We start from the raw sequence: 111,579 nt of genomic DNA on the forward strand, positions 1-111,579 counted from the left end.
GCATGAGCACGATGGTCAGCAGCGAAAAGCGCACCAGCCACACCGTCTTGAAGAACGTGCGCACGATGGCGACGGGGTTGTACTTCATGAAGACGGCGCTCACCACCGCCGACAGCAAGATGGCGGTGCCGGTGGCCGAGAGCAGGTTCAGCGTGTACACGGCGGCCTCCTTGGTGGGCGCGGGCACCACGGGCGGCACTTTTTCGATCAGGTTGTGCAGGCCGGCCATGGGAAACGCGGGTGCGAACAGCCCGTTGAGCCAGGCCTTGACCGGCGGCAGGCCCCAGATGAAGACGAACACCGATAGGATGACCCAGGGCATCCACGCAGCCACCAGCGCTGCGCGGCTGTGCTGCGTGACGGGCTGGGGCGGCTTGGCTTCCGCCGCGCTCACGTCGCGCCCGCGCAGCGAGGCCGACGTCCACACCGTCTTGGGCTTCCACACGCGCAGGAACGCCACCAGCGATGCCATGGACACGATGGCCGCGATGATGTCCACCAGCTCCGGCCCGATGAAGTTGGACACCAGGTACTGCGGCACGGCGAACGCCACCGCCGTCACCAGAATGGCCGGCCAGATCTCCCACATGCCCTTGCGCCCGGCGAAGGCCCAGATGAGCCAGAACGGCACCAGCAGCGAGAAGAACGGCAGTTGCCGCCCCACCATCGCCGTCACCTCCATCAAGTCGTAGCCGTGCACCTTGGCCAGCGTGATGACTGGCGTGCCCAGCGCTCCGAACGCCACCGGCGCCGTGTTGGCGATGAGGGACAGCCCCGAGGCTGCGAGCGGCGAAAACCCCAGCCCGATCAGGATCGCCGCCGTCACCGCCACCGGCGTGCCGAAGCCGGCGGCGCCTTCGAAGAACGCCCCGAAGCTGAAGGCGATCAGCAGCAGCTGGATGCGCCGGTCGCTGGTGATGCCCGACAGCGAATCCTGCAGCACCTTGAAGCTGCCGTTCTGCTCGGTCAACTGGTGCAGAAAGATGATGTTCAGCACGATCCAGCCGATGGGCAACAGGCCGGTGAAGCCGCCGTACAGTGCCGCGCGGCCCGCCATGTCGGCCGGCATGCCGTAGGCGAAGACGGCCACCAGCAGCGCCGCGATCAGGCCCAGCCCGGCGGCGACGTGCGCCTTGATGTGAAAGAACCCCAGCGCGGCGAGCATCACGACCACCGGAATCGCGGCCAGCGCGGTGGAAAAGATCATGTTGCCGAACGGATCGTAGATTTGCTGCCAGGTCATTGGTTTGTCTCCAGTGCTTTGGAAGGAGTGCAGCGATCCGTTCTTTTGTCGTCCTGTGCGTTCCCTGACGGTTCGGCTGACACGAATCCGCACGACTGTAGAAACAAAGTTCCCCGGCGTGCGTGAAATTCAGTCTACGGAGGATTGAGCGGATTTCAAACCCTTGGGCGCCATGCGCGAGCGCCTGCGGGACAGTGCCGCAGCGCAGGCAAGCGGCGTGAGAGCGGTTGCTGCGCCACGGCTCGGGGCTGGCAGCGCGCCGCCGGAGGTCTGCGGAGGCCCTCCAGCGGCACCTTCGGCGGCGGTCGGGAGATCGTTACTGCAGCGCCAGGGACGCGCCGCCCACCAGATTGACGGTATTGATTCGCGCCTTGCTCAGCCGCAAGCCGCGATCACGCCGCCGCCCAGGCAGACTTCGCCGTCGTACAGCACCGCGCTCTGGCCCGGGGTGACGGCCCACTGCGCACCCGGAAACTCCAGCGCGAAATCGGCACCCTCGGCCTGGGTCACCGCGCAGGCGGCGTCCTGCTGGCGGTAGCGGGTCTTGGCCGCCAGCGTGCCCGGCGCGGGCGGGTGACCCGCCACCCAGCTGGCGTCGGCTGCCTGCAGGGTGTAGGACAGCAGCCACGGGTGATCGTGCCCCTGCACCACGCGCAGGGTGTTGGTGTCCAGCTCCTTGCGGGCCACGAACCACGGTGCGTGGTCGCCCGCGCCGCGCTGCGCGCCCTTTTCCTTGACCCCGCCGATGCCCAGTCCCTGCCGCTGGCCGAGCGTGTAGAACGACAGGCCCTGGTGCCGGCCGAGCGTGCGCCCCTTGTCGTCGCGGATCGCGCCGGGCTCCTTCTGGATGTAGCGGTTCAGAAAGTCGCGAAACGGCCGCTCGCCAATGAAGCAGATGCCGGTGGAATCCTTCTTCCTGGCGTTGGGCAGGCCGATCTCCTCGGCGATGCGGCGCACTTCGGTCTTGTGCAGCTCGCCCACGGGAAACAGCGTTTTCGACAGCTGCGCCTGGTTCAGGCGGTGCAGAAAATAGCTCTGGTCCTTGGACGGATCGAGCCCCTTGAGCAGTTCGAACAGGCCGGACGATGCGTTCTGCCGCACCCGGGCGTAGTGCCCCGTGGCGATCTTCTCGGCGCCCAGGCGCATGGCGTGGTCCAGGAAGGCCTTGAACTTGATCTCGGCGTTGCACAGCACGTCGGGGTTGGGCGTGCGGCCGGCCTGGTACTCGCGCAGGAACTCGGCGAACACGCGGTCCTTGTACTCGGCGGCGAAGTTGACGTGCTCGATCTCGATGCCGAGCACGTCGGCCACGGCCGCCGCGTCCACGAAGTCGATGTTGGAGGAGCAGTACTCGCTGTCGTCGTCGTCTTCCCAGTTCTTCATGAAGATGCCGACGACCTCATGGCCCATGGCTTTCAGCAGATGGGCGGTGACCGCGGAATCCACGCCGCCGGACAGGCCGACGACGACGCGGTGCTTGGGGGTTGCTGTCATGCCCGGGATTGTATTTTTTATGCCGCTACAGCCGAGCGCCCGGACCGGGAACGCCGGGCCGCCCAAAGGGCATGAAACACGGCTTTTTCAATTTGCTATGTAATCAATAGCAATGAGGCCAATGAACACGGCGGCAGGTGCGATATTTGCCCTCATGTCCCGGCGGGCGGGCGAGTGGCGGCCTTCTCAGCGCGGCTGCAGCACGCTCGGGTCGGTGTGGATCAACTCCAGCGGGTAGCGCTTGCCGGCCAGGTAATCCTCGATGCACTGCAGCACCAGCGGGCTGCGGTGCCGGTCGGCGCAGCAGCGGATTTCGTCGAGCGTCATCCACACCGTGCGCACGATGCCGTCGTCCAGCGTGCGCCAGGCATGCACCGGCCCGACCGAGCCGGCGAAGGCAAAGCGCAGGTAGGTGATGTCGTCGCCCGTGCGGGTGCGGGTGAAGCGGTTGAGGTACACGCCCACCAGCGCCGCGGGCGTGAAGTCGCAGGCGGTTTCCTCCAGCACCTCGCGCACGCAGCCGTCGATCGGCGATTCGCCCGGGTCCAGGTGCCCCGCCGGATTGTTGAGCCGCAGCCCGTCGGCCGTGTCTTCTTCCACAAGCAGGAAGCGGCCGTCCTGTTCGATGACGGCGGCCACGGTGACGTTGGGTTTCCAGCGGTTCGGCATGGCGGCCATTATGACGACGGGGCATGGCGCGCCATAGGGCGCGATGCCGGCAACGCGCCGGTGTGGCGCGAAAAGCCACAGCCGGCTGCAGCCGCCCCCTCAGCCCTGCTGCGCCGCCGGCAGCAGCCGGGCCGCCCGAAAGCGTTCTGACCGTAGCCCGTTCCCCGTGTGGATGACAGGCAAACGCGGCCTTGTCTTCCATCCGGCTCAGCCTTTCCTGGGCAGCATGGATCGAGTGAGGGGTGCACAGACACGCCCACGCAAGCCCACCCGACCCTGCGGCGCGAATCCACCGCAGGGTCAAGCTGTTCCTGAGGAGGACCCCACGATGGAAAAATTCAAAGACCCAGCCCTCACCCGGCGAGACCTGTTCATCGTGGGAGCGGCGTCCGCTTCGGCGGCGGCGGCTCCAGCGGGCGCGGCGGCCCCGGGGCCATCGCCGCAGCGTGGCCTGCCGGCCCCCAATGCCGAAGCCTTGATGCCGGTTCGCATGACCGTCAACGGCGAGCAGAAAACGCTGTCGCTCGACACCCGCACAACGCTGCTGGATGCGCTGCGCGAGCACCTGCACCTCACGGGTACCAAGAAGGGCTGCGATCACGGCCAGTGCGGGGCGTGCACCGTCATCGTCGATGGCCGGCGCATCAATGCGTGCCTGACGCTGGCGGTGATGCACGAAGGCGCGCAGGTCACCACCATCGAGGGCCTGGGCAATCCCCAGAAGCTGCACCCCTTGCAGGCCGCGTTCGTGAAGCACGACGGCTACCAATGCGGCTACTGCACGCCCGGGCAGATCTGCTCGGCGGTCGGCGTGCTCGACGAGATCAAGGCGGGCATTCCGAGCCATGTCAGCGGCGACCTCACCGCGAAGCCCCTGCTGTCGGCCGACGAGATCCGCGAGCGCATGAGCGGCAACCTGTGCCGCTGCGGGGCTTATTCCAACATCCTCGATGCCATCACCGAGGTGTCCGGTGCGAAAGGGGATGCCGCATGAAATCTTTCACCTACGAACGCGCCACGTCGGTGCAGGCCGCAGCAGCAGCCGCGGCCGGCAATCCGCAGGCCCGGTTCATCGCCGGCGGCACGAACCTGCTGGACCTGATGAAGCTGCAGATCGAGGCGCCCACGCACCTCATCGACATCAACGGCCTGGGGCTGGACAAGATCGAGCCCACCACCGACGGCGGGCTGCGCATCGGTGCGCTGGTGCGCAACACCGACCTGGCCGCCCACGCCGGCGTGCGGCGCGACTACGGGCTGTTGTCGCGGGCCTTGCTGGCCGGCGCGTCGGGACAGTTGCGCAACAAGGCGACCACCTCCGGCAACCTGCTGCAGCGCACGCGGTGCCCCTATTTCTACGACACCAACATGCCGTGCAACAAGCGCCAGCCGGGCGCCGGTTGCGCGGCCCTCGGCGGTGTCACCCGCCAGCATGCGGTGGTGGGCACGAGCGAGGCCTGCATCGCCACGCACCCGAGCGACATGGCGGTGGCCCTGCGCGCGCTGGACGCCACGGTCGAGACCGTGCGCCCGGACGGCCAGCCCCGCCGCATTCCCATCGCCGATTTCCATCGCTTGCCGGGCAACACGCCGCACATCGAAACCGCGCTGGACCACGGCGAATTCATCACGGCCGTCACATTGCCGGCCCCGGCGGGCGGCACGCACATCTACCGCAAGGTGCGGGATCGGTCTTCGTACGCTTTCGCGCTGATCTCGGTGGCCGCGGTGGTGCAAAAGGACGGCACGGGGCGCGTGGCGCTCGGAGGCGTCGCGCACAAGCCGTGGCGCCTGGAATCGGCGGATGCGGCCTTGCCGCAGGGCGCCAAGGCGACGACCGCGCTGCTGCTGGCCGGTGCGCGCCCCACGCACGAGAACGCTTTCAAGGTCGCCCTGGTGGAGCGCACGCTCGCTGGCGTGCTGGCACAAGCGAAAGGCCAATCATGAAATTCGACACCCCTGCTTCGCAAAACGCCATCGACCAGCTCAAGGTGGTCGGCCAGCCCGTGGACCGCATCGACGGGCCGCTCAAGACCAGCGGGCTCGCGCGCTACGCCTATGAGCAGCACGACGTGGTGGCTGCGCAGGCCTATGGCTACATCGTCGGGTCTTCCATCGCCAAGGGGCGCATCGCCTCGATGGACCTGGCTGCCGCCAGCGCCGCGCCGGGCGTGCTGGCCGTCGTCAATGCGCAGAACGCCGGCAAGCTCGGCAAGGGCAAGATGAACGTGGCCCGGCTGCTGGGCGGCAGCGGCATCGAGCACTATCACCAGGCCGTGGCGCTGGTCGTGGCCGAAACCTTCGAGCAGGCCCGGGCCGCCGCACAGCTGCTGAAGATCGAGTACGTGAGCGCGCCCGGCGCGTTCGACCTCTCGGCCGCACGTGATGGCGCCACCGTGCCCAAATCGTCCAAGCCCGAGAGCGCGTTCGGCAACTTCGCGGGCCAGTATCCCGAGGCCGCGGTGCGGCTGGATGCCACCTACACCACGCCCGACCACACCCACGCGATGATGGAGCCCTTCGCCACGCTGGCGGCCTGGGAAGGCGACCGCCTCACGGTGTGGCTGTCCAACCAGATGATCGCCTGGACCGCCGGCGACCTGGCCCGGACGCTGGGCCTGGCGCCCGACAAGGTGCGGCTGGTGTCGCCCTTCATCGGCGGCGGCTTCGGCGGCAAGCTCTTCTTGCGGGCCGACACCGTGCTGGCCGCACTGGGCGCGCGCGCGGCCGGCCGGCCGGTCAAGGTGGCCATGCAGCGCCCGCTGATGGCCAACAACAGCACGCACCGGCCCGCGACCATTCAGCGCATCCGCATCGGTGCCGGCAAGGACGGGCGCATCACCGCCATCGGCCACGAAAGCTGGTCCGGCAACCTGCCGGGCGGCGACCCCGAGGACGCCATCGCGCAGACCCGGCTGCTGTATGCCGGTGCCCACCGCTACACGGCGCTGCGCATCTCGCAACTGGACCTGCCCGAAGGCAACGCCATGCGCGCACCGGGCGAGGCGCCCGGGCTGATGGCGCTGGAGATCGCCATGGACGAAATGGCAGAGCGGCTCGGCATCGACCCCATCGAATTTCGCGTCCTCAACGACACGCAGACCGACCCGGAAAAGCCGGGCCGCAAGTTCTCGCAGCGCCAACTGGTCGAATGCCTGCGCCTGGGCGCGGAGCGCTTCGGCTGGGCGCAGCGCAGCGCGGTGCCGGGCCAGCGCCGCGAGGGCCGATGGCTGGTCGGCATGGGCGTGGCGGCGGGCTTTCGCAACAACCTGCTCATGAAATCGGCAGCCCGCGTGCGCCTGGACGCGCAGGGCCGCATCACGGTCGAAAGCGACATGACCGACATCGGCACCGGCAGCTACACCATCATGGCGCAGACCGCCGCCGAGGTGATGGGCGTCGCGCTGCAACAGGTGGACGTGCGCCTGGGCGATTCCGCCTTCCCCGCAGCGGCCGGTTCAGGCGGGCAATGGGGCGCCAACAACGCCACGTCCGGCGTCTATGCCGCGTGCATGAAGCTGCGCGAGACGATCGCGCGCAAGCTCGGCGTGGAGCCGGCCGAAGCCGTGTTCGCCGATGGCACGGTGCGCGCGGGCGGGCGCTCGACGCCGCTGGCCGAGGTGGCCGGCGCGGCCGGGCTGGTGGCGGAGGACGCGATCGAATACGGCGACCTCGACAAGCAGTACCAGCAGTCCACCTTCGCCGGCCATTTCGTCGAAGTGGGCGTGGCGGTGGACACGGGCGAGGTGCGCGTGCGCCGCATGCTGGCCGTGTGCGCCGCGGGCCGCATCCTGAACCCCAAGACCGCCCGCAGCCAGGTCATCGGCGCGATGACCATGGGCGTGGGCTCGGCGCTCATGGAAGAGCTGGCCGTGGACACGCGCCGCGGCTTCTTCGTGAACCATGACCTGGCGGGCTACGAGGTGCCGGTGCATGCCGACATTCCGCACCAGGAAGTGATCTTCCTGCCCGAGACCGACCCGATCTCTTCACCCATGAAGGCCAAGGGCGTGGGCGAACTGGGCCTGTGCGGGGTAGGCGCGGCCGTGGCCAACGCGGTCTACAACGCGACGGGTGCGCGGGTGCGCGACTATCCCATCACGCTGGACAAACTGCTGCCGCACCTGCCGGCGTACGCCTGACGGCGCGGGAGGCGCAAAAGGCCATGGACAACCTCGACTTTCGCGTGCTGCACACGCTGCGCGACTGGCGCCGTGCTGGCGCGCACGCGTGGCTCGTCACCGTGGTGAGAACCTGGGGCTCGTCGCCGCGGCCGGTGGGTTCCATCCTCGCGCTGTCGGACAGCGGCGCCCTGGTGGGCTCGGTCAGCGGGGGCTGCATCGAAGACGACCTGATCGCCCGCTGCTGCGTGCCAGGCCGTGACGACGCCCTGCCCCGGTCCGCGGCTACACCGCTGCGGCTGAAATACGGCGTGTCCGCCGACGAGGCGCACCGGTTCGGCCTGCCCTGCGGCGGCACGCTGGAGTTGATGGTGGAGCGGGACCCGCCGCTCGATTCGCTGGAGACCCTCGTGGACGCCCTGGCCCAGGGCCGCCTGATGCGCCGCAGTGTTCGATGGGCCGATGGCGCGGTCGCCCTGGAGAACGCCGCAGACACCGCGGGCGCACCGGCCTTCCCGGCCGACGAACAGGTGGTCGCCAACACATTCGGCCCGGAGTTCCGCATGCTGCTGATCGGCGCGGGGCAACTGGCCGAGTACCTCGCCACCATGGCCGGTTTCAACGGGTTCGCCGTGACGGTGTGCGATCCCAGGGCCGAGTACCGTGGCTCGTGGTCGGTCGCGGGCGCGAAGCTGGCGGACGGCATGCCCGACGACGTGGTGCTGGACTTCCAGCCCGACCGCCGCAGCGCCGTGATCGCGCTCACGCACGACCCCAAGCTGGACGATCTGGCCTTGCTGGAGGCCTTGAAGACCAATGCCTTTTACGTCGGTGCCATCGGCAGCCGCCGCAACAACGAAGCCCGGCGCCAGCGGCTTGCCGACCATTTCGACCTGACCGAGTACGAACTGGCGCGGCTCAGGGGCCCGATCGGCCTGTTCATCGGCAGCAAGACCCCCGCCGAAATCGCCGTGAGCGTGATGGCGGAGGTGCTGAGTGTGAGAAACGGCGTGGCGATCCCGCGGCAGATGCAGGTCGCGCCAGCGAAGGAAATGCTGGCGGGTTAGCGCTGCGCTGCAGTGCTGCTGCGTGTGCAGCCACTGCGAATTACCGCTTGTCCGCCGCCTTCTGGACTTCGGCCTGGAACGCATCGCTTTGGCGAAGGCGCACGTATTCCTCATAAGCGCGGTCATAGGATTGGGTTTCGATGCCGTACGACCGCGACAGCGTTTCATAGCGGTCGGCACCTGCGCGCCGCCACAGGGCGAGGTCTGCAATCACTTCGGCACGCGACAGCGCCGGCTGCTGCGGCCTGGCGGCGCTGTCCTGGGTCTGGGTCTGGGCGTGGACGGGCGATGCGAACAGCGCGACCGTGGCCAACGCCGCTGCGAGCGTGGTGGCCCAGAAAAGCCGCGCACCCTGGCGCGCCGTGGACGCTTGCGATGGGGCTGGCGATGAAGAGAGGTTCAAGGACGAATAAGACATTGGAATCTTCCGGTGGGATGGCTAGGTGGTGGGTAGAAATGGGCAGGGTGAAGGCGCGTCAACCGCGCGCCTTCAGATGCGGCATGGGGTGGTGTTCGTAGTGCCCGATCCCGCTCTGGATCAGCGGATCTGCCGACGTGAATGCGGTGATCTCCTGGTCGTCAGCGATCTGAAAGAGCGAGACGCCATAGCTTCCCGCCGGGTCCATGACGGGGCCGTGCGCCACGATCAGGCCCTGGGCCAGCAACTGGTCCAGGTACGCGCCGTGTTGCTGCATTCCCTGCCGCTCATTGGCGGACAAGGTGGCCAGAAAATCCGCGCGGGGGGGAATGAATCGGCAGAGGAAATATTTCATGGGCTATTCCTGTCGTTCCCGTTCACGCGGCCGTTTTCACGCTTTTCAGGATGGCGCCTTCGAACATCTTCGGAAGGTAGCTCTGCAGGAAAAGGATCATTCCGGTCATCTTTCCCACCGGGTTGCTGAAGCGGGGTTCTTTCTGCCCGATCAACTGGGTGATGGTCCGGACGACGGCATCGGGTGCCTCTGCTTCATCGATGCCCTTCTGGGTCGCTGCATCGGCCTGCTTGCGGTAGGCGTCGTAGTCCGCGATGCGGCCTGCGGAGGCCGAGACGGCGTTGTGGGCCAGATTGGTTTTGAACCACGACGGCTCCACCATGCTCACCTTGATGTTGAAGGGGTCCAGCTCGAACCGCAGGGACTTGAAGAACCCTTGAACGGCATGCTTGGACGCGGTGTAGTAGGACAGATTGGGTGGCCCGATCAGGCCGACGATCGAACTCACCGTGATGATCTGCCCCTGCTTTTGGCGGCGGAAATGGGGAAGCAAGGCATTCGTGACCTTGACCGTGCCCCAGAAGTTGGTCTCGAACTGCTCGCGGCCCACGTCCACGGAGGTCTCTTCGGCCAGGCCGGTCACCATGTAGCCCGCGTTGTTGACCAGCACGTCCAGTTGCTGGGTCTGGGCGAACAGCGTTTCGGTGAAGCGCTGAATGGACTCGTCGTCATCGATGTCCAGGCGCAGCATCTTGAAAGGCACCTTGCCCGCATGCTTTTCAGGCTCGCGGCTGGTGCCGATGACGTTGAAGCCCTGCTGCTGCAACTGCTTGCCCAGCAGCAAGCCGAAGCCCGAGGAGGCGCCGGTGATCAAAACGGTCTTTTTCATGGGGAAGTTTCTTTTAAAGGCGGGATTCGGAAACCGAGGGATGGGCCAATGGCGTGGCCCGGGAGGCCGTGGTGAAAAGCGATGGAACCGCACGTTGCGCGGCGCCCTGCGGCACTGCGCAAGCCAATGCCCTGCCTGCGCCGACGGCGGGGCCATTGCGATACAAAACGGTGCTGAACATGGGGTCCTTGGAGGCAGGTCAGGGAGTGGACTGGCTGCTGGCCGCATGTTAGTATCGATTTAATAGTGAGTCAATACTGAAACGATATGGACACCGAAAAAACTTCCGAAAGCACCTGTCCCATCGCGCGCAGCCTCGATGTGCTGGGCGATGCCTGGACGATGCTGATCCTGCGGGACGCCAACGCCGGGCTGACGCGCTTCGACCAATTCAAGAAGAGTCTCGGGATTGCGCCCACCATGCTGACCAAGCGCCTGGCCGCACTCACCGACGAAGGGCTGCTGGAAAAGCGGCAGTATTCCGAGCGCCCGCCGCGTGACGAATACGTGCTGACCGCCGCGGGACGGGACTACCTGCCGGTGCTTTTCATGATCGGCGCGTGGGGCCGCAAGCACCGTGGCACAGGCAGGCTGGTGCGCTTCGTGGACGCCGAGAACGGCACCGACATCGACCCCGTGGCGATCGATGCCGTGACGGGCGCGGCGCTCGGAACGCGCGCCATCAAGCTGGTGAACCCCGACTGAGGCACGGCCGCGCTGAGCCCTGGGCTCAGAGCCCGGCCCACCGGCACGCCACGCCCAGCAGCCCGGCAAGCGCCAGCACGGGAATCACGCCCCACCGCAGCCGGAACAGCGCCACCGCGGCCACGGCGCCGATCAGTGCCGAGCCGCCGTCGAACCGGCCCCCCAGCCCCTGCGGCCACAGCACGTGGTAGGCGAAGAACACCGCCAGGTTGGCGATGACGCCCACCACGGCCGCCGTGATGCCGGTCAACGGCGCGGTGAACTTCAGGTTGCCGTGGGTGGATTCGATGAAAGGCCCGCCCAGCAGGATGAAGAAAAACGAAGGCAGGAACGTGAAGAACGTCACCACGGTGGCGGCCACGGCGCCCGCCAGAAACAGCGCATCGGGCCCGAAAAGGGCCTGCGTCCAGCCCCCGACGAAGGCCACGAACGACACCACCATGATGAGCGGGCCGGGCGTCGTCTCGCCGAGCGCCAGCCCGTCGATCATCTGCGTGGCGCTCAGCCACTGGTGGTGGTCGACAGCGCCCTGGTAGACGTAGGGCAGCACGGCATAGGCGCCGCCGAAGGTCATCAGCGCGGCCTTGGTGAAGAACCAGCCCATCTGCGTCAGCACCGCGTTCCAACCGAAAAGGGCCCAGAGACTTCCCAGCGCGGCGAGCCACAGCCCGATGCTGATGACCAGCACTTTGCAAAGCCGAGGCCACGAAAACAACGCGTGGGCTGGCGTGGGCGTGTCGTCGTCGATGAGCGCGCGCATGCCTGGCGATGCTGACGCCTTGCCATGGCCGCCACTGCCGGAAAACGCCTCGGGTGCGACCTTGCTGCCGATGTAGCCCACGGCAGCGGCCAGCAGCACGATGGCGGGAAACGGCACCTGCAGCGCGAAGATGGCCACGAACGCCGCCACGGCAATGCCCCAAAGCCAGCGGTTCTTCAGCGTGCGGGAACCGACCCGGTAGGCAGCCTGCACCACCAGCGCAGTCACGGCCGGCTTGATGCCGTAGAACACCCCGGCGATCACCGGCACGTCGCCATGCGCCATGTAGAGCCACGACAGGCCGATGAGGATGAACAGCGAGGGCAGCACGAACAGGGCGCCGGCGATGATCCCGCCCCGGGTCCGGTGCAGGAGCCAGCCGATGTACGTGGCGAGCTGCTGCGCTTCGGGGCCCGGCAGCAGCATGCAGTAGTTGAGTGCGTGGAGAAAGCGCTTTTCCGAAATCCACCGGCGGCGCTCCACCAGTTCGGCATGCATCAGGGCGATCTGTCCGGCCGGGCCGCCGAAGCTGATGAAGCCGAGCTTGAGCCAGAAAAGCAGGGCTTCGGAAAGCGGGAGGGAGCGGGGCGGTGTCGATGCGGCGTCGTCGGGCAAGGCGGTGTCCATGGGAACTCCATGAGGGGCTTGCAGCGCTTGGACGGACACCGTCACCCCTTGCGGGACGGGAGGCTGTTTTTCCCGGAGCGCGCATCTTAATGGCTGCGCCGTCCAGACTGAGGGTGGGCAGACGGGGCCCGCCCTTTGGCGCTAGCGCTCCCTGACGGCAGTGACTGCAGCCCCTGCAGGCGCCGGCCGCAGCACCAGCCACAGCGCCGCGGCGATCAGCCCGCCGCCGGCCGCGTGCGCGCCCGTGGCGGCCTCGCCCAGGATCAGCCAGCCCCAGGCCACACCGAACAGCGGCACCAGGAACGTGACCGACAGCGCCTTGAGCGGCCCCACATCGGCGATGAGCCGGAAATACAGCACATAGGCCAGGGCCGTGCACAGCAGGCCCATGGCGAGCATGGCGGCCCACACCGCGGGCGGGGCGGCCAGCCACGTGGCGGGCAGTTCCGGCTGGCGCCACACCTCCCACGCCGCGAACGGGGCCAGCACCAGCACTGCGCCCCATTGGCTGCCCACGGCGACCAGGCGGCTGTCCAGCCCGCCGCGCGCAGTGATCCAGCGGCGCGTGAGGAACCCCGTCACGCCGTAGCAGGCCGTGGCCACCAGGCAAGCGCCCATGCCGGCCAGCACCTGCGGCGACAAGGCCACGGGGCCGGTCTGTGCCAGCACCGCCACCCCGGCCATGCCGAGCAGCACGCCCGCCGTGCGCGCCGCCGTGATGCGCTCGCCGAAAGCAGCCGCGCCGATCAGCACGCCCATGAGCGGCGTGGTCGCATTCAGGATGGCGCTGTAGCCCGCCGGCAGGCTGCGCGCGGCCAGGGCGAACATGAGAAACGGCACGCCCGAATTGACCACGCCCAGCACCAGCGCCGCGCCCAGCTTGCCGTGAAAGGCCGGCCGCAGCCGCGCGAACGCCAGCAACGCCATCAGCCCCGCAGCGGCCAGCGCCACGCGCCCGAAGGCCGTCGGCACCGCGCCCAACACCGGCACGGCGATGCGCATGAACAGGAAACTGCCGCCCCACAAAGCGGCGAGGGCGAACAGGCGAATCAGGCTGGCAAGGGTCATGGTGGGGTCTAAATGAAGGGTTTGGACGGTGCGGCGCGAGAGGCCGGGGCAGCAGCAGCGCCCCGCACCAGAGACCGCCGATTCTTGAAAATTCGAGCCCTCGGAGCAAACCATTTATCCTCGGCGACTGTTTATTTTTTCTCAACAGTCATGCGCTTGCCTCCCCTCATCGCCGTGCGTTTCTTCGAAGCCACCGCGCGCCACCTGAGCGTGCGGCGCGCCGCGATCGAACTGCACGTCACGCCCGGCGCCGTTTCGCAACAGGTGCGCAAGCTGGAAGAGTTTCTGGGCTGCACGCTGTTCGAGCGCCTGCCGCGCTGCCTGGCGCTCACGCGCGCTGGCACCGATTACCAGGCAGCGTGCAGCGATGCGCTCGCGGTGATCGGCCATGCCACTTCGCGCGTGTCCATGGGCGCACGGCGCGTCGTGCTGGTGAGCTGCACGCCGGGCTTTGCCGTGCAGTGGCTGGTGCCGCGCCTGCAGGACTTTCAGCAGCACGCTGCCAGCCTCGACGTGCATGTGAGCACGACCAACCGCACCATCGACCTGGCCGAGGAAGGCGTGCATTTCGCGGTGCGCCACGGCATGGGCCGCTACCCCGGGTTGCGCGCCGAAGCGCTGCTGGCCGACGACCTCGTGCCCGTGTGCAGCCCGCGACTGGTGGCACCGCGCCGCATCGCACGGGCACGGGACATCGATGGACCACGGCTTCTGCACGACGAGCACCGCGGCGATTGGCGGCTTTGGTGTGAAGCGCACCGTATGCCTCGGGTAAACACCGAACAGGGCGTGGTGTTCGCCGATTCCAACGGTGCGATCGAGGCCGCGGTGGCCGGGCGGGGCTTTGCGCTGGTGCGCCGCGCCCTCATCGCGCGCGAACTGGCCACGCGCGCGTTGATCGGCGTGCAGGCCGGCACGCTCGCCACGCCGCTGGCCTACCACCTGGTGTACGCGGCGCCAGCGCTCATCGATCCGCAATTGCGCCGCTTTCGCGACTGGATCGTGGCGCAGGCGGGGGAAGAGCGCGGCAGCGGCGCGGCGTAACTCGCGCTAGGGCGCTGGCAGCGCGCGCACCATGTACACCGCTCCCTCGCCGTAGGTGGCCAGGCGCTGCAGCTGTGCGGCGCTCTGCAGCGGCATCGGTGCGTAGCCGTGCCGTGCCCAGTAACCCTGCGAGCCTTGCACGGACACCAGCGCGCTGTGGCGCAGCCCTTCGGCGCGCGCCGCCGCCCAGGCGGCCGCCAGCAGCGCCTGCGCCAGGCCCTGCCCAGCCAATGGGGGCGACACGGCCATGTCGTGCAGGTACAGCGTGTCGGGCGCCGCTCTGCCAGCCACTGGCTCGAAATCGCCGTGCAGCGGCGTCACCTTGCCGAGCACCGAGCGGTACGCCGCGAGATAGGCGCACAGCTGGCCGTCCTGCTCCAGGGCCAGCGAGCACTGCGCCGGGCTGGCCAGGCGGCGCGCGAACACCGCATGGCTTTCTTCGAAACCTTCGCCGTAGCAGGCGCGCTGCACCTGCAGCAGCCCGGGCAGATCGGCCAGTGCGAGCGGGCGTGGAAGGGGCCGGGCAGCCGGTGAGGGAAGCGGGGGAGCAGGATTGCGGACTGGCATTGGAAGGCAATGGTGACAGAGCGAAATGGTGCGTCGTGGCGTGAAGTGACGTGCTGTGGCGTGCGGTGCAAGGGGCGCGAAACCCTGCCCGCCGGAGGGCGAGCGCACCGATCGACACCGCGGTTGTTCATACTACGGCTGAGCTGGCTGCGGCGGCCCGGGCGCGCTTCTTGCACGGATCGGGGGCGGCGAGCCAGGGCGTATCGTCGGCATTTGGTGGATTCGTTCGCCACCGCAAGCCGCCGGATGCGCTGCCGATGAGAGAATTTTTGCACTGTTGCCTTCGCCGTATTGATGTCAGACCACCATGTCTTTGAGCCGATTACTTCGCCTTTTCGGGGCCCTCGTGGTGCTGGCCACGATGCTGTTGGTCGGCCGCATCGCGACGACCGAGTACCAATTGGTGCGCGCGTCGGCGGCGAGCGTCGAGGCCATCGATCAATTGCGCGCAGGGCTGCTGGCCGCCGAAATGGTGTCGCGCGAGCGAGGGCCCACCAACGGAGCGCTGGGCGGGGCATCGCCCCTGCCGGCTGAACTGCAGCAGGCGCTGGCCCAGGCGCGCACCCGCACCGATCGCGCGTTCGACGCGTTGCACGGCGTGCTGTCGGCGCGTGCGGGCGATGCCATGCGGGTTGATGCCGCGCGGCGCGTGGCCGCCGCCAAGCTCGCGCTGGCCACGGCCCGGTCGGCGGTGGACGAGGTGGTGGCCCAGCCCAAGGCGGAACGCGCGCCCGAGTCGATCCGCTCGGCGGTCTACGGCATGGTGGCCATCGTGCCGCTGCTGGCGCCGGTCACCAGCAGCCTGGCCAATGCCGCGCGCCAGAACTACCCGGCCCTGGCCGACGACGTGCAGGTGGCGCGCCTGACGGCCGAACTGCGGGAGTTCGCGGGCCTGCTGGGCTCGCATTTCACGGCGGCGCTGGCGCGCCAGCAGCCGTTTTCGGCCGAAGAGCGCCGGGCCATCGAACAGACGCGCGGGCGCATCGCGCAGCTGCGCTTCCTGATCGAGTTGCGGCTGTCGGTGCCCGAGCAGCCGCGCCCCATCGCCCAGGCGTGGCAGACGGTGCAGCAGCGCTACTTTCGCGACACCGGCCCGCTGATCGACCGCATGATCGCGGCCGGCGAGAGCGATGGCCGCTACGGGCTGGACGCCGCAGGCTTTGCCGCGCTGTACGTGCCCGACATGAACACCATTTTCGAGGTGCGCGACACGCTGCTCACCCAGCTGCGCGAACGCGCCAGCGCCGAATACGCCCGCGCCGTGCGCATGCTGGGCCTGGTGGCGGCCGGCTCGGTGCTGCTGCTGGCCCTGCTGGCGGCGGCGCTGTCGATGGTGGACCGCCGCGTTCTCAGCCCGCTGGTGCAGACCGCGCGGGCGCTGAAGGCGCTGGCCAACAACGACCTGGACGCCCCCCTGCCGCAGCCCACCGCCAACGACGAAATGGCGGCGGTGATCCGCGCGGCGCGCGAGTTGCAGCTGCAGACCCGCCAGCGCGAATCGTTGGAACGCGAGCGCAACAGCCTGATCGCGCAGCTGCGCGAGCAGTCCAACACCGACTTCCTCACCGGCCTGCCCAACCGGCGCGCGTTCTTCGACGCGGCGGAAAGCGTGCTGGCGCAGGCGCGGCGCCACGGCTTCGGCGTGGTCATCGTCATCCTGGATGTGGACCGCTTCAAGCTGCTCAACGACCAGTGGGGCCATGCGGTGGGCGATCAGGCGCTGGTGGCGGTGGCGCGCACGCTGCGCTCCGAGCTGCGGCTGGGCGATCTGGTCGGGCGCTTCGGCGGCGAGGAATTCGTGGTGCTGCTCAGCCACTGCGATCCCGCGCACGGCGTGCGGCTGGCCGAGCGCCTGCGCGAAGCCGTGGCCGACCTGCAGTTGCTGCTGCCTGCATCCCCGCAGCCGCTGCGCCTCACGGCGAGCTTCGGCGTGGCGGATTCGGGCCGGCACGGCCTGGTGCTCGATCAGCTGCTGTCCGAGGCCGACGCAGCGATGTACCGCGCCAAGGAAACGGGGCGCAACCGGGTGGTGCTGGCCGAGCCCAAGGTCGATACCGGTGCGGGGGAACTGACCGCGGTGTGAGGGTTACCGGAAGAATGCTATTGTTTTAATAGCTATCCACCCTAGTGGATATTGCGCTGGAGGCCTTTTTGACCCAAAGTGCCTGCGTGCCTGCGTGCCTGCGTGCCTGCGTGCCTGCGAGGGGCAAGGCGCTGCGCCCGCCCCCGGTGGCCCGCACGGCCGCAAAGCGATCAGCGCGGCAGCACCGGCGGCTGCACGAAGTCTTCCAGCGACAGGCCCTTGTCGCGCAGCAGCGCTTCCAGCACCGGCTGCAGGCGGCCCAGGCTTTCGTGCACGGCTTCGCGCACGGTGTCCACCACCACCTGGGTGCTGCGCTCGATCTCGATGTTGAGCCGGTCGCCCGCCTGCTTGTGCTCGAACACCGTGGCGCGGCGCGTCTCGGGAATCAGCCACACCTCGAACCAGCCTTCGGCGCGGTTCACCTCGGAGACCGTGAGGCTCGCGCCGTGGATGGCGATGTAGCCCTTGGCGAAGATGTACTTGCGAAAGTCGGGCGGAATGTTCACGCGCCACACGCGGTTGTTGTCCGACTCGCGCACGCTGTGCAGCGTGGTGGCGAAGTCGATGTGGCCCGACAGCGGGTGCCCGCCGATCTCGGCGCCGTCCTTTGCCGCGCGCTCCACGTTCACCCGGTCCCCCACGGCGTAGCTGCCCAGGGTGGTCACGTTCAGGCTCTGCAGCACCACGTCGAACGCCGCGGCGTTGGGTGGCAGCAGCTCGGTGACCGTGAGGCACACGCCGTCCACCGCCACGCTCGCGCCGACGGCGAGGTCCTGGCAGAAGCCGGGTGGGAAGTCGATGAGGAAGGTCCGCAGGCCTTCGCGGTCGTGGATGGCGGCGAGGGCCGCCGTGGCTTGGACGATGCCAGTGAACATGCGAGTGGATTCCCGGTGCGTGGAAAGGAGCGCCGCGCAACCGGGGCGCTCCGGGGAGGCGGCAATTTTGCCACCCGGGCCCCGGCCCACGCACGGCGGGGTCTCCAGATCTTTCGCAGCGCGCTCAGCGGGCGCGCAGCAGCTCGCCCACTTCCAGCAGCAGCAGTTCGTTGTCGTCGGCCTGGTTCGGCGCGCGGCTGCTGCTGAACGGCAGATTGTTGTCGTTGCCGACCACGATGTGCGTGCCGTCCACCACGTCCACGTTCTCGATGGTGAAGAACGGGAAGGTGAGCACGCCGTTGTCCAGCGGCTTTTTCGCCAGGCGCTGCGGGTCCTGGATGTTCAGCAGGTCGATGTAGCCCACCTTGCGCAGTTCGCCGCCGGCGTTGGCGTCGGTCAGCTCCACCTTGTAGACGCGCTTGAATTTCGCCAGGTCATGGAAGCAGTCGGTGCGCTTTTGGCCCTCGGGGCAGGCCTTGCCGGCCGTGCCTTCGCCGTTGTCGCGCTCGATGATCAAGCCAGTGTTTCCATCGATCATGTTGAAGTCGCCGATGGCATGGTGGTTGGCCTCCAGCACGTACTTCCAGTGGCGGCCCGTCCACTTCTCGGCGCGCACGTCGAACTCCAGCACGCGCAGGTACTGCTTGCCGCCCTCCACCGCTTCGTAGGCCTTGGCGGATTCGTTCCACAGCGGGCCTTCCAGCAGCGCGTAGAGCTTGCTGCCGTCCTTGGACGAGGCCATGCCCTCGAAGCCCTTGGAGCGCTTGACCTCGAAGGCCGGCGCCTTCGCATCGGGCGCACCGGGCCCGGTGATGGCCGGGTGGTCGGGCGAGCGCACGGTCTTGCCGTCCACCTGCGTTTCGAACACCGCCAGCACGCGGCCGTCCAGGTCGGCCTTGATGAGGTAGGGGCCGAACTCTTCGCCGATCCACAGTGCGCCACCGGCGAACTGAAAGCTCTCGGGGTCGAAGTCCGAGCCCGTCAGGTAGCGTTCTTTCGTGCCTTCTTCGGCGATGCGGAACGGCACCTTCTTGTCCGGATCGTGCAGGAACACCGTCTTCTGGCGCTTGAACTGGCCGCTTTGAAAGTCCACCGCGTAGTGGTTCAGGTAGAGCATGAAGTCCGGCGAATTGGCCTTGGCGCCCGCGCCGTTGTCGGTCAGGATCCAGAACGACCCGTCGGCCATGTGCTTGATGCCCGAGTGGCCCTGCGCGGGCTGGCCCTTGAACGGCAGCGACACGCCCGTGGGCCGGCCGGCGGAGGTGCCTTCCACGCTGCCGAGCCGGTCCGCCCGCTGCGGCGTGGTGAACTTGCCGCTGGTCTGCAGATCGGCGGGTGCGTCCTTGGGCGCGGGAATGAAGGTCTGCGCCGGCAGCACGGCGTGGCCGGCGAGCGTGGCGGGAAACGCCTGCTGCGCATGGGCGGGCAGCATCGTGGCGGCGGCGCAGGCCAGCAGGGCGAAGGGCGCAAAAGGAGCGAAACGGGACAACGAGCGGAGGCGGAACGAGGGCAGCATGCGATGGCTTGTGGCGGACGAAAACCGCAACGATGCCGGCGCGCCGTGACAGGGCCATGACGGCAAGGGCCACGCCCCGCCGCGCGGCCTTTAGCGCTACTTCGGCGGCAGTTCCGCTTCCAGCCGCTGCATCTCTTCTTCCAGCGTGCCCCGGCTGCGAAAGTGCCGCTGGGCCTGGTCGTACCAGTACTCGGCGTCTTCCAGGTCGCCTTCCTGCAGATGCACGATGCCGTGCAGCCACGCGCCCAGCGGCGTCGCATCGTCCTGTATCTGCTGGTGGGCTTCGTTCCAGCGCCCTGCGCGCAGGTGCGCCAGGATGTCGCGAAGGTCGGTCATCGAAAAAGCTCCTCGTGGGATCGGCACCGCCCCTGCGGCTCGGGCGGATGCCCTGCCTGCCGGAGTATCGCCGTGCGCTGGGGCGCCGCTGTTCCGAGCCGGTGCCCAGCCTACGCGCGCTGGCGCGCGAGCGTCCACCACGCGGCCGCGACGATCAGCGCCCCGCCCATCCACTGCACGGGCCCCAGGCTTTCGCCCAGCCACAGCACGGCGAACAGCGCGCCCCAGGCCGGCTCGGTGCCCATCAGCAGCCCCACGCGGCTGGGCGCGCTGTGCTTCAGCGCCCAGTTCTGCGCGATGAAGGCGAACACCGTGCAGCCCAGCACCAGGTACACGCTCGCGGCCCAGAAGGCGCCTTCCTGCGGCAGCGCCGGCAGCCCGCCCGGCAGCGACACGGCCACCAGCAGGCACCCCAGCCCCACCACGGCGGACTGCACCGCGGTGAGCAGCAGCATGGGGGCCTGCGCATGGCGCCGCGTGAGGCGGCTGGTGGCGCACACGGTCACGGCGCGCAGCACGGCGGCTGCCAGCATCAGCGCGTCGCCCAGGCCCCAGCGCATCTGCAGGCCGCCGCCCGCCAGCAGCGCGGCGCCCAGCAGCGACACGGCGGCGAAGCCGAACACCGAGCCGGCCGGCCGCCGGCCCAGCAGCCACCATTCGGCGAACGGCGTGAACACCACGCACAGGCTGATGAGGAACGCCGCATTGCTGGCCTGCGTGTGTGCCACGCCATAGGTCTCGCACACGAAGATCGCCATCAGCAGCCCGCCCAGCGGCAGGCCGGCGCGCAAGGCGCCGTGCCACTGCGCCCGCGTGGCCCGCAGGCACGCCGGTGCCAGCAGCGCCGTGGTGAGCAGAAAGCGCACCGCCAGAAACCCCAGCACCGGGTAGAAAGCGAGCGCCCCCTTGGCCACGCCATAGCTCGTGCCCCAGACGATCGCCACCAGCAGCAAGACGAGGTCGGCACTGTGCAGCAGCACGGCGGGGCGGGAGCCGGTCAAAGTGGTCATCCGGCGATCGTAGATTCGTGCGCTGCGTTTGATAATGCTGCCTTCGCGAACAACATTGCTTCCCCATGCGCACGAATGAAGCCCTGGATGCCTTGCCCGACATGGCCGTGTTCGCCCGTGTGGCGGCGGCGGGCAGCTTTTCCGCCGCGGCGCGCGAGCTGGGCCTGACGCCTTCGGCCGTGAGCCGCCAGGTGGCGCGGCTCGAAGCCGTGCTGCGCGTGCGGCTGCTGGAGCGCACCACCCGCCGCCTGCGCCTGACCGAAGCCGGACAGGCCGCCTTCGAGCGCTGCCAGGGGCTGGAGTCTTCCGCCCGCGAAGTGCTGGCGCTCGCCGGCCACCACGCCCAAGTGCCCAGCGGCCTGGTGTGCATGAGCGCGCCCAAGGCGTACGGGCGCCAGCGCCTGCATCCGCTGGTGCCGTCGTTTCTCGCCGCGCACCCGCAGGTGGATGTGCAACTGGTGATCGCCGACCGCACGGTGGATTTGTTCACCGAGCACATCGACGTGGCCGTGCGCATCACCGACACGCCGCCGCCGGGCCTGGTGGGCCGGCCGCTGGAGGTGATCGACCACGTCGTGTGCGCCAGCCCCGCCTACCTCGCGCTGCGCGGCCTGCCCGCGCACCCGAGCGATCTGGCGCAGCACGACTGCCTGTACCTGGGCGAGGACGAGCGCGACCGGCACTGGCGCTTCGAGCGCCTCGGCGCCGGCAGCGGCGGTGGCGGCAATGCTGGCGAAGGCCGGGGCGCGCCAGAGACGGCCGTGGTGAAGGTGCGCGGCCGCTACGTGGCCAACCACAGCGAGGTGCGGTGCGAGGCGGCCCTGGCGGGCCTGGGCATCGCCACCCTGCCCGGCTTCACCGCACAGGCGGCGCTGGCCAGTGGCGCGCTGGTGCGCGTTTTGCCCGGCTGGCGCCACACCACGGCCTATTCCGGCACGGCATGGCTGCTGTATCCGCCCAACCGCTTTCTGCCGGCGCGCGTGCGCGCATGGATCGATCACGTGGCGCAGGGGCTGGCCGCGGTGCCGGTGGCCCTGGCGTAGGGCGCAAGCGCTGAGCGCAGTCCACCTGCGCCCCGCCCTTGAGGCGTCAATCCTCGTTTAGACGTCAATCCTCGTGCGTGTCGTGCGTGGCCGCCGTTCCCCGGCGCCAGTAGCCCGAGGCTTTGACCCACTTCGGATAGGCGCCGCGCTCGCCCACCAGGTGTGCGCGCAGGGCCTTGGCCACGCTCGATTCACAGGCCACCCAGGCGTGGAAGTCGCCCGCGGGCAGCGTTTGCGCGCGCAGTGCAGCCAGCAGACCGTCGGCCGTGCCCGCCTCGGCGCCCTGGCGGTGCACCCACACCACGCGCGCGTCGGCGGCGGTGGGCAGGGGCTGTTCGTCGGCCGGGCCGTCCACCTCGGCCAGCACCAGCACGGGTGCGCCGGCAGGCAGTTCGGTCAGGCGGCGGGCGATGGCCGGCAGCGCGGTGTCGTCGCCGATCAGCACGTAGCCGTCGAACGCGGGGGGAATGATCATCGAGCCGCGCGGCCCGCCCACGCCCACGGTCTGCCCCGGTGCGGCCTGCAGCGCCCACTGCGTGGCCGGGCCCGCGTCGTGCAGCGCGAAATCGATGGTGAGGGTGCGCGCGGCGATGTCGTGCTCGCGCGGTGTGTAGTCGCGCATGGTGGGCCGGGGCGAATCGGGCGCCAGGCCGCCGTTTTCGCCCGGCACGGGAAAGTCGATCTGGCCGGTGGCGGGGTCGGGCAGGATGAGCTTCACGTGGTCGTCGAAGCCGGCGCTGTCGAACCCTTCCAGGTCCGCGCCGGTGAGCGTGACGCGGATGCAATGCGGCGTCACGCGCTCGGCGCTCTGCACGGTCAGGGTGCGCCGGCGCAGTTCATGGCGCATGCGCTGGGGAGCGCGGGCCGCCAGAAGTTCGGCCGAAGGCTGCGCCGTGGCCGTGGCCGTGGGGGCGGAGGGTGATGGGGCCGATGTCGAAATTGATTGAGACAGAGAGGTCATGTCAGGCTTTCTGCCGGGGTGGCCGGCGCGGTGAGAAGTGGCAAGGCGGGCATCGTGGGGCGCGCTCTCGGGTTCGCGGCGGTGGCCTGCGCGGTCGCTCTGGGGCGCTCTGCGCGGCTGCCGGGTGGATGGGTTGATGAGTTCGTCCGGTGGCGTGGCGTGGTGTGCCCGTGGGGCTAAAGGCGCTCGATCTGCCGCGCTGCGGCGTCCAGGGCGTCGGCAATCGCGTGGATCTGCGCCTCGGCCAGCGGCTCGCGCGCCAGCCGCAGGTGCAGCGCATGGCGCAGGTTGTGCACCGCGCGCTCGATCGGCGCCGGCCGCTCGCCGTGCCCGCCGCCGCCGCCACGCATCGGCAGGCCGCTGGCCATGCGGGCCAGCAGCGCGTCCACCTCGGTCCGGTGCTCGGCCAGGTGATCGCGCCCGGCATCGGTCAGCGTGTGCAGCTTGCGGCCGCCGTCGGCGCTGACGGTCACGTGGCCCATCTCTTCCAGCAGCGTGAGCGTGGGGTAGATCACGCCCGGGCTGGGGCTGTAGGCGCCGTTCAATCGTTCTTCGATGGCCTTGATGAGCTCGTAGCCGTGGCGCGGCTTGTCGGCGATGAGTTGCAGCAGCACGAGCCGCAAACCGCCATGGCCGAAAACGCGGCCGCCGCCGCGCCGCTCAAGGGAAGAAGGCGGGCGCGCATCCAGAAATTCGTGTTTCATCATGGCAATTAGATATATCTAAAAACTGAAAGATATATCTTTTTTGAATGCCAGCGGGGCGGCTGTTTGGTATCCCTGCTGGTCTCATGGTCGGCGAAGTGGCCGGGGTTCTACCCGTTCCGGTGATCCTGTTCGGAATCTGGCCAGTTCTTTCGCACCCCGGGCCGTCGCTTTGCTGGGACATCGGTAGCTTCTTCATTTTTTCGGCAAACGCCGGCAGGAGGTGTCCCATGCCCGTCCAACGCACGGAATTTCCCGGTGTCTACATCCATACGCCCGGGCCTCGGGAGGCGGGCGTCCGCACCAGCGAGCAACTGGACGCTCTCCAGTCCAAAAACCAGGATTTCGTGCATCGCAACGAAGGAGCGCTGGCGCAACTGGCGTCCAAATCTTCCGGCCGGACTTTGCTGCGGCAGATCGAGTCCATCACCACCATGGCGCCCCGAAAACGCGTAGTGCTGACGCCTTCGCAAGGTGGCTGGCCGCATGCGCTTTCTTGCCAGCAGAGCGCTGGGAACACGCAGTTGCGGCCCATGGACAACTGGGGCGACATCGACAGCTACATGAGCCGGCGTCCATCGGATGATCCGTTCATGCCCGAGGTGGCCGCCGCCCCGATGCCTGGCAGGGAGATCCCCGGAGCCGATGAAGTGTGGATCAACACGGACCCGAACATCGGAATGAAGTTTTCATCCGAAGCCTCGGACGAATATGAATTGAGTGCAGACCATTACGTCGCAACGCTGGGACACGAAATGATCCATGCGCGGGACAGCCTGCACGGCATCCAGCCACGCCGCTCGGAAGACACCTCGACTTCTGCCCATCAGGGCTCGGACCGTCCGCTGGAAAAAGCGCTGCTGCCTGTGGAGCTGCGCACGATCGGCGTCGGTCCTTATGCCGACGAGGTTCCTTCAGAAAACTCCATCCGAAGAGAGCATGGGCTGACGCCACGCAGGAGCTATCACGGCTTCACCGATGACCATTGATCAACGGAAGCCTTCAAGCCAGCGCCGCCGCGTGCCCGCGCGTGAAGGCCTCTTCGAACACCGAGTAGCCCGACCAGTCCGCATGTGCGAACGCCAGTCGGGCGGTGCCGGGCGTGGGCGGCACGGCGATCCGCTCTCCATTCGATAGCGCATAGCGCTTGCTGGACGGGCGCTGGGGCACGATTTTGCTCAGGAACGCCTGCGTGCCCGGCACGGGGACGGACATGGCGTGGCCGTAGCGCGTGATCTCCATGCGCTTGGCGCGCTGGGCCAGGTCGGGGTGCGGCGCGGCCAGGCCGGTGAGGATGGCGTCGCGCCATTGCGCCCAGGGCTTGTCGGCCAGTTGCTGGCGGCCGTCGGCCATGTCGCCCAGCGCCTGGTAGTAGGTCAGCACGGTGGCGGCCGGGCGCGGGTCCAGCCGCTGGTGGCCGGCGTTCACGTAGCCCAGGCCGCCGGGGGTGGGGTCGGCATAGAGCACGTTGTCCCAGGCGGGGGCGGCGCCTTCGCGGTCTGCCAGCGGCGCGTCGATGTGGATGTTGGCCACCAGCCAGGGTGACCACGACAGGCGCTGCGCCGCCTGCTGCAGGAAAGCCGGCGGGTTGCGCACCACGCGCGCCGCGATGAAGACCGGCAGCGCCACGATGCAGCGGCGCGCCTGCCAGCGCTCCACGCTCTCGCTGGCATGGTGGAACACGTCCACCTCCACGCCCTGGCGGGTTTCCTCGATGCGCAGCACCGAACTGCCGGTGCGCAGCTGCCCACCGGCCTGCAGCGGCGCGGCCAGGCGCTGGGTGAGCCAGCCGTTGCCCTCGGGCCAGGTGAGCACCCCCTCGCGGTCTTCGGTGGCCGCATCGCCGGGCGCATGGAAACCGTGGCGGCTGGCGAAGTAGTGGATGCCGGCCCAGGCCGAAACGCGCGCCGTGCCGGCGCCGTAGTCGTCGCGGCAGCAGTAGTCCAGGTACCAGCGCAAGTGGGTGTCGTCGAAACCTTCCTGCTCCAGCCATGCTATGAAAATAATAGCATCCAGCCCTAGATGTATCTGCGCCAGAGGCTGATTTGGCTTCCACCCTTTCAGCGCGGGCATGGTGAAGGGCGCCGCGCGGCTCAGCTCGGCCACGCGGGCGGAAAAGCGCCGGTACTGCGCCAGCGTTTCGGCGCCCACGCCCTGCACGGGCAGCAGCCCGTCCTGCCACTGGCCCTGAAAGAACAGGCGCTCCTGGGGGCTGTGGCACAGGTGGCGCTCGTCGTAGCGCCAGCGGCCGGCCACGCGCTGGCGCAGGCCCAGTTCTTCCAGCAGGTCCTGCACCTCGCGGGCGCTGTCGCCCGGCACGGGCAGGTAGTGCGCGCCCAGCGGGCAGGCGATGCCGGCCACGCTGCCGGCGCGGCTGTTGCCGCCGGCGGTGTCTTCCAGCTCCAGCACCACGAAGTCGTCGGTGCCGGCCAGGCGCAGCGAACGCGCGGCCGCCAGGCCCGCCACGCCGCCGCCGGCGACCACCACCTGGGTGCGCCGCACGATGTCGGGCTCGATCGGCCCGCCTTTTTGGAGCCGGTCGCGCAGCGCATGGCCGCGCGCCATGTCGATGCCGGCAAAGCCGCCTTCCAGTTCGGGCGGCGCACCGCAACCTGCGAGGGCGGCAGCGGCCGAGGTGGCCGAAGCGGCAAGGAATTGGCGGCGTTGCATGGTGGGCGAGGCGGCCGGGCGGGCGGCGCGTTCAGTGGGCCGCCACCTTACCCCACTCCTGTTCGTAGGTGTGCACCAGCACCTGGTTCGACAGCCGGTTGACCTCGGCCGGCACGCGCGCCATGTCGCGCGGAAAATCGAACAGCAGCGCCAGCGTCGGCACCGACAGAAAACGCAGCCCTTCGGGCAGCGTTTCGGGCAAATGCCAGGGCCGGCGACTGGCGATCACGAAGCCCCATTCGCCGAAGCTGGGTACATGCGCGTGGTACGGCGCCGTGCGCAGCCCCAGCGATTCGATGGTCTGCACCACCGTCCAGAAGCTCTGCCGCGCCACCAGCGGCGAGGTGGTCTGCACCACCGCGTAGCCGCTGGCGGACAGGCGCCGTTCCAGCAGGGCGTAGAAGCTGTTGGTGTAGAGCTTGCCGATGGCGAAGTTGGTCGGGTCGGGGAAGTCCACCACGATCACGTCGAACATGCCGTCGCTGTCCTTGTTGCCGTTGGCGGTGGCCGTGGCCGCTGCGCCGTCCTGCAGCCACTGGAACGCATCCGTGTTCACCACGTGCACCTTGGGGTTGGACAGCGCCCCGCCGTTCAGCCGCGCGAGCGTGGGGTCGTCGGTGAACAGCCGCGTCATCGCCGGGTCCAGCTCGACCAGCGTGACCGATTCGACCGACGGGTACTTGAGCACCTCGCGCACCGCCATGCCGTCGCCGCCACCCAGCACCGCCACGCGCCGCGGCCCCGCGCCGCCCGAGGCGAACGCCGCCATTGCCGGGTGCACCAGGGCCTCGTGGTAGCGGTACTCGTCGCGCTCGGCGAACTGCAGGTTGCCGTTCAGGTACAGCCGGTGCCCCGCCTTGCCCTCGGTCACGACGATGCGCTGGTACGGCGTGGCGCGGCTCACGACGATGCGGTCCTGGTAGAACTTGTCCTCGGCGAAGCGCGTGATGTGCTCCGCCCCCACCAGCCCCGCCAGCAGCACGCCGAAGACCGCCACGCAGGCCAGCACGTGCGCCCGCAGGCGCCGCAGCTCGTGGCGAAACAGCCAGACCGCCCACATCGCCACCGCCGCGTTCATCAGGCCGAACAGCAGCCCGGTGCGGATCAGCCCCAGGTGCGGCACCAGCAGCAGCGGAAACGCCAGCGACACCGCCAGCGCGCCCAGGTAGTCGAACGTGAGCACCTGCGAGACCAAGTCTTTCAGCACCGCGTTGCGCTTCAGGATGCGCATCACCAGCGGAATCTCCAACCCCACCAGCGTGCCCACCAGCATCACCATGCCGTACAGCAGCACGCGGAACGCGCCCGGCGCATAGGCATTGGCGAGAAACAGCGTGGCCGGCAACGCGCCACCCACCAGCGCCACCAGCAGTTCGATGCGCAGGAAGTGCGCAGGCAACTGCCGCTCGAAGTACCGCGACAGCCACGATCCCACGCCCATGGCGAAAAGGTAGGTGCCGATGATGGTGGAGAACTGCAGCACCGAATCGCCCAGCACGTATGAGGCGAGCGCGCCGGCCGCGAGTTCGTAGAGCAGGCCGCACGCGGCGACGACGAAGACGCTGGCGAGCAGCGCGATGTCGATGGGGCGGGGCCGCTGGGGCGTGAGATCGCGTGGGCTCAAGGTGCCACGTGGGGGCTGGTCTTCGGTCATGGAATGGGTTTCAGCCGGCCGCGGCCGGTGCGTTCGGGGCTTCGGCCGCGCCGGCGCCAGGCATCGTATGAAAGCATCCTTCAATACGCTGGCGCTGTATTCAAGCGTTCTTTAATGGCACCTCCGGCCACTCACAGTGCAGCCAGGGGGCTCGCACGGGCCGCGATCAGCCCTCACCCCCCGTGGATCGCCGCTGCCACGATGATGCTGATCCCCAGGCACATGGCGGCCACCACCATGGCGAGGGCCTTGTTCTGTTTCTCGACGATCTCGGCCCACAGGTCGTAGGGCGTGATCTTGTCGATGATGATGAAGCTCACCCAGAACACGAAGACGCCGATGAGCGCGAACAGGATGGAGCCGAAAAACGCGGCGGGCCGCAGCCATTCAAGAGCCATGATTGACCTCCGTCAGATGAAAAGTGGATGCAACAAGAGAGCGCGGGGGCGTTGCCGTGCCGTCATTTGTGCCCGCCCCCGCTGGAATACCCGCCGAAGGAGCCGCCCGAGCTGCGGTATCCGCCGCCCGACGATCCCGAGCAGTTGCTCATCAGCAGCAGGATGATGATGAGGATGACCGCTATGACGATGATGGTCATGCAGCCCATGCTGGTGGCGCTGGCCAGCGGCGCGGCATCCGCGCGCTGGAACAGGTCTTTTTGCCCGTCCAGCTTGAAGGCCTGGGCCACGACGGCGCTGTCGATCTTGCTGCCGCTGGACCAGGTGATCTCGCGCGGGGTCTGCTCCATCGACAGCAGGCCGCGGCCGGTGCTGCTGGCGAAGTCGCGGTTGGCGCTCTTCTGGCCGCGCTCCACGGGCCAGTAGAACTCGCCGGAGACATACGTGGTTTCGGCGTCGTACTGGCTCGACAGGCGGTAGGTGGTGCCCAGGTAGGTGGCGCTCTGGCCGCCGCCGGTCATCTGCGGCGCGCCGGTGGCGGGCCGCACCAGGCTCCAGCCGTCGCTCGCATCCACCAGGAAGGCGAAGCCGCGCTTTTGGTTGTAGAGCAGGTATTCGTCCCAGCCGAAATACTCGTCGTCGCCCGGCTCCACTCCCATGCGGTGTTGAAAGCCCACGACCTGCCAGTGCACCCCTTCCAGCTGCCCGACCTTGCCCAGCGGGATGAGCGGGCGCACCGGCTCGTCCTGCTCGGCGTGGCGCAGTTCGCCACCCAGGCCGCTGGAGAGGTCGATCAGGCTGTTGCACGACGGGCAGGTCAGGCTCTTGGTGGTGCCCAGCTTCACGGGCACCGGGGCGCCGCAGTGGGGGCAGTTGAACTGGCGGCCTTTTTCGTCCTTGGCGGACGCGTCCTTCAGGCCCTGCAGCTTGAGGTCGTCCAGCTGCACCGCCCGGCCGCGGTCCACCTTCGGGGGCGCGCTGCCGTAGTCGATCGACAGCACCTCGCCGTCGGCGCTGCGCAGCTCGACCATGCTGAAGGGCTGGCCCAGCGGAGGCAGCTTGGGCAGTTCGCCCTGCGCGGAAATCAACTGGGCCTGCACGTTGGCGGCCACGCTGTAGGCCTTGCCGGCCACCGCCGTGGTCATGCCGACGCGGAACTGCTCGGCCGCCGGCAGGTCGCGCCCGGCCGTGGCCGGCCGCGTGAACACGTAGGCGCCGTTGTCCTCGCCCAGTGTGGCGGTGGTGCCGTCGTCCAGGAACGCGTTCCACTCGGTCCAGGTGCCGGTGTCGCCCTTGTATTGCAGGCGCCCGATCAGCGTGAAGGGCAGGTCTTGCCCGTCCAGCGTGATGCGGCCACTCGCCATAAGCTGCAGCGGGCTGTGGTCGTCGAAGACCTCGGCCATCTTGCCCACGCGCGTGAGCACCTCGCCGCTGCGCACCACCGTGCTCTGGCAGTAGGGGCAGACGGCGTGCGTGGATTGCGCGCTTTTGAATTCGACCGGTGCGCCGCAGCCGGGACAAGGCGCGCGGTAGGTGCGCTGGGTGCCGCTCTCGGCCATGTTTTGTTGGAGTGTTTTTGGCCCCCTGCGCAGGTATTACCTGGGCAGGATGCTATTCAATCGATAGCGAAAACTAGACCAGCTTCTTGAGCAGTTCGGCCTTCTTGGCGTCGAACTCTTCCTGCGTGAGGATGCCCTTGGCTTTGAGTTCGCCCAGCTTCTCCAGCGTGGCCATCACGTCTTCGGGCTTGACGCCCGCGGCCGGGGCGGCCGCCACGGCGGCGACCTGCTGCGCTGCGGCGCCCGCGCCCTGCCCCTGCAGGCCCTGCTGCAGGTTCTGCGCCAGCACCTGGCCCAGCGCCACGCCGGCGCCCAGGCCCATGGCGTCGCCGGCAATGCCGCCGCCGCCGTTGCCCGAGCCTTCGGCGAACTTCGGAATCGCCTGCGCCGTCTGGTACTGCATGAACTTGCCCATGTCGTTGCCGACCATCCCCATGCCGATCTTCTGGTCCAGGATCTTCTGCAGCTCTTCGGGCAGCGAGACGTTCTGCACCGTCATGCTTTCCAGCAGCAGGCCAATCTTGGCGAACGCGGGCTGCAGCTCCTTGGCCAGCGCGTCGGCGAACATCACCTGGTTGGCGGCGAGGTCCAGAAACGGCAGGCCACTGCCCGCGATGGCGTTGCTGATGTTCTGCAGCACCAGGCCGCGCAGTTGTCCGTCGACTTCGGAGACGGTGTATTCAGCGCGCGTGCCCGAGATTTCGGTGTGAAAGAGCTTGGGGTCGGCCACGCGGAACGCATAGTTGCCGAAGGCGCGCAGGCGCACGGCGCCGAAGTCCTTGTCGCGGATGGTGATGGGCTGCGGCGTGCCCCATTTCTGGTCCACCTGCTGGCGCGTGCTGAAGAAGTACACGTCGCTCTTGAACGGGGATTCGAAGAGCTTGTCCCAGTTGCGCAGGTAGGTGAGCACCGGCAGCGTCTGCGTGGTCAGCTTGTAGGTGCCGGGGCCGAAGACGTCGGCGACCTGGCCCTCGTTCACGAAGATCGCCATCTGCGATTCGCGCACCACCAGCGTGCCGCCGTTCTGGATTTCCATGTCCCGCATCGGGAAGCGCCAGGCCAGCGTGCCGTCGCTTTCCTCCGTCCACTGGATGATGTCGATGAACTGTTTCTTGATGAAGTCCATGAGGGCCATGCGGTGCTCCGGTTCGCGGTACAGAGGTTGAAAAGTGCGGCCATCATAGCGGCGCACCGGCGCTTGGCTATCGCCGTGTTGGAGACGATCAATTGGCGTTCGCCAATGCGAATCACTAGCATTCATGCAGTTGTTCGTTTCGCATTCGAGATCGCCCCACAGGAGTCCGCCATGTCCCGCATCCGCCAAGCCACGCTCCGCAACCTGCCCACCCTGATGAAGACGGGCAGCTACTACCTCATCCACATCTGCGTGGCCGCCCTGGTGGCCTACGCCGTCACCGGCAACTTGATCGCTTCGATCACGCTCAGCCTGCTGGAGCCCACGGTGCAGGCCGTGGCGTTCTTCTTCCACGAAAAGGCGTGGGAGCGTGCCGCTCGCCGCCGTGCGGCCGAGGGCGGCGCGCCTTTGGCCGCGTGAGGACCGCCATGCGAACCGATGCGTTGCAGCCGCGCCAGCCATCTGAGCCGGCCGGCGTGCCGTTTCAGAAATGGCTGATCGAGCGGCTGGCGGGCCTCGTCGGCGCGCCTGGATGATTTGAGGGATTGACGGGGCTCAGGCCCGGGTGTCGAGCAGCGAACCCATCATGCGGTCTTCGGTACGCAGCACCTGCAGGTTGGCCTTGAATGCGTAGGTGGCCGACATCTGCTCGACCGCATCGGCCTCGGGCGATGCGCCTTCCTGTGCCGCACGGCCAACGCGGGTGGTGGCGACGCCGCCCTGCCCGGCCACGGCCTCCTGGTCCACCGTCTGGCGCTTGAAACCAGGGGTGTTCATATTGGCCACGTTGTTCGCCGAAGCGTCCATGCGCACCTGGGCGGCGCGCAGACCGGAAGCGGCAATCGAGGAAACAGAGGCCATGGGAGTGCTCCGGTGGAGGACGGTGGGAAGTGGGCGGATTATCCGCCGCACCGGCAGCCATGACCAGCCCGTCAGTCGGCGTTCACGTAGTCGGGGTGGCGGGCGCAGATCTCATCCACCTGGCTGAGCGTGCCGGACAGGTGAGCGCGCAGGGCCTCCTGGGCGCCGGCCGCATCCCCGCGCGCGATGGCGTCGGCGATGCGGCGGTGGTCGGCCAGCACCGATTGCGCCTTGCCCACGCTGGGCAGGTGCAGGTGGCGCAGCCGGTCCACATGGCCCGAGTGGCTGCGCACCAGCTCCCACAGGCGCGGCACCTCGGCCGCCTCGTACATCAGGCGGTGGAACGCCTGGTCCGCCTGCGAGAACGCATCGGGCTGCAGCGGCTCGGCCACGGCCTGCATCACGCCGATCTGGGCCTCCAGGCGCTGGGCGATCGCCGCGCCGCCCTGCAACGCCAGGGTGCGCACCACTTCCAGCTCGATGGAGCGGCGCAGGTAATGCGCTTGCCGCGCGGCCGGCACGTCGATGCGGCTCACCACCGTGGCGTGCTGCGGAAAGATGTCCACCAGCCCTTCTTCGCCCAGCCGCATGAGCGCATCGCGCACGGGCGTCTGGCTGATGCCGAAGCGCTCGGCCAGTTCGGCGCGCGCCAGCACCGTGCCGGGCGTCAGGTCCAGCGAGACGATGGCGGCGCGCAGCTTTTCGAAGATCTGCGGTGCCGCGTGGCGCGACCGGTCGAGGCGGACTTTGTCTCTCACATTCATAAGCGGCGGATTGTGGCATCGCACTGTTTTGACGCACTAATATATTAGTGCTTTAATGCGCCAACCTTGTGATGGAGCCTATGACGACGACACGCCGCACCCCCGAGTCCCTGCGCAGCGCCCGCTGGTTCGCCCCCGACGATCTGCGCTCTTTCGGGCACCGCTCCCGCATCATGCAAATGGGTTACGCGCCCGAAGACTGGGTGGGCAAGCCCATCATCGCCATCGTCAACACGTGGTCCGACATCAACCCCTGCCACGGCCATTTCAAGCAGCGGGTGGAAGACGTCAAGCGCGGCGTGCTGCAGGCGGGCGGCTTTCCCATCGAACTGCCGGCCATCTCGCTGGCCGAGGCGTTCGTCAAGCCCACCACCATGCTCTACCGCAACATGCTCGCGATGGAGACCGAAGAGCTGCTGCGCAGCCACCCGGTCGATGGTGCGGTGCTGATGGGCGGCTGCGACAAGACCGGCCCCGGCCTGCTGATGGGCGCCATCAGCATGGGCCTGCCTTGCATCTTCGTGCCCGCCGGTCCCATGCTGCGCGGCAACTACAACGGCCAGGTGCTGGGCTCGGGCTCGGACGCGTGGAAGCTCTGGGACGAGCGCCGTGCCGGCCAGATCACGCAGACGCAGTGGCTGGGCGTGGAGGGCGGGATCGCCCGCAGCCATGGCACCTGCATGACCATGGGCACCGCCAGCACCATGACCGCGATCGCCGAGGCCATCGGCATGACGCTGCCGGGCGCTTCGTCCATCCCCGCGCCCGACGCCAGCCACGTGCGCATGAGCGCCGAAAGCGGCCGCCGCATCGTCGAGATGGTGTGGGCCGACCAGACGCCCGCGCAGCTGCTGAGCCGTGAATCGTTCCTGAACGGCATCAACGTGGCCATGGCCGTGGGCTGCTCCACCAATGCCATCGTGCATTTGGTGGCCATGTCGCGCCGCGCGGGTGCGCACTGCGCCGTCACGCTGGAGGATTTCGACGCCGCCAGCCGCCACGTGCCCGTGATCGCCAATGTGCGGCCCAGCGGCGAAACGTACCTGATGGAAGACTTCTATTACGCCGGTGGCCTGCCGGGGCTGATGTCTCGCATGCCGCAACACCTGCATCTGGGCGCGCGCACCGTCACCGGCCGAACGCTGGGCGAGAACATCGCGGGCGCCGGCGTGTTCAACGACGATGTGATCCGCCCTTTGGACAATCCCATCTACGCCGAAGGCGCGCTCGCCGTGCTGCGGGGCAACCTTGCGCCGGACGGCGCCGTCATCAAGCCCAGCGCCTGCGCGCCGCACCTGCAGCAGCACACCGGCCCGGCACTCGTGTTCGACGACTACCCCAGCATGAAGGCCGCGGTGGAAGACCCCGACCTCGACGTGACGGCCGACCACATCCTGGTGCTGCGCAACGCCGGCCCGCAGGGCGGCCCCGGCATGCCCGAGTGGGGCATGCTGCCCATACCGACGAAGCTGGTTCAGCAGGGCGTGCGCGACATGCTGCGCCTGTCCGACGCGCGCATGAGCGGCACCAGCTACGGCGCCTGCATCCTGCATGCCGCACCCGAGGCCTACATCGGCGGGCCGCTGGCGCTCGTGAAAACCGGTGACCTCATCACCGTGGACGTGCCCGCGCGCCGCATCCACATGGAAGTGAGCGACGAAGAACTCGCCCGCCGCCGCGCCGCCTGGACGCCGCCGCCTGCGCGCTTCCAACGCGGCTACGGCTGGATGTTCAGCCGCCACATCCTGCAGGCCGACCAGGGCTGTGACTTCGACTTTCTTGAAACCGGCTTCGGCGCGCCCGTGCCCGAGCCCGACATCTTCTGAGCCCCTTCTTCCCGCAAAAACCGACTCCTCTTTTGCACTGGACACCCATGCCCCTGAACCCCGCCACCCGCGAGTTGCTCGCCCACGTCAGCACCGCCACGCTGTGCACCGCCCTGTTCAAGAAGGGGCTGCGCAACCAGTTCCTGCAGAACGTGCACCCGCTGCGCGGCGGCCGCGCCAACATGGTGGGCGAGGCGTTCACGCTGCGCTACATCCCGGCGCGTGAAGACCTGAACACCATCGCCGTTTTTCAAAACCCCGACCATCCGCAGCGCAAGGCGGTGGAAGACTGCCCGCCCGGCGCCGTGCTCGTCATTGACAGCCGCAAGGACGCGCGCGCCGCATCCGCCGGCTCCATCCTCGCCTCGCGCCTCATGAAGCGCGGCGTGGCCGGCCTCGTCACCGACGGCGGCTTTCGCGACACGCCCGAAATCGCCGCGCTGGAAATGCCCGCCTACCACCAGCGGCCCTCTGCCCCCACCAATCTCACGCTGCACCAGGCCATCGACATCAACGTGCCCATCGGCTGCGGCGACGTGGCCGTGTTCCCGGGCGACGTCCTGGTAGGTGACGGCGAAGGCGTCATCGTTATTCCCGCGCACATGGCCGACGAGATCGCCGCCGAGGCCACCGAGATGACGGCCTTCGAAGACTTCGTGACCGAAAAGGTGCTGGAAGGCCGCTCGATCATCGGCCTGTACCCACCCACCGACCCCGCCACCCACGGCGACTTCGCCGCCTGGCGCACCGCGAAAGGCCGCTGACACCGCGCCCTCCTCTTCATCTCGGCGCCGCCTTCGCGCGGCCTTTCCTCTTTCTCGCATCGCAGCATTCACACAACGACACCGGAGACAAAACCATGCGATTCCTTTCCCACACTGCCCTGCTCAGCCTCGCGGCCCTGGCGCTGCCGCTCATGGCCCCGGCCACGGCCAGCGCGCAAGAATGGCCTGCGGCCAAGCCCATCACCTACGTCGTGCCCTTCACGCCCGGCGGCTCCACCGACATCATCGGCCGCGTGCTCGCCAACAAGCTGGGCGAGGCGCTCAAGCAATCGGTCGTGGTGGAGAACAAGCCCGGCCAGGCCGGCGGCATCGGCGCCTCGTACGTGGCCAAGGCCACGCCCGACGGCTACACGCTGTTCGGCGGCACCATCAGCACCCACGCCATCAACGCCAGCCTGTACAAGAACCTCTCGTACAACCCCGTCAAGGACTTCGAGCCCGTCGCGCTGGTGGCCACGCTGCCCAACGTGCTCATCGTCAACCCCGCACTGGGCGTGAACTCGGTGAAAGAGCTGATCGAACTGCTCAAGAAAGACCCGTCCAAGCGCATGTTCGCCTCGTCCGGCGCGGGCACTTCCACCCACTTGGCAGGCGAAATGTTCGGCGACCTGATCGGCGTGAAGCTCACCCATGTGCCCTACAAAGGCACACCGCCCGCGCTCACCGACGTGGCCGCTGGCCAGGTCTCGTTCATGTTCGACCAGATGACCGCCGCCCTGCCCCTGGCCAAGGCCGGCCGCGTCAAGCTCCTGGCCGTGACCACCGGCCAGCGCATCGCCCTCGCGCCCGAGCTGCCCACCATGATCGAGTCCGGCGTGGCCGGCTTCGAGATGTCGTCCTGGCAAGCCGTGTACACCCCCAAAGGAACGCCCAAAGCCGTGGTGCAGCGGCTGAACGCCGAGATCGTGAAGGCGCTCAAGCAGCCGGACGTGGTGGACAAGCTGCATACCCAGCTGGGCATGGACATCGTGGGTAGCACGCCAGAAGCGCTGGCGGCGCACATGGCGAAGGAGATTCCGCGGTGGGCGGAGCTGGTGAAGAAGTCGGGGGCTTCGGCGGACTGAGCGCAGGTTTTCGCTGTGAACTGAAGGAGGGCTCGCCAACGCGGGCCTTCTTCGTTTCACGGCTGTGCGTGCGCCCCCACCAGACACCGCTGAAACGCCTGCGCCGCCCTCGGCGGCTCGGGTGACCTTCGCAGCAGGCTTACGAACTGGCAGTCATAACGCAGCGCCTCGGGCCGAACGGCTTGCAGGCGGCCTGTGCGCTCGAAGGCCTCGGCGTAGTGGTCGGGCAGAAATCCCAGGTAGCGGCCTGACAGCACCAGCGTGGCGATCGATTCCTGGTCGAAGCCCGTGGCGGCGCGCGTGAGGCGGGCCTGGTGGCTCAGTTCCATGTTGGGCGAGTGGTAGCCCAGACCGGCGAAAGGGTGTGCGCGCACGGCGTCCCAGTCGAGCGCTGAGTGGTCCGCTCCGAACAGCGGGTGGCCTGCGCCGCAGTACAGCAGCATGGTTTCGCCGAACAGGTCGGTGTACAGCAGGCTTTGCGAGGCGCGGTGGGCGGGGATGATGCCAACCTGGTAGGTGCCGTCGATCACGCCGCGCTCGATGGCGTTGATGGAGCCCACGTGCATTTGCAAGTGCACGTCCGGCGCCAGGGCGGTGAAGGCGGCAATCGCTTCGCCGATGCGGGCTGCGGGGTTGCTGGCGGTCTTGTCGAAGACGGCGATGGCCAGTTGGCCGCCCATGCGCGAATGGATGTCGTCCACGCTGTCGCGAAAGCCTTGCACGGCGGCCAGCAGGCGCAGGGTTTCGTCGTACACGCGCTGGCCTTCCGGGGTGAGCGCGAAGCCCGCGCGGCCGCGCCGGCACAGGGTCATCCCCAGGCGGGTTTCCAGATCTTTCACGTGGCGGCTCACGGTGCTGGTACCGATGTTCAGCTCCAGTTCGGCAGCCGCCATGCCGCCGCAATCGACCACGCTCTTGAAGACCTGCAGCAGGCGCAGGTCCATGTCGCTCAACTGGCCGAGCACGGCCCGTTCGCGCGATGCCTGGGCGGGGGGCGAGGCTGCGGGCGTGGCTTTGCTTTTAGGGGGAGACGTGGCTGGAGCAAGGGGGGGCGGGTTGCGGGGCACGGCGGCTTCCTTTACTTGCATGAATCGTCAAGTAAACATTGATATCTGTCTATTTGAGAGATTATCGGCGGCCGGAACAATGGGGCCACCCGCTGGCTGGGGCGCGCCGCTTTTCGGCCCCGTCGGCACTTCTGCCTTCTGCTTTCCTTCTCCTTGATTGGATCGACCATGAGCTTCACCGTCCTCGATTCCGCCCCCGAAGCCACCGCGCCGCGCATGGACGCCGCCTGGCTGGACGCGCACTGGATGCCCTTCACCGCCAACCGGCAGTTCAAGGCGCAGCCGCGCATGATCGTCTCGGGCCAGGGCGCCTACTACACCGATTCCGAAGGCCGCAAGATCTTCGACGGCCTCTCGGGTCTGTGGTGTGCGGGGCTGGGGCATGGCCGCAAGGACGTGGCCGAGGCGATCGGCAAGGCGGCCGCGACGCTCGATTACGCGCCGGCCTTCCAGTTCGGCCATCCTGCCTCGTTCGCGCTGGCCAACAAGATCAAGGAACTGACGCCCGCGGGGCTGGATTACGTGTTCTTCACCGGCTCGGGTTCTGAGTCGGCCGACACGTCGCTGAAGATGGCGCGGGCCTACTGGCGCGCCAAGGGCCAGGGCAGCAAGACGCGCCTGATCGGCCGCGAGAAGGGCTACCACGGCGTGAATTTCGGCGGCATTTCGGTCGGCGGCATGGTGGGCAACCGCAAGACCTTCGGCCAGGGCGTGGAGGCGGACCACCTGCCGCACACGCAGCCGGCGATGGGCTCGTTCGTGAAGGGCATGGCCGAAGAAGGCGGCCGGGCGCTGGCCGACCGGCTGCTGGAGGTGATCGCGCTGCACGACGCATCCAACATCGCGGCGGTGATCATGGAGCCGTTCTCGGGCTCGGCCGGCGTGGTGATTCCGCCGAAGGGCTACCTGGAGCGCATCCGCGAGATCTGCACGCAGAACAACATCCTGCTGATCTTCGACGAGGTCATCACCGGCTTCGGCCGCTGCGGCGCGTGGACGGGATCGGAGGCCTTCGGCGTGACGCCCGACATCCTGAACTTCGCCAAGCAGGTGACCAACGGCGCGCAGCCGCTGGGCGGCGTGGTAGCAGCCAAGGAGATCTACGACACGTTCATGGCGCAGGGCGGCCCCGAGTACATGCTGGAGTTCCCGCACGGCTACACCTATTCGGCCCACCCCGTAGCCTGCGCCGCCGGCCTGGCGGTGCTCGACATCTTGCAAAAGGAAGACATGCCCGGCCGCGCCAAGGCGCTGGCCCCGTATTTCGAGGAGGCCGTGCACAGCCTCAAGGGCGCGCAGCACGTACTGGACATCCGCAACTACGGCCTGGCGGCCGGCTTCACCATTGCGCCGCTGCCGGGCGAGCCTGCCCGCCGGCCCTACGAGATCGCCATGAACTGCTGGAAGAAAGGCTTTTACGTGCGCTACGGCGGCGACACGATCCAGCTGGCCCCGTCGTTCATCAGCGAGCGCGCCGAGATCGACCGGCTGGTCAATGCCCTGGGCGACGCGCTGGCCGAGACGGCTTGACGGCTTGATGGCCACTTCGTCCACCTGATCGATTGCTATTTTTTTAATAGCCATGTGCCCTAGCGGAATATGCGCTGGAGGCACTTTTCATTCATATCCCTCCATTCCGGTTCCATTCCCATGCACCAAGACCAGAACGTCACCGCCACCGTCGGCCATTTGATCGACGGCCAGATCGTGGCCGATACCGCCCGCACGCAGCCGGTGTTCAACCCTGCCACGGGCCAGTCCTCCACCAGCGTGGCGCTGGCCTCGCAGGCCACGGTGGAGCAGGCCATCGCCTCGGCCGAGGCCGCTTTCCCGGCCTGGCGCAACACGCCGCCGCTCAAGCGCGCGCGGGTGATGTCCAAGCTCAAGGTGCTGCTGGAAGAGCACGCCGACGAGATCGCCGCGCTGATCACCGCCGAGCACGGCAAGGTGCTGAGCGATGCGCATGGCGAGCTGCAGCGCGGCATCGAGAACGTGGAATACGCGAGCTACGCGCCGGAACTGCTCAAGGGCGAGCACAGCCGCAACGTGGGCCCGAACATCGATTCGTGGAGCGAGTTCCAGGCGCTGGGCGTGACCGCCGGCATCACGCCGTTCAACTTTCCGGCGATGGTGCCGCTGTGGATGTGGCCGATGGCCGTGGCCTGCGGCAACACCTTCGTGCTGAAGCCCTCCGAGCGCGACCCGAGCAGCACGCTGTTCATCGCGCAGCTGGCGTTGGAAGCGGGCCTGCCGCCCGGCGTGCTCAACGTGGTCAACGGCGACAAGACGGCGGTGGACACGCTGCTGCGCGATCCGCGCGTGAAGGCGGTGAGCTTCGTCGGCTCCACGCCGATCGCCGAATACATCTATTCGGAAGGCTGCAAGCACGGCAAGCGCGTGCAGGCCCTGGGCGGCGCGAAGAACCATGCGGTGCTGATGCCCGATGCCGACGTGGGCAACGCGGTGAGCGCGCTCATGGGCGCGGCCTACGGATCGTGCGGCGAGCGCTGCATGGCCATTCCGCTGCTGGTGGCCGTGGGCGATGCAGTGGGCGACGCCGTGATCGAGGGGCTGAAGACCGAGATCGCGAAGATGAAGGTCGGCCCCGGCACGCAGACCGACAACGGCGGCAACGACATGGGCCCGCTGGTCACGCAAGCGCACTTCGAGAAGGTGAAGGCCTATGTGGACAGCGGCGTGGAAGAAGGCGCCACGCTGGTGGTCGATGGCCGCGGCATGAAGGTGGCGGGGCATGAGGCCGGCTACTTCCTCGGCGCCTGCCTGTTCGACCACGTGAAGCCCGGCATGAAGATCTACCAGGAAGAGATCTTCGGCCCCGTGCTGGGCGTGGTGCGCGTGAAGACGCTGCAGGAAGCCATGCAGCTCATCAACGACCACGAATACGGCAACGGCACCTGCATCTTCACGCGCGACGGCGAGGCCGCCCGCTATTTCACGGACCACATCCAGGTCGGCATGGTGGGGGTGAACGTGCCGCTGCCCGTGCCGGTGGCTTACCACTCGTTCGGCGGCTGGAAGCGCAGCCTGTTCGGCGACCTGCATGCCTACGGCCCCGATGCCGTGCGCTTTTACACCAAGCGCAAGACCATCACGCAGCGCTGGCCCTCGGCCGGCGTGCGCGAAGGCGCGGTGTTCGCCTTCCCGAGCAGCCGCTGACGAAAAGCGCAGCGACCCGTGGCGCGCAAGGCGCCCGGGCCGCTGTGTGGCCTGCCGGGCGATCCCGGCTCAGGCGAGTGGTGTGCGGACGGCTTTGGCGCGCGATCAGTCCGATCAGCGCGGCAGCACGGTCACCGCGTTGCGGGCCTGGTCGGTGCTGAACATCACGCGCAGGTTCTTCGCCGGCACGCCGCGCGACACCAGTTCCTTGCGCACGGCCAGGGCACGGGCCAGGGCGATTTCGCGGGCGTTCTTGGCGGCCTTGCGGTCGGCGTAGCCCTTGATCTCCCAGCGCTGAGCGCCGGCCTTGTCGGCCGTCAGGATATCGAGCAGCGCTGGCGTGTCGGCCGGCAGTTCGGTCTCCAGGCCCGAGAACTCGGCCACGGTGCCGTCTTCAGGAATGCGCAGTGGCTCCGGCTCGGGGGCGGGTGCCGGTGCGGCAGGTGCCGGGGCGGGCGTTGCCGCGGCCTGGGCCGTGGTGTCGGCTGCTGCGGCATTGGCATCGGCGTTGCTCGACGTGTTGGCGCAGCCGCCCAGAAGCGCGGCGCTGAAAAGAAGGCCCAGGAGTTGGCTGTGAGAGGTCATGAAGATCACCTGTTGCTGTGAATGAAAAGGGTTCGTCGGAAAGGCCGGTGGCCCGGCCGATGCATGGGATAGGGTGGGCGGCGGATCACTCCACCAGTTGCCAGAAGGTCACGCTCGCGAACTTGGCATCGTTCGCCCAGGGGTCCCAGATGGTCTTGGTGCCCTTGCTGCGGGCGCCCTCCCAGTTGCCCAGCGAGGTGGACATGGCGGGCGGATAGCTTCCGCGGCTGCGCAGCGTTTCGGTCTTGCCGCCCCGGGTGTACGAATAGCCGCCTGCGGCCTGATCGGGGCCCGGATAGACCACGATGACGTGGCCGTTGCCCGATTCCTTCTTGCCCCCGACGATGAGCGCGCCGCCCCGGGCCAGGGCGCCCACTTGCGAGGCGGCGGCCGCGCGCCAGTGGCGCTGGCCCTGCACATGGTCCATGAGCGCGTTGGCGTTCATCCAGGGCTGGTCGGGCAGGTACTGCTGGATCACGTGCCAGACGGCATGGCTGCAGGAGTTGGGGTACAGGTCGGCGGCCTTGTCGCAGGCTTGTTTCAGCTTGGCGACGGCAGTGGCGTCTACGGGCATGGGGTCTTGTCCTGGTCCGGCGATGGGGCCGAGGGCGTGGTGGGGGTTGCGAGGTAATGGCGGGTCTTGGCGTCCCACCGCAGCGTGGGCAGGCGGTAGTCGCCACCGGCTGCGGGCGAACGCACCTGCAGCTGGATCTCCTGCGGCAGGCCGGCGCGCCACCGGCCGGGGCGCACTTCCAGTTCTTCGGGCGGATCGACCGGAAACAGATGCGGCAACTGGCCGAGGCAGCGGCCGCCTTCATCCACCAGCTGGGGCAGCGGAAACCGCTCCCACGGCGCATCGGCGGGTAAGCCGCGGTAGTGCTCGTCCGTGAACACTGCCAGCAGGCGCACTTTCGGCGGGGCCTTGCCGGCGCCGCTTTGCGCCAGGGAGCACACGCGCACTGCGGCGCGGTAGGGCTCCCAGGTGGTGGGCAGGGGCAGGTCGGTGCCCGCCGGCTTGCACTGGGCCGGATCGACTGCCGCAGGGGCTTTCGTACCGGCCTGGGCCGCGGTGAGCAGCACGGCGGCCGCCAGCCATCCGGCCCACGGAAGAACTGCGTTCATGGTGCGTTAGAAGAATGAAAAGGAATGTATCGGCCCGCTGAGCTGGCAGCGCCCTCCCGGTCGCTGCAGCCCGCAGGCGCGAAGTGTCGCCGCGGATGCCTACAAATCCGTGGCAATGGTTCCGAAAGATACCAATTGATTCAAAAATAACACCCGCCAACACCAAGCACTGAGGCGGCGATCCCTTCAGCGCTACCGCACGTGGGCGGAGCGCGGACTGCGCAGCGTGTCGGCATCCAGGATCAGCCGGCCCTGAATGCGGCCTTTCATGCGCTTGACGCTGCTGGCGGCGTCCTGCATGTGGCGCGCCATCAGTTCGCGCACCTTGGCCGCATCCCGTGCGCGCGCCGCTTGCACGATCTCGCGGTGGAAGTTGGCGTTGGCCTCGCCGAAGCGCCGGTGCTCCGACTTCGGGGTGCGGTTGCCGTACACGATGAGCTGGCGCAGCATTTCGTTGATCAGCTCGCAGGTGAAGCGCAGAAACGGGTTGGGGTTGGCGGCCGCCAGGATGTCGTGGAAGTTCACGTCCTCGCGGCGCTGGCTCAACAGGTCTTCGCTGCTGGAGTTGGGGTCGCAGCAGGCGATGCTGTGTTCCAGCGCTTCGAAGTCGGCCTCGGTCAGGTGGGGCACGGCGCCTGCGGCCAGCTCGGGCTCCAGAAACTGGCGCACGGCGTAGATGTTGTCGATCGTCACGTCCTGGAAAAACAGGTAGTTCTGCAGGAACTGCAGCGTGCGGTCCAGCGACACCTCGGCGATGGTGCCGCCGCCCGAAGGGCCCGTGGAGATGGTCACCAGGCCCTGTACCTCCAGCGATTTGAGCGCCTCGCGAATCGTGCCCTTGCTCACCTCGAACTGCGCCTGCAGTTCGCTCTCGCGCGGCAGGCGGTCGCCGGGGCTGAGGTTCTTTTCGGTGATCAGCCGCTTGATCTCCTGCGCCACCAGGTCGGGGCGCTTCAGGGGCTTGATCGGCTTGCCGGCGGGCGGTTTCGTGGCCATGGTGCGTTGCTGGTTGGAAAGAAGTGGAAGGGCGCAGTGCGGTGCCACGCACCCGGCGGTCGCTTCCGTGGTGCAGTGTATGCACCAGGGCCGTGCACCTGTTGGTCTGGCAGGGTTTACCTGCACGCGATTTGTTCTATTTATCACTATAAATAGGAAAAACGCATGGCACGCGGTGTGCTTTGCAAAAAGCCATGCCCCGCAACCGGCCACCCGGCCCAACCCCACACAGGAGCCCTTTCATGCACCGTCGTCAACTCTTGCAACTTTCGGCACTGGGCGCGCTGCCCGCTTCGCTGGGCCTCGTGCACAGCGCCTGGGCGCAGTCCACGGGCGCGATCCAGTTCGGCTGCCCGGTGCCCATGTCGGGCGCCTTCGCAGCCAACGGCAAGTTCGCCGACCTCGGCATGAAGCTGGCCATCGAGCAATACGGTTCGGCCCTGAAGCGCCCCCTGGCCTACACGGTGCTGGACACCGAAGGCAAGCCCGCCACGGCCGTGCGCAAGGTGCAGGAGTCGTCGCAGCAGCAGGGCACGCGCTTTTTCGCGGGCGGCATCCTGTCGTCCGAATCGCTGGCCATGGGCAAGGAGGCCGAGAAGGCGGGCGGCATCTTCATCACCACCGCCGGTGCCGACGAAATCACGGGCAAGGACTGCAATGCCGCCACGTTCCGCTGGTCGGTGCCGACGTTCGGCGCCATCGAGCAGACCGTGCGCCCGCTGGTCGAGGCCAACCCCAAGGCCAAGCGCTGGTACACGATCACGCCGCAATACGTGTTCGGCGACGGCCTCCTGTCGGCTGCCAAGAACATCTTCAAGGAAAAGGGCCTGGAGCACGTGGGCAACAGCTACCACTCGCTGGCCGAGAAGGAATTCAGCGGCTACCTCACCAACGCCATGGCCGCCAAGCCCGACGTGCTGCTGCTGCTGAACTTCGGCTCGCAGTCGTCCGATGCGCTGCGCCAGGCCGTGAGCTTCGGCATGCACAAGAACATGACGATCCTGATCGCCTGGGCGTCGGGCCTGGAGCAATTCGAATCGCTGGGTGCCGACCTGTGCGAGGGCGTGTATTTCGGCGCGCAGTACTGGCACACCGCCGATGCGCCGCTGAACCTGGAACTGGTCAAGCGCAGCAACGACAAGTTCAAGGCCAACCCCAACTACAGCCTGGCGGGCTCGTACATCTGCACCAAGCTGCTGATCGACGGGATCATCAAGGCCGGCACGGTGGACCAGAAGGCCGTCATCGCCGCGCTGGAGGGCATGAAATACGCCGGCCTCACAGGCGAGGAAGAGGTTCGCAAGGGCGACCATCAGGTGCTCAAGAACTACTACCTGCTCAAGGGCAAGCCCAAGGCCAAGATGGCCAACAAGGACGACTACGTGGACGTGGTGAGCTCCGGCAAGTCGTTCCTGCCGGTCGATCAGACGGGTTGCAAGCTCGCCTGACCGGACCCCGGCTGGACCCTGGCCGGGCGCAGCCGCCGCGCGCTGCGCCCTGTGGTGCTCCTCAACCGGCCCCCCCCCCGCGCGGGCGGGCCCTTCCTTCTCTCCTATCCGCCATGAGCATCTACCTGCTACAGGTCATCAACGGGATCGGCATCGGCATGCTGTATTTCCTGCTGGCCGTCGGCCTGTCCATCGTGTTCGGCCTGCTGCGCTTCGTGAACTTCGCGCACGGGGCCTTCTACCTGCTGGGCGCCTACTTCTGCTACCAGATGACGCGCTGGGGCCTGAGCTTCTGGCTGGCGCTGGCCGTGGTGCCGATCGCCGTCGGCGCCCTGGGCTGGCTGACCGAAAAACTGGTGCTGCGCCATGTGTACGCCAAGCCGCACGAGTTCCACATTCTCGTCACCGTGGGGCTGGCGCTGGCCGTCCAGGAACTGGTGATCCTGCAGTGGGGCCCGCTGGGCGATAGCGTGGCGGTGCCCGACCTGCTGCAGGGCGTGGTGATGTGGGGCAGCTTCGTCTATCCCAAGTACCGCCTGTTCGTCATCGGCTTCACGGCCGTGCTGGCCGTGGGCCTCTGGTATGTGCTGGAAGGCACGCGCCTGGGCAGCGCGGTGCGCGCCGGCAGCGAATCGACCGAAATGGTGTCGCTGCTGGGCATCAACGTGTTCCGCATCTTCAGCCTGGTGTTCGCCCTGGGCGCGGCCACGGCGGCCATTGCGGGCGTGCTGGCGGCGCCCATTCGCGGGGCCGAGCCTTTCATGGGCATCGAAGCGCTGGGTGTGGCCTTCGTGGTCGTGGTGGTGGGCGGCATGGGCAGCTTCGGCGGTGCGCTGGTGGGCGGCCTGTTGATCGGCATCGTGCAGAGCGTGATGAGCACCGTGTGGCCCGAAGGGGCGCGTCTGATGATCTATATCGCCATGGCGGCCGTGCTGCTGTTGCGCCCGCATGGCCTGCTGGGCCGCAAAGGATGAACCCCGCCATGACGATCTTGCGCAAACATTTCCACCTGCTGCTGGCCCTGGCCTTCGTGCTGGCGATGCCGCTCACCATGCAGTCCGGCTCACTGGCCAGCGAGGTGCTGATCTACGGCCTCGCGGCCATGGGCTGCAATCTGCTGCTCGGCCACACGGGGCTGCTGTCCTTCGGGCAGGGCATTTTCTTCGGGCTGGGCAGCTACACCATCGCCCTCACGCTCACGCGGTGGCCGCTGCCCATGCCGCTTGCACTGGCCCTGGCCGTGGTGGTGGGCGCGCTGGGCGCGGCGCTGGTGGGCTGGGTGGCCATCCGCCAGCGGGGAACGTATTTCGTGATGCTGACCCTCGCGTTCGCGCAGATGTTCTATTTCCTGGCGTATTCGATGCCGAGCATCACGGGCGGGGACAACGGCCTGATGGACATTCCGCGGCCTTCTCTGGCGGTGGGCGGGTTCACGCTGTGGCCGCTGGTGTCGCCCTGGCAGTACTACGGGTTCGTGGCGGTGGTCTTCCTGGCCGCTTTCTGGCTGCTGCAGAAGGTATCGGCCTCGATCTTCGGGCGCACCTTGCTGGCCGTGCGCGACAACGAAGAGCGTGCGGGCGCCATCGGCTACAACCTGCGGCTGCTCAAGCTGCAGGCATTCGTCATCTCGGGCGCGGTCACGGGCCTGGCGGGCGCGCTGCACGCCATGATGACCGGCATCGCTCCGCTGGCCAATGCCGAATACCACACGAGCGAGATGATCCTCGTGATGACGGTGATCGGCGGCACCGGCAACCTGCTGGCCTCGCTTCTGGGGTCGGCCTTCTACCTCATCGTGGGCGATTGGCTCTCCACCCTGTGGCCGCGCTGGCTGCTGCTGCTGGGCGTGGTGTTGATGGCCGTGAGCCTGGGAATGCAGCGCGGCCTGTGGGGCCTGCTCGAATCCGCCTGGGACCGCGTGCGCGGTCTGAAAAAGGGTGGCGCGGACGCCACCACCGGCACGGGAGAAAAAGCATGAGCGCAGCAGCACCCATCCTGCTGGAAGCCATCGGCGTGGAAAAGCGCTACGACAAGTTCGCCGCGTTGGCGGGCGTGGACCTGAAAGTGCGTGCGAACACGGTGCACTCGGTGATCGGCCCCAACGGTGCGGGCAAGACCACCCTCTTTCACATGCTGACCGGCACCAAGGCCGTGAGCGGCGGGCGCATCGTGTTCGATGGCCACGACGTGACCCGCGAGCCCGATCACCGCCGCGTTCAGCGCGGCATGGCCCGCTCGTTCCAGGTGACGAGCCTGTTCCTCACCTTGCCGGTGCGCGAGAACCTGCGCCTGGCTGCGCAGGGCACCGCGCCCGCGCATGCCCTGAACTGCTGGAGCGCCCCGGTGGGCGCCCGCTCCCGCGCCGACGTGGTGGCCAGCGTGCTGGCGCGGCTGGGGCTGGAGCGCCATGCCGACACCCCGGTCGGCAATCTCTCGCACGGCCAGCAGCGCCGGCTGGAGGTGGGCATGGCGCTGGCCGCCGGGCCGAAGGCGATCTTCCTGGACGAGCCGACCTCGGGCATGGGAATCGACGATCTGGACGACATGAAGCGGCTGATCCAGGGCCTGAAGGACGAGCACACCGTGGTTCTCATCGAGCACAACATGAACATCGTGATGGACATCTCCGACACCGTGACCGTGATGCAGCAGGGCCGCGTGCTGGCCGAAGGTCACCCGCACGCGATCCGCAGCGACGAGCGGGTGCGCAGCGCCTACCTGGGCAACATGATCACCGGGGGCAAGGCATGACGATCCTGCAGATCGAAGGGCTGCATGCCCACTACGGCAAGAGCCATGTGCTCCAGGGCGTGAACCTGCACGTGAACGATGGCGAACTGGTGACGCTGCTGGGGCGCAACGGCGCGGGCAAGACCACCACGCTCAAGAGCATTTGCGGCGTGGTGCCGCCCACCCAGGGGCGCATCCGCTTCGCCGGCGAAGACGTGCAGGGCCTGGCCGCGCACCGCATCGCGCAGCGTGGCGTGTGCCTGGTGCCCGAGCACCGCGGCATCTTCCGGCTGCTCACGGTGGAAGAGAACCTGCTGCTGGGCCAGCGCAAGCAATCGCCCTGGCAACTGGCGGACATCTACCGCATCTTTCCGCGCTTGAAAGAGCGGCGCAGCAACGGCGGCGGGCAACTGTCGGGCGGTGAGCAGCAGATGCTGGCCATCGGGCGCGCGCTGATGAACGCGCCGCGCCTGCTCATGCTGGACGAGCCCGTGGAAGGGCTGGCACCCGTCATCGTCGAAGAGATCGTGGCCCAGCTGCAGGCCATCAAGGCTGCGGGCGTGGCCATCTTGCTGGTGGAGCAGAACCTGGAGGTTTGCACCCAACTGGCCGATCGCCACTACATCATCGAACAAGGCGTGATCGTGCACGAGGCCGGCAACGCCGCCTTCCTGGCCGACGACGCCACCAAGGACCGTTACCTGGGCGTGGGCCTGGCCTGACGCGCTGACCCACCGCACTTCATCGCCCCGGCAGGCCAGCGGCGTTGCGCGGGCTCGCCATTTTCTTTTTCAGGACGTTCCGACCATGGACATGACGACTTCCCCTTCGGCCCTGCTGCCCCGTGTGAACGGTGCACGCCTGTGGCAATCGCTGATGGACCTGGCCCGCATCGGCGCCACGCCCAAGGGCGGCGTGTGCCGCTTGGCCCTTACCCTGCTCGACCGCGAAGGCCGCGACCTGTTCGTGCGCTGGGCGCGTGAGGCGGGCTGCAGCGTGCGCATCGACGCCATCGGCAACATCTTTGCGCGCCGCGCGGGCCGCGACGACACCCTGCCGCCGGTGATGACCGGCAGCCATATCGACACGCAGCCGACGGGTGGCAAGTTCGACGGCAACTACGGGGTATTGGCGGGCCTGGAAGTGGTGCGCAGCCTGAACGATGCCGGCATCGCCACCGAGGCCCCCATCGAAGTGGCGGTATGGACCAACGAAGAGGGCTCGCGCTTCGTGCCGGTGATGATGGGCTCGGGCGTGTTCGCCAACGCGTTCACGCTGGAGCACGCCCTGGCCCAGCGCGATGCGCAAGGCATCAGCGTGGCCGAGGCGCTTGCCGCCATCGGCTATGCCGGTACCGCGGGCCCGTCGCCCGCCGTGGGCGCGTATTTCGAAGCGCACATCGAGCAGGGCCCGGTGTTGGAGGCCAACGACTGCGTGATCGGCGTGGTGCAAGGGGCGTTGGGCCAGCGCTGGTACGACGTGACAGTACAGGGCATGGAAGCCCATGCAGGTCCAACACCCATGGAACTGCGCCGCGATGCCTTGCTGGCCGCGAGCGCGCTGGTGGCGGAGGTCAACCGCATCGCCATGGACCACGCGCCGCATGCGCGTGGCACCGTGGGCGTGCTGGAGGTGTTCCCCAGTTCGCGCAACGTGATCCCCGGCAGCGTGCGCATGACGGTGGACCTGCGCGCGGCCGACGACGCGGTGCTGCTGAAAATGGACGCGGCGCTGCGCACTGCCTGCGAACGCATCGGTGCCGCGAGCCGGACCCCGATGACTGTGGAGCAGGTGGTGTACTTCCCGCCGCAGCCATTCGCGCCAGCCCTGGTCGAGGGCGTGCGCGCCGATGCAAGGGCGCTGGGCTACACCGCCATGGACGTGGTGAGCGGCGCGGGGCACGATGCCGTGTACCTCGCGCGCCTGGCGCCCACGGCCATGGTCTTCGTGCCCTGTGCCGACGGCATCAGCCACAACGAGATCGAAGACGCCCGGCCCGAGCATCTGGAGGCTGGCTGCAATGTGCTGCTGCAGGGCATGCTGCGCAGCGCGGGGGTGGCCGCATGAAGATCCTGATCGCACGGCTCAACCACGAGACCAACACCTTTTCGCCCGTGTCCACGCCGCTGGAGGCGTTTTCCCCGGCCTACGGCGAACAGGCGCTGCGCGAGAACCTGGGCATGCGCACCGCCATGGCGGCGTTCATCGACCTGGCCCAGGGCTTGGGGGCCACGCTGGTCACGCCGGTCTCGGCCATGTCCAACCCCAGCGGCCCGGTGCACGCTGCAGCCTACGATGAACTCACCCGCTGCATCGTGGAGGCCGCCCCGGGCTGCGATGCCATCCTGCTGGACCTGCATGGCGCCATGGTCGCCGAGAACAGCCCCGACGGCGAAGGCGACCTGCTGGAGCGCGTGCGCGCTGCCGCGCCGGGCGTGCCCATCGGCGTGGCGCTGGACCTGCACGGCAACATCACGCCCAAGATGATCGCCAACGCCGACGTGATGGTGGGCTTCAAGACCTACCCGCACATCGACATGTACGAAACCGGCGAACACGCCGGGCGCCTGTTGCTGGAGATGGTGCGCGGCACCGCGCGCTACGCCGTTCGCTGGCACCCGCTGCCGATGATGGGCCACACGCTGCGCAGCACCACGCTGCAAGGCGCCATGCTGCGTGCGGTGGATGCGGCCCGCGCTGCCGAGTCCGAGGGTGTGCCGGCCGCCTCGGTGTTCGCCGGCTTTTCGCTGGCCGATATCGAGGCGCCCTGCATGAGCGTGGTGGTTACGGCCCGGGCCGACGACCCCGCACCGGCCCAGGCGGCGGCCGACCGCATTGCCGCCGCCATCTGGAGCGAGCGGGCGGAGTTCGTGTACGACAGCGAGCCGCTGGACCAGTCATTGCGCCGCGCCATGGCTCTGGCGGAGGGCGCCAGCCGCCCCGTGCTGCTGCTGGACCACAGCGACAATTGCATGTCCGGCGGTACGTGCGATTCGATGGACGTGCTGCAGGCCGCCCTCTCGGCGGGGCTCTCGGACATCGCCGTCGGCCCGCTGTGCGACCCGGAGGCGGTCGCCGAACTGGCTGCGGCTGGCGTGGGCGCCCGGCTCTCGGTCCGGCTGGGCAACAAGGTGCCGCTCACGCAGCTCAACGTGACCAAGGTGCCCGTGGCGCTGGAAGGCACGGTCGTGGCCGTCAGCGATGGCGAATACACCGTCACCGGGCCCATTTACACCGGCCATCGTTGCGCCATGGGCCGCACCGTGCTGTTCGACACCGGCCGCGCGCAGATCGTGGTGACGGAGAAGACGCACGAGCCCTGGGACCTGGGGGTGTTCTCGTGCGTGGGGCTGGACCCCACGGCACACCGCTTCGTGCTGCTCAAGTCGCGCATGTACTGCCGCCCCGTGTTCGTGCCGCTGTCGCACGCCCTGGTCGAGTGCGACAGCCCGACGGGTGTGACGAGTTCGAACTACGCGCTGTTCCCGTTCAAGAATGTGCGGCGGCCGGTGTTTCCGCTCGATCCGGTCTGATGGGCGGTGATGGGGGCGGGCCTGGCTTGAAAGCGCGCCGGGGGCTGGCGAGCCGCAACGCCGTGGTGCGCATCGGCTGGGCGGCCCCGGCCCCACGACCTCGGGTGCGGCTTTTCATGGGCAACTGCTACAGTCGTTCGCGCATCTGCGCCGCCTTCTTTTCGATGACATCTTCTCCCTCGGACTCCCGCCCCGCCGGTGCGCACTGGCTGGTGCGGATGAACCGCCGCAATCGAACGTTTTTCTACGGACTGCTGTTCCTGGCGTTCGCAGCCCACCTGCGGGCCATCGAGGCCAGTACGGGTGCCTGGGTGCTGCTGGCACTGCAGTTTCTGGTCTATCCCCAATGCGTTTACTGGCGAGCCCGCCGGGCCAAAAACCAGCGCCAGGCAGAGATGCAGAACCTGTTGGTGGATGCCATCCTCGGCGGTTTGTGGGCCGCAGGGCTGGGCTTGCCGATCTGGGTCACCTTCACGCTTTTCAGCAGCAACTGCATTAACCTGGTCGTGTTCTATGGCTACGGGGGATTGTTGCGGCTGCTGTGCGCCATGGGCAGCGGCGTGGCCGCCGGCCTGGCGCTGGGCATGCCGCTGCATCCGGAAACCGACTTGCTCACGACCTTGCTATGCATCGTGGTGCTGACGTTCTATTTCGTCGCATTCGCGCACGACGGCTATGCCCGCGCGATGGAGCAACACCGCAACCATGGCCGCCTGCGCGAGCAGTTCGATGAGATCCGCACGCTGCAGGGCCAGCTCAAGGAGCAGGCGGTGCGCGACCCGCTGACGGGGCTTTTCAACCGCCGCCACCTCGATGCCGTGCTCGGCCCCTGCCTGCAGCGTTGCCGGGACTCCGTCCAACCCCTGTCGCTGTTGATGATCGACATCGACCACTTCAAGCACATCAACGACGCCCACGGACACGCGGCCGGCGATGCGGTCCTGCAGACGCTGGCCCAACTGCTGCTGCGCCACGTGCGCCCGCAGGACGTTGCCTGCCGGCATGGCGGCGAAGAGTTTCTGCTCGTGCTGCCCGAAGCTCCCGCCACCGTCGCTCTGGAGCGCGCGGAAGCGGTGCGCGCCGCGTTCGAAGCCCTGCAGGTGCGCTGCGGCGACCGCCTGGTCTCTGCGACCCTGTCGTGCGGTGTGGCGGTGTTTCCGGAAGATGCGGACACGGAAGCCTCGTTGCTCGAATCCGCCGACCGGGCTTTGTATGCGGCCAAAGTGCAGGGGCGCAATCGGGCCGTGGCATTCTCGTCCGCCTGACGGTGATGAATCGGGAAGGGGACGCCGGTTTGCCGTTTTTCAGCCCCTTTTCGGTCACGGGTGTTTCGCCCGCATTAAGCACAATTGCGTACCAGGGTTTATACGGCGGGCTGACTACAATCGCACACCCTAAGAACCTAGAACCGCCCCGAAGCGCCCTGGTGGCGCGGCCTGGCACTTTTTCCCCAGAGCTGGAGACCTTGATGTCCGAGACCCCACCGGTGAACCCGACGCCCGACAAACGTGCCTTGCTGCGGCGTGCCGCCCTCGAGTACCACGAGTTTCCCAAGCCGGGCAAGATCGCGATCGCGGCCACCAAGCAGATGGTCAACCAGCATGACCTCGCCCTGGCGTATTCGCCCGGTGTGGCCGCACCCTGCGAAGAGATCGTCAAGGACCCGAACGCCGCCTTCAAATACACCAGCCGCGGCAATCTGGTGGGCGTGGTCACCAACGGCACCGCCGTGCTGGGCCTGGGCGACATCGGGCCGCTGGCCGGCAAGCCGGTCATGGAAGGCAAGGCCGTTCTGTTCAAGAAGTTCTCGGGCATCGATGTATTCGACATCGAAATCAACGAGAAAGACCCCGAAAAGCTGGTCGAGATCATCGCCTCGCTGGAGCCCACCTTCGGCGGCATCAACCTGGAAGACATCAAGGCACCCGACTGCTTCTACGTGGAGCGCAAGCTGCGCGAGCGCATGAAAATTCCGGTTTTCCACGACGACCAGCACGGCACGGCCATCGTCGTGGGGGCGGCGATCCTCAACGGCATCAAGGTGGTGGGCAAGGATCTGCAGAAGATCAAGCTCGTGACCTCAGGCGCCGGCGCCGCGGCCCTGGCCTGCCTGGGCCTCTTGGTTAAGCTGGGCATTCCGCGCGAGAACATCTGGGTGACCGACCTCGCTGGCGTGGTCTATGAAGGCCGTACCGAACTGATGGACGAAGACAAGTCGCAGTTCGCACAGCCCACCGCGCACCGCACCCTCGGCGAAGTGATCCAGGACGCCGACGTGTTCCTGGGCCTGTCGGCCGGCGGCGTGCTCAAGCAGGACATGGTGCGCAAGATGGCGGCCAAGCCGCTCATCCTGGCACTGGCCAACCCGAACCCCGAAATTTCGCCGGAAGACGTGAAAGCCGTGCGCGACGACGCGATCATCGCGACCGGCCGCACGGACTATCCCAACCAGGTCAACAACGTCCTGTGCTTCCCTTATATCTTCCGCGGCGCGCTCGACAGCGGCGCGACCACCATCACGATGGAGATGGAGATCGCCGCCGTCCATGCCATCGCCGAGCTGGCCCAGGCCGAGCAGAGCGAAGTGGTGGCTGCCGCCTATGTGGGCGAGCAACTCGCTTTCGGCCCTGAATACCTCATTCCCAAGCCGTTCGATCCGCGGCTGATGATGAAGATCGCTCCTGCGGTCGCCCAGGCGGCGGCTGACAGCGGCGTGGCATTGCGCCCCATCACCGACATGGACGCGTACCGCGACCACCTGCAGACCTTCGTGTATGCCTCCGGCACGACGATGAAGCCCATCTTCACGGCAGCCAAGGCAGCCGCGAAGAAGCGCGTGGCCTATGCCGAAGGCGAAGAAGAGCGTGTGCTGCGTGCCGCGCAGATCGTGGTCGACGAGAAGATCGCGCGGCCCACGCTCATCGGCCGTCCTTCCATCATTGCGCAGCGCATCGAAAAATTCGGCCTGCGCCTGAAGGAAGGGGTGGACTACGACGTGGTGAACGTCGAGAACGATCACCGCTACCGCGACTTCTGGCAGACCTACCACCGCATGACCGAGCGCAAGGGCATCACGGTGCCGATCGCCAAGATCGAGATGCGCCGCCGGTTGGCGCTCATCGGCTCCATGCTGCTGCACAAGGGCGAGGTCGATGGCCTCATCGTCGGCACCTGGGGCCATACGGCCCTGCACCTGAACTACATCGACCAGGTGATCGGCAAGCGCGCGGGCGTCAACACCTACGCCTGCATGAACGGCCTGCTGCTGCCCGACCGCCAGGTGTTCCTGGTGGACACGCATGTCAACTACGACCCGACGGCCGAGCAGTTGGCCGAGATCACCGTCATGGCGGCCGAAGAGATGATGCGCTTCGGCATCAAGCCCAAGGCCGCCCTGTTGTCGCACTCCAACTTCGGCAGCAGCAACCAGCCGAGCGCGGTCAAGATGCGCCAGACCCTCGATCTGCTGCGCATCCAGGCGCCCTGGCTCGAAGTGGACGGCGAAATGCACGGTGACGTGGCACTGGACGCCGCCCAGCGTGCTGCGGTCATGCCCCACAGCACGCTCGCGGGCAGCGCCAACCTGCTGGTCCTGCCGAACATCGACGCCGCCAACATTTCTTACAACCTGCTCAAGACGGCTGCCGGCGGCGGCATCGCCATCGGGCCCGTCCTGTTGGGTGCGGCGGAGCCGGTGCACATCCTGACGGCCAGCGCCACCGTGCGCCGGATCGTCAATATGACTGCATTGACGGTCGCCGACGCAAACGCCTCGCGCTAGAGCTTTCATGCCATAGCGAGCGCTAACTTTTAGACGCGTTTGACCTTGCAAGCGCCTGCCCATTTATTGGGCAGGCGCTTGCTTTTTGGGGGCGATTAAGTCAAACTAACGGCTCGAAATTTCGGGTAAACCCGTAGTTTCTGAAAGGTGTAGTTGATGCTGAAGGCTATCGCCATCCAGGCGTACAAGACAGGTCTTGCGTGCGTTTTGGGTGCCGCGTTCGTTCTGGTCCCGACCACGGGACAGGCCCGAAAACCCCCGTCTTCCGACGGAGTGACCACCATCGCATTGGCCGAGTTGCCGCCGCAAGGGCGGGCGACTTACGGACTCATCCGCGAAGGTGGCCCCTTTCCTTACGACAAGGATGGTTCGGTGTTCGGTAATCGCGAGCGGATTCTGCCCCTTGAAAAACGGGGCTATTACCGTGAGTACACCGTCAGAACGCCGGGTGCGAAGAACCGTGGTGCCCGGCGCATCGTGTGCGGCGGAGTGCCCCGCGTGCCAGATGCCTGCTACTACACCGGCGACCACTACGCGAGCTTTCGAAAAATTGTTGAATGACGCCGGACGCCAAAAGCGCTCGCCGGCATTGCCGCGATCGGTTGCCCGCCTGTCGGCCCTTTGCCTTTGTGGCAGGCCGCTGGACCGAACTTCCGGATATTCCTCATTGGTGACTACATAAAGAAAGAGCAGCGGAGATGGAAATGCCACTTCGTAACGATCAGGAAAACCCATTGCGTGGCGTGCGCCCCAACATCGTGCAGTCTATTCGCGCTTTTCGCGTGCAAGACCTGCAAGAGTCGGCCAAGGCGCTCGGCCAACACTTCCTGTACGCCAACCTTGCACACGCACAAACCAAGCAGGACGTGCTGGACCTGATCGCAGGCCAGTTCATGTTCCCGGCGCACTTCGGAAAAAATTTCGATGCGCTGTACGACTGCATGACGGACCCATTGCATAAATCGGGCCCGCAACCGGGCTTCATCGTGGTGCTGGAGCAGATCCCGACCACGGTGAAGTTCGACAAGGAAGCACGCGAGCAACTGCTCGACATCTTCCGGGAAGCGGCGGACTACTGGAGCGATCGAAAGATACCGTTCCGGTGTTTCTATTCTTTTCTGTAGCCCGTTCTGCATCCACCAGCCAGGCAGAACGGGCGAACGAGGCTAATGAAACCGCCGCCGCGCAGCCCATCGAAATCGCCGTGGACCCTTCCGCGGAAAAAATGCCGACCGACAAGCTCGTTGACGTATCGCCCCTGGCGCTGCGCATGAGCAGCCCGTTCAACGCGGGTTATTGGCTCGCAGCCGCCTGATCCCAGGCGACTGCACGTTGCAGGCAGCGGGCTGGCCCGCGCTGCAACGCATGAATTCCTTCGAGGACATGGCTTTGCCCATGTCCTCTGCTGGATTGCCGCGTCAGGTGGTCCAGTGCAGCCAGCGGGCTTTCCCCCGCTGACCCGCTCCGCCTGCGCTCAGGCAGGCTGCAGCGACTGTGCCAGGGCCACGTATTCGTGCACCGGCACTTCCTCGGCGCGGCGCTGGGTGTCGAAGGTGCCTGGAAAGGCACGCTCCTCCAGCCATCGGCCCAGCGTGTGCCGCAGCAGCTTGCGGCGCTGGCTGAAGGCCACCTGCACCAGTTCCGACAGCAGTACCGGCGACAGCTCGGGCGGGGTGGCATGGGGCACCATGCGCACGACGGCGCTGTCCACGCGCGGTGGCGGATCGAAGCTCTCTGGCGGCACGAACAGCACGTCTTCCATCGCGTAGCGCCACTGCAGCATGACCGACAGCCGCCCGTAGTCGCCCGTGGAGGGACTGGCCACCATGCGGTCGATCACTTCCTTTTGCAGCATGAAGTGCTGGTCTTCGATGACGTGCACCTGCTCCAGCAGATGGAACAGGATGGGCGTGGAGATGTTGTAGGGCAGGTTGCCGACCACGCGCACCTTGGTCACGCCGAGCGTCTGGGCGACCTGCGCGAAGTCCACTCTCATCACATCGGATTCGATGACGTCCAGCTGGCCGTGCAGGCGCAGGCGGGCCGCCAGGTCGCGGTCCAGCTCGATCACGGTGAGGCGTCCCAGCCGCTCGACCAGCGGCTGAGTGAGCGCCGCCAGGCCTGGCCCGATCTCGACCATGGGCTGGCCAGGTTCGGGACCGATGGCCTGCACGATGGCATCGATGATCCCGTGGTCCGACAGGAAATGCTGGCCGAAGCGCTTGCGCGGGATGTGCTTCATGGCGCTGCGGGGCGAAGGCCGACAGGAGAGCGGTTCGTCATTGCGGGGGATCGCGGTATTCCACGTAGGCACGCGCCCGCGCTTCCTGCGCCCAGGTGGTGTACGCCTCGTCCAGCTTCTTCTCGCGCACCACGTCGCGCACCATGTCGCGTTGCTCGCGCTGGGTGAGCTTGGCTTCGCGGCGCTCCAGCAGCTGGATCAGGTGCACGCCGAAGCGCGACACCACGGGTTCGCTGATCTCGCCGGGCTTGAGCGCATTGAGCGCTTCCTCGAACTCGGGCACGTAGCGGCCGGGGCTGGCCCAGCCCAGGTCGCCGCCCTGCTTGGAGCTGCCGTCCTGCGAACTCTCTTTGGCCAGCGTGGCGAAGTCGGCCTGACCCGCCAGGATGCGGCGGCGGTAGTCGGCCAGCCGTGCCGCCGCGGCGGTTTCGGACAGCTGGGGGGTAGCGCGCAGCAGAATGTGGCGCGCATGGGTCTGCACCGCCACGGTGGGCGCTGCGGCATTGGTTTTCTCCACCACCTTCAGCACGTGGAACCCGGCGGGCGAGCGCACGGGGCCGACGATGCCGCCCACGGGCGTCTGCTGGGTCGAACGCACGAACAGTTCGGGGTAGCGGTCGGCCGGACGCAGGCCCAGCAATCCGCCGGTGGCGGCTTCGGCAGCGTCGGAGAAGTCGCGCGCCACTTGTCCGAAATCGTCGCCGGCCCGTACTTTGTCCGCGGCCTGCTGCGCGCGAAGGCGGCGCTGCTCCACGACCTCGGGGCTGGCGTTCTCAGGCACCAGCACAAGGATGTGGCCCAGGTTCAGCTCCACCTTCGCTGGATCGGATGCCGACTTCTGCTCCTGCAGGTATTGGTCGACTTCAAGGTCGCTCACGCGCACCCGGGCTTCGACGTCGCGCTCGCGCAGGCGCTGCACCAGCAACTGGTTGCGCAGTTCTTCGCGGAAGCGGTCTTTGCTGATGCCGTCGATGGCGAGTCGGCGGTGCATTTCTTCCAGGTTCACGTTGTTCTGGCGGGCCACGGTCTGTTCGGCCTGGGAGACGGCGATGTCGTCCACCTTGATGCCGCTCTCGTTGGCCATCTGCACCTGGATCTTCTCGTTGATCACGCGCTCGAGCACTTCGCGCGCCACCACGTCCCGTGACGGGCGCTCGCCGCCTTGCGCGGCCAACTGCTGCTCGACACGGGCTACGCGGGCCTGCACCTCGTTGTTGGTGATGGGCGCGGTGTTGACCACGGCCACGATGTAGTCGGCCTGGCGGATGCCGCTGCGTTCCCCGCCAGCGCGGGGTTCGGGCACGGTGACGGGCGAGATCGCGCGCGAGGACAGGCCGGTGCCGCTGGCGGCGCCCGAAGCGCGCAGTCCTTGCGCGGAGGCGCCTGCGGGCGCGAGGGAGGCCAGGGTGGCCAGGCACACCAGGCCCAGGGTGAAAGCGCGATGGTTCATGTGATGGCAGGTGTCGGGTTAGTCGTAATTGGTGAAGCGGCTGGGCGTACTGGTCTGCTCGCGCAGGTACTGGTAGCGCGGAATGTTCTGCTTCAGGCTGGTGAGGGGGTTGGAGCCGAGCGACAGGCGGGAGAAGCCCACGAACTCGATCTGGAACAGCAGGCGCGTGTTGGCCGTGGTCACGCTGCTTTGCAGGCGCTCCAGCACCACGCGGCCGATCCAGCAGCAGCTGTCGTACTCGAAGCCCACCACGGTATCGACCAGCTTGCGGTCCTGCATGCTGTAGTTAAGGCGGCCCACGGTGTACCAGCGGCCGGCGCCCTGTCCGCGGCCCGGGCCGAGGTCCTGGCCCTTGTCGCCCCACAGGTCGTTGATGGGCCATTGCCAGCCCACGTCGATCTGCTCGCTGGTCCCGCGCTGCAGGCGGTAGGCCGCGCTGATGACGCGGTAGCTGCTGGGGTTGTAGCGCGCACCCACGGTGGAGCGGATGGAGCGGCCCGTCTTCGGGTTGTATTGCACGGTGGAGTCGAAGCCCCACTGCTGCGTCCAGTTGAGGCCGGCGCCCAGCAGCACGTCCGACAGCCGCTCGCTGACGGTGGATTCGCCCGGCAGCACGACCTTCTGGTCGGAAAACCGCACCCGCTGCGCGATGCCGAAGCGGGCGGCCTCGGCGCCGTTGTCCGGGTCCAGCAGCCGCGTCGTCACGCCCAGGGTGAGCAGGTTGTTGTCGGCCAGGCGGTCGTTGCCGCCGTAGCCGTTCTCGGTGTAGATGGTGGCGAAATTGAAGTCGTTCGCTGCGGTGTCGTACACCGGCAGCAGGCTCTGGTCGCGGTAGGGCGTGTACGTGTAGAAGGCGCGCGGCTCCAGCGTCTGCAGGAAGTTGCGGCCGAAGTAGCGCGCATCGCGCTCGAACACCAGGCCGCTGTCCAGGCTGAACGTGGGCAGCGTGCGCTGCGCGCTGCGCTGGCCGTTGGCCAGCGGGCTGTCGAACTGGTATTGCGTGGCGTGCAGTTGCACGCGCGGTGTGATGAATCCGGCCGGCGCGAGGAACGGCCGGCTGATCTGCGCCATGGCGTAGCTGCGCTTGGCATTGGGCTGGCCGGTGAGGCTGCGGTCCGCGTGAAAGCTCGTGTAGTCGGCCTCGACGCTGGCGTCGAAGCCATTAGGCAGCGTCGTGGGGTTGTAGCCCCAGCGCAGTTGCGGCATGCGGTCGTAAGGCGGGACGATGGGCGCGTTAACGTCCTGCAGCGTCTGCCATTTCAAGGTGCGCAGGCTGAGCGACATGTCGTCCTTGCCCCAGGACAGCGTGGCGTCGCCGGGCAGCAGCCGCTGGGTGAGCTGGTTGATGCCGGTGACGTTGCGCGTGAAGTCGCGCCAGTAGTTGTCGTCGCTGACCCGGCTTACGTCCATGTTGAGGTTCAGGCCGCCCACGGGGGTGTCGAACGTGCCGCTGTGCTTGAGGCCGTAGCCCCAGCGGTCGCGGTCGCGCAGCTTGTCGCCGGGCATGTAGTCGCCGCGCAGTTCGCCGCGGTAGGTGGGCTCCAGGTAGCGGAATTCGCCGCCCAGGTTCACGCCGCGCTTGGACATGACGGTGGGCGTGATGGTGGCGTCGCGGTTGGGCGCGATGTTCCAGTAATAGGGCTGGGCGTATTCCACGCCGCTCACGTTGTCGATGCCCACGGTGGGCGGCAGCAGGCCCGACTTGCGGCGGTCGGACAGCGGGAACGTGATGTGCGGAATCGGCAGGATCGGCAGGCCCTTGAACTCCAGCACCGCGCCGTCGGCCGTTCCCACCTGCTCTTCGTTGTCGATGCGGATCGACTTGGCGCGCAGCACCCAGTCAGGCTGCCAAGTGCTCTCGTCGTTCTTCTGGCAGGTGGTGTAGGTGGCGTTGTGCACCACCGAGCGGTCGCGGTCGATGAAGTCCACGCGGCTGGCCTCGCCGTGGGCGCCGTTCATCAAAAAGCGGTAGTTCGCCGCATCGAAATAGCCCGAAAACGCGTCCACCCGCAGCTCCAGCTCGGAGCCTTCGTACACGTTGCCCGCGCGGTTGATGCGCACCTGGCCGCGCGCCTTGGCGAGGTCGTCGGGCACGCCGTATTCGAGGCGGTCGGCATGGATGATGGTGTCGCCGCGGCGCAGTTCGGCATTGCCTTCGACGATGGCGTTGATGTCCGGCTGGCCGCTGACGCTGTCGCCCTTCACGAAGATCGGCAGTTGCGGGCGCACGGCTTCGGGAATCTTTTCCTGCAGCAGCGGGCTTGCGCGCAGCGCGGGCGCCACCTCGGGCGTGGCGGGGGCGCCGGGCTCGGCCTCGGACTGGGCGAGCACTGCCAGCGGTGCCCCGCAGAGCATCCAGGCGATGAGCCGGGCGATCGCCCGTCGCTCGAAAGCCGGGGCCGAAAGACGGCTGGCCGCAGCGCGGCGGCGGGCGGGCAGAAGGGGGGGCGTCGGTCGGAACGGATCGGGCAAGGAAGGGATGTCCATGGAATCAGCCGGTCGGCGGCGCGGAGCAGGCACCGCAGGCCACCCGGTCCGGGCAGGCCGGGTTTGTAAAATCGGATTATCCATGAGCCACCCTCCTTCCCCCATCCCGGGCGTTCCGGCCCCGGCCGGCGCTGCCGCTTCCGCCTTTTCCGCCGTCGCCTGGCCCGACGCTTCCCGCCGCATCGCGTTCGAGGCGTGGCTGGCCCCGCTGGCGGCAACGCACGGGTTGGTCCCCGCCAGCCTGCGCCCCGCCTCGGCGGACGCGAGCTTTCGCCGCTACCTGCGCCTCGACGCCGCCGACGGCACGACCCGCATCGTGATGGACGCCCCGCCCGACAAGGAAGACTGCCGCCCCTTCGTGCATGTGCAGCGCCTGATGGCCGACGCGGGCCTGAACGTGCCGGAGGTGCTGGCCTGGGATGAACCCCACGGCTTCATGCTGTTGTCCGACCTGGGCACGCAGACCGCCATCGAGCGGCTCGATCCCGCCGCCCCCGAGGCCGCGCACGCCTGGTACACCGAGGCCACCGACGTGCTGCTGCAGTGGCAGCAGGCCTCGCGCCCCGGCGTGCTGCCGGCCTACGACGAGCCGATGCTGCGCCGCGAACTGGCGCTTTTCCCCGACTGGTACCTGGCCCGCCACCGCGGCGTGGCGCTGACCGACGCGCAGCAGAGCGTGCTTGCCAAGACGTTCGATGTGCTGGTAGCCAACAACCTGGAAGCCCCCAGCGTGTTCGTGCACCGCGACTTCATGATGCGCAACCTGATGGCCCCTCCCGCGGGCGGGCCGCTGGGCGTGCTCGATTTCCAGGACGCCGTGTACGGGCCCATCACCTACGACATCGCCAGCCTGCTGCGCGACGCGTTCATCAGCTGGGATGAGGATTTCGTCATCGACATTACCGTGCGTTACTGGGAAAAAGCGCGAAAGTCGGGATTGGTCGGCGCGGCGAGTGCCAGCGGCTGGGGCGCGGACTTCGGCGAGTTCTACCGCGCCGTCGAATGGATGGGCCTGCAGCGGCACCTGAAGGTGGCCGGCATCTTCGCGCGGATCACGCTGCGCGACGGCAAGCCCAAGTACTTGGCCGACACGCCGCGCTTCATTGGCTACGTCCGCGGAACGGCAAGCCGCTACCGCGAACTCAAGCCCTTGCTGCGCCTGGTGGACGAGATCGAGGGCACGCAGGAAGCCACCGGCTTCGCCTTCGGTAGAGTTTGAGTCAAAACCGCTTCCGCCGCAGTATTCACTAAGGCGAGTAGCTATAAAAATAGTAGCAAATGCCCCGTTTTCATTGCCCCTTGCCGCTGGCGGGCGGCGCCGTGCTGGCGCTGCCGCCTTCGGCCGCGCGCCACGTGCAGGTGTTGCGCCTGCAGCCCGGCGACGCGATCACGCTGTTCGACGGGCGCGGGGGCGAATACGCCGCCACCATCACCCGCATGGGCCGCTCCGACGTGGACGTGGAGGTCGGCGCGCACGACCCGGTGGAGCGCGAGGCCGTGCGTGCCGTGCACCTGGTGGTGGGCATGCCCGCCAACGAGCGCATGGACTGGCTGGTCGAAAAGGCCGCCGAACTGGGCGCGGCCAGCATCCAGCCGGTGGCCGCCGCGCGCAGCGTGCTGAAGCTGTCGGGCGAGCGCGCGCAAAAGCGGCAGGCCCATTGGCAGGCGATCGCCGTCGCGGCCTGCGAGCAGTGCGGGCGCAACCGGGTGCCCGAAGTGCATGCCCCGCTGGCATTGGCCGACTGGCTGCGCGCGCAGGCGGCGCTGGCCGGTGCTGCGGGCGGCGATGGCGATGTCGGCGTGCGCCTGTTGCTCTCGCTGCGCGACGGCTCCCGCCCGCTGCGCGAAGCCGCCGGCGCTGCCCGCCGCGTGCAGGTGCTGCACGGCCCCGAAGGCGGACTTACTGCGCAGGAGGAAGACCTGGCGCTGGCCCACGGCTTTGCGCCGGCCAGCCTGGGCGCGCGCGTGCTGCGGGCCGAAACCGCTTCGGTCGCCGCGCTGGCGCAACTGGCCTTCGAATGACGACGGAACACTGAACAGGACGGCATGGAGAGCACTGTGTTGGCGGCCGAAGCGCCGTGGCCCCAAGGGGCGGAGAACGAGGGCGGGCTGTTCGACTTTTTCCGGGATGCCGATGCGGCCGGCGACTCGGCCCTGCTGTGGCGCATTGCGCGCGAACAGGCGGTCACCCAGGCGCTGAGCGGGCTCTTTCACGGCCCGGCGGCGCTGGTGCAGTTGCGGCTGTGGGCCTTCTTGCAGCTGGCGCGCCAGGGCGACGCCACGCTCACGCGCGAGCGCATCGATGAAATCTTCCATGCCCTGCGCCCCGAGGCGCTGGACACCGTGCTCAAGCGCTTTCGCGACGTGGGCCTGCTCGCCTGGGACGACAGCGCCCGCACCTATGCGCTGCCGCCGCTCGCGCAGCGCGTGGCCGGCCTGCTGGCCCCGTTGGCCAGCGATGGCGGCGGGGACGAGGACGGCGGCGAACTGGCCGCGCTGCTCGGCCAGGTGGTGGGTGCCAACCAGTTGGGCGCGCTCGATGCCGGCCAGGTGCAACTGCTGCAGGCGCAGCTCACGCGGCTGCACGGCGAGTTCGCCGATGCCATCGCCAGCGGCTCGGAGTTCCGCCTGCGGGCCGCGCGCCAGCGCTACGACCGCGCGGCCGTGCTGATCGACCGCGCGTCCGAGGCCATCACCGCCATCATCGGCCACGCGCACGGCCACATCGCGCTGGAGCGCGCCGCGCGTGGCCTCGGACAGGCCCAGTCGCGGCTGCTGGCCATGGCCAGCCAGTTCAACCGCGCGCTGCAGCAGGTGGACCGCCAGCGGGTGACGCTGGGCACCACCGGCATCACCAGCACCGATGTGAAGCGCTGGCTGCAGACTGTGCGCTCGCCCCATGCGCTGCTGGATGGCGCGCTGGGCACGCCGGCCGGGCTGTCGGCCCTGGCGCCGCACGAACTGCTGGACGTGACCGAGGCCGAGTTCGAACGCGACCGCCCCGTGGCCGGCCCCGCCGAAGACCTGCCCGGTGCGCAGCCCGCGCCTGCCGGCAACCTGACCGCCGTGGCGCTGCCGCACGAGCTGGGCGACCTGTCGGCCCTGCTGCAGGCCTGGTCGCTGGAGCCCGGCGATGCCATGCCCCATGGCGTGGCTGCCGCGCTGCTGGGCGCCACGCCCGCCGATGCGCGCTATGCCCAGGTGGCCTACAAGGCGCAGCTGCTGCCCCTGTTGGGCGACCCGCAGGCCGGCGTGCTGCCCGGCGCCACGGGCGCGCTGGCGCGCCTGCCCTGGCGCGTGCAGTGGGAAGCCGCGACCGAGGCCATCGACCACCCGCAGGTGGAGCTGCTGAGCCAGGGCCGCATGGTGCCTGCCGATGCCATCGTTGCCGCCGTTCCAGACCCGTCGCCCGCCCCCGGCCCCAACCCCATCCCGGCCTCCGGCCCCGACACCCTTTGAAGATCCCGATGGACGATGCCGCCCTGCTGATTGCCGAACTCCTCACGCGCCGCTGGCTGCCGCGCAGCCACCCGCGCGTCAAGCGCGCGCTGGTCGATGCCGAACTCTTCGCCCTGGTCGAGCAGCGCCTGGCCCAGGTGGGCCTGCGCTTCATGGACAGCATCTATGCCGACCACGTGAGCGTGGCGCTGCTGCCGCCCGCGCAGACCGCCGTGCTGGGCGAGGCCGGGGTCAACGCCAACAACAACCTCGACCTGCCGCGCGACGCGCAGGCGCTGCTGGTGGTGCTGTGGGCGCTGATCGTCTTACCGAAGCGCGAGCGCCAGACCAGCCGCGTGGAGCAGGCCGACGAAGGCCAGAACGACATGTTCCCCGGCGCCAAGCCGCTGCCCTCCGCCCGGCTCGTGAGCCCCGTGCTGTCGTACAAGACCCTGCTGGAGGACTACGGCAACCAGCTCGGCAAGAAGATGCGGCTCGATGCCAACCTCAAGCTGCTGGAGCGCCACGGCTTCATCCTGCGCCGCCAGGACGAGATCGCCGAAGGCCCGCTGCTGGACGTGCTGCTGGATTACGACGTGATGGCCCCGCGCATCCTCGACGGCGCGCTGGCCGACGTGCTGGCGCGCGAGCGCAGCGAGGCCGAGGCGGCCGCCGCGATGGCCGCCACCGCCTCTGCTGCCACGACCGGCATGACGACCCCTGTGGAACCCACCCCGGCGCCCGCCGCCTGACCGACGACGAACCCCCCGCGCCCCATGTTCCATCTGCAAACCCTCGAACTCGTCCACTGGGACTACTGCCAGCGCGTGTCCCTGCCGCTTGATGCGTCCATCATCACCATCGCCGGGCCCAACGGCTCGGGCAAGACCACGCTGCTCGATGCCATGCGCACGCTGCTGGGCCTGCGCTGCTCGGCCCCGCGCGACTACCGCACCTATGCCCGCCACGCGGGCGCCCAGACCGCCTGGCTGCGCGCCGTGGTGGACAACCGGGCCCAGGGGCGCCAGACCTCCAGCCGACCGTTCGCCCGGCGCCTGCTCTACAGCGACCAGGTCACGCTGGCCTGCCGCATCGACCGCAACGGCGGCGACTGGCAGCGCCGCTACTGCCTGCTCGACGGCGACGTCGGCATCGAGCAACTGCGCGATACGCCCGAAAAAGACCTCGGGTTCATGGGCGTGGAGGCCTGGGGCCGCGTGCTGGGCGCGGCGGGCCTGTCGCCCGCCATCGCCCGCGTGCTCTCGCTGGAGCAGGGCCAGACCGACCGCCTGTGCGAATTCAGCCCGCGCGAACTGCTGCGCCTGGTGTTCGACGTGTTCGGCGACCAGCAGGTGCTCGATGCCTACGATCAGGCGCGCGAGCACCAGCAACAGCTCGTGCGCGAAATGGCCCAGGCCGAACGCGAGCTGGACCACGGCCGCGCGCAGCTGGCCGAGCTGCAGAACCGCGTGGCCAGCTACCAGAGCTGGCAGATGAAGATCGCCGAGCGCGAGCGCCTGGCCACCGAAGTGCTGCCCGTGCTGGCCTGGCACGGCGAGCGCGAAGGCCTCACCAAGCAGGCGCGCGAACTGCGCCGCCAAAAGACCCAGCACCGCAGCGCCCTGGCCGACCAGGCCGTGCAGAACAAGCGCCTGCTCACCCTGATCGAGGAAAGCGCCCGCGCCCAGTCCGACGCCACCCGCTTGCTGGCCGAGCGCGACGAAGCGCGCGGCGCGCTGGACGACGCCACCCGCCACGAATCGCCGCTGGAGCAGCTCGCCAAGCGCGAGCAGGAACTGCTGGCCCTGGTGGACAAGGGCAGCAACGCCGACGAACTGCAGGCCCACCTGGCCCGGCTGCAAGCCCAAGAAGCCGAGGCGCAGGACGAGCGCTCCGCGCTGCAGCAGCGGCGCAAGCTCGCCCAGGAAGCCCTCAAGGCCCTGGAAGGCCAGCATCTGCCGCCGCTGCCGCACGAGGTGCAGCAGTTCCGAAAGCGCCTGGTCGCCCAGGGCATCGGCCATCAGTTCGTGGCCGAGGTGGTCGAGGTGGCCGACGAGGAATGGCGTGCCGCCATCGAAGGCGTGCTGCGCGGCCACCGCTGGGTGGTGCTGCTGGACAAAGAGGCCGACCTGGCCGAGGCCTATGAGATCGGCGAGCGCGAGCGCTACCGCCATTACCTCGTCGGCCCGGGCGAAAAAGCCCTCAAGGGCGACCCCGGCACGCTGCTGTCCCACGTGCGCTTCACGGCGCCCGTGCCGCGCTGGCTGGTGCAGCAACTGCAGCAACTGCGCTGCGTGGCCGACCCGCGCGAGGGCAAGCGCCTGGGCGGCACCTGGATCACCCCGCAGGCCTACATGCACGACGGGCGCGGCGCCCGCTCCATGTGGGTGGAGCCGCGCGAGCACCAGTTCGGCGCCGCCGCCGTGCATGCGCGCCGCAACGCCGCCGAGCGCGATGCCGCGCAGATCGATGCCCTGCTGGCGCCCGTGCTGGACCGCGTGCTGGCCTTGAAGCGCCAGATCACCGACACCCGCCGCGCGCTGGAAGGCCACAGCGCCGCCGAAGAGCTGGCGCGCCGCAGCGACGAATTCGCCCAGGCCCGCGAGGTGCTGCCCGCCGCCAAGCAGGCGCGCATCGCCGCGGCCCAGCGCTGGCAGCGCCTGGACACCGAAGCCACCCGCGCCCACGACCGCCACCGCGCCTTCGCCGACGAGCACCAGCGCCTGGAGCAGCAGCTCAAGCGGGCCCGCAGCGACAGCGACCGCGCCGCCCAGGAATGGACCGCGCGCCGCCGCAGCCACGTGGTCGCCACCGCGCAGAGCCAGCGGCAGCGCCACGGCTTTCCGCCGCGCTGGATCGCCCTGGCCACGCTGGAGTCTCTGGTGGACGAATACGTCAACGACACCCAGGCCCGCCTGCGGCTGCAATCCGTGGAGCAGGAACTGGAGCACAACACCTGGGAGCAGGACGCCACCGTCGAAGAGCGCCACCGCCGCATGGAAACCACCGTGCGCGAGCAGACCCTGAGCCTGTCGGACCACCAGGCCAAGAATGCCCAGGCCGGCACCGCCGTGCACAACGCGCGCGAAAGCTACATCGAAGTGCTGCGCAGCACCGTGCGCCGCTACCGCAAGAACATCCAGGAACTGGGCGCGCTCGCGGGCGTGGAGGTCGCGGCCGATCTGCCGCTGCTGGAGAACGACGACACCGTGCTCTCGCAGGCCGGCCTCAAGGTGCACTTCGCGTTCGACGGCAAAGGCAGCATCGGCATGAACGACGGCGAGGCCTCGGGCGGCCAGCAGGTGATCAAGTCGCTCATCCTGCTGGTGGGGCTGCTCAAGGACGAGGAAAGCGGCTCGGGCGGCTTCGTCTTCATCGACGAACCCTTCGCCCACCTGGACGTGCGCAACATCCAGCTGGTCGGCCACTTTTTGCGCTCCACCCAGGCGCAATACGTGCTGACCACGCCCATCACCCACAACCTGGAAGTCTTCGAGCCGGCCGAGATCACCCTCGTGACCAGCAAGAAACCGCAAGGCTCGCGCTGGGCCCCGCCCATCGCGGTGGCCAAGCGCCGCGGTGTGCCGGTGCTGGAGCCCGTGCCGGCATGAGCGGGTCGGCCCGCACGGCCCGCCCTGCCGATGCGACCGCCGCCGGACGCTCGATTTTCAGCAACAAGGATGAAGTCCGCATGACGCCAGACCACGACACCGCGCTGCAAATCCAGAGGCTTTCGCCCGCGCAATGGAAGGACGCTTACCCGGTGATGGCGCAGTTGCGTGCGCTGGACGAGGCCGAGTTCCTGCGGCGCGTGCGCCAGCAGTCGTGCGCTGGCTATGAACTGGTGGGCGCCTACCAGGGCGGCATCCTGGTCGGCGTCATGGGCATGCGGCCCGTGCAGACCCTGGCGCGCGGGGCCTATCTGCATGTCGATGACCTCGTGGTGGATGCCGCAGCGCGCAGCAGCGGCGCGGGCCGGGCGCTGATGGCCTACGCCGAAGCCGATGCGCTGGCACGGGCCATGGCGCTGGTGTTTCTTGACGCGAGGCCGGAGGCCATCGCGTTCTACGAGCGCGGGGGCTATGGGTTGCACCCTGCTCCGTCGATGAAGAAGGTCCTCTCGGCCTCCTGACGGGCGGCAAGGGCGTTGCCCGCCGCACAGCCCCGGGCAAGGCGGATCAGAAGGGATGGGTGTAAACCCGCATCGCGCGGTTCGGTGCGGGCGCGCGGGTGACAGGGCTCCTAGAATTCCCCGGGCACAGTCCTGATTGCGCTCTGGCGCTGTGGCATGCCGGTCTTGGCGGCGGCCCCGCTCTGCGCCCCTTCAAGGAGACCCTTTGCCGCTACGGCCTGCGAAATGGCGCGACAGCGCCCCGTCCAAAGCCTCCTTCCCTGTGCGGCCCGCCTGGTTGCGGGCGCTGGATGTCGTGCTGGGCGCGGACCGGCACTTGCGCGTGCGCACGGCCATGGCTGGGCTGGCGGGGCTGCTGATGCTGTGCTGCGTGGCGGCGATGCACATCGTGGCGCGGGCGGGCATGGCCGATCAGGGGTGGGTCAATGTCTGGACGCTGTTTTGCGTGTCGGGCCTGGTGGGCGTGTTTGCGCTGATCCGCAGCGGCCAGTCGCGGCGCTTTCGCGATCCGTCGCTCACGCTGTTTCAGATGCTCTACGCCGTGGCCTGCGATGCCGCGGCCTTCGTGATCGCAGGGCCGGCGCGGGGCATCACGCTGCCGATCCTGGCGGTGATCCTGATGTTCGGCATCTTCGGGCTGTCCACCCGGCAGATGGTGGGCGTGCTGTTCTATTCGCTGGCCGCGTTCGGCGCGGGCGGCGTGCTGGCCGAACTGCGCGAAGAACTGCACCAGGGCCCGGCCATGGCCACGGCCTACGCGATCATGATTCTGGTGGTGCTGCTGAGCAGCACGTTCCTCACCACCCGCGTGCAGGCCACGCGCCAAGTGCTGCGCCGGCAAAAGCACGACCTGGCGGCGGCGCTGGAGCACATCCGCGAACTGGCCACGCACGATGAGCTGACCGGTCTGCTCAACCGCCGGCACATGCTGGAGCTGATGCGCCTGGAGCAGCGCCGCGTGGCGCGCAGCGGCCACCCGCTGGTGCTGGTGCAGCTGGACCTGGACCACTTCAAGGCCATCAACGACACCCACGGCCACGCGGCGGGCGACCGGGCCCTGCAGGCCTTCGCCCATGCGGTGAAAGCCTGCGTGCGCGATTCCGACGTGCTCTCGCGCTGGGGTGGTGAAGAGTTCGTGCTCATGCTGTGCAACACCCGGCCGGACGACGCCAGTGCGCTGCTGGAGCGCGTGCGCCTGACCGTGTCGGCGCTGCGGCTGGACCCGCCCGGCTCGCAGGCCATTCACCTCACCGTGTCCATCGGCCTGGCGCTGCACGGGGCGGGCGAGACGGTCGAGCAGACGCTGGAGCGGGCCGACCGCGCGCTCTATGCCGCCAAGGCCCAGGGCCGCGACCGGGTGGTGTGGGCGCCGCCCGCCTGACGCGGCTGCGCGTCCCGTGGTGATCGCGGCTGCGCGCCCGTCGGCGATACGGCACGGCGGCGCAGTTACGATCCCCGCCATGACCACGCGCTACGAGACCCTGCCCCAGCCCATTACCTACCGCGAGGCTTTCGGGGTGCAACCCCCCGAAGCGCCGGGCGAACGCTATGTGAAGCCCCGCAAACCTGGCTTCTTCATCCGCGCCGTGGCGCTGCCGCCTGGTGCCGCAGTGCCGGAGCACGCCGACGGGCTGGGCGGCGATGCCGATGCCGATCCGCAAGCCGAGGCCGATCCCGCCATCCTCGAAGCCCCCGAAGCCACGGCCGATGCTCCCGCTGAATCGCCCCCCGCGCTGGCCCGCGAACTGGTCCACGCCCAGTGGGGGCTGGTGCCGCATTGGGTGAAGTCGGCCTCGGACGGGCGCCTGAGGGCCCCCAAGCTGGTGAACGCGCGGTCCGAGACGGTCTCCACCTCCACGCCGTTCCGCGAGGCGTGGCTCAAGGGCCAGCGCTGCATCGTGCCCATGGCCGCGTTCTTCGAAGACGACTGGCGCAGCGGCAAGGCCGTGCCCACGCGCATCGCCCGCGTGGACGGCCAGCCGATGGGCGCGGCGGGGCTGTGGGCCCGTTGGACCGGGCCGGACGGCGAAGAGCTGATCAGCTACACCGTGCTCACCGTGAATGCCAACAGCCACGCGCTCATCCACCGCTATCAGCCGCCCGGCAGCGAAAAGCGCATGCCGGCGCTGCTCAACGAGGGCGCCTACGGGGCGTGGCTGTCGGCCCGCCCAGAAAAGGCCCGCGAGTTCATGCGCCAGTACCCGGCCAACTGGCTGCTGGCGAACCCGGTGGAAAGCAAGGCCGACAAGGGGCCCCGCGCGTTCCTCTGACCGGGGCCCCGCATGAAGAAGAACCTGTGGCTGCTGGCGCTGTGCCAGGGACTGTTCCTCACCAACAACGTCGTCTTCATCGCCATCAACGGGCTGGTGGGGCTGCAACTGGCGCCCTACGGCTGGATGGCCACGCTGCCGGTGATGGGCTACGTGGTGGGCGGGGCGCTTTCGACCGGCCTGGTGGCGCGCACGCAGCGCCGCTGGGGCCGCAAGACCTCGTTCCAGATCGGCCTGGGCGTGGCGCTGGCCTCGGCGCTGGTGTGCGCGGTGGCGGCTTTCACCCGGCAGTTCTGGCTGCTGTGCGCGGCCACTGCCGTGGCGGGCTACTACAGCGCGAACGGCCAGCTGTACCGCTTTGCCGCGGGCGAGCTGGCGGCCCCAGCCTTCCGCGAAAAGGCGGTGTCGCTGGTGCTGGCGGGCGGCCTGCTGGGCGCTGTGGCCGGGCCGAACCTGGCCAGTGCGACGCGCGACCTGTTCGGCGCGCCGTTCGCGGGGGCCTATCTGGCGCTGGCGGGGGTGGCGGTGCTGTCCATGGCCTGCATGTCGGCCATCCGGTTCGAGCCCGTGGTTCGGCCGGGCAGCGGGGCAGGGGCCCTGGCGCCGGGCCGGCCGCTGTCGGAGCTGGCGCGGCAGCCGGCTTTCCTGGTGGCGGTGCTGGGTGCCTCGCTCGGCTACGGCGTGATGAACCTGCTGATGGCCGCCACGCCGCTGGCCATGCAGGTGTGCGGCTTCGCGTTCAGCGACGCGGCGATGGTGCTGCAGTGGCACGTGATCGGCATGTTCGCGCCGGGCTTTTTCACGGGCCACCTGATCCAGCGCTTCGGGGTGCTGCGCGTCATGGGCGTGGGCCTGGCGCTCAACCTGGGCTGCGTGGCCATCGCGTTGTCGGGGGTGGAGCTGCACCACTTCACGGTGGCGCTGCTGCTTCTGGGCGTGGGCTGGAATTTCCTGTTCACCGGCAGCACCACGCTCGCACTGCAGGCCTACCGGCCCGAGGAAAAAGACCGCGCGCAGGCGGCGATCAATTTCTGCGTGTTCGCCACGATGGCGGTGACCTCGTTCGCCTCGGGCGCGCTCGTCACCACGCAGGGCTGGGCGCTGCTGAACTACGGCTCGCTGGTGCCCATCGCGCTGCTGGGGGCCGGGCTGGTGTGGCTGGCCACGCGGCCCAAGGCGGGCTGGGCCACCTGAGCCTGGGTAGCGGTTTGCTCACTAATTAATAGCAACCTGCCGGCGTGTTGATTGCGCTGGAGGCCGATTTGGCTCCAAGGCCCGGCGGCCGGGACAGCGGGCGTCCAGCCAGCGGCGCAAGGCAATCAAGGCCGGCGCGGCGTGCTCGGGGCTTTCGTTGAACAGCTCGTGGTACGCCGATGCGAACTTCTTCGCCTGCACCACGCCCTGCGGGGCGGCGGCGGCAAAGGCGCGGCTGCCGGCTGGATCGACCAGCCGGTCGGCTCCGGCCCACAGCAGCAGCGTGGGCACCTGCCATTGCGCGGCCTGCGCCACCACGGCCGGCCCGCCGTGGGCGATGAAGCGCGCCAGCCGGGCGCTGATGCGGTCGTGGCAGCGTGGATCGGCGCGGTAGGCCGCCACCACCGTGGGGTCGTGCGACAGGTAGGCCGCGTCGAGCCCGCTGCCCAGGCGCAGGTCGGGCATCAGGCGGGGCAGGGTGGCCACGAGCAGCTTTTGCCACGGGTTCAGGCCGGGGTCGAGCGCAGGCGACGACAGCGCCAGCGCCTGCACCGGCCGCAGTGCCAGCGCCACGAAGCGCGCTGCCACCAGCCCGCCCAGGCTGTGGCCCAGCAGCACCAGCGGCTGGCCGGCGGGCATGCGGGCCCGCGTGGCGTCCACGATGTCGGCCAGGTCCACCAGCAGCCGGTCGGCGCTGGTCAGGCCGCCGCGCGGCCCGCCCGAGTCGCCATGGCCGTACTGGTCGTAGCCGCGCACGGCCAGGCCCCAGGCGTTCAGTTGCCGGGCGAGCCAGTCGTAGCGGCCCACGTGTTCGCCCAGGCCGTGCACCAGCAGCACGGTGCCGCGCGCCTGGGCATGGGGCAGGGGCCAGTCCTGCACGGCCAGGTTCTCGCCGTCGGCCGCGGTGAAGGGGGACAGCGAGGACGGGGCGTCGGGATCGAACATGCCGGGGGCAGGGCGCTGGGGCGGCGCGATCAGGCGGCTTCGGCCGTGCCGTGCGCGTCGGCCGGCAGGCAGGCGATCACCTGGGCCACGGCGGCGGTGAGCTTCTTGGCGTAGGGCACGTGCAGGAACTCGTTGGGGCCGTGCGCGTTGCTCTTGGGGCCAAGCACGCCGCAGACCATCATCTGCGCCTTCGGGAAGCCCTGGCTCAGCATGTTCATGAGCGGAATGGTGCCGCCCTGGCCGATGTAGCCGCAGGGCGCGCCGAAGTGCGCCTGGCTGGCGGCGTTGAGCGCGCCCTCGAACCACGGCGCCGTGCCTGGCGCGTTCCAGCCGCTGGCCGCGCCGCCGCCTTCGAAGGTGACCTTGGCCTGGTAGGGCGCGTTGTCCTCCAGCAGCGCCTTCATCTCCTGCACGCACTGCGCGGCGTCCACCAGCGGGGGCAGGCGCAGGCTGAGCTTGAAGGCGGTGTAGGGGCGCAGCACGTTGCCCGCGTCCTTGAGGGCCGGAAACCCTTCGGCGCCGGTCACGCTGAGCGTGGGTTCCCACGTGCGCTTGAGCAGGGCCTGCACCGGGTCGGTGGTGGTGGGCAGGGCGAAGGTGGTGGAGCCGCCGCAGTCGTAGTGCGCCCAGGGAAAGCGCTTGTACACCTCTTCGCCCAGGATGGCGGCGGTGGCGCGGGCCTGCGCGAGCCGGTCGGTGGGCACGTCGCAGTGGAAGCTGGCGGGCAGCAGGCGGCCGGTGGCGCTGTCTTCCAGCCGGTCCAGCACCTGCCGCATGATGCGGAACGACGAGGGCACCAGGCCCGACGAGTCGCCCGAGTGGATGCCCTCGGTGAGGATCTCCACCTTGAGCGTGCCGCTGGCCATGCCGCGCAGGCTGGTGGTGAGCCACAACTGGTCATAGTTGCCCGCGCCGCTGTCCAGGCAGATCACCAGCGCCACGTCGCCCATGCGGGTGCGCAGCAGGTCGATGTAGGGCAGCAGGTCGCCCGAGCCGCTTTCCTCGCAGGTTTCGATCAGGCCGACGATGCGCGGGTGCGGCACGTTCTGGCGCTTCAGCTCCTGCACGGCGGCCACGCTGGCGTACACCGCGTAGCCGTCGTCGGCGCCACCGCGGCCGTAGAGCTTGCCGTCCTCGTACTTGGGCGTCCAGGGGCCGAGGTCCTTGCGCCAGCCTTCGAATTCGGGCTGCTTGTCCAGGTGGCCGTACATCAGCACGGTCTGGCTCGATTGGGGCTGGGTGGCAGCCACTTCGAAGAACAGCACCGGCGTGCGGCCGGGCAGGCGCACGATCTCCAGCGTGAGGCCTTGCACCTTCTGGGCTTCGACCCAGCTGGCGGCGTTGCGCAGCACGCGGTCCAGGTAGCCCAGCTGCTCCCAGTCAGGGGCGAAGCCGGGCGACTTGGCGGGGATCTCGATGTATTCGGTGAGCTGGCGCAGGATGTCGCCGTCCCATTGGCGGCTCACGTGGGCCAGGGCTTCGGCGGGTTGCAAAAGGTCGGGGGCGATGCGGGCGTTCATGGCGGTTCCTCGGGGGGCGTTCCAGGAAATCCTGCCACCGGCCGCCGCGATCGGCGCGGTCGCCGGTGCGTTGCAGTTCACCGGTCCGGTGGAGGGAGGGTCTCCGGATTGTCGTGCAGTGCGGACATGGGCACCACCCCGCGCAGATCGCCCGCGACGGCAACGCGGTTGCGCCCGCTGCGCTTGGCCTCGTACATCGCGCGGTCGGCCGCGGCGATCAGCATGTCCCAGCTGTCGCCTTCCTCGATGCGCCCGCCGAACACGCCGATGCTCAGCGTGACCGGCACGGTGTGCCCGCCGATCTCGAAGTGCGACTGCTCGACCGCGCGGCACAGCGCGATCGCCAGCTGCCGCGCCCCGTGCAGCGGCGTGTCGGGCAGCAGCACCAGAAACTCCTCGCCGCCGTAGCGCCCGATCATGTCCTGCGCCCGCAGGCGCTCGCCCATCGCATCGACCACGCCGCACAGCACCTGGTCGCCCACGAGGTGGCCCAGCCCGTCGTTGATGCGCTTGAAATGGTCGATGTCCACCATCATCAAAGACAGCGGCTCGCGCGTGCGGATCGCCCGGGACATGTCGCGGGCCAGGGCGTCGATGGTGGCGCGGCGGTTGGCCACGCCCGTGAGCGGATCGCGCGCGGCCATGCGGCGGTTGGTTTCGTCCGCGCGGTCGCGCGCCATGAAGATGAAGCCGAACGACGACGCCTGCACGCTGATGAAGGTGGACAGGAACGTGGCGTGCTGCAGCCAGCTCCCCTCCAGCAGCCCGTTCAGCGGCATGGCGCCGGTCGCCGCCGCCGCGGCCCGCGCCACCAGCACCACCATCTGCAGCACGACGCCCACGACCACCAGCGTGGCGCCCCGCCCGGGAGAGGGAAAGCGCCACAGCGTCCAGAGCACCATGGCCAGTTGCACGGGGTAGATCACGCCCGCCAGCACCAGGCGCATTTCGTAGTTCTGGATGAAAGCGAGAAAGAGCGCCAGCGTGACGCCCACCGGCCCCAGCAGCCAGGCCCAGGGCAGCGGGCGGCGGTGGAACTGGCACACGGCGGCCAGCAGGCTGGCGAACACGCTGGACAACAGGCCGTTGGCGATGACGATGGACACCGCATCCGGCACGCGGCCGCGCAGCGCCAGCAGCACGTAGGCCAGCGACTGCAGCATCAGGGCGGCGGCCCACAGGCCCAGGCCTTCGCGGCGGCGGTCGTGGCCGACCAGCACCAGGCCGGCCGCCATGACGACGGAACCGATGACGGTCATCGCCAGCAGCGTGGGCAGATCGATGGCGAATTGGGGCATGAAAATCCGGTGGGCCTGCCGGCCGTGGCTCGGGGGTCGCAGCATAAACCACCCGCCCGCGCAGCCGCTACCGCAGGCGCGCCCGCCGCCCCTCCGCCGCCGCTTGAGGCGGTCTGCCGCTTTCGGCCGCTCGGCCGATCAGCCCGCCGCCAGGGCCGGCCGCGCTGCGGGGGCCGGCTGCGCCCCGGTCAGGCGGAACACCTGCACCGCGCCGGCCAGTTGCGCGGCCTGGTCGCGCAGGCTTTGCGCCGCGGCGGCCGATTCCTCCACCAGGGCGGCGTTCTGCTGCGTCATCTGGTCGAGCTGGTTCACGGCCGTGTTGACCGTGCCGATGCCGTCCGACTGCTCGGACGCCGCCGCGGTGATCTCCCCGATGATGTCGCCCACCCGCTGCACCGAGCCCACGATCTCGCCCATGGTGCGCCCGGCGTCTTCGACCAGTTGCTTGCCGGTTTCCACGCGCGCCACCGAGTTGCCGATGAGCGCCTTGATCTCGCGCGCCGCTTCGGCGCTGCGCCCGGCCAGCGAGCGCACTTCGCTCGCCACCACGGCGAAGCCCCGGCCCTGTTCGCCGGCCCGGGCGGCTTCCACCGCGGCGTTCAGCGCGAGGATGTTGGTCTGGAAGGCGATGCCGTCGATCACGCCGATGATGTCCGCGATCTTGCGCGAGCTGGCGTCGATGTCGGCCATGGTGGACACCACTTCGCCCACCACCCGCCCGCCGCGCTGCGCCACTTCGGCGGCCGATCCCGCCAATTGATTCGCCTGGCGCGCCGCGTCGGCCGACTGGCGCACCGTGCCGGTGAGCTGCTCCATGCTCTGCGCGGTCTGAGCGAGGCTGTTGGCGGCGTTCTCGGTGCGCACCGACAGGTCCTGGTTGCCCGTGGCGATCTCGGCGCTGGCGGTGGTGATGCTGTCCACCGCCGTACGCACCTGCTGCAGCACCTGCAGGTAGCGCTGGCGCATGCCTTCCACCTCGCGCACCAGGGCGCCCATTTCGTCGGTGCGGCGGGTCTCGAACGCCTGCGTGAGATCGCCTTGCGCCACCAGGGTCACGGCGCTTGTCAACTCGCGCAGCGGCTCGCTCACGCCCCGGCGCACCATGGCGAAGATGCCCGCGCCCACCACGGCCACCGCCAGCGCCATCACCAGCCACACGCCGCCCATGGCGCGCCGCTGGCCGGCCAGGGCCTCGTCGTCGGACACCTCGGCCACCACGTACCAACCCGAGCCGGTCTTCATGCGCAGGGCCCAGGGGGCCGCGCCTTGGTCGGGCAACAGCGCAAGGGCCTTGTCGATCACGCCCTCACCGCCACCGCCCAGCGTGGCGAGAAAATCACCGGCCTGTGGGTACGCCTCCAGCACCTTCTTGCCGCGCGCCGTGGGGTGCACTACGAACAGCGCGTCCTGCGGGCTGCGGCGCGGGTCGATCACGTACATGCCGCCGTGCTCGTAGAACTTCGTGCCAGCCACCTGCTTTTGCATCTGCTCCTGGAAGGCGGTGAGGTCGTTGCCCACGAAGAGGATGGCGATCACCTTGCCGGCGGCGTCCTTCACCGGCGCGTAGTGCGCCATGTAGGGTTTGCCGAACAGCATGGTGCGGCCGGTGTACGGCTGGCCGGCCAGCATGGCGGCGTAGGCGGGGCTGGCCCGGTCGAGCAGCGTGCCCTGGGCGCGTTCGCCTTTTTCGTTCTTGACCGAGGTGGTGATGCGAATGAAATCGTCGCCCTTGCGCGCGAACACCGTGGCCACGCCGCCGGTGTCCTGGGTGAACTTGTCCACGGTGCCGTAGTCGTCGTTCACCGCGATGCCGAAGCTGCTCAGCTGGCCGGTGTCCTCGTTCAGCTGCATGCCAGGGTCGAACGCGCGCTGAAAAGACAGGGCCGAGCGCCGCACCAGCTCACGGTTGGCCTCGTCCACGGCGTTGAGCGACTGGGTCACCGCATCGACCGCATCGCGCACGCCCTCGGCGATCTGGCTGCGCGTGGCCTTGTTGGTGATGACCGAGATGGCGATGCTCACCGCGACGAGGGCCAGGGCCACCAGCCCGATGGCCAGCAGGGTGACGCGGCGGGCAACGGAACGGGTCCGGACGGAAGGGGTCATGGCGAGTCCTTGGACGGTCTCAAAAGGGGCGGGAACGAGGGGAGGGCTGCGGATGAGAGCGCCCTCATCGTAAGCAACCGTAACGCCGGCCAGATAAAGGCATTCCTTTAAGGGAATACCCTTTAGGGCAGAAATCCCACCCATTCGGGCGTTGACGGGGCCAAGCATCGAATGGGCCTCCAGCGCATATTCCTCTAGGGTGTATTGCTATAAATATAATAGCAAACAGCCGAAGCGGCTCCGCGCGCTCCGGCGCGCTGCGTGGCCGAGCGGCGGTCGTCCTCCGTCCTCAGGGCGCCGCTCGACCGTCCGTGAATCGGCCTCAGGCGTGCTCGAAGTGGAACACCGCCGTCCCCGCCATGGCATTGGGCAGGAACCGCACTTCGCGCCCGTCCTGCAGGCCGAAGGCATCGATCACGCGCAGGGCGTTCTTGTGCGCCAGCACCTCGAAGTCCTTGAACGTGCCCACGCGGATGTTGGGCGTGTCATACCACTGGTAAGGCAGCCGGCGCGTGACGGGCATGCGCCCGCGCAGCACCGACAGCCGGTTGGGCCAGTGCGCGAAATTGGGGAACGCCACCACGCCGGCGCGGCCCACGCGCGCCGTCTCGCGCAGCATCACCTCGGTGTTGCGCAGGTGCTGCAGCGTGTCGATCTGCAGCACCAGGTCGAACGAGTTGTCGCCGAACATCGCGAGGCCCTCTTCCAGGTTCAGCTGCACCACGTTGACCCCGCGGCGCACGCAGGCGAGCACGTTCGCGTCGTCGATCTCGATCCCGTAGCCGGTGCAGCCGCGTTCGCGCTGCAGGTACGACAGCATCGCGCCGTCGCCGCAGCCCAGGTCCAGCACCCGGGCGCCGTGCGGCACCAGCCGGGAGATGGCATGCATGGTGGCTTTCTCGGTCATGCGAGCTCCTTGGCAATGCTGTCGAAATACGAGCCGATGACGCCCATGTACCGGGCGTCGTCGAGCAAAAAGGCATCGTGGCCGTGCGGCGCGTCGATCTCGGCGTAGCTCACGTCGCGGCGGTTGTCCAGCAGCGCCTTCACGATCTCGCGGCTGCGCGCGGGCGAGAACCGCCAGTCGGTGGTGAAGCTCACCAGCAGGAACTTGGCCGTGGCACGCGCCAGGGCCAGCGTGAGGTTGCCGCCAAAGGCGAGCGCGGGGTCGAAGTAGTCCAGCGCACGGGTGATCAGCAGGTAGGTGTTGGCGTCGAAATACTCGCTGAACTTGTCGCCCTGGTAGCGCAGGTAGCTTTCGATCTGAAACTCGATGTCCTGCGTGCTGTAGCGGTAGCCGCCTGCGGCCGGCGCAACGGCGGGCGTGCCTGCGGGCAGCGTTTCCTCCATCACCGTCTGGCGCAGCTGGCGGCCGAATTTCTCGTTCATCACGTCGTCAGACAGGTACGTGATGTGGCCGATCATCCGCGCGATGCGCAGGCCGCGCTGCGGAATCGCCCCGTGCCGGTAGAAGTGCCCGCCGTGGAAGTCCGGGTCGGTCACGATGGCCCGGCGCGCCACCTCGTTGAAGGCGATGTTTTCCGCCGTGAGGTTGGGGGCGCTGGCCACCACCACCGCATGGCGCACGCGCTCGGGGTACTGCAGCGTCCACGACAGCGCTTGCATGCCGCCCAGGCTGCCTCCCAGCACCGCCGCGAGCTGCTGCACGCCGATCTGGTCCAGCAGGCGCGCCTGCGCGTTCACCCAGTCTTCCACCGTGACCACCGGAAAATCGGCGCCGTACACCTCGCCGGTGTCCGGGTGCGTGTCCATCGGCCCGGTGGAGCCGAAGCACGAGCCCAGGTTGTTGATGCCGATCACGAAGAATCGGTTGGTGTCCACCGGCTTGCCCGGGCCGATCATGTTGTTCCACCAGCCCTCGCTCTTGGGCTGGCCCTCGTACACGCCCGCCACGTGGTGCGACGCGTTGAGCGCATGGCACACCAGCACCGCGTTGGAGCGGGCCGCGTTGAGCGTGCCGTAGGTTTCGAAGGCGAGGGTGTAGTCGCGGATCGTGCCGCCGCCCTGCAGAGGCAGTGCGTCGGCGAAATGCAAGGACTGGGACGTGGCGATGAAGGACATGAAAAAACCCGGCATCGCTAAAAACGAGGCCGGGTCGGTGTTTCTGTCACTTTGCGGACGGGTCTTTAGCGGTATTTATAAAGCGCCCGCAAGCTATGGCAAATCGGCGCGAGGGCCACTATACCAAAGCCAAAGCCGCGGTGGCCGGGCATTTTTCAAGGCGCGGGCGCCAGCAGCGCAGCCACGCCCAGCCCCAGGAAAATCACCGCCGACACCACGTGCACCGCACGGATCGGCACCCGCCGCGTGATGCGGTCGCCCAGCCACACCGCCGGAGCGTTGGCCAGCATCATTCCCAGCGTGGTGCCGGCCACCACCCACCAGTAGACGCTGTAGCGCGCGGCCAGCATCACCGTGGCGACCTGCGTCTTGTCGCCCATCTCGGCCAGGAAGAACGCGATCAGCGTCGTCCCGAATACGCCGAAGCGCGGCGCGCCGCCCGAGTCGTCCTCGTCCAGCCGGTCGGGAATGAGCATCCACACCGCCATGGCGATGAATGACAGGCCCAGTCCCCAGCGCAGCACCTGCGGGCCCACCACCGTGGTCACCCAGGCGCCCACCGCGCCCGCCAGCGCATGGTTGGCCAGCGTGGCCACGAAAATGCCCAGCACGATCGGCCACGGCTTGCGAAAGCGCGCGGCGAGAACGAGGGACAGGAGTTGGGTTTTGTCGCCCATCTCCGCGAGGGCGACGATGGCGGTCGAAACGAAAAAGGCTTCCATGGGGCAAGGAGTTGTCCGGCCGGACAGGTGCAGAGCATTGACTGCACCCCGACTCCGGCCTTTTGGATCGGTGCGCAGTCAATGGTCTCGCCCAGTTCGAATGAACCGCATGCACCACAGGCCGCGAGGGCCCGAGTTTGTTGATGCATGCCCCCGTGCGGTCTGTGCGCCGGGCGGGCTACTCCCCAAAGACGGGGCGATTGTAACGATGCGCTTCCGGCTGTTCGGGTAAATACCCACAAGAAACGTTGCAACTGCGCCAACTTTCGTGCTTAGACCACGAATAGATGGTTAATAATGGGCCTTGCCTTTCTGCCAAGCAGGAACGCAAGTAGCGGTGATTGGTCGGTTTCGCGTCTTTGAAGTCGTCACAGGTTTGTTGATTGCGTCGGGCTCCATCGCGTTTTCTTGTTTTTTTAGGAGTCCTTCATGGGCAACAAACTCTACGTGGGCAACCTGCCCTATTCTTTCCGCGACGACGACCTGCAACAAACGTTCAGCCAATACGGCGCCGTGCAAAGCGCCAAGGTCATGATGGAACGTGACACCGGCCGCTCCAAGGGTTTCGGCTTCGTCGAAATGGGCAGCGATGCCGAAGCACAAGCCGCCATCCAAGGCGCGCATGGTCAAAATTTCGGCGGCCGTGACCTCGTGGTCAACGAAGCTCGCCCCATGGAGCCCCGTCCTCCCCGTAGCGGTGGCGGCGGCTTCGGCGGCGGCAACGGCGGTGGCGGCGGTTACGGCGGCGGTGGCGGCCGTAGCGGTGGCTTCGGCGGCGGCGGTGGTGGCGGCGGCTACGGCGGTGGCCGCAGCAGCTACTAAGCCAAGCGCTGGCAGCTTATCGAAAAGGGTCCCTCGGGACCCTTTTTTCATGGCTGAGCCAGAGTGATTCGCCAGCATTCAGTACCTTGCTTTTTTGCGAAATTTATGGCCCATAATGCATCGGCGAGATTTTTTTCGCGTCGACGTTTGCGGGGATCCGTCAGTTTCGCGCATAGGACATCTTTGTGATTCACTGGCTGCGTTTTCGGGACTCCATCGCTTTATCAATGTGTTTTTGAGGAGTCCCGTAATGGGCAACAAACTGTACGTCGGCAATTTGCCGTACTCGGTGCGTGACAGTGACTTGGAGCAGGCATTCGGCCAATTCGGGGCCGTGACCAGTGCCAAAGTCATGATGGAGCGCGATACCGGCCGCTCCAAAGGCTTTGGTTTCGTCGAGATGGGCAGCGACCCTGAAGCGCAAGCCGCCATCCAGGGCATGAATGGCCAACCCCTCGGTGGCCGCAGCATCGTTGTGAACGAAGCCCGTCCCATGGAGCCTCGTCCTCCCCGCAGTGGCGGGTTTGGAGGCGGCGGTGGTGGCGGTTACGGCGGTGGCGGCGGCGGTGGTGGATACGGCGGCGGCGGTCGCAGCGGTGGCGGAGGCTACGGTGGTGGCGGCGGCCGGGGTGACGGCGGCGGTGGTGGTTACGGAGGCGGCGGCCGTGGCGAAGGCGGCGGCGGTGGCGGTGGTTATGGCGGCGGCGGCGGTGGCCGCGGCGACGGCGGTTTCCGCAGCCCCTACGGTTCGGGCTCGCGCAATGGCGGCGGCGGCGGTGGCCGCAGTGGCGGTGGCGGTGGCGGCTACGGTGGTGGCGGCAGCGGCGGCTACTGAGATATTTCTACAGCCAGAGAGACATACCTGCACGGTGGTCTCTCCCGGCAAAAAGGCTCCCTCGGGAGCCTTTTTCGTTTGTGGCGCGTGCGTTGGCCGCTGTGCAGCTCTCAGTGCGGCGACGTTCCGCCCTTTTGCCGGTGCTTGCGCGGGCGGCCAGCCAGCAGCTTGTCGAACAGCGCGTTGGGCAGCACGCGCAGCAGTTTGGCCACCACGCCCATCTGCCAAGGGATGACGCGGTAGCTCGCGCCGGCGCGGATCGCGGCGAAGGCCCGGTCGGCGAAATCTTCCGGCTGCATCAGAAAAGGCATGGCGTAGCGGTTCTGGCGGGTGAGCGGGGTGTCGATGTATCCCGGGCACAGCGTGACCACCCGAACGCCCGAGGCGCGCAATTCCCCCCGCAGGCTTTCGCAATAGCTGATGACGGCCGCTTTGCTGCCGCAATAGGCGCCATGGCCGGGCAGGCCGCGGATGCCCGCCACGCTGCCGATGCCGACGAGCGCTCCGCTGCCGCGCTGCACCATGCCATCCACGAACGGCTGGAAGGTCGCCGCCATGCCGATGTTGTTGGTGGCGAAGGTGCGCGCCATGACCTCGATGTCTTCGCGCGCGGCGGTGTCCATGCCCACGCTGATGCCCGCATTGGCGATCACGACGTCGGGCAGCCCCTGCCTTGCGATGCAATCCTGGCCCGCGGCCACGATGCTGTCGGGCTGCGCCACGTCGGCGCTATAAATTTGATAGCTATCTACCGGGATGTTGCTTGCGCTGGCCCACGATTGCATGGCCTCCGTGCGGCGGGCGACCAACGCCAGCCGGTAACCCGCCTGGTGAAAGCGCAGGGCGAGCGCCTGGCCGATGCCGCTGGAGGCGCCGGTGATGAACACCAGTGGGTGGGACGACATGGAAACTCCTGAAGGGTGAGGCTGGCCGCGCATGTGCCGCTTGATGCGGCTTGACGTCGCGTCAAGCCCCGTTATTTGCCGGCTGGCGGCATCAGCATGCCTTTCACGCGGCCTTGCAACTGCATGATCTGGCTGAGGTTGTTGTAGTCCATGGTGTCCGCGGTGAACTGGTCTTTGCCCCGCGTCAGTGTCACCGGCTGGTTCGACTGCACCCGTTCATCGTTGAGCCATGCGTGCAGGAATTCGCCACGGAACTGCAGGCGCGGCAGTGGCTCGCGGCCGGGCCGGGTGAGCGGTTCACGGGTGACGACGGCGTTGCCGAACAGCTGCACTTCGGAGCCGTCCGCATTGGTGAGCCCGCGGTCGGCGGTGGCCACGGTCAGCCGGCCGTCGGGTGCCACCGAACGCATGTGCACCTTGTCGATCTCCAGCGTGTCGGTGTCCAGGTAATGGCGTGCGAAGTCGCCGCGCACATCGCTTTGCAGCCGGCCGGTGGCGTCGAAGCTCTTGACCGAAAAGGTCTTCATGAAATAGTCCGGCTCGTGCGTGGGCGGGCGTTCCTGCACGGGTTTGGACGGTGTGGGGGCATTGCGCACCAGCCACCAGGTGCCCAGCGCCATGAGCGCCATGAGCGCCACGGGCAGGTAGATGGACAGCCGGTCCCAGCCCCGGCGCAGCGTGGCGATCATTCGGCGTAGGCCTCCAGCAGTTGGGCGTAGCGCCCGCTGGCCACCAGCAGCAGGTCGCAGAACTCGCGCGCGGCCCCGGCACCGCCTGCGGCGGTGGTGATGTGGTGGGCCACGGCGCGGGCTTCGATGTGGGCGTGAAAGGGTGCGCAGGCCAGTGCGCAGCGCCGCATCATCGGCAGATCGGGCCAGTCGTCGCCGATGGCGGCGGCCTGCGTCCAGTCCAGGCCCAGCTCCGCCAGGATCGATTCGGCGGCCGGGCGCTTGTCTTCGGTGCCGAAGCGGGCGTGCACCACACCCAGGTTCTTCAGGCGCAGGCGCAGGGCTGGCGCGTCGCGGCCCGTCACGATGGCCGGTGTGATGCCGGCTTTCTGCAGCAGCTTGATGCCGTGGCCGTCCAGGGTGTGGAACCGCTTGAGCGTCTCGCCGGTCTCGCTGAAATACAGGCCCCCGTCGGTGAGCACGCCGTCCACGTCGAAGAACGCGACCCGCACGCCCTGGGCGCGCAGCAGCAATTGCGCATCGAAACGCAGGGCGGGCCGAAGGGGCGGCAGCGGCTCGCCCGCGTGGTTGGCGGCACCGGCACCGGCGGCGGACGAGTGGGCGATGGGAGGCTGCATCAGATGACCTTCGCGCGCATCAGGTCGCCGATGTGCACCACGCCGATGAGCACGCCGTCCGCGTCGGCCACGAGCACGCTGGTGATGGCATGGCGCTCCATCATTTCGGCGGCATCCACGGCGAGGGCGTCGGGGGCGATGGTGCGCGGGCCGGGGTGCATGACCTCGCCAGCCGTGGCGCCGCGCAGTTCGGCGCCGGCTTCGATGCGGCGGCGCAGGTCCCCGTCCGTGAAGATGCCGAGCACGCGGCCCGCTGCATCGACCACGGCCGAGGCGCCCAGGCGCTTGGCGCTCATCTCGCGCATCAGTTCGCTGAACGAGGCATCGGGCGCCACACGCGCGATTTCGTTGCCGGAGCGCATGACATCGCTCACGTGCGTGAGCAGCTTGCGCCCCAGGGCGCCGCCGGGGTGGGAGCGCGCGAAGTCTTCGGAGCGGAACCCGCGCGCATCCAGCAGGGCGACGGCCAGTGCGTCGCCCATGGCCAGTTGCGCAGTGGTGCTGGCGGTCGGTGCGAGGTTCAGGGGGCAGGCTTCGCGGTCCACGCTGCAGTCCAGCACCAGGTCGGCATGGCGCGCCAGCGTGGATTCGAGCCCGCCGGTCATGGCCACCAGCGGCACGCCCAGGCGCTTGAGCACGGGCAGCAGCACGGTGAGCTCGGCGCTTTCGCCGCTGTTGGAAATGCCCAGCACGAGATCACCCGTGGTGACCATGCCCAGGTCGCCATGGCTGGCTTCTGCAGGGTGCACGAAAAACGCGGGGGTGCCGGTGGAGGCGAGGGTGGCAGCGATCTTGCGGCCGATGTGGCCGCTCTTGCCCATGCCCATGACCACCACGCGTCCGGTGGTGGCCAGCACGCGCTCGACGGCACTGGCGAAACTGGCGCCCACGCGGGCCGACAGCCCGGCCAGGGCAGCCGCTTCGATGTCGAAAGTTTCACGGGCCAGGCGCAGCGCCTGGTCGGCTTGGAAGGGCGCAGGCGCGGCGGGGGCGGAAAGCATGCGCGGATTCTATCGGCCGGGCCATGGACCTGCGCCGCGCCTGGGCTAGCATCCATGCATGTCGTCACTCGCCCTCACGCTGCTCTACCTGCTGGCCGCCGTATTGGGCGTGGTGGCCTGCCGCAGCCTGAAGCTGCCGCCGATGCTGGGCTACCTGGCGGCAGGCATCCTGATCGGGCCCCACGCGCTGGCCCTCACGCAGAACTCCGAGGGCGTGCGCCACCTGGGGGAGTTCGGCGTGGTGTTCCTGATGTTCGCCATCGGCCTGGAATTCAGCCTGTCCAAGCTGCGCGCCATGCGCAAGTTCGTGTTCGGGCTGGGCCTCATGCAGGTGGCGGTGACCATGGCCACGGCCATGGCCGGCGTGCTGCTGCTGTCGCGCTACGTGGGCGGGATCTGGGACATGGGCTGGCAGACGGCACTGGCGCTGGGCGGAACGCTGGTGATGAGCAGCACGGCCATCGTGGTCAAGCTGATGGCCGAGCGTGCGGAGCTGGAGAGCGAGCACGGCCGCCGCATCCTGGGCATCCTGCTGTTCCAGGACCTGGCCGTGGTGCCGCTGCTGGTGTTGATCCCGGCGCTGGGCTCCCAGCCGGACAAGCTGTTCGTCGCACTCGGGCTGGCGCTGCTCAAGGCCACGGTACTGGTGGGCCTGCTGCTGGCGGGTGGCCAGCGGGTGATGCGCTGGTGGCTCACGCTGGTGGCGCGCCGCAAGAGCGACGAGTTGTTCATGCTGAACCTGCTGCTCATCACGCTGGGACTGGCCTGGCTGACCGAAGTGGCAGGGCTGTCGCTGGCGCTGGGTGCCTTCATCGCGGGCGTGCTGGTGTCGGAAACCGAATACCGCCACCAGGTGGGCACGGACATTCGCCCGTTTCACGATGTGCTGCTGGGCCTGTTCTTTATCACCGTAGGGATGATGCTGGACTGGCACATCCTGCTGGAGCGCTGGGCGCTGGTGCTCCTGCTTCTGGTCGTGCCCCTGCTGGTCAAGATGGGCGTGATCCTGCTGCTGGCGCGCGGCATGGGGGCCACCACGGGCGTGTCGCTGCGCACGGGGCTGTATCTGGCACAGGCGGGGGAGTTCGGCTTCGTGCTGCTGTCGCTCACGCAGGAGCACGGGCTGGTGCAGCCCGCGCTGATGAACCCCATCCTCGCGGCGATGGTGCTGTCCATGCTGGCAACGCCGTTCCTGATCCTGTACAGCAACCGCATCGTGATGAAGCTGGTGGCCAGCGACTGGCTGCAGCAGTCGCTGCAGATGACCACCATTGCGCGCAAGTCGATCAACACCAGCAAGCACGTGCTGATCTGCGGCTACGGCCGTTGCGGCCAGAACCTGGCGCGCATGCTGGAGCGCGAAGGCATTCCCTACATGGCACTCGATCTGGACCCCGACCGCGTGCGCCAGGCCGCCGCGGCGGGCGATTCCGTGGTGTACGGCGATGCCACGCGGATGCAGGCGCTGATGGCCGCCGGCCTGGTGCGCGCCAGCGCCGTGGCCGTGACCTACCTCGACATTCCCGCCACGCTCAAGGTACTGGCCAACACGCGCGAACACGCCCCGCAGGTGCCGGTGGTGGTGCGCACGCAAGACGACCAATACCTGGACAAGCTCCAGGCCGCTGGCGCGACCGAGGTGGTGCCCGAAGCCATCGAAGGCTCGCTGATGCTGGCCAGCCACGCGCTGGCCCTGGTGGGGGTGCCCATGCGCCGGGTGCTGCGACTGGTGCAGGACCAGCGCGATGCGCGCTACAACCTGCTGCGCGGCTACTTCCACGGTGCGGACGACGACACCGTTTCCGAGCGCGACCAAGAGCGTCTGGCGTCCATCACGCTGCCTTCCGGGGTGCATCCGCTGGGCCAGGCGCTGGGGCAACTGGCGCTGCAGGCCATGGGCGTGCGGGTCGTGAACCTGCGCCACAAGGATGGGCGCATGTCCCAGCCGGACGACGCGGCGGTGCTGTCCGAGGGCGACACGCTCGTGCTCTCCGGCCACCCCACGGCGCTGGCGCTGGCCGAGGACGCCCTGCTGCGGTCCTGAAGGCGGTGGTCCTGGCGAGGCCTGCGGACTGCCGGCCGATACACTGCATGGCTCTTTCCTCTCCCGGCCGGGCGCTGCCGTTGCCCCGGCCTGCGGCTCTCTCCCTTCAGACTTTTCCAGCGCCATGCAAGCCCTCAGCGTCAACGAATACCTCCGCCAGCACATCCGCACCGTGCCCGACTGGCCCGCGCCGGGCGTGCAGTTCCGGGACATCACACCGCTGCTGCAGGACCCCAAGGTATTCCGGGTGCTCATCGATGCTTTCGTGCACCGCTACATGGACCGCGCTTTGCGCCCGGATGTGGTGGCCGGGCTGGACGCGCGCGGCTTCATCCTGGGGGCGGTGGTCGCCTATGAACTGAACGTAGGCTTCGTGCCGATCCGCAAGAAGGGCAAGCTGCCTTTCACCACAGTGGAAGAAACCTATGAACTCGAATACGGCAGCGCCACCGTGGAGCTGCATGCCGATGCCGTGAAGCCCGGCGACCGCGTGCTGCTGATCGACGACCTCATCGCCACCGGCGGCACGATGATGGCCGGCAAGAACCTTCTGGAGCGCCTGGGCGCGACGGTGACCGAGGGCGCCGCCATCGTGGACCTGCCCGAACTCGGGGGCTCGCAGCGCTTGCGGGACGCGGGCCTGCCGCTGTACACGCTGGTGGATTTCGCGGGCCACTGAACACGGGCCGAAATCGGGGCAGGCTATAAAATAACAATCATTCTCATCCAGGCGGATTCACTCTGCGCAGTGCGTGTGGCACGCTGCCGCACCGAGGTGCCCCACAGCGCCGCGCTTGCCGCACGGTAGGTGAATCGCCCAAGCGATGGAAATTGATTGTTTGTTTCGCCTTTTTCCTGGGTTCCGTCCGCCATGTCCCGCCTTTTCCTGCCCTGCCTGCGCCGCCCTGGCTCACCGGATCTCGCTGTCGAGGTATCTCCATGAGCCGCGAGGGCGCCGGCAGTCCCTCTTCGCTGGCCCTGGAGGCGCAATCGTCGGCCGCTGAAGGTGCCCCAGGTGTCCGGAGCGCCGATCGTTCCAAAGCGCGTTGGCCGGCGCTGCCATCGCTGCGGCAGTTGTGGTTTCAGGTGCACTGGTTTTTGGGCATCACCGCCGGATCCGTGCTCGTGGTCATCGGCCTGAGCGGTGCACTGCTGTCCTTTCACGAAGAAATCCTCGACGCGATCAACCCGGGGGTGCGCCAGGTGGCGCCCCAGGCAGGGCCCATGTTCACCCCGCAGCAGATCGTGGACGCCGTCAAGCACGTCCACGGCGACGAGCGCATCACCACCCTGACCTTGCAATCGCAGCCCGGCGCCGCGGCCCGCGTGATCTTTCAAGCAAAGCCTGGAGAGCGGCGGGGCGAGACGGTCTACGTTCACCCTTACACCGGCGCGCTGCAGCTCCCGCTGAAAGGGCAGGACGCCTTCGAGTGGATCGAGGCGCTGCACCGCTGGCTGCTGCTGCCCCGCGAGCCCGGCCGCGTGGCCACGGGCGTGCTGGCGCTGTGCCTGCTCACGCTCTCGCTGTCGGGCCTGTACCTGCGCTGGCCGCGCCGCCCGCTGCGCTGGCGCACCTGGCTCACGTTCGATACGGCGCTCACGGGTCGCTCGTTCCTGTGGGCGATGCATTCCGTGGTGGGTACGTGGGCGCTGGTGGTGTACCTCATGCTCACCGCCACCGGGCTCTACTGGGCTTTCGATGCCGTGCGCGACACGGTGGATGGCTGGGCGGGCCTACAGCGCCCGGCACGTGCCGCGGCCGCCGCGCCTGGCACCGGTACGAATGCCAAGGCCAAGGTCTTGCCGGAGGTGGCCGAAGCCGCACCGCTGGACCTCCAGCGGGTATGGGCCACGTTCGAGCGGCAGGCAGGGCCGTGGACCCAGGCCAGCCTGCGCATGCCCGCGCGCCCCACGCAGGCCGTCCAGTTGACCTGGCTGGCCGCAGACGCAGCGCATGACCGCGAACGCAACCGGATGTCCATCGAACCTTTGACCGGCCAGGTGTCGGTGGATGACCGCCATGCCCAGCGCAGCACTGCAGCACGCGCCCTGGCCGCCATCTACCCCCTGCACATGGGCACGTACTTCGGGCTGCCGGGCCGGCTGGCGGTGATGTTCGCCAGCCTCGCCATGCCGCTCTTCGCCATCACCGGGTGGATGCTCTACCTGGGCCGCCAGCGCCAGCGGCGCGCCACCGAGGCCGCACGCGCTGCGCAGGGGCCTTCCCTGGCACCAGCAGGCACGGGCCAACGTGCCGACACGCTGCTGCTGGCCTACGCCAGCCAGGCGGGCCAGGCGGAACGCATCGCGCTGCAAAGCGCTGGCGCCCTTCAGCGCGCCGGCCTGCGGATTGCAGTGCAGTCGATGCAGGCGATCACGCCCGAGCAACTGCGCATGCACCGCCGCGTGCTGCTGGTGGCCAGCAGCTTCGGCGAAGGAGAGCCGCCCGACAGCGCCCGCCGCTTCGCACGCCTGCTGGCCCAGAGCCCGCCGGCTTCGCTGCGGGGCGTGCGCTACGGGCTGCTGGCACTGGGCGACCGCCACTACGCCCGCTTCTGCGGTTTCGGCCATGCCCTGAACGAAGGGCTTCGCCATGCAGGTGCCGAACCATTCTTTCCCCTCATCGAAGTGGACAATGCCGACCCCGCCGCGCTGGCCCGCTGGAGCGAGGCGCTGGCAACGCTGGACGGGGCGGAGCACCTGGCACTGGACGCAGCGCTGGCAGACGACGGCCCGCCGCCGGTGTATGCGCCGTGGAATCTGGTCCGGCGCGAATGCCTCAACCCTGGCAGCCTGGGCAATCCGCTGTTCGAGGTATCGCTGACGTGCGCCGGTCCGCTCGAATGGCACCCGGGCGCCTTGGTCGAGGTATTGCCGCGCCACGCGCCCGCCGCAGTCGCCGCCTGGCTGCAAACGGTCGGGGCCAATGGCGCCGCGCTGGTGCAGCACCACGGTGCGACCATGAGGCTGGCGGAGGCGCTGGCAGGCAGCGTACTGCCACCGCCGCCTTTGGATTTCACCAGCGCGCAAGAATGTGCGGATGCGCTGGTGCCGCTGGCGCCCCGCACCTATTCTGTGGCTTCTCTGCCCGCAGATGGCGTGCTGCAGCTGCTGGTTCGCCAGGAGCGGCACGCGCAGGGGCTGGGGCTGGCCTCGGGCTGGCTCACGGCCCACGCCCCCTTGGGAACGGCCGTGGATTTGCAACTGGTGGCCAATCCGCGGTTCGACGCGGCGCCCCGCGAGGCGCCCTGCCTCTTCATCGGCAACGGGTCGGGGCTGGCCGGCCTGCGGTCGCACCTGCGTGCGCGGGTGCAGGCCGGATGCCGCCGCAATTGGCTGCTGTTCGGCGAACGCCAGCGGGCACACGACACCCTGTGTGCCGAAGAGATCGAAGGCTGGCAGGAACAGGGTTTTCTGGAGCGGCTGGACCGGGTTTTCTCACGCGACGGCGACCCCCATCGCCATGTGCAGGACCGGTTGCGCGATGCCTCGGCCGATCTGCGCGGGTGGATTGCGCAGGGCGCCATCCTCTACGTGTGCGGCAGCGCAGAAGGCATGGCCGCGGGCGTGGATGCCGTGCTGGTGGAGGTGCTCGGTGCCGAAGCCGTCGATGCGCTGATCGCCGACGGCCGCTACCGGCGCGACGTGTATTGAAGGCCTGCCGCGGTTTGGCGGCTTAGCGCCTTGGAGGCCTGATGGCCGCAGTCAGCGCAGGTCGCCGTACTGGGTATTGCTCAGGTCGGGGGCCGGTGCATCGCTCCCGGGCATTTCGGTGTCTTCGAAACCCGTAGGCGTCGATGGCAGCAATGGGCCGGAACGGGTGGTCACCCCGGTGCGGGGGGCCGGTGCTGGCGGCTTGGCCGCCGCAGCGTTGTCCAGCGCCCGCTTGAAGGCCGCGACCTCGTCCGCTTCGATCGGATCGAACGCCTTGGCGGGTGCGCGCGCTGGCGGGGCCGGTGGCACCAGGGGAGCGCTGCGTGGGGCCAGCAGCGGATCGATTGGCGGAGCGGCGACTGGCACGGGTGCCGGCGCTGGGGCTGGAATGGGCGCGGGTGGGCGGACAGGCGCCGAAGGCACGTGCGGCACCGATGGCCCGGCGACGCCGTGGGGTGCGAGTCCCTTGCTTGGCATGCCGACGGCTACGTGGTCGTTGATGCGCCAGTACACGGCCGTCACCAGGATGTCGAATCGCGTCTTGGCGGTCTGGGCGATCAGCGCTTCGATTTCACTCAGGCGGACGGTTTCGCCGCCGTACTCGCGCGCCAGGTCCATCATCACGAGGAACTGGCGGCCACGCTGGTCAAGGGAAAGGACTTTGAATTTGTAGCCCGCAGACAGCACGCCGGCCCGGACCATCGCATCGCGCACCACGGTGTAGAGCAGTTCGCGCCGCTCCATGCGCTCGTTCTTGCGGTTGGCCGCGTGTTCGGCGGCGGGCTCTGCCAGGGGTTTTCCTGCGCCACGGCCCGGCACCAGGGGCACGGTGGCATCTGCGTTCAGCAGACCGGACGGCTCCACCGCCGGGCGCTGCCGTGGAGCAGGGGGTTTGCGGTTGAACCAACTGAAAAGTGACATGCCGTGCCTTCTTCGGATAGCGCCAAAAAGTCCGAAAACGAGTGTAACGCGCGCTCCGGTGACGGATGGCGTTCGGGCCTGTATCGGCCCCGGCACAGGCCCGATAGGCCGCTCAGGTGTCAGGTCGCTGCAACACGCCGGCGGCGGTTGCCGAGCCGCTTGGACAGCACCGACCCCACCGCCATCGCCAGGCTCAAGGCCACGGCAGGTTGGCGATTGGACAGTTCAGAAAAGCGCAGCGCGGTGAGGTTCCACAGCTTGGAAGGCGCACCGGCCTGGACGGTGGCAGTGCGGGGCTTGTGCGAGAAGAAGGCGCTCTCGCCCACTACGGAGCCGGGGCCCACGATTGCCAGGCGCAGGCGGTCTTTTTCGTCTTCGTAATGCACGCTCAGGCTGCCGCTTTCCACGAAGTACAGAGTGCGGTCGCTGGCGCCCTGGGTGAACAGGGTGTGCCCCGTCGTGAGCGACATGGGCAGCAGGTAACCCGAGAGCAAATCCCATTGCTCGGTGGTCAGGGGGTTCATCATGCTGTCTTCGGCCGGCGCCTGGGCGATGGCCTGCACGAGACCGGTCAGGTCCATTTTTTGGGGATGGGTGGACAGCACAGCGTTCATAGTGGCGCGAAAGTTAAGGCGGATGCGTTCTGCGCACAAGCACTCTTTACCACTCCTTACAAAACGCAACCCTTCGCCCGCACGTCATTTGCCGATGCAAAAGCTTGAAAAGATCACGCCCAGCAGGTCGTCGGACGTGAACTCGCCGGTGATCGCATTGAGCGCTTGCTGGGCCAGGCGCAGCTCCTCGGCGAGCAGGTCAAGCGCCGGGCCGGGCGAGTGCAGTTGCGCCGCAGCCTCCATCAAATGCCCGTCCACGGCCTGCAGCGCATGAACGTGCCTCGCCCGCGCGATGTAGACCCCCTCCGCCGCTGATTGCCACCCGGCCACGTCCAGCAGCACACGGCGCAAGGCATCCAGCCCTTCGCCCGTGCGTGCCGACAGATGGACGGCCGCGTGGCCGGGCTCGGATGCGCCGGGCGCGCTGGGTGCGCCGGGTGTGGTGCCCGGGCTGGCGGCCTGATCGGTCTTGTTCCACACGTCGATCACCGGCACGTGACCTGCCAGCTTGTGCGCGATGGTGCGGGCGATGTCGGCATCGGCGGCCTGGTAGTCGGCCAGGTGCACGCGTGTGAGGTCATGCAGAAACAGCACGGCATCGGCGGCGGCGATTTCGTCCCAGGCCCGCGCGATCCCGATCTTTTCCACCTCGTCGTCGCTCTCACGCAAGCCCGCGGTGTCGATGACGTGCAAGGGCACGCCTTCAATCTGGATGGTCTGCTGCACCTTGTCGCGCGTGGTGCCTGCAATGGGCGTGACGATGGCCAGTTCGGCGCCGGCCAGGGCGTTCAGCAGCGAACTCTTGCCCGCGTTCGGCTGCCCGGCGATCACCACTTTGATGCCCTCGCGCAGCAGCGCACCCTGGCGCGTGCGCTGCATCACGGTCGCCAGCGTCTGCTGCAAATTCGATAGCTGACCACCGGCGTCGGACTTGCGCAGGAAGTCGATTTCTTCCTCAGGAAAATCGAGCGTGGCCTCCACCAGCATGCGCAGGTGGATGAGCGCATCGCGCAGCTTGTGGATTTCGCCCGAGAACGCGCCGGCCAGGGACCGGCTGGCGCTGCGGGCGGCAGCCTCGGTACTGGCGTCGATCAGGTCGGCGATGGCCTCGGCCTGGGCCAGATCGATCTTGTCGTTGAGAAAAGCACGCTCGGTGAACTCGCCCGGCTGGGCCAGGCGCAGGCCGGGCAGGCGGGGCCTGCCTTCGGGCACGCTCGCCTGCGCAGCGGCCTCCAGGCAGCGCGCGAGCAGCAATTGCAGCACCACGGGGCCACCGTGCGCCTGCAGCTCCAGCACGTCCTCGCCGGTGTAACTGTGCGGTGCGGGAAAGAACAGCGCCAGTCCCTGGTCGATGGACTGCCCGGCCGCATCCTTGAACGGCAGGTACGTCGCTTCGCGCGGGCGCAGCGTGCGCCCGCACAGCGCCTCGGTCAGTGACCCCAGGCCCCGGCCCGACACACGCACGATGCCCACGGCGCCGCGTCCCGGGGCGGTGGCGATGGCGGCGATGGGGTCGGAGTGGCGAGGCAGCATGCGGGCGATCGAAAGAGAAGGGGCGGGGGAAGAACGGGGCATGATAGCTGCGCCCTCCTGTCGCCCTGCCGCCACCTTTTTGGCGCTCGTCGTGGCACTGGACGCCCCCTGCAGGGCCTGGCGCACCGCGCCGCCAACAACGACAAAGCCCGCCAGGGCGGGCTTTGCAGAAGGTCCGGTCGATCGGGTGCTTACTTGATCGTGGTCCAGTTGGGCATCGGGCGATCGTCTGCGCGGTGCAGCGTTTCCACGCCCTTGCGCATGGCCCAGGGGCGGATCTGGTGGTGCAGGGGCAGGTAGTAGTACTCGTCCTTGACCAGCTTCAGGGCGTCGCCGATCAGCGCATCACGCTTGGGCGCATCCATCTCCACCTTGATCTGGCTGATCATTTCGTCGAGCTTGGGATCGCTGAAGCGGCCACCATTGTAGGTGCCCGCAGCCGTCTTGCCGGCCTTGGTGGACATCAGCGAGTCGAGCGAGTAAAGCGAATCGAACGTCGCCACGCCCCAGCCGAACAGGTAGGCGCTCACGTCGTTGTTCATCACGCGGCTGACGAACTGGGCCATGGGCGCGGCTTGCAGCGTGGTCTTCACGCCGATGCGCGTCCACATGGCGGTGACGGCCTGGCAGATCGCTTCGTCGTTCACGTAGCGGTCGTTGGGGCAGTCCAGCTTGAGCGAGAAGCCTTGCGGGTAGCCGGCATCGGCCAGCAGTTTCTTGGCAGCTTCGACGTCGTACTTGGCGGAGCGTTCGTCCAGGCTCTTGCTCCAGCCATTGACCATCGGCGCCACCATGGTGCCGGCGGGCACCGACAGGTTGCGCATGGTGCGGCTGTGGATGCCGGCCGAGTCGATGGCCTGGTAGAGCGCCTGGCGCACGCGCTTGTCCTTGAGCGGGTTCTTGCCCGGCGTGCCGGCACCCGGCAGTTCGTCGCGGAACTGGTCCAGGCCCAGGTAGATGGTGCGGTTTTCAGCGCCTTCGATCAGGGTGATGTCGGGGCTGGACTTCATGCGCGCCAGATCTTGCGTGGGCGGATCGACGACGAAATCGACCTGGCCGGAAATGAGAGCGGCCGAGCGCGTGGCGGCGGATTTGATGGGGGTGAACACGACTTCGTCGATGTTGCCCTTGGGCTTGTCCCACCAGTCCGGGTTCTTCTTGAGCGTGACCTTCACGTCGGGCTGCCAGCCCACCATGATGAAGGGGCCCGTGCCGTTGGCGTTGCGCGAAGCGAAGTTTTCTTCCTTGCCGGCATAGTCCTGTGCCTTGGTCGAGTTGTTCTTCTCGGCCCAGGCCTTGTTCATGATGCGCGCCTCGGTCAGCTCGCGCAGCAGGACGGGGTTGGGTCCCTTGAGGATCAGGTCGACGGTGAAGTCGTCCACTTTCTTCACTTCCTTGATGCTCTGCACGGCCGACATCATGTTCGATGGCGGCGTCATGGCGCGCGTCAGCGAGAACACCACGTCGTCTGCCGTGAACGGTGCACCGTCATGGAATTTCACGCCCTTGCGCAGTTCGAAGCGCACCTGCGTGGGGGACACCTGCGTCCACTTCGTGCCGAGCGCGGGCTGGATCTGGTACTTCTCGTCATAGCGCACCAGGCTTTCGTACACCTGCTGCAGGAACGCATGCGTGGTCTGGTGGTTCTGGGCGTGGGGGTCCACGGTCAGGATGTCGTTGGCGCCTGCCCACCGCATCGTTGCGGCATGGGCCGATCCCGCTGCCAGCAGGACCGCGATGCCCAGTGCGCTCCATTGGAAAGTCTTACGCTGCTGCTTCATTGGCCAAGTCTCCTCGTCGGTTAACGAAAGTGGATGAAAGATGCCGCGGGGGCAAGCAAGCATCGTACCCAATGAAAAACGGCCGCTGTGCAGCGGCCGTGGAATTTCTCGCGAATGCAGCGCATGGCGCTGCGTCGGAGGTCAGCGGAACTTCGGCAGATTGAACTGCGGCGGAACGCCCATGCGGGTGTTGATGATCCACTGCTGCGCGATCGACAAAATGTTGTTCGTCAACCAGTACAGCACCAGGCCGGCCGGGAAGAAGAAGAACATCACGCTGAAGATCAGCGGCATGAACCACATCATCTTGGCCTGCAGCGGATCGGGTGGCGCGGGGTTCAGCGCGGTCTGCAGCAGCGAGCTGGCCGTCATCAGCAAAGGCAGGATGAAGAACGGGTCGGGCGAAGACAGATCCCGGATCCAGCCGATCCATGGCGCATTGCGCATTTCCACGCTGGACAGCAGCACCCAGTACAGCGCGATGAACACCGGAATCTGAATCATGATGGGGAAGCAACCGCCCATCGGGTTGACCTTCTCCTCGCGGTAGATGCGCATCATCTCCTGCTGCATCTGCTGCGGCTTGTCCTTCAGGCGCTCGCGCATCTCCATGATCTTGGGGTTGATGGCCTTCATCTTGGCCATGCTGGCGTACGCCTTCGCATTGAGCCAGTAGAAGGCGATCTTCAGCAGGAACACCAGCGCCACGATCGACCAACCCCAGTTGTTCAGCACCTTGTGCAACTGATCGAGCAGCCAGTACAGCGGCTTGGCCAGGATGGTGAGCCATCCGTAGTCCTTCACCAGTTCGAGGCCGGGGGTGAGCGACTCCATCATCGTCTCGACCTGCGGGCCGGCGAACAGGCGCGCATCCACCGTCTTGGACTGGCCCGGTGCGATCTCGCCGACCGGGGTGATCATGCCGACCGAATACAGGTTGGTGTCCACCTTGCGCACGAACAGGTCGCGCTGCACGCCGCTGCCCAGCAGCCAGGCGCTGGCGAAGTAATGCTGCACCATGGCCACGTAGCCGTTCGTGGACGACTTGTCGATCTCGGCCTTGCCGTTTTCGATGTCCTTGAATTCGACCTTGTGGTACTTCTTGGCTTCGGTATAGACCGCAGGGCCGGTGAAGGTGGAATAGAACGACGACTCGCCTGGCGGCTTGTTGCCGTCGCGAACCAGTTGCAGGTACAGCTGGGGCGACACGGGCGCGGTGCCGGTGTTCACGACTTCGTGCTTCACGGCCACGTCGTAGGCGCCGCGCTTCACGGTCCAGGTCTTGGCGAGCTTCACGCCGCCCAGATCGGCGGATTCGAAGCGCACGCTGATCTCGTTCTGGCCGTCCTGCAGGTCACGGTTGCCAGCCACGACCGACATGGCCGTCTTGTGCGTGGGGTAGGTGCCGCCGATCAGGCCGGTCTGCGCCACATACACGCGCTGCGCGCTCTCATCGAGCAGCATGAATGGCTTGGACTTGTCCGCCATGTCCGGGTATTTCAGCAACTCGCCGTTCGTGAGCGAGCCGCCTTCGCTGTCGAACGTCAGGCGCAGCACGTCGGTGGTCAACGTGACGCGCTGGCGCGCAGCGGAGGGGGCCGTCTGCGGCACACCGCCCGGTACCTGCTGGGCATTCGCGGGCGCGGCTGCGGCCGTGGGGGCCGGCACGGTGGACGCGCCAGCGGCACCCGATGCGGCAGGCGACTGCGACACGGGCGTCACGGCGGCAGGCGTGGCACCGGGAAAGAAGGTGGCCTTGTGGCCGTTGTGCACTTGCCACTTGTCCCACAGCAGAACCATGGAAAAGCCAAATATCACCCACAGGATGGTGCGGCGAATGTCGTTCATGAAGACTTCTTCGTTGAGGATGGGGTGGAGGAGGCGGAAGGGGACAGGCGCGAGAACAGCCGCAATGCGCGGGGCAGTTCTTCGGGCACCGGATCATGCCCGCCATCGCACCAGGGATGGCACCGTGCCAGACGGTGCAGCGTGAGATAAGTTCCGGTCGCGGCGCCGTGCCGTTCCAGCGCCTGCAGCGAATAGGCCGAACAGGTTGGCTCGAAGCGGCAGGCCGATCCGAGCCACGGGCTCAAAACCAGGCGATAGCCGCGCACCAGCGCCATCAGCAGCGCCCGCATCATGGCACAGGCGCCGGGGCGGGTTGGGGTGCCGGCGCTGCCGCTGCAGCGTTGCCGCCGCTGCGCCGCACGGCGTAGCCGAACAGTTGCTGCAACTCGGCGCGCACCGCCTGCTTGAGGACTTCGGAGGTGGCACTGGCGAACTGCTTGCGATCGAACGTGGCGCGCAGCCTCACCACGTGGGCGGCCTGCGGCAGTTGGGGTTCGAACGTGGCGGCCACGGCATAGATCTGCCGCTTGATGGTGTTGCGGGTCACCGCGCGGCGGGCCCATCGCTTGGGCACCATGGCGCCCAGCCAGACGACGGACGGCCCCACAACCGCAAACAGGGCCTGCGGCCCTTGCGCATCAGGCAAGGAGCCGGGCCCTGTAGGAGGAGCGGGAGGTAACGCGGGCGCTGCGCCTGTGGGAGCCAGTCCCAATCGGTGCAGTGCAAAGTGTGCGGTACGGGAGACCGTTCCCCCGGCCATGGCGGCCTGGAACTGCGGACGGGTTTTCAACCGTTGCATGGGAGGGTTCCCGCCCGGAACCGGGCCGAGTGCCGTGGCGGCCTTAGACGGCCAGGCGCTTGCGGCCCTTGGCGCGGCGTGCGTTGATGACGGCACGGCCGCCGCGCGTCTTCATGCGCACGAGGAAACCGTGGGTGCGCGCACGGCGCGTCTTGGAAGGCTGGTAAGTACGTTTCATGGTCAATTCCTTGAGGGTTCGGTTCCGGGCGCAACTCGCAAGATGCGGGTTCCAGGCCCTCCGGATGCGGCACGTCGATAAGGTTCGAAGCGCTTGGCCCGGGCGTTATTGCCCTGAACGCATTCAGGGAAACCGGCGATTATTGCAGGCTTGTCCGGGCGTGGCAATGGTCGGGAGCCTCTTCCGTGGTCTGCGGGGCTTTTCAGGGCGGCTCCCGCTTGCCCCTGCGTGGTTGTGGATAACCCTTTGAAAAGGTACAATCCGCGGCCCGGAATCGTTCCTCCTATCCACAACAACAATCCCGCCTTCAATGACCGAGGAACCCTCCAGCAGCCCCGACAACGACACTGGCGCCGATGCCGGACAAGGGCTGTGGCAAGCCTGCGTAGAGCAACTTGCGCAAGACCTGCCAGAACAGCAGTTCAACACCTGGATCAAGCCGCTCACGGCCCAGGTCGCACCCGACTTCTCCAAGGTCACTCTGCTGGTGGCCAACCGCTTCAAGCTCGACTGGATTCGCGCGCAGTACGCCGGCCGCATTGCCGCCCTGCTCGAAGGCCTGTATGGCCAGCCGGTATCGCTTGAGTTAGCGCTCGCTCAGCGTGAAACCGTTGCCCGCACTTACGTTCGTTCCACGCCAACGGGCCAAGTGGTGTCGTCCGAGCCCACCCCCGCCGCCGCGGCCAGCGACGAGCCGGTGGCGGGCGCCTTCCGCTCGCGCCTGAATGCCGCGCTCACGTTCGAGACGCTGGTCGAGGGCACGGCCAACCGCATGGCGCGCTCTGCGGCCATGCACGTGGCGGGTTCGCCCGGCCATCTGTACAACCCGCTTTTCATCTACGGCGGCGTGGGCCTGGGCAAGACCCATTTGGTCCACGCGGTGGGCAACAAGCTGCTCGCCGACAAGCCCGACGCCAAAGTTCTCTACATCCACGCTGAACAGTTCGTCTCGGATGTGGTTAAGGCCTATCAGCGGCGCACGTTCGACGAGTTCAAAGAGCATTACCACTCCCTCGATCTGCTGCTGATCGATGACGTGCAGTTCTTCGCCAACAAGGATCGCACGCAGGAAGAATTCTTCAATGCGTTCGAGGCGCTGCTGGCCAAGAAGAGCCACATCGTGATGACTTCGGACACCTACCCGAAGGGCCTGGCCAACATCCACGAGCGGCTCGTCTCGCGTTTCGATTCCGGCCTCACGGTGACCATCGAGCCGCCCGAACTCGAAATGCGCGTGGCCATCCTGATCAACAAGGCCCGCGCCGAGAGCGCCGACATGCCCGAGGAAGTGGCCTTCTTCGTTGCCAAGAACGTGCGCAGCAACGTGCGCGAACTCGAAGGCGCGCTGCGCAAGATCCTCGCGTACTCGCGCTTCAACCAGAAGGAAGTCTCGATCCAGCTGGCCCGCGAGGCGCTGCGCGACCTGCTGTCGATCCAGAACCGGCAGATCAGCGTGGAGAACATCCAGAAGACGGTGGCCGACTACTACAAGATCAAGGTCGCCGACATGTACAGCAAGAAGCGCCCGGCCAGCATTGCGCGGCCGCGCCAGATCGCGATGTACCTGGCCAAGGAGCTCACGCAAAAGAGCCTGCCCGAGATCGGCGAGCTGTTCGGTGGACGCGACCACACCACGGTGCTGCACGCGGTGCGCAAGATCGCTGGCGAGCGCCAGCAGCTCACCGAACTGAACCAGCAATTGCACGTGCTGGAGCAGACGCTCAAGGGTTGATGCCGAAGTGACCCTGCACCCCCACGGAGCGCGCCCGGTTCACGGGCAAAATGGCGTGCTGGACGGCATGAGGGGGCATGGCCCATGCCGCCGTCCTGGCACGTTTCCCAAAACCACCAAAGGTTGACGACATGATTGTCCTGAAGGCAACACAAGACAAGGTTCTCGCGGTACTGCAATCGGTGTCCGGCATCGTCGAGCGCCGGCACACCCTGCCCATCCTGGCCAATGTGCTGATCCGCAAGACAGGCAACGCGCTGCAGCTGACCACGAGCGACCTGGAAATCCAGATCCGCACCACTGCCGAGCTGGGCGGCGACACGGGCGACTTCACCACCACGGTGGGCGCGCGCAAGCTGATCGACATCCTGAAGACCATGCCCGGCGACCAGACCGTGAGCCTGGAGTCGAGCCAGGCCAAGCTGATCCTCAAGGGCGGCAAGAGCCGCTTCACGCTGCAGAGCCTGCCCGCCGAAGACTTTCCCCTGGTGCAGGAATCCGCCGCGTTCGGCCCCGCCTTCAGCGTGCCGCAGAAGGTCCTCAAGGACCTGCTGGGCCAGGTCTCGTTCGCCATGGCGGTGCAGGACATTCGCTATTACCTGAACGGCATCCTCTTCGTGGCCGAAGGCCAGCAGTTGAGCCTGGTCGCCACCGACGGCCACCGCCTGGCCTTCGCCAGCGCCACGCTCGACGTCGAAGTGCCCAAGCAAGAGGTGATCCTTCCGCGCAAGACCGTGCTGGAACTGCAGCGCCTGCTGTCCGATGCGGGCGGTGAGAACCAGCCGCACATCGAGATGCAGTTCGCCAACAACCAGGCGAAGTTCACGTTCGGCGGCATGGAGTTCGTCACCAAGCTGGTGGAGGGCAAGTTCCCCGACTACAACCGCGTGATCCCCAAGAACCACAAGAACAGCGTGACCCTGGGCCGCGCGCCGCTGCTGGCCAGCCTGCAGCGCACCGCCATCATGACGAGCGACAAGTTCAAGGGCGTGCGCCTGAACCTGGAGCCCGGCACCCTGCGCGTGGCGTCCAACAACGCCGAGCAGGAAGAAGCCGTGGACGAGCTCGACATCGACTACGGCGGCGACACGATCGAGATCGGCTTCAACGTCACCTACCTCATCGACGCCCTGGCCAACATGGGCCAGGACATGGTGAAGGTCGAACTGTCGGACGGCAACAGCTCGGCGCTGCTGACCATTCCCGAGAACGAGACCTTCAAGTACGTCGTGATGCCCATGCGCATCTGACGCACCGGCCTCCGGCGCCTGAGTGGTTGCTATTGTATTTATAGCTAACTGCCATAGGAGAATATGCGCTGGAGGCTTATTTGACTCTTATTGAACATTCAGGAAACCCACCGGTTTCCACGGACCCCAAGGCCATCCATGACCGCTGAGAACACCCTGCCCGAGCCTTCCACCGACGGCGCGGGCGAAGCACAGCCCTTCAAGATCGACACCCAGCAAGTGGGCGCCAGCGAAGGCTACGGCGAAGGCGCGATCCAGATCCTGGAAGGCCTGGAGGCCGTGCGCAAGCGCCCCGGCATGTACATCGGCGACACCTCCGACGGCACGGGCCTGCACCACCTCGTCTTCGAAGTCGTGGACAACTCCATCGACGAGGCGCTGGCCGGGCATTGCGACGACATCGTCGTCACCATCCACTCGGACAACTCCATCAGCGTGACCGACAACGGCCGCGGCATTCCCACCGGCGTGAAGATGGACGACAAGCACGAGCCCAAGCGCTCGGCCTCCGAGATCGCGCTGACCGAACTGCACGCTGGCGGCAAGTTCAACCAGAACAGCTACAAGGTCTCGGGCGGCCTGCACGGCGTGGGCGTGAGCTGCGTGAACGCGCTCAGCAAGATGCTGCGCCTCACGGTGCGCCGCGAAGGCAAGGTGCACGTGCTGGAATTCAGCCAGGGCTTCGTGCAGAACCGCATCATCGAAACCGTGAATGGCGTCGAAGTCTCGCCCATGAAGGTCATCGGCGACACCGACAAGCGCGGCACCGAAGTGCACTTCCTGCCCGACACCGAGATCTTCAAAGAGAACCACGACTTCCACTACGAGATCCTGGCCAAGCGCCTGCGCGAGCTTTCGTTCCTGAACAACGGCGTGCGCATCCGCCTGAAGGACGAGCGCACCGGCAAGGAAGACGACTTCTCCGGCGCCGGCGGCGTGAAGGGCTTCGTCGGCTTCATCAACGCCAACAAGAAGGTGCTGCACCCCACCGCCTTCTACGCCACGGGCGCGCGCCCGGCCGAAACCTACGGCGGCATTCCCGGCACCGAGATCGGCGTCGAAGTGGCCATGCAGTGGAACGACGGCTACAGCGAGCAGGTGCTCTGCTTCACCAACAACATCCCGCAGCGCGACGGCGGCACCCACCTGACCGGCCTGCGCGCCGCCATGACCCGCGTCATCGGCAAGTACATCGACGCGCACGAACTGGCCAAGAAAGCCAAGGTCGAGGTGAGCGGCGACGACATGCGCGAAGGCCTGTGCTGCGTGCTGAGCGTGAAGGTGCCCGAGCCCAAGTTCAGCAGCCAGACCAAGGACAAGCTGGTGTCGAGCGAAGTGCGCGCGCCGGTCGAAGACATCGTCGCCAAGACGCTGACCGACTACCTGGAAGAGCGACCCAACGACGCCAAGATCCTGTGCGGCAAGATCATCGAAGCCGCCCGCGCCCGCGAAGCCGCGCGCAAGGCCCGTGAAATGACGCGCCGCAAGGGCGTGCTGGACGGCATGGGCCTGCCCGGCAAGCTGGCCGACTGCCAGGAAAAAGACCCCGCGCTGTGCGAGATCTACATCGTCGAGGGCGACTCCGCCGGCGGCTCCGCCAAGCAGGGCCGCGACCGGAAGTTCCAGGCCATCCTGCCGCTGCGCGGCAAGATCCTGAACGTGGAAAAAGCGCGCTACGAAAAGCTGCTGACCAGCAATGAAATCGTCACGCTCATCACCGCCCTGGGCACCGGCATCGGCAAGGCCGCGGTCGAATCTGGCAAGAGCGGCGTGGACGACTTCGACGCCGCCAAGCTGCGCTACCACCGCATCATCATCATGACCGACGCCGACGTGGACGGCGCCCACATCCGCACGCTGCTGCTGACCTTCTTCTACCGCCAGATGCCCGAGCTGGTCGAACGCGGCCACATCTACATCGCCCAGCCGCCGCTCTACAAGGTCAAGGCCGGCAAAGAAGAGCTGTACCTGAAGGACGCCCCGGCGCTCGACACCTTCCTGCTGCGCATCGCGCTCAAGGACGCCAGCGTGACCACCGGCGGCGCCAGCCCACAAACGCTGACCGGCGACACCCTCACCGCCCTGGCGCAAAAGCACCAGTTGGCCGAGGCCGTCATCCAGCGCCTGTCCACCTTCATGGACAAGGAAGCCCTGCGCGCCATCGCCGACGGCGTGAGCCTGAACCTGGACACCGTGCCCGACGCCGAAGCCAGCGCCGTGGCCCTGCAGGCCAAGCTGCGTGAGCTGACCACCAACGGCATCCCCGCCGAAGTGTCCGGCGAATTCGACGTGCGCACCGACAAGCCCATCCTGCGCATCAGCCGCCGCCACCATGGCAACGTCAGGAGCAGCCTGATCACCCAGGACTTCGTGCACGGCGCCGACTACGCCGCCCTGGCCGAAGCCGCCAACACCTTCCGCGGTCTCATCGGCGAAGGCGCCAAGGCCCTGCGCGGCGAAGGCGAAAAGCAGAAGGAAGAAAAGATCGGCGACTTCCGCCAGGCCATGGCCTGGCTCATCAGCGAAGCCGAACGCACCACCAGCCGCCAGCGCTACAAGGGCCTGGGTGAAATGAACCCCGAGCAGCTGTGGGAAACCACCATGGACCCCGAAGTGCGCCGCCTGCTGCGCGTGCAGATCGACGACGCGATCGAGGCCGACCGCGTGTTCACGATGCTGATGGGCGACGAAGTGGAGCCGCGGCGGGATTTCATCGAGACGAATGCGCTGCGGGCTGGAAATATCGACGTCTAACGACACCGATATCTTGTTTAAATAGCCGCTCGAAACGGCATCAAATCAATGACTTAAAGCAGATGCCTCATGGTTGGGCGACCATGGGGCATGGTTTAGTCATCCATGGATTGGCACAGACGTCAGATGGCCGCAGAGCGCGCTCCGTGAGGCTTTCTCAGCCCAAGCCCGCTTCATGCTTTGCATCAGGTTGGGGGCTGGCTGTGGTGATACTGATCGCAGCGGTGATCCCTTACTTGTCCCCGACGAAAAGGGAACTGAACGAATTGAGGGCCGAGCGGCAGGCACTTTTGGTCGACATGGATCGGCTCAAGCAGGCAGGCGCGGGCGGAGGCCTTCGGTTCAGGTAACGCAGTGCAATGACAGAGGGCGTTTGAAGACCTGTGTGCGCGTGCAACCTGACTCGCCCCGCTTTGCAGGGGGTTACATGCTCATTCCTGTTCCGTGATGCACGTGGGCTAACCCCGTCGGATCGTCTGGGATCGTCCTACATCCCTGCTGCTGAGCCCTTCCTAAGATGGTTCCCAGGGCGCAGCAACACGCTCGTCCAACCATTTTCTAAGGCATGTGCCCGGTCCATCCGGGCGGAGACGGATCCCGCAGCCATCGGGCAACGCCTGCCTGCAGCGGCAGCGCCTCAACCACATGCCTGACGCCACCCGACAGGAGCGTGAGACATGACCACCACTGTTTTTCAGGACATGCACACCAAGGCGATGGCCTGGTGCCGCGATTTCGAGCAATATAAGGAAGAGTGCAAGGTGTTCGCCGAACGCCTGCGCATCGACTACATCGTGTATCTCGGCGCGAAGTCGACCGATGTCGAGTTTTACGTGCTGGATGAGCGCCTGGAGCGCTTACGCGACGAGGGCACCACGCTGTCGCCGCGCCTGCAGGTGGGCGACGACGGGTTTCTGTATTTCGGCCTGACGCTGTTTTTCAGGGCGGAGTCGCAGTGCTTGGAAGAGCACGTGCGGGTGGGCATCCAGCGGGGCAAGAGCCAGTGGCGGGTGCGCTGGAACCAGATCGAGGCGAACTATGCGCCTGACGGACCGCACCAAGCATTCTTCGACAAGGTGACGGCGGCGATGATGGAAAAGTTCGCCACGCCGTTTCGCAAGATCCGGGGGCAGCTGGGGTTCGTGCCGGCTTTTGCCAACGACCATCTGCAATTGCTGCCGGTGGCGGAGACGCGCATCGCGGCCGATGCACAGCAGGTGGGTGGCGGTGCGGCGGGGAGTGGCGGTGTGATCGGGGGCGGCACCGTGCCGACCTGATCGCAGCCTGTGACGCCGAAACCCTCGAATGAGAGGCGGACTGCGAGATGCCAGGCGGCAGCGCTGAAGATTTTTAACGCATCTGACGGTGGAGGTCGCAAGAAGCAACGAAGGCCCGCGCGGGGCCTTCGTTGTTCATCGGCCATTAACGGTGGCCATTAACGGTCGTTCTTGTGGCTTTGGCTGCCAGCGCGGGCATGCTGCTCGCTGCTGCCGCCACGGGTGCCACCAGAGTTCGAGCCCGAGTTGGACGAGCCGCTGGTGTTGTTGGAGCCTTGGCCACCGTGGCTCTTGGAGCCGGCGGCACGGGCTTCTTCCGAGGTGAACTCGTGCGCGTTGCCGGAAGCGTGGGCTGCGCGGCCGCCTTCAGCGGCGATTTCGCGTTGGCGGTCGCTGTCCATCGATGCGAAACCGCGGTTAGATTGACCGCCTTGGTTGCCGCCCTGGTTGCCGCCCTGGTTGCTGTTTTGGTTGTTGCCTTGGTTGCTGTTAGCCATGGAAAACTCCTTGAATTTTGGATAAGAAAACACGTGGCGAACTCCGCGTGCAGGGATAAGTTGCGCGCACCATCCGGGGGCCTGGCGTAGGAGCGGTCCGACCCGGCAGTAGGTGCAGGGCGAACCGGAGTAACGAGGCGTGCCAACGTTAACGGTTTGCTTTCAACCGTATCACGCAACAACGGCTGAGAACTTCGGCTGAGTTGTCGCTATCTAGGGCCGTTTGGTCTTTGGACGACCGCTCCCTGGGGAAGTTTGTTTGACGACTGTTGATGGGGTTTGCGAGATGCCTCGTTCAATAGGCGCTGAAGGTGCTTGGCGATGAAGCACACTGACCATTCGCACCGCATCCACTGCCCTGACCGAGGCTCGACCAATCTCACCCTTCATGAACGCCCCACGAAAGGCCCTGCCGCGGATCGACCCTGGCCGCTGCACCGGCTGCGGCTGGTGCGTGGGGGTCTGCCCGCCCCATGTGCTGTCGCTGCAGATTCCGGGGTCTCAGCCTTGGGGGCGAAAACAGTCGGTCCTGCACGATGCGCCCGCTTGCACAGGGTGCGCGCTGTGCGCCGTGCGCTGCCCGTTCGATGCGATTGCCATGGTGCGCACGCCTGCTGCCGGCAAAGCGCTGTAGGACAAATCGGGTCAGGCAACGGGGCGCTGCGCCCACCCGTAAGGCTGCTCAGGCGTGCTCTGATCGCGTCTTGTTTGTCCACGCACAAGGAGTACCGCATGTCCGAAAAATCCGCATCCGTCCATTGGGAAGGCGCTGGCAAGACAGGCCAGGGCCAGGTCAGCACCGAAACCGGCGCGCTGAACAAACACCCCTACGGCTTCGGCAGCCGCTTCGGCGACGACCGCACGGGCACCAACCCGGAGGAGATCGTGGGCGCAGCACACGCGGCCTGCTTCACGATGGCTTTTGCCTTTGCCTGCGAGAAGGCCGGCATTGCGACGGAAACCATCGACACCACCGCCAAGGTGCGGCTGGCGAAAGAGGGCGAGGGTTTCAAGATCGATCGCATCGCGCTCACGCTCACGGCCAAGGTGCCGGGCCTGGACGAAGCGCAGTTCCAGAAGATCGCGGCCGAAGCCAAGGCAAACTGTCCGCTGTCCAAGGCGCTGGCCAGCGTGCCGGAAATCACGCTGGCGGCCACGCTGAAGTCCTGAGTTCGGGATGATCGCTCGCTGGCTTTCTCGGGCCGGCGACATCGGCACGCTGCCGGCGGCACCGGCGACGTGCGCAGAGGCTTTGAGCCAAAAAGGCCTCTGGCGCAATATCCTCTAGGGTGCATTGCTATGCATTCAATAGCATCTGGCCGCGGTGAAATTGCTCCTGTACACTTGCCGCCCATGTCTTGCCGTCCATCCGTTTCCACCGCTGCTTGCGCTGCCCGCCAGGGTTGCGACGTGGTGCAGCCCGCCATCGCGCGGGCCCGGATGAACGCTCGAATGATTACCACCATTACCACCGCGGCGACCTAGCCTTGCGCGGGGTGGCCGTCCCGGCGGCCACCTGGTGTCATTCCCCTCCCGAACGAACCCAGCCCTGGCAGCTGGGTTTTTTGTTGGCCGTTTCGACGGCCTGTTTTGGAGAGAGCGAGCATGTTCAACGATCCCCACCTGAGCCCCTTGTCCGTCGGCGAGGCCCTGGCGCCTGCCGCCATTCCCCGTCCTTTGCGCGTGGGCATGATCGGCATTGGCACGGTGGGCGCAGGCACCTGGCGGGTGCTGCGCCGCAACCAGGGCCTGATCGCAGGGCGCGCTGGGCGGGGCATCGAGATCGTGGCGGTCGCGGCCCGCAACCTGGCCCGCGCTGCGGCGGTGCTGGACGGGGTAGAGGGTGTGGAGCTGACCGCCGACCCGCTGCGGGTTGCCACGCATCCGGGCGTGGACGTGGTCGTGGAGGCCGCGGGCGGCACCGGCCCGGCGCGCGAATGGGTGCTTGCTGCCATCGCGCACGGCAAGCATGTGGTCACGGCGAACAAGGCGCTGCTGGCGGTGCACGGCAACGAGATCTTCGCGGCGGCGCAGCAGCGGGGCGTGGCGGTGGCCTACGAGGGTGCGGTGGCGGTGAGCATCCCGATCATCAAGGCGCTGCGCGAGGGCCTCACGGCCAACCGCATCGAATGGGTGGCCGGCATCATCAACGGCACCACCAATTTCATCTTGACCCAGATGCGCGACGAGGGGCTGGACTTCGACACCGCGCTCGCGCAGGCGCAAGCCCTGGGCTATGCCGAAGCCGACCCGTCGTTCGACGTGGACGGCGTGGACGCCGCGCACAAGGCCACGCTGCTGGCCGCCAACGCCTTCGGCATGCCGGTGGGCTTCGAGCAGGCGCACGTCGAAGGCATCCGCAGCCTGCAGGCGATCGACGTGGCCTGCGCCGAAACGCTGGGCTTTCGCATCAAGCTTCTGGGCATCGCCCGGCGTGGCGGTGCGGGCGCTGGCGGACGAGAGCGTGGCGCTGCCGACGGCGTGGAGCTGCGCGTGCATCCGGCCCTCGTGCCCGCCCGGCATCTGCTGGCGCAGGTGGACGGTTCGATGAACGCGGTGCTGGTGAAGGGCGATGCCTGCGGCGTGACGATGTATTACGGCGCAGGCGCGGGCTCCGAGCCCACCGCGTCGGCCGTGGTGGCCGATCTGGTGGATGTGGCGCGCCTGGCGGCCGACAGCACGGCGGCGCACCGCGTGCCGCCGCTCGCCTTCCACCCGCATGCGCAGCGAGACCGGGCCGTGCTGCCGATGGGCGACGTGCGCACGCGGCACTACCTGCGGGTGCCGGTGGCGGCAGGGCGTGCGGATGCAAAGGAACTGGTGGCCGGCCATCTGGCAGCCGCCGGAGTGCCGGTGCAGACGCTGCACGTGCACGCGGTGCCCGAAACGGATGGCGCTGCCGCCATCGATCATGTGCTGGTTGTCACGCCCGCAGTGGCTGACGCGCAGGTGCAGGCCGCATTGGAGCGCCTGCGCGATGCGCCGGGCCTGTGTGTTCAGGCGCCGGTCCGGCTGCGGGTGGAAATGCTGGAGTGAGGTGGCTTTGGTGCGGTGAAGAGGCCCGCGCAAGCGCGCGTTGACGCGGTTTGATTCAGCGCTTTTGCTTCTGGTAGGCGTCGTGTGCGGGCTTGCCGCGGTCCGTGTCCTGCAGGCCGCGCTGAACGTCCTTGTACGCTTGCTCCATTTCTTCGGAGGGCTCGCCGCCGGTCATTTCGACGGCCTGGTCGCGTTCGTGCGGCAGGCGGGGTTCGGGCGTGTCGAGGTCTTTCATCTCCGCGTCGGGCGCCGGGTGCGGTTGCGTGGTGTCGATGCGCCGCTCTTTGCGCTCGGGCACGTGGGCGGAAGGAAGGGGGTCGCGGGGCGTGGACATGGGGGGCTCCTGTGGATGGTTCTCAGCCGGAAAGGCGTGCGTCCATGCTAGAAAAGCCCCGCGGCAGCGTCTGTAGGCGGGTGCGCACAGCCGTCGCCGGCTGGCGCGAGGTTGAGCCATTTTGGCCTCCAGCGCAATAAAGACGGCGGTGTATTGCTATTGAATGTATAGCAATCGGGTTTCGCCCATCCGCTGAGGCGGGTGCCGGTCAGGCGGCGTCGCTGAGTTGCAGCACGGGCTCGCAATCGATGCGGGTGCGGACCGAATTGGCGAGGAAGCAGGCCGCATGCGCGCGGTGGTGCAGCACCTCCAGTTCCTCCGGACTGGGGGCATGCGCCGGATCGAACCGGGTCACGGGGCGCAGTTGCACGCGGGCCACCACCGGGCGGCCCTGGTCGTCGGGCGCCATGGTGCCGACGGCGTCGTCGTGGTAGCTGTCCACGCGCCACCCGTCGCGGCAGGCCAGGTCCAGAAACCACAGCATGTGGCAGCTCGACAGCGCGGCCACGAACGCCTCTTCCGGGTCCACGGCGGACGCGTCGGAGTAAGGCAGCGGCACGACGTGGGGCGACGATGAAGCGGCCACGGTGGCCCCGCCGTCGAACTGCCATTGGTGTGCGCGGTGGTAGCGCCGGTCCAGAAAGGCATCGCTGCCGCGTTGCCAAGTGACGGAGGCCAAGTGGTTTGCCATGGGGTCTCGTTTCGGTGGGAAGAAGGGCGGGAAAGATTCGGTGCCCCGGAGTTTAGAGACCGCACGCGGCGGCCTGCCGAGAACCCGAACCGTTTCCGGGGCCGGCCCGGCCATGCCACACTACTGTATGTCTCAACAGGAATGGGCCGCGCAGGCCCTGCAGTCTTTCGATGCGGTGGTCGGTGCCACCGAGGGTTTCCGCAGCCGCGCCGGCCAGCGGCGCATGGCCGAGCAGGTGGCGCACACCTTCAGTCTGGCCCAACTCGGCAAGGTGGAAGAGGGCCCCGACGGCGAGGCGCCGCCGCCCCAGCGGGCCATCGCGGTGGTGCAGGCGGGCACGGGGGTCGGCAAGTCGCTGGCCTACAGCGTGCCGGCCATCGCCATGGCGATCTCGCGCGGCACGCGGGTGCTGATTTCCACCGCCACCGTCGCGCTGCAAGAGCAGTTGGTCAACAAGGACCTGCCGGCGCTGGCCGCGCGCATGGAGCAGCCCTTCAAGTTCGCGCTGGCCAAAGGGCGCGGGCGCTACGTGTGCAAGCTCAAACTGGAGCGGCTCGCCGGCACGGGCGAGGCGCATTCTCCGGAAGAAGAGGACCTTTTCGCCGAAGAAGAGGCCAACCACCGCGCCGCCCGCCCGCGCCAGGAAACCGAAGCGCGCATGAAGTTCTACGCCACCATGGCCGACGTGCTCGCGCGCGGCGCCTGGGATGGCGACCGCGACACCCTGGAAGTGCCGCCCGAGTCCGAGGTATGGAGCCCGGTGGCCGCCGAGTCCAGTTCGTGCACCGGCAAGCACTGCCCGGCCTTCAGCCAGTGCACGTATTACGACCGCCGCAAGGCGCTGGTGGCCGCGCAGGTCATCGTGGCCAATCACGATTTGCTGCTGTCCTCGCTGGGCGCGCGGCTGCTGCCCGAGTTGGACAACTGCCTGCTGGTGGTGGATGAGGCGCATCACCTGCCCGCCACGGCGCTCGACCAGTTCGCCTGCGAGGCCGACCTGTCCCGCCTGACCTGGATCGACCGCCTGTCCAGCCGCGCCCTGCGCATCGGCGCGCTGGTCGAGGTGGAAGAGATCGCCGACATTCCCAACCATTCCGCCCGCCTGCGCGCCGCGCTGCAGGACGTGGCCCGGCTGGTGATGGACGTATACGGCGAGCAGTTGCGCGCGCCCCGGCCCGCCTGGGGCGGCCGCGCCCGCCCACAGGCGCCCGGCATGCCCACGCGGGCCCGC

General features: G+C 67.9%; 101 protein-coding genes and 1 riboswitch (2 of these 102 cut by a window edge). Of the genes, 48 read left to right on the plus strand and 53 right to left on the minus strand.

What is annotated here, in order from left to right; translation table 11 throughout:
* The 3 genes from BLT03_RS08290 to BLT03_RS08300 all read right to left on the minus strand — a co-directional run.
* Positions 1–1,243, minus strand: partial view of an L-lactate permease gene (locus BLT03_RS08290; protein WP_092742297.1) — the 5' portion only. 419 nt of this gene lie to the left of the window's left edge; the window shows 1,243 of its 1,662 coding nt (coding positions 1–1,243); the start codon lies at positions 1,241–1,243; its stop codon lies beyond the left edge, outside the window.
* Between the two features lie 375 nt (positions 1,244–1,618).
* Positions 1,619–2,737: a tRNA 2-thiouridine(34) synthase MnmA gene (gene mnmA, locus BLT03_RS08295; RefSeq protein ID WP_092742300.1), complete on the minus strand. Its 1,119-nt coding sequence runs from the start codon at positions 2,735–2,737 to the stop codon at positions 1,619–1,621.
* Between the two features lie 186 nt (positions 2,738–2,923).
* Positions 2,924–3,406 carry an NUDIX hydrolase gene (locus BLT03_RS08300; protein WP_092743020.1) on the minus strand — a complete coding sequence of 161 codons (483 nt, stop codon included), beginning with the start codon at positions 3,404–3,406 and terminating at the stop codon, positions 2,924–2,926.
* A gap of 328 nt (positions 3,407–3,734) precedes the next feature.
* Between BLT03_RS08300 and paoA the strand changes: the two genes are divergently transcribed.
* The 4 genes from paoA to BLT03_RS08320 are packed head-to-tail and all read left to right on the plus strand — an operon-like array spanning position 3,735 to position 8,594.
* Complete coding sequence (gene paoA, locus BLT03_RS08305; protein ID WP_092742303.1) at positions 3,735–4,400, plus strand: aldehyde dehydrogenase iron-sulfur subunit PaoA; 666 nt, start codon at positions 3,735–3,737, stop codon at positions 4,398–4,400.
* Positions 4,397–5,353: an FAD binding domain-containing protein gene (locus tag BLT03_RS08310; protein WP_092742306.1), complete on the plus strand. Its 957-nt coding sequence runs from the start codon at positions 4,397–4,399 to the stop codon at positions 5,351–5,353. Before paoA ends, BLT03_RS08310 begins: the two co-directional genes overlap by 4 nt.
* The gene (gene paoC / locus BLT03_RS08315; protein ID WP_092742309.1) at positions 5,350–7,548 is read left to right on the plus strand and encodes an aldehyde oxidoreductase molybdenum-binding subunit PaoC; all 2,199 of its coding nucleotides are present in this window, start codon (positions 5,350–5,352) and stop codon (positions 7,546–7,548) included. Before BLT03_RS08310 ends, paoC begins: the two co-directional genes overlap by 4 nt.
* Positions 7,549–7,571: 23 nt before the next feature.
* Entirely contained in the window at positions 7,572–8,594 is a 1,023-nt protein-coding gene (locus BLT03_RS08320) for an XdhC family protein (protein WP_092742312.1), read from the plus strand.
* 40 nt (positions 8,595–8,634) lie between these two features.
* Here BLT03_RS08320 and BLT03_RS08325 read toward each other — a convergent pair whose 3' ends face one another.
* The 3 genes from BLT03_RS08325 to BLT03_RS08335 are packed head-to-tail and all read right to left on the minus strand — an operon-like array spanning position 8,635 to position 10,196.
* Entirely contained in the window at positions 8,635–9,012 is a 378-nt protein-coding gene (locus tag BLT03_RS08325) for a DUF4148 domain-containing protein (RefSeq protein WP_092742315.1), read from the minus strand.
* Positions 9,013–9,070: 58 nt separating this feature from the next.
* The gene (locus tag BLT03_RS08330; protein ID WP_092742318.1) at positions 9,071–9,367 is read right to left on the minus strand and encodes a YciI family protein; all 297 of its coding nucleotides are present in this window, start codon (positions 9,365–9,367) and stop codon (positions 9,071–9,073) included.
* A 22-nt stretch (positions 9,368–9,389) separates the two neighbouring features.
* A complete protein-coding gene (locus BLT03_RS08335; RefSeq protein WP_092742321.1) occupies positions 9,390–10,196 on the minus strand; it encodes an SDR family NAD(P)-dependent oxidoreductase in 807 nt (268 codons plus the stop codon).
* 267 nt (positions 10,197–10,463) lie between these two features.
* Here BLT03_RS08335 and BLT03_RS08340 point away from each other — a divergent pair, with 267 nt between their 5' ends.
* Entirely contained in the window at positions 10,464–10,901 is a 438-nt protein-coding gene (locus BLT03_RS08340) for a winged helix-turn-helix transcriptional regulator (protein WP_092742324.1), read from the plus strand.
* Positions 10,902–10,926: 25 nt separating this feature from the next.
* Here the strand turns inward: BLT03_RS08340 and chrA are convergent, their stop codons facing one another.
* Positions 10,927–12,288, minus strand: coding sequence for a chromate efflux transporter (chrA, locus tag BLT03_RS08345; protein WP_092742327.1), 1,362 nt, complete (start codon positions 12,286–12,288; stop codon positions 10,927–10,929).
* 141 nt (positions 12,289–12,429) lie between these two features.
* Positions 12,430–13,356, minus strand: coding sequence for a DMT family transporter (locus BLT03_RS08350; RefSeq protein ID WP_092742330.1), 927 nt, complete (start codon positions 13,354–13,356; stop codon positions 12,430–12,432).
* Between the two features lie 150 nt (positions 13,357–13,506).
* On the opposite strand from BLT03_RS08350, the gene BLT03_RS08355 reads away from it, so the two are divergent.
* The gene (locus BLT03_RS08355) at positions 13,507–14,400 is read left to right on the plus strand and encodes a LysR substrate-binding domain-containing protein (protein ID WP_092742339.1); all 894 of its coding nucleotides are present in this window, start codon (positions 13,507–13,509) and stop codon (positions 14,398–14,400) included.
* A gap of 6 nt (positions 14,401–14,406) precedes the next feature.
* Here BLT03_RS08355 and BLT03_RS08360 read toward each other — a convergent pair whose 3' ends face one another.
* Positions 14,407–14,967 (minus strand): GNAT family N-acetyltransferase, encoded by a 561-nt coding sequence (locus tag BLT03_RS08360; protein WP_092742341.1) that lies wholly within the window; start codon positions 14,965–14,967, stop codon positions 14,407–14,409.
* 307 nt (positions 14,968–15,274) lie between these two features.
* Here BLT03_RS08360 and BLT03_RS08365 point away from each other — a divergent pair, with 307 nt between their 5' ends.
* The gene (locus BLT03_RS08365) at positions 15,275–17,050 is read left to right on the plus strand and encodes a GGDEF domain-containing protein (RefSeq protein ID WP_092742344.1); all 1,776 of its coding nucleotides are present in this window, start codon (positions 15,275–15,277) and stop codon (positions 17,048–17,050) included.
* 170 nt (positions 17,051–17,220) lie between these two features.
* Here BLT03_RS08365 and BLT03_RS08370 read toward each other — a convergent pair whose 3' ends face one another.
* The 4 genes from BLT03_RS08370 to BLT03_RS08385 form a co-directional block, all read right to left on the minus strand.
* Positions 17,221–17,925 carry a riboflavin synthase subunit alpha gene (locus BLT03_RS08370; RefSeq protein ID WP_092742347.1) on the minus strand — a complete coding sequence of 235 codons (705 nt, stop codon included), beginning with the start codon at positions 17,923–17,925 and terminating at the stop codon, positions 17,221–17,223.
* 124 nt (positions 17,926–18,049) lie between these two features.
* On the minus strand, positions 18,050–19,357 hold the full coding sequence (locus tag BLT03_RS08375) for an esterase-like activity of phytase family protein (RefSeq protein ID WP_245711313.1): 1,308 nt from the start codon (positions 19,355–19,357) through the stop codon (positions 18,050–18,052).
* A gap of 180 nt (positions 19,358–19,537) precedes the next feature.
* Positions 19,538–19,777 carry a hypothetical protein gene (locus BLT03_RS08380; RefSeq protein ID WP_092742350.1) on the minus strand — a complete coding sequence of 80 codons (240 nt, stop codon included), beginning with the start codon at positions 19,775–19,777 and terminating at the stop codon, positions 19,538–19,540.
* Positions 19,778–19,887: 110 nt separating this feature from the next.
* Positions 19,888–20,787: a DMT family transporter gene (locus BLT03_RS08385; RefSeq protein WP_092742353.1), complete on the minus strand. Its 900-nt coding sequence runs from the start codon at positions 20,785–20,787 to the stop codon at positions 19,888–19,890.
* A gap of 65 nt (positions 20,788–20,852) precedes the next feature.
* Between BLT03_RS08385 and BLT03_RS08390 the strand changes: the two genes are divergently transcribed.
* Positions 20,853–21,830 (plus strand): LysR family transcriptional regulator, encoded by a 978-nt coding sequence (locus tag BLT03_RS08390; RefSeq protein WP_092742357.1) that lies wholly within the window; start codon positions 20,853–20,855, stop codon positions 21,828–21,830.
* A 64-nt stretch (positions 21,831–21,894) separates the two neighbouring features.
* On the opposite strand, the gene BLT03_RS08395 is transcribed toward BLT03_RS08390, so the two are convergent.
* Both BLT03_RS08395 and BLT03_RS08400 read right to left on the minus strand, forming a co-directional pair.
* Positions 21,895–22,677 carry a siderophore-interacting protein gene (locus BLT03_RS08395; RefSeq protein WP_245711314.1) on the minus strand — a complete coding sequence of 261 codons (783 nt, stop codon included), beginning with the start codon at positions 22,675–22,677 and terminating at the stop codon, positions 21,895–21,897.
* Positions 22,678–22,967: 290 nt separating this feature from the next.
* Positions 22,968–23,498, minus strand: coding sequence for a PadR family transcriptional regulator (locus BLT03_RS08400; RefSeq protein WP_092742359.1), 531 nt, complete (start codon positions 23,496–23,498; stop codon positions 22,968–22,970).
* A gap of 227 nt (positions 23,499–23,725) precedes the next feature.
* Between BLT03_RS08400 and BLT03_RS08405 the strand changes: the two genes are divergently transcribed.
* On the plus strand, positions 23,726–24,484 hold the full coding sequence (locus tag BLT03_RS08405) for a M91 family zinc metallopeptidase (RefSeq protein WP_092742360.1): 759 nt from the start codon (positions 23,726–23,728) through the stop codon (positions 24,482–24,484).
* Positions 24,485–24,497: 13 nt separating this feature from the next.
* On the opposite strand, the gene BLT03_RS08410 is transcribed toward BLT03_RS08405, so the two are convergent.
* The 5 genes from BLT03_RS08410 to BLT03_RS08430 all read right to left on the minus strand — a co-directional run bounded on the left by BLT03_RS08410 (position 24,498) and on the right by BLT03_RS08430 (position 30,911).
* Complete coding sequence (locus BLT03_RS08410; RefSeq protein ID WP_092742361.1) at positions 24,498–26,165, minus strand: FAD-dependent oxidoreductase; 1,668 nt, start codon at positions 26,163–26,165, stop codon at positions 24,498–24,500.
* 31 nt (positions 26,166–26,196) lie between these two features.
* The gene (locus BLT03_RS08415; RefSeq protein WP_092742366.1) at positions 26,197–27,819 is read right to left on the minus strand and encodes a polyamine aminopropyltransferase; all 1,623 of its coding nucleotides are present in this window, start codon (positions 27,817–27,819) and stop codon (positions 26,197–26,199) included.
* Between the two features lie 173 nt (positions 27,820–27,992).
* Positions 27,993–28,217 (minus strand): DUF350 domain-containing protein, encoded by a 225-nt coding sequence (locus BLT03_RS08420; RefSeq protein ID WP_175537702.1) that lies wholly within the window; start codon positions 28,215–28,217, stop codon positions 27,993–27,995.
* 62 nt (positions 28,218–28,279) lie between these two features.
* Entirely contained in the window at positions 28,280–29,776 is a 1,497-nt protein-coding gene (locus tag BLT03_RS08425; protein ID WP_092742371.1) for a DUF4178 domain-containing protein, read from the minus strand.
* 73 nt (positions 29,777–29,849) lie between these two features.
* Positions 29,850–30,911, minus strand: a complete 1,062-nt coding sequence (locus tag BLT03_RS08430) for an SPFH domain-containing protein (RefSeq protein WP_092742372.1) — start codon at positions 30,909–30,911, stop codon at positions 29,850–29,852.
* A 171-nt stretch (positions 30,912–31,082) separates the two neighbouring features.
* On the opposite strand from BLT03_RS08430, the gene BLT03_RS08435 reads away from it, so the two are divergent.
* Positions 31,083–31,331, plus strand: coding sequence for a DUF2061 domain-containing protein (locus BLT03_RS08435; protein ID WP_092742373.1), 249 nt, complete (start codon positions 31,083–31,085; stop codon positions 31,329–31,331).
* A 135-nt stretch (positions 31,332–31,466) separates the two neighbouring features.
* Here the strand turns inward: BLT03_RS08435 and BLT03_RS08440 are convergent, their stop codons facing one another.
* Both BLT03_RS08440 and BLT03_RS08445 read right to left on the minus strand, forming a co-directional pair.
* Positions 31,467–31,772 (minus strand): flagellar basal body rod protein FlgC, encoded by a 306-nt coding sequence (locus tag BLT03_RS08440; protein WP_092742374.1) that lies wholly within the window; start codon positions 31,770–31,772, stop codon positions 31,467–31,469.
* Between the two features lie 71 nt (positions 31,773–31,843).
* On the minus strand, positions 31,844–32,536 hold the full coding sequence (locus tag BLT03_RS08445) for a GntR family transcriptional regulator (protein ID WP_092742375.1): 693 nt from the start codon (positions 32,534–32,536) through the stop codon (positions 31,844–31,846).
* 80 nt (positions 32,537–32,616) lie between these two features.
* Here BLT03_RS08445 and araD point away from each other — a divergent pair, with 80 nt between their 5' ends.
* The 3 genes from araD (at position 32,617) to BLT03_RS08460 (ending at position 36,211) form a co-directional block, all read left to right on the plus strand.
* Positions 32,617–34,362: an L-arabinonate dehydratase gene (gene araD / locus BLT03_RS08450; RefSeq protein ID WP_092742376.1), complete on the plus strand. Its 1,746-nt coding sequence runs from the start codon at positions 32,617–32,619 to the stop codon at positions 34,360–34,362.
* A gap of 47 nt (positions 34,363–34,409) precedes the next feature.
* Entirely contained in the window at positions 34,410–35,126 is a 717-nt protein-coding gene (locus BLT03_RS08455; protein WP_175537703.1) for a ribonuclease activity regulator RraA, read from the plus strand.
* 95 nt (positions 35,127–35,221) lie between these two features.
* Entirely contained in the window at positions 35,222–36,211 is a 990-nt protein-coding gene (locus BLT03_RS08460) for a Bug family tripartite tricarboxylate transporter substrate binding protein (protein ID WP_092742377.1), read from the plus strand.
* Positions 36,212–36,267: 56 nt separating this feature from the next.
* Here the strand turns inward: BLT03_RS08460 and BLT03_RS08465 are convergent, their stop codons facing one another.
* Positions 36,268–37,299 carry a LysR family transcriptional regulator gene (locus tag BLT03_RS08465; protein ID WP_092742385.1) on the minus strand — a complete coding sequence of 344 codons (1,032 nt, stop codon included), beginning with the start codon at positions 37,297–37,299 and terminating at the stop codon, positions 36,268–36,270.
* 147 nt (positions 37,300–37,446) lie between these two features.
* Between BLT03_RS08465 and aptA the strand changes: the two genes are divergently transcribed.
* Together aptA and BLT03_RS08475 are read left to right on the plus strand one after the other, a co-directional pair.
* Positions 37,447–38,808 (plus strand): omega-aminotransferase AptA, encoded by a 1,362-nt coding sequence (gene aptA, locus BLT03_RS08470; RefSeq protein ID WP_092742388.1) that lies wholly within the window; start codon positions 37,447–37,449, stop codon positions 38,806–38,808.
* Between the two features lie 120 nt (positions 38,809–38,928).
* The gene (locus tag BLT03_RS08475) at positions 38,929–40,455 is read left to right on the plus strand and encodes a CoA-acylating methylmalonate-semialdehyde dehydrogenase (protein WP_092742391.1); all 1,527 of its coding nucleotides are present in this window, start codon (positions 38,929–38,931) and stop codon (positions 40,453–40,455) included.
* A gap of 114 nt (positions 40,456–40,569) precedes the next feature.
* On the opposite strand, the gene BLT03_RS08480 is transcribed toward BLT03_RS08475, so the two are convergent.
* The 4 genes from BLT03_RS08480 to BLT03_RS08495 all read right to left on the minus strand — a co-directional run bounded on the left by BLT03_RS08480 (position 40,570) and on the right by BLT03_RS08495 (position 43,158).
* Complete coding sequence (locus BLT03_RS08480) at positions 40,570–41,040, minus strand: OmpA family protein (protein ID WP_245711289.1); 471 nt, start codon at positions 41,038–41,040, stop codon at positions 40,570–40,572.
* 85 nt (positions 41,041–41,125) lie between these two features.
* Positions 41,126–41,614, minus strand: a complete 489-nt coding sequence (locus BLT03_RS08485) for a hypothetical protein (RefSeq protein ID WP_092742397.1) — start codon at positions 41,612–41,614, stop codon at positions 41,126–41,128.
* On the minus strand, positions 41,605–42,162 hold the full coding sequence (locus BLT03_RS08490; protein WP_092742400.1) for a hypothetical protein: 558 nt from the start codon (positions 42,160–42,162) through the stop codon (positions 41,605–41,607). Before BLT03_RS08490 ends, BLT03_RS08485 begins: the two co-directional genes overlap by 10 nt.
* 192 nt (positions 42,163–42,354) lie before the next feature.
* Positions 42,355–43,158: a FadR/GntR family transcriptional regulator gene (locus BLT03_RS08495; protein WP_092742410.1), complete on the minus strand. Its 804-nt coding sequence runs from the start codon at positions 43,156–43,158 to the stop codon at positions 42,355–42,357.
* Positions 43,159–43,400: 242 nt separating this feature from the next.
* Between BLT03_RS08495 and BLT03_RS08500 the strand changes: the two genes are divergently transcribed.
* The 11 genes from BLT03_RS08500 to BLT03_RS08550 all read left to right on the plus strand — a co-directional run bounded on the left by BLT03_RS08500 (position 43,401) and on the right by BLT03_RS08550 (position 55,774).
* Positions 43,401–44,606, plus strand: coding sequence for an ABC transporter substrate-binding protein (locus BLT03_RS08500; RefSeq protein ID WP_092742411.1), 1,206 nt, complete (start codon positions 43,401–43,403; stop codon positions 44,604–44,606).
* A 113-nt stretch (positions 44,607–44,719) separates the two neighbouring features.
* Positions 44,720–45,580: a branched-chain amino acid ABC transporter permease gene (locus BLT03_RS08505; RefSeq protein ID WP_092742412.1), complete on the plus strand. Its 861-nt coding sequence runs from the start codon at positions 44,720–44,722 to the stop codon at positions 45,578–45,580.
* A gap of 8 nt (positions 45,581–45,588) precedes the next feature.
* Positions 45,589–46,584: a branched-chain amino acid ABC transporter permease gene (locus tag BLT03_RS08510; protein ID WP_092743029.1), complete on the plus strand. Its 996-nt coding sequence runs from the start codon at positions 45,589–45,591 to the stop codon at positions 46,582–46,584.
* Positions 46,581–47,357: an ABC transporter ATP-binding protein gene (locus BLT03_RS08515; protein ID WP_092742413.1), complete on the plus strand. Its 777-nt coding sequence runs from the start codon at positions 46,581–46,583 to the stop codon at positions 47,355–47,357. Before BLT03_RS08510 ends, BLT03_RS08515 begins: the two co-directional genes overlap by 4 nt.
* On the plus strand, positions 47,354–48,058 hold the full coding sequence (locus tag BLT03_RS08520; RefSeq protein WP_092742414.1) for an ABC transporter ATP-binding protein: 705 nt from the start codon (positions 47,354–47,356) through the stop codon (positions 48,056–48,058). The genes BLT03_RS08515 and BLT03_RS08520 overlap by 4 nt, the downstream gene beginning before the upstream one ends.
* Before the next feature lie 85 nt (positions 48,059–48,143).
* On the plus strand, positions 48,144–49,403 hold the full coding sequence (locus tag BLT03_RS08525; protein ID WP_092742415.1) for a Zn-dependent hydrolase: 1,260 nt from the start codon (positions 48,144–48,146) through the stop codon (positions 49,401–49,403).
* A complete protein-coding gene (locus tag BLT03_RS08530) occupies positions 49,400–50,869 on the plus strand; it encodes a M81 family metallopeptidase (RefSeq protein WP_092742416.1) in 1,470 nt (489 codons plus the stop codon). The genes BLT03_RS08525 and BLT03_RS08530 overlap by 4 nt, the downstream gene beginning before the upstream one ends.
* A gap of 164 nt (positions 50,870–51,033) precedes the next feature.
* Positions 51,034–52,134: a sensor domain-containing diguanylate cyclase gene (locus BLT03_RS08535; protein ID WP_245711290.1), complete on the plus strand. Its 1,101-nt coding sequence runs from the start codon at positions 51,034–51,036 to the stop codon at positions 52,132–52,134.
* Positions 52,135–52,337: 203 nt separating this feature from the next.
* A complete protein-coding gene (locus tag BLT03_RS08540) occupies positions 52,338–54,650 on the plus strand; it encodes an NADP-dependent malic enzyme (RefSeq protein ID WP_092742417.1) in 2,313 nt (770 codons plus the stop codon).
* 156 nt (positions 54,651–54,806) lie between these two features.
* Positions 54,807–55,211: a guanyl-specific ribonuclease gene (locus BLT03_RS08545; protein WP_092742418.1), complete on the plus strand. Its 405-nt coding sequence runs from the start codon at positions 54,807–54,809 to the stop codon at positions 55,209–55,211.
* 137 nt (positions 55,212–55,348) lie between these two features.
* The gene (locus BLT03_RS08550) at positions 55,349–55,774 is read left to right on the plus strand and encodes a barstar family protein (RefSeq protein ID WP_092742419.1); all 426 of its coding nucleotides are present in this window, start codon (positions 55,349–55,351) and stop codon (positions 55,772–55,774) included.
* 350 nt (positions 55,775–56,124) lie between these two features.
* On the opposite strand, the gene rsmA is transcribed toward BLT03_RS08550, so the two are convergent.
* From rsmA to BLT03_RS08565, 3 genes are read right to left on the minus strand one after another with little or no spacing between them, the layout of a single operon-like run.
* Complete coding sequence (gene rsmA / locus BLT03_RS08555; protein WP_092742420.1) at positions 56,125–56,892, minus strand: 16S rRNA (adenine(1518)-N(6)/adenine(1519)-N(6))-dimethyltransferase RsmA; 768 nt, start codon at positions 56,890–56,892, stop codon at positions 56,125–56,127.
* Between the two features lie 37 nt (positions 56,893–56,929).
* Positions 56,930–58,342 (minus strand): peptidylprolyl isomerase, encoded by a 1,413-nt coding sequence (locus BLT03_RS08560; protein ID WP_092742421.1) that lies wholly within the window; start codon positions 58,340–58,342, stop codon positions 56,930–56,932.
* 18 nt (positions 58,343–58,360) lie between these two features.
* Positions 58,361–60,829 carry an LPS-assembly protein LptD gene (locus BLT03_RS08565; protein ID WP_092742422.1) on the minus strand — a complete coding sequence of 823 codons (2,469 nt, stop codon included), beginning with the start codon at positions 60,827–60,829 and terminating at the stop codon, positions 58,361–58,363.
* An 82-nt stretch (positions 60,830–60,911) separates the two neighbouring features.
* On the opposite strand from BLT03_RS08565, the gene BLT03_RS08570 reads away from it, so the two are divergent.
* The 9 genes from BLT03_RS08570 (at position 60,912) to BLT03_RS08610 (ending at position 71,863) form a co-directional block, all read left to right on the plus strand.
* A complete protein-coding gene (locus BLT03_RS08570) occupies positions 60,912–62,048 on the plus strand; it encodes an aminoglycoside phosphotransferase family protein (protein ID WP_092742423.1) in 1,137 nt (378 codons plus the stop codon).
* 59 nt (positions 62,049–62,107) lie between these two features.
* Entirely contained in the window at positions 62,108–62,851 is a 744-nt protein-coding gene (locus BLT03_RS08575; RefSeq protein ID WP_092742424.1) for a 16S rRNA (uracil(1498)-N(3))-methyltransferase, read from the plus strand.
* A gap of 24 nt (positions 62,852–62,875) precedes the next feature.
* Complete coding sequence (locus BLT03_RS08580) at positions 62,876–64,288, plus strand: hypothetical protein (protein ID WP_245711291.1); 1,413 nt, start codon at positions 62,876–62,878, stop codon at positions 64,286–64,288.
* Between the two features lie 8 nt (positions 64,289–64,296).
* Complete coding sequence (locus tag BLT03_RS08585; RefSeq protein WP_092742426.1) at positions 64,297–65,019, plus strand: hypothetical protein; 723 nt, start codon at positions 64,297–64,299, stop codon at positions 65,017–65,019.
* A gap of 24 nt (positions 65,020–65,043) precedes the next feature.
* Positions 65,044–67,878, plus strand: coding sequence for an ATP-binding protein (locus BLT03_RS08590; RefSeq protein WP_092742429.1), 2,835 nt, complete (start codon positions 65,044–65,046; stop codon positions 67,876–67,878).
* Positions 67,879–67,958: 80 nt separating this feature from the next.
* Entirely contained in the window at positions 67,959–68,399 is a 441-nt protein-coding gene (locus tag BLT03_RS08595; protein ID WP_092743035.1) for a GNAT family N-acetyltransferase, read from the plus strand.
* A gap of 334 nt (positions 68,400–68,733) precedes the next feature.
* Complete coding sequence (locus tag BLT03_RS08600) at positions 68,734–69,780, plus strand: GGDEF domain-containing protein (RefSeq protein WP_092743038.1); 1,047 nt, start codon at positions 68,734–68,736, stop codon at positions 69,778–69,780.
* A 79-nt stretch (positions 69,781–69,859) separates the two neighbouring features.
* Positions 69,860–70,669 carry an SOS response-associated peptidase gene (locus tag BLT03_RS08605; protein ID WP_092742432.1) on the plus strand — a complete coding sequence of 270 codons (810 nt, stop codon included), beginning with the start codon at positions 69,860–69,862 and terminating at the stop codon, positions 70,667–70,669.
* Between the two features lie 12 nt (positions 70,670–70,681).
* Positions 70,682–71,863, plus strand: coding sequence for an MFS transporter (locus BLT03_RS08610; RefSeq protein ID WP_092742435.1), 1,182 nt, complete (start codon positions 70,682–70,684; stop codon positions 71,861–71,863).
* Between the two features lie 21 nt (positions 71,864–71,884).
* Here the strand turns inward: BLT03_RS08610 and BLT03_RS08615 are convergent, their stop codons facing one another.
* The 7 genes from BLT03_RS08615 to BLT03_RS08645 all read right to left on the minus strand — a co-directional run bounded on the left by BLT03_RS08615 (position 71,885) and on the right by BLT03_RS08645 (position 80,536).
* The gene (locus tag BLT03_RS08615; protein ID WP_092742437.1) at positions 71,885–72,808 is read right to left on the minus strand and encodes an alpha/beta hydrolase; all 924 of its coding nucleotides are present in this window, start codon (positions 72,806–72,808) and stop codon (positions 71,885–71,887) included.
* Between the two features lie 29 nt (positions 72,809–72,837).
* Positions 72,838–74,328 carry a M20 family metallopeptidase gene (locus BLT03_RS08620; protein ID WP_092742439.1) on the minus strand — a complete coding sequence of 497 codons (1,491 nt, stop codon included), beginning with the start codon at positions 74,326–74,328 and terminating at the stop codon, positions 72,838–72,840.
* A gap of 77 nt (positions 74,329–74,405) precedes the next feature.
* On the minus strand, positions 74,406–75,626 hold the full coding sequence (locus BLT03_RS08625; RefSeq protein ID WP_092742441.1) for a GGDEF domain-containing protein: 1,221 nt from the start codon (positions 75,624–75,626) through the stop codon (positions 74,406–74,408).
* Between the two features lie 138 nt (positions 75,627–75,764).
* A complete protein-coding gene (locus tag BLT03_RS08630) occupies positions 75,765–77,732 on the minus strand; it encodes a methyl-accepting chemotaxis protein (protein WP_092742443.1) in 1,968 nt (655 codons plus the stop codon).
* A gap of 322 nt (positions 77,733–78,054) precedes the next feature.
* Complete coding sequence (gene metW, locus BLT03_RS08635) at positions 78,055–78,639, minus strand: methionine biosynthesis protein MetW (RefSeq protein ID WP_092742452.1); 585 nt, start codon at positions 78,637–78,639, stop codon at positions 78,055–78,057.
* Positions 78,636–79,814 (minus strand): homoserine O-succinyltransferase MetX, encoded by a 1,179-nt coding sequence (gene metX, locus BLT03_RS08640; RefSeq protein ID WP_092743041.1) that lies wholly within the window; start codon positions 79,812–79,814, stop codon positions 78,636–78,638. Before metX ends, metW begins: the two co-directional genes overlap by 4 nt.
* 155 nt (positions 79,815–79,969) lie before the next feature.
* Positions 79,970–80,536, minus strand: coding sequence for a TMEM165/GDT1 family protein (locus BLT03_RS08645; RefSeq protein ID WP_092742453.1), 567 nt, complete (start codon positions 80,534–80,536; stop codon positions 79,970–79,972).
* An 18-nt stretch (positions 80,537–80,554) separates the two neighbouring features.
* Positions 80,555–80,735, minus strand: a riboswitch (yybP-ykoY riboswitch).
* A 230-nt stretch (positions 80,736–80,965) separates the two neighbouring features.
* Here BLT03_RS08645 and rbp (BLT03_RS25005) point away from each other — a divergent pair.
* Both rbp (BLT03_RS25005) and rbp (BLT03_RS08655) read left to right on the plus strand, forming a co-directional pair.
* The gene (gene rbp / locus BLT03_RS25005; protein WP_092742454.1) at positions 80,966–81,358 is read left to right on the plus strand and encodes an RNA-binding regulator; all 393 of its coding nucleotides are present in this window, start codon (positions 80,966–80,968) and stop codon (positions 81,356–81,358) included.
* Between the two features lie 250 nt (positions 81,359–81,608).
* A complete protein-coding gene (gene rbp, locus BLT03_RS08655) occupies positions 81,609–82,193 on the plus strand; it encodes an RNA-binding regulator (protein ID WP_092742456.1) in 585 nt (194 codons plus the stop codon).
* Between the two features lie 110 nt (positions 82,194–82,303).
* Here rbp (BLT03_RS08655) and BLT03_RS08660 read toward each other — a convergent pair whose 3' ends face one another.
* The 4 genes from BLT03_RS08660 to BLT03_RS08675 form a co-directional block, all read right to left on the minus strand.
* Positions 82,304–83,098: an SDR family oxidoreductase gene (locus tag BLT03_RS08660; protein WP_092742457.1), complete on the minus strand. Its 795-nt coding sequence runs from the start codon at positions 83,096–83,098 to the stop codon at positions 82,304–82,306.
* Between the two features lie 71 nt (positions 83,099–83,169).
* Positions 83,170–83,787, minus strand: coding sequence for an LPS export ABC transporter periplasmic protein LptC (lptC, locus tag BLT03_RS08665; RefSeq protein ID WP_092742460.1), 618 nt, complete (start codon positions 83,785–83,787; stop codon positions 83,170–83,172).
* Positions 83,784–84,404, minus strand: a complete 621-nt coding sequence (locus tag BLT03_RS08670; RefSeq protein ID WP_092742462.1) for a KdsC family phosphatase — start codon at positions 84,402–84,404, stop codon at positions 83,784–83,786. The genes lptC and BLT03_RS08670 overlap by 4 nt, the downstream gene beginning before the upstream one ends.
* Entirely contained in the window at positions 84,404–85,405 is a 1,002-nt protein-coding gene (locus BLT03_RS08675) for a KpsF/GutQ family sugar-phosphate isomerase (RefSeq protein ID WP_092742464.1), read from the minus strand. Before BLT03_RS08675 ends, BLT03_RS08670 begins: the two co-directional genes overlap by 1 nt.
* Before the next feature lie 58 nt (positions 85,406–85,463).
* Between BLT03_RS08675 and BLT03_RS08680 the strand changes: the two genes are divergently transcribed.
* Complete coding sequence (locus BLT03_RS08680; protein WP_092742466.1) at positions 85,464–87,449, plus strand: monovalent cation:proton antiporter family protein; 1,986 nt, start codon at positions 85,464–85,466, stop codon at positions 87,447–87,449.
* Positions 87,450–87,573: 124 nt separating this feature from the next.
* A complete protein-coding gene (locus BLT03_RS08685; RefSeq protein WP_092742468.1) occupies positions 87,574–88,128 on the plus strand; it encodes an adenine phosphoribosyltransferase in 555 nt (184 codons plus the stop codon).
* A gap of 23 nt (positions 88,129–88,151) precedes the next feature.
* Here the strand turns inward: BLT03_RS08685 and BLT03_RS24435 are convergent, their stop codons facing one another.
* Positions 88,152–88,322 carry a hypothetical protein gene (locus BLT03_RS24435; protein WP_175537704.1) on the minus strand — a complete coding sequence of 57 codons (171 nt, stop codon included), beginning with the start codon at positions 88,320–88,322 and terminating at the stop codon, positions 88,152–88,154.
* Between the two features lie 66 nt (positions 88,323–88,388).
* Here BLT03_RS24435 and BLT03_RS08690 point away from each other — a divergent pair, with 66 nt between their 5' ends.
* On the plus strand, positions 88,389–91,103 hold the full coding sequence (locus tag BLT03_RS08690) for a PepSY domain-containing protein (protein WP_092742471.1): 2,715 nt from the start codon (positions 88,389–88,391) through the stop codon (positions 91,101–91,103).
* Between the two features lie 51 nt (positions 91,104–91,154).
* Here BLT03_RS08690 and BLT03_RS08695 read toward each other — a convergent pair whose 3' ends face one another.
* From BLT03_RS08695 to rpmH, 8 genes are all read right to left on the minus strand, one after another.
* On the minus strand, positions 91,155–92,024 hold the full coding sequence (locus BLT03_RS08695) for a hypothetical protein (RefSeq protein ID WP_092742474.1): 870 nt from the start codon (positions 92,022–92,024) through the stop codon (positions 91,155–91,157).
* A 119-nt stretch (positions 92,025–92,143) separates the two neighbouring features.
* A complete protein-coding gene (locus BLT03_RS08700) occupies positions 92,144–92,638 on the minus strand; it encodes a Crp/Fnr family transcriptional regulator (protein ID WP_092742476.1) in 495 nt (164 codons plus the stop codon).
* Positions 92,639–92,722: 84 nt separating this feature from the next.
* Positions 92,723–94,171, minus strand: a complete 1,449-nt coding sequence (gene mnmE / locus BLT03_RS08705) for a tRNA uridine-5-carboxymethylaminomethyl(34) synthesis GTPase MnmE (protein ID WP_092742479.1) — start codon at positions 94,169–94,171, stop codon at positions 92,723–92,725.
* A gap of 191 nt (positions 94,172–94,362) precedes the next feature.
* Complete coding sequence (locus BLT03_RS08710) at positions 94,363–95,952, minus strand: ABC transporter substrate-binding protein (RefSeq protein ID WP_092742482.1); 1,590 nt, start codon at positions 95,950–95,952, stop codon at positions 94,363–94,365.
* 141 nt (positions 95,953–96,093) lie between these two features.
* Entirely contained in the window at positions 96,094–97,800 is a 1,707-nt protein-coding gene (gene yidC, locus BLT03_RS08715) for a membrane protein insertase YidC (RefSeq protein WP_092742484.1), read from the minus strand.
* Positions 97,797–98,093, minus strand: coding sequence for a membrane protein insertion efficiency factor YidD (gene yidD, locus BLT03_RS08720; RefSeq protein WP_092742486.1), 297 nt, complete (start codon positions 98,091–98,093; stop codon positions 97,797–97,799). The genes yidC and yidD overlap by 4 nt, the downstream gene beginning before the upstream one ends.
* Positions 98,090–98,599, minus strand: coding sequence for a ribonuclease P protein component (locus BLT03_RS08725; RefSeq protein ID WP_092742488.1), 510 nt, complete (start codon positions 98,597–98,599; stop codon positions 98,090–98,092). The genes yidD and BLT03_RS08725 overlap by 4 nt, the downstream gene beginning before the upstream one ends.
* Positions 98,600–98,642: 43 nt before the next feature.
* Positions 98,643–98,777, minus strand: a complete 135-nt coding sequence (gene rpmH / locus BLT03_RS08730; protein ID WP_005798102.1) for a 50S ribosomal protein L34 — start codon at positions 98,775–98,777, stop codon at positions 98,643–98,645.
* A 310-nt stretch (positions 98,778–99,087) separates the two neighbouring features.
* On the opposite strand from rpmH, the gene dnaA reads away from it, so the two are divergent.
* The 4 genes from dnaA (at position 99,088) to BLT03_RS08750 (ending at position 105,790) form a co-directional block, all read left to right on the plus strand.
* Entirely contained in the window at positions 99,088–100,509 is a 1,422-nt protein-coding gene (gene dnaA, locus BLT03_RS08735; RefSeq protein ID WP_092742490.1) for a chromosomal replication initiator protein DnaA, read from the plus strand.
* A gap of 131 nt (positions 100,510–100,640) precedes the next feature.
* Positions 100,641–101,759 (plus strand): DNA polymerase III subunit beta, encoded by a 1,119-nt coding sequence (dnaN, locus tag BLT03_RS08740; protein WP_092742492.1) that lies wholly within the window; start codon positions 100,641–100,643, stop codon positions 101,757–101,759.
* Between the two features lie 138 nt (positions 101,760–101,897).
* Positions 101,898–104,513: a DNA topoisomerase (ATP-hydrolyzing) subunit B gene (gene gyrB, locus BLT03_RS08745; RefSeq protein WP_092742494.1), complete on the plus strand. Its 2,616-nt coding sequence runs from the start codon at positions 101,898–101,900 to the stop codon at positions 104,511–104,513.
* Positions 104,514–105,190: 677 nt separating this feature from the next.
* On the plus strand, positions 105,191–105,790 hold the full coding sequence (locus tag BLT03_RS08750; RefSeq protein WP_175537705.1) for a hypothetical protein: 600 nt from the start codon (positions 105,191–105,193) through the stop codon (positions 105,788–105,790).
* 158 nt (positions 105,791–105,948) lie between these two features.
* On the opposite strand, the gene BLT03_RS08755 is transcribed toward BLT03_RS08750, so the two are convergent.
* A complete protein-coding gene (locus tag BLT03_RS08755) occupies positions 105,949–106,287 on the minus strand; it encodes a KGG domain-containing protein (protein ID WP_092742497.1) in 339 nt (112 codons plus the stop codon).
* 388 nt (positions 106,288–106,675) lie between these two features.
* Between BLT03_RS08755 and BLT03_RS08760 the strand changes: the two genes are divergently transcribed.
* From BLT03_RS08760 to BLT03_RS08770, 3 genes are all read left to right on the plus strand, one after another.
* Positions 106,676–106,921, plus strand: a complete 246-nt coding sequence (locus BLT03_RS08760) for an ATP-binding protein (protein ID WP_092742499.1) — start codon at positions 106,676–106,678, stop codon at positions 106,919–106,921.
* A 98-nt stretch (positions 106,922–107,019) separates the two neighbouring features.
* Positions 107,020–107,457 (plus strand): OsmC family protein, encoded by a 438-nt coding sequence (locus tag BLT03_RS08765; protein ID WP_092742501.1) that lies wholly within the window; start codon positions 107,020–107,022, stop codon positions 107,455–107,457.
* A 435-nt stretch (positions 107,458–107,892) separates the two neighbouring features.
* Positions 107,893–109,323: a homoserine dehydrogenase gene (locus BLT03_RS08770; protein ID WP_092742503.1), complete on the plus strand. Its 1,431-nt coding sequence runs from the start codon at positions 107,893–107,895 to the stop codon at positions 109,321–109,323.
* A 55-nt stretch (positions 109,324–109,378) separates the two neighbouring features.
* Here the strand turns inward: BLT03_RS08770 and BLT03_RS08775 are convergent, their stop codons facing one another.
* Both BLT03_RS08775 and BLT03_RS08780 read right to left on the minus strand, forming a co-directional pair.
* Entirely contained in the window at positions 109,379–109,657 is a 279-nt protein-coding gene (locus BLT03_RS08775; RefSeq protein ID WP_092742507.1) for a hypothetical protein, read from the minus strand.
* Between the two features lie 208 nt (positions 109,658–109,865).
* Positions 109,866–110,348 (minus strand): OsmC family protein, encoded by a 483-nt coding sequence (locus BLT03_RS08780; protein WP_092742508.1) that lies wholly within the window; start codon positions 110,346–110,348, stop codon positions 109,866–109,868.
* Positions 110,349–110,475: 127 nt separating this feature from the next.
* Here BLT03_RS08780 and dinG point away from each other — a divergent pair, with 127 nt between their 5' ends.
* A protein-coding gene (dinG, locus tag BLT03_RS08785; RefSeq protein ID WP_092742509.1) for an ATP-dependent DNA helicase DinG crosses the window boundary here: on the plus strand, positions 110,476–111,579 show its 5' portion. 1,095 nt of this gene lie beyond the right edge of the window; the window shows 1,104 of its 2,199 coding nt (coding positions 1–1,104); its start codon is at positions 110,476–110,478; its stop codon lies beyond the right edge, outside the window.

It is taken from the genome of Paracidovorax valerianellae, assembly GCF_900102625.1.
GTDB classification, from domain to species: Bacteria; Pseudomonadota; Gammaproteobacteria; order Burkholderiales; family Burkholderiaceae_C; genus Paracidovorax; species Paracidovorax valerianellae.

What these genes read in the sequence shown, in the direction of transcription:
- mnmA (WP_092742300.1), bottom strand. Translation starts at nt 2,737, where the DNA reads ATGACAGCAACCCCCAAGCACCGCGTCGTCGTCGGCCTGTCCGGCGGC.
- BLT03_RS08300 (WP_092743020.1), bottom strand. Translation starts at nt 3,406, where the DNA reads ATGCCGAACCGCTGGAAACCCAACGTCACCGTGGCCGCCGTCATCGAA.
- paoA (WP_092742303.1), top strand. Translation starts at nt 3,735, where the DNA reads ATGGAAAAATTCAAAGACCCAGCCCTCACCCGGCGAGACCTGTTCATC.
- BLT03_RS08310 (WP_092742306.1), top strand. Translation starts at nt 4,397, where the DNA reads ATGAAATCTTTCACCTACGAACGCGCCACGTCGGTGCAGGCCGCAGCA.
- paoC (WP_092742309.1), top strand. Translation starts at nt 5,350, where the DNA reads ATGAAATTCGACACCCCTGCTTCGCAAAACGCCATCGACCAGCTCAAG.
- BLT03_RS08320 (WP_092742312.1), top strand. Translation starts at nt 7,572, where the DNA reads ATGGACAACCTCGACTTTCGCGTGCTGCACACGCTGCGCGACTGGCGC.
- BLT03_RS08325 (WP_092742315.1), bottom strand. Translation starts at nt 9,012, where the DNA reads ATGTCTTATTCGTCCTTGAACCTCTCTTCATCGCCAGCCCCATCGCAA.
- BLT03_RS08330 (WP_092742318.1), bottom strand. Translation starts at nt 9,367, where the DNA reads ATGAAATATTTCCTCTGCCGATTCATTCCCCCCCGCGCGGATTTTCTG.
- BLT03_RS08335 (WP_092742321.1), bottom strand. Translation starts at nt 10,196, where the DNA reads ATGAAAAAGACCGTTTTGATCACCGGCGCCTCCTCGGGCTTCGGCTTG.
- BLT03_RS08340 (WP_092742324.1), top strand. Translation starts at nt 10,464, where the DNA reads ATGGACACCGAAAAAACTTCCGAAAGCACCTGTCCCATCGCGCGCAGC.
- chrA (WP_092742327.1), bottom strand. Translation starts at nt 12,288, where the DNA reads ATGGACACCGCCTTGCCCGACGACGCCGCATCGACACCGCCCCGCTCC.
- BLT03_RS08350 (WP_092742330.1), bottom strand. Translation starts at nt 13,356, where the DNA reads ATGACCCTTGCCAGCCTGATTCGCCTGTTCGCCCTCGCCGCTTTGTGG.
- BLT03_RS08355 (WP_092742339.1), top strand. Translation starts at nt 13,507, where the DNA reads ATGCGCTTGCCTCCCCTCATCGCCGTGCGTTTCTTCGAAGCCACCGCG.
- BLT03_RS08360 (WP_092742341.1), bottom strand. Translation starts at nt 14,967, where the DNA reads ATGCCAGTCCGCAATCCTGCTCCCCCGCTTCCCTCACCGGCTGCCCGG.
- BLT03_RS08365 (WP_092742344.1), top strand. Translation starts at nt 15,275, where the DNA reads ATGTCTTTGAGCCGATTACTTCGCCTTTTCGGGGCCCTCGTGGTGCTG.
- BLT03_RS08370 (WP_092742347.1), bottom strand. Translation starts at nt 17,925, where the DNA reads ATGTTCACTGGCATCGTCCAAGCCACGGCGGCCCTCGCCGCCATCCAC.
- BLT03_RS08375 (WP_245711313.1), bottom strand. Translation starts at nt 19,357, where the DNA reads ATGCTGCCCGCCCATGCGCAGCAGGCGTTTCCCGCCACGCTCGCCGGC.
- BLT03_RS08380 (WP_092742350.1), bottom strand. Translation starts at nt 19,777, where the DNA reads ATGACCGACCTTCGCGACATCCTGGCGCACCTGCGCGCAGGGCGCTGG.
- BLT03_RS08385 (WP_092742353.1), bottom strand. Translation starts at nt 20,787, where the DNA reads ATGACCACTTTGACCGGCTCCCGCCCCGCCGTGCTGCTGCACAGTGCC.
- BLT03_RS08390 (WP_092742357.1), top strand. Translation starts at nt 20,853, where the DNA reads ATGCGCACGAATGAAGCCCTGGATGCCTTGCCCGACATGGCCGTGTTC.
- BLT03_RS08395 (WP_245711314.1), bottom strand. Translation starts at nt 22,677, where the DNA reads ATGCGCCATGAACTGCGCCGGCGCACCCTGACCGTGCAGAGCGCCGAG.
- BLT03_RS08400 (WP_092742359.1), bottom strand. Translation starts at nt 23,498, where the DNA reads ATGATGAAACACGAATTTCTGGATGCGCGCCCGCCTTCTTCCCTTGAG.
- BLT03_RS08405 (WP_092742360.1), top strand. Translation starts at nt 23,726, where the DNA reads ATGCCCGTCCAACGCACGGAATTTCCCGGTGTCTACATCCATACGCCC.
- BLT03_RS08410 (WP_092742361.1), bottom strand. Translation starts at nt 26,165, where the DNA reads ATGCAACGCCGCCAATTCCTTGCCGCTTCGGCCACCTCGGCCGCTGCC.
- BLT03_RS08415 (WP_092742366.1), bottom strand. Translation starts at nt 27,819, where the DNA reads ATGACCGAAGACCAGCCCCCACGTGGCACCTTGAGCCCACGCGATCTC.
- BLT03_RS08420 (WP_175537702.1), bottom strand. Translation starts at nt 28,217, where the DNA reads ATGGCTCTTGAATGGCTGCGGCCCGCCGCGTTTTTCGGCTCCATCCTG.
- BLT03_RS08425 (WP_092742371.1), bottom strand. Translation starts at nt 29,776, where the DNA reads ATGGCCGAGAGCGGCACCCAGCGCACCTACCGCGCGCCTTGTCCCGGC.
- BLT03_RS08430 (WP_092742372.1), bottom strand. Translation starts at nt 30,911, where the DNA reads ATGGCCCTCATGGACTTCATCAAGAAACAGTTCATCGACATCATCCAG.
- BLT03_RS08435 (WP_092742373.1), top strand. Translation starts at nt 31,083, where the DNA reads ATGTCCCGCATCCGCCAAGCCACGCTCCGCAACCTGCCCACCCTGATG.
- BLT03_RS08440 (WP_092742374.1), bottom strand. Translation starts at nt 31,772, where the DNA reads ATGGCCTCTGTTTCCTCGATTGCCGCTTCCGGTCTGCGCGCCGCCCAG.
- BLT03_RS08445 (WP_092742375.1), bottom strand. Translation starts at nt 32,536, where the DNA reads ATGAATGTGAGAGACAAAGTCCGCCTCGACCGGTCGCGCCACGCGGCA.
- araD (WP_092742376.1), top strand. Translation starts at nt 32,617, where the DNA reads ATGACGACGACACGCCGCACCCCCGAGTCCCTGCGCAGCGCCCGCTGG.
- BLT03_RS08455 (WP_175537703.1), top strand. Translation starts at nt 34,410, where the DNA reads ATGCCCCTGAACCCCGCCACCCGCGAGTTGCTCGCCCACGTCAGCACC.
- BLT03_RS08460 (WP_092742377.1), top strand. Translation starts at nt 35,222, where the DNA reads ATGCGATTCCTTTCCCACACTGCCCTGCTCAGCCTCGCGGCCCTGGCG.
- BLT03_RS08465 (WP_092742385.1), bottom strand. Translation starts at nt 37,299, where the DNA reads ATGCAAGTAAAGGAAGCCGCCGTGCCCCGCAACCCGCCCCCCCTTGCT.
- aptA (WP_092742388.1), top strand. Translation starts at nt 37,447, where the DNA reads ATGAGCTTCACCGTCCTCGATTCCGCCCCCGAAGCCACCGCGCCGCGC.
- BLT03_RS08475 (WP_092742391.1), top strand. Translation starts at nt 38,929, where the DNA reads ATGCACCAAGACCAGAACGTCACCGCCACCGTCGGCCATTTGATCGAC.
- BLT03_RS08480 (WP_245711289.1), bottom strand. Translation starts at nt 41,040, where the DNA reads ATGACCTCTCACAGCCAACTCCTGGGCCTTCTTTTCAGCGCCGCGCTT.
- BLT03_RS08485 (WP_092742397.1), bottom strand. Translation starts at nt 41,614, where the DNA reads ATGCCCGTAGACGCCACTGCCGTCGCCAAGCTGAAACAAGCCTGCGAC.
- BLT03_RS08490 (WP_092742400.1), bottom strand. Translation starts at nt 42,162, where the DNA reads ATGAACGCAGTTCTTCCGTGGGCCGGATGGCTGGCGGCCGCCGTGCTG.
- BLT03_RS08495 (WP_092742410.1), bottom strand. Translation starts at nt 43,158, where the DNA reads ATGGCCACGAAACCGCCCGCCGGCAAGCCGATCAAGCCCCTGAAGCGC.
- BLT03_RS08500 (WP_092742411.1), top strand. Translation starts at nt 43,401, where the DNA reads ATGCACCGTCGTCAACTCTTGCAACTTTCGGCACTGGGCGCGCTGCCC.
- BLT03_RS08505 (WP_092742412.1), top strand. Translation starts at nt 44,720, where the DNA reads ATGAGCATCTACCTGCTACAGGTCATCAACGGGATCGGCATCGGCATG.
- BLT03_RS08510 (WP_092743029.1), top strand. Translation starts at nt 45,589, where the DNA reads ATGACGATCTTGCGCAAACATTTCCACCTGCTGCTGGCCCTGGCCTTC.
- BLT03_RS08515 (WP_092742413.1), top strand. Translation starts at nt 46,581, where the DNA reads ATGAGCGCAGCAGCACCCATCCTGCTGGAAGCCATCGGCGTGGAAAAG.
- BLT03_RS08520 (WP_092742414.1), top strand. Translation starts at nt 47,354, where the DNA reads ATGACGATCCTGCAGATCGAAGGGCTGCATGCCCACTACGGCAAGAGC.
- BLT03_RS08525 (WP_092742415.1), top strand. Translation starts at nt 48,144, where the DNA reads ATGGACATGACGACTTCCCCTTCGGCCCTGCTGCCCCGTGTGAACGGT.
- BLT03_RS08530 (WP_092742416.1), top strand. Translation starts at nt 49,400, where the DNA reads ATGAAGATCCTGATCGCACGGCTCAACCACGAGACCAACACCTTTTCG.
- BLT03_RS08535 (WP_245711290.1), top strand. Translation starts at nt 51,034, where the DNA reads ATGACATCTTCTCCCTCGGACTCCCGCCCCGCCGGTGCGCACTGGCTG.
- BLT03_RS08540 (WP_092742417.1), top strand. Translation starts at nt 52,338, where the DNA reads ATGTCCGAGACCCCACCGGTGAACCCGACGCCCGACAAACGTGCCTTG.
- BLT03_RS08545 (WP_092742418.1), top strand. Translation starts at nt 54,807, where the DNA reads ATGCTGAAGGCTATCGCCATCCAGGCGTACAAGACAGGTCTTGCGTGC.
- BLT03_RS08550 (WP_092742419.1), top strand. Translation starts at nt 55,349, where the DNA reads ATGGAAATGCCACTTCGTAACGATCAGGAAAACCCATTGCGTGGCGTG.
- rsmA (WP_092742420.1), bottom strand. Translation starts at nt 56,892, where the DNA reads ATGAAGCACATCCCGCGCAAGCGCTTCGGCCAGCATTTCCTGTCGGAC.
- BLT03_RS08560 (WP_092742421.1), bottom strand. Translation starts at nt 58,342, where the DNA reads ATGAACCATCGCGCTTTCACCCTGGGCCTGGTGTGCCTGGCCACCCTG.
- BLT03_RS08565 (WP_092742422.1), bottom strand. Translation starts at nt 60,829, where the DNA reads ATGGACATCCCTTCCTTGCCCGATCCGTTCCGACCGACGCCCCCCCTT.
- BLT03_RS08570 (WP_092742423.1), top strand. Translation starts at nt 60,912, where the DNA reads ATGAGCCACCCTCCTTCCCCCATCCCGGGCGTTCCGGCCCCGGCCGGC.
- BLT03_RS08575 (WP_092742424.1), top strand. Translation starts at nt 62,108, where the DNA reads ATGCCCCGTTTTCATTGCCCCTTGCCGCTGGCGGGCGGCGCCGTGCTG.
- BLT03_RS08580 (WP_245711291.1), top strand. Translation starts at nt 62,876, where the DNA reads ATGGAGAGCACTGTGTTGGCGGCCGAAGCGCCGTGGCCCCAAGGGGCG.
- BLT03_RS08585 (WP_092742426.1), top strand. Translation starts at nt 64,297, where the DNA reads ATGGACGATGCCGCCCTGCTGATTGCCGAACTCCTCACGCGCCGCTGG.
- BLT03_RS08590 (WP_092742429.1), top strand. Translation starts at nt 65,044, where the DNA reads ATGTTCCATCTGCAAACCCTCGAACTCGTCCACTGGGACTACTGCCAG.
- BLT03_RS08595 (WP_092743035.1), top strand. Translation starts at nt 67,959, where the DNA reads ATGACGCCAGACCACGACACCGCGCTGCAAATCCAGAGGCTTTCGCCC.
- BLT03_RS08600 (WP_092743038.1), top strand. Translation starts at nt 68,734, where the DNA reads ATGGCTGGGCTGGCGGGGCTGCTGATGCTGTGCTGCGTGGCGGCGATG.
- BLT03_RS08605 (WP_092742432.1), top strand. Translation starts at nt 69,860, where the DNA reads ATGACCACGCGCTACGAGACCCTGCCCCAGCCCATTACCTACCGCGAG.
- BLT03_RS08610 (WP_092742435.1), top strand. Translation starts at nt 70,682, where the DNA reads ATGAAGAAGAACCTGTGGCTGCTGGCGCTGTGCCAGGGACTGTTCCTC.
- BLT03_RS08615 (WP_092742437.1), bottom strand. Translation starts at nt 72,808, where the DNA reads ATGTTCGATCCCGACGCCCCGTCCTCGCTGTCCCCCTTCACCGCGGCC.
- BLT03_RS08620 (WP_092742439.1), bottom strand. Translation starts at nt 74,328, where the DNA reads ATGAACGCCCGCATCGCCCCCGACCTTTTGCAACCCGCCGAAGCCCTG.
- BLT03_RS08625 (WP_092742441.1), bottom strand. Translation starts at nt 75,626, where the DNA reads ATGCCCCAATTCGCCATCGATCTGCCCACGCTGCTGGCGATGACCGTC.
- BLT03_RS08630 (WP_092742443.1), bottom strand. Translation starts at nt 77,732, where the DNA reads ATGACCCCTTCCGTCCGGACCCGTTCCGTTGCCCGCCGCGTCACCCTG.
- metW (WP_092742452.1), bottom strand. Translation starts at nt 78,639, where the DNA reads ATGACCGAGAAAGCCACCATGCATGCCATCTCCCGGCTGGTGCCGCAC.
- metX (WP_092743041.1), bottom strand. Translation starts at nt 79,814, where the DNA reads ATGTCCTTCATCGCCACGTCCCAGTCCTTGCATTTCGCCGACGCACTG.
- BLT03_RS08645 (WP_092742453.1), bottom strand. Translation starts at nt 80,536, where the DNA reads ATGGAAGCCTTTTTCGTTTCGACCGCCATCGTCGCCCTCGCGGAGATG.
- rbp (WP_092742454.1), top strand. Translation starts at nt 80,966, where the DNA reads ATGGGCAACAAACTCTACGTGGGCAACCTGCCCTATTCTTTCCGCGAC.
- rbp (WP_092742456.1), top strand. Translation starts at nt 81,609, where the DNA reads ATGGGCAACAAACTGTACGTCGGCAATTTGCCGTACTCGGTGCGTGAC.
- BLT03_RS08660 (WP_092742457.1), bottom strand. Translation starts at nt 83,098, where the DNA reads ATGTCGTCCCACCCACTGGTGTTCATCACCGGCGCCTCCAGCGGCATC.
- lptC (WP_092742460.1), bottom strand. Translation starts at nt 83,787, where the DNA reads ATGATCGCCACGCTGCGCCGGGGCTGGGACCGGCTGTCCATCTACCTG.
- BLT03_RS08670 (WP_092742462.1), bottom strand. Translation starts at nt 84,404, where the DNA reads ATGCAGCCTCCCATCGCCCACTCGTCCGCCGCCGGTGCCGGTGCCGCC.
- BLT03_RS08675 (WP_092742464.1), bottom strand. Translation starts at nt 85,405, where the DNA reads ATGCTTTCCGCCCCCGCCGCGCCTGCGCCCTTCCAAGCCGACCAGGCG.
- BLT03_RS08680 (WP_092742466.1), top strand. Translation starts at nt 85,464, where the DNA reads ATGTCGTCACTCGCCCTCACGCTGCTCTACCTGCTGGCCGCCGTATTG.
- BLT03_RS08685 (WP_092742468.1), top strand. Translation starts at nt 87,574, where the DNA reads ATGCAAGCCCTCAGCGTCAACGAATACCTCCGCCAGCACATCCGCACC.
- BLT03_RS24435 (WP_175537704.1), bottom strand. Translation starts at nt 88,322, where the DNA reads ATGGCGGACGGAACCCAGGAAAAAGGCGAAACAAACAATCAATTTCCA.
- BLT03_RS08690 (WP_092742471.1), top strand. Translation starts at nt 88,389, where the DNA reads ATGAGCCGCGAGGGCGCCGGCAGTCCCTCTTCGCTGGCCCTGGAGGCG.
- BLT03_RS08695 (WP_092742474.1), bottom strand. Translation starts at nt 92,024, where the DNA reads ATGTCACTTTTCAGTTGGTTCAACCGCAAACCCCCTGCTCCACGGCAG.
- BLT03_RS08700 (WP_092742476.1), bottom strand. Translation starts at nt 92,638, where the DNA reads ATGAACGCTGTGCTGTCCACCCATCCCCAAAAAATGGACCTGACCGGT.
- mnmE (WP_092742479.1), bottom strand. Translation starts at nt 94,171, where the DNA reads ATGCTGCCTCGCCACTCCGACCCCATCGCCGCCATCGCCACCGCCCCG.
- BLT03_RS08710 (WP_092742482.1), bottom strand. Translation starts at nt 95,952, where the DNA reads ATGAAGCAGCAGCGTAAGACTTTCCAATGGAGCGCACTGGGCATCGCG.
- yidC (WP_092742484.1), bottom strand. Translation starts at nt 97,800, where the DNA reads ATGAACGACATTCGCCGCACCATCCTGTGGGTGATATTTGGCTTTTCC.
- yidD (WP_092742486.1), bottom strand. Translation starts at nt 98,093, where the DNA reads ATGATGCGGGCGCTGCTGATGGCGCTGGTGCGCGGCTATCGCCTGGTT.
- BLT03_RS08725 (WP_092742488.1), bottom strand. Translation starts at nt 98,599, where the DNA reads ATGCAACGGTTGAAAACCCGTCCGCAGTTCCAGGCCGCCATGGCCGGG.
- rpmH (WP_005798102.1), bottom strand. Translation starts at nt 98,777, where the DNA reads ATGAAACGTACTTACCAGCCTTCCAAGACGCGCCGTGCGCGCACCCAC.
- dnaA (WP_092742490.1), top strand. Translation starts at nt 99,088, where the DNA reads ATGACCGAGGAACCCTCCAGCAGCCCCGACAACGACACTGGCGCCGAT.
- dnaN (WP_092742492.1), top strand. Translation starts at nt 100,641, where the DNA reads ATGATTGTCCTGAAGGCAACACAAGACAAGGTTCTCGCGGTACTGCAA.
- gyrB (WP_092742494.1), top strand. Translation starts at nt 101,898, where the DNA reads ATGACCGCTGAGAACACCCTGCCCGAGCCTTCCACCGACGGCGCGGGC.
- BLT03_RS08750 (WP_175537705.1), top strand. Translation starts at nt 105,191, where the DNA reads ATGACCACCACTGTTTTTCAGGACATGCACACCAAGGCGATGGCCTGG.
- BLT03_RS08755 (WP_092742497.1), bottom strand. Translation starts at nt 106,287, where the DNA reads ATGGCTAACAGCAACCAAGGCAACAACCAAAACAGCAACCAGGGCGGC.
- BLT03_RS08760 (WP_092742499.1), top strand. Translation starts at nt 106,676, where the DNA reads ATGAACGCCCCACGAAAGGCCCTGCCGCGGATCGACCCTGGCCGCTGC.
- BLT03_RS08765 (WP_092742501.1), top strand. Translation starts at nt 107,020, where the DNA reads ATGTCCGAAAAATCCGCATCCGTCCATTGGGAAGGCGCTGGCAAGACA.
- BLT03_RS08770 (WP_092742503.1), top strand. Translation starts at nt 107,893, where the DNA reads ATGTTCAACGATCCCCACCTGAGCCCCTTGTCCGTCGGCGAGGCCCTG.
- BLT03_RS08775 (WP_092742507.1), bottom strand. Translation starts at nt 109,657, where the DNA reads ATGTCCACGCCCCGCGACCCCCTTCCTTCCGCCCACGTGCCCGAGCGC.
- BLT03_RS08780 (WP_092742508.1), bottom strand. Translation starts at nt 110,348, where the DNA reads ATGGCAAACCACTTGGCCTCCGTCACTTGGCAACGCGGCAGCGATGCC.